This window comes from Arthrobacter sp. MSA 4-2 (assembly GCF_016405885.1).
Classification (GTDB): Bacteria; Actinomycetota; Actinomycetes; order Actinomycetales; family Micrococcaceae; genus Arthrobacter_D.
In genome coordinates this window covers 54006-169348 of record NZ_JAEKGC010000008.1, presented here as the reverse complement: position 1 = coordinate 169348, position 115343 = coordinate 54006, and the positions used below count along the sequence as shown (strand labels likewise).

Annotated in this window: 103 protein-coding genes, 1 tRNA gene, 3 pseudogenes and 1 riboswitch (2 of these 108 cut by a window edge); of the genes and pseudogenes, 46 read left to right on the top strand and 61 right to left on the bottom strand. The window is 66.0% G+C overall.

Annotated features, from left to right (window positions below):
- Positions 1 to 1362 carry the 3' portion of a cytochrome b N-terminal domain-containing protein gene (locus tag I6N91_RS10945; protein ID WP_198812579.1) on the top strand. It extends 306 nt beyond the left edge of the window, so the window shows 1362 of its 1668 coding nt (coding positions 307–1668); its start codon lies off the left edge, out of view; it ends in the stop codon at positions 1360 to 1362.
- A gap of 365 nt (positions 1363 to 1727) precedes the next feature.
- On the opposite strand, the gene I6N91_RS10940 is transcribed toward I6N91_RS10945, so the two are convergent.
- Together I6N91_RS10940 and sigJ are read right to left on the bottom strand one after the other, a co-directional pair.
- The gene (locus I6N91_RS10940; RefSeq protein ID WP_198812578.1) at positions 1728 to 2645 is read right to left on the bottom strand and encodes a sigma factor-like helix-turn-helix DNA-binding protein; all 918 of its coding nucleotides are present in this window, start codon (positions 2643 to 2645) and stop codon (positions 1728 to 1730) included.
- Positions 2646 to 2689: 44 nt separating this feature from the next.
- On the bottom strand, positions 2690 to 3550 hold the full coding sequence (sigJ, locus tag I6N91_RS10935) for an RNA polymerase sigma factor SigJ (RefSeq protein WP_233091736.1): 861 nt from the start codon (positions 3548 to 3550) through the stop codon (positions 2690 to 2692).
- Positions 3551 to 4058: 508 nt separating this feature from the next.
- On the opposite strand from sigJ, the gene I6N91_RS10930 reads away from it, so the two are divergent.
- The 3 genes and pseudogenes from I6N91_RS10930 to I6N91_RS17595 form a co-directional block, all read left to right on the top strand.
- Positions 4059 to 4817, top strand: a complete 759-nt coding sequence (locus I6N91_RS10930; RefSeq protein WP_198812576.1) for an SDR family oxidoreductase — start codon at positions 4059 to 4061, stop codon at positions 4815 to 4817.
- Positions 4818 to 5144: 327 nt separating this feature from the next.
- A complete protein-coding gene (gene gap, locus I6N91_RS10925) occupies positions 5145 to 6173 on the top strand; it encodes a type I glyceraldehyde-3-phosphate dehydrogenase (protein ID WP_198812575.1) in 1029 nt (342 codons plus the stop codon).
- Between the two features lie 108 nt (positions 6174 to 6281).
- Positions 6282 to 6377, top strand: a pseudogene (locus I6N91_RS17595) (hypothetical protein); the annotation flags it as partial.
- A 12-nt stretch (positions 6378 to 6389) separates the two neighbouring features.
- Here I6N91_RS17595 and I6N91_RS10920 read toward each other — a convergent pair.
- Positions 6390 to 6668, bottom strand: a complete 279-nt coding sequence (locus I6N91_RS10920) for a hypothetical protein (protein ID WP_198812574.1) — start codon at positions 6666 to 6668, stop codon at positions 6390 to 6392.
- A gap of 127 nt (positions 6669 to 6795) precedes the next feature.
- Here I6N91_RS10920 and I6N91_RS10915 point away from each other — a divergent pair, with 127 nt between their 5' ends.
- Positions 6796 to 7563 carry an SDR family oxidoreductase gene (locus I6N91_RS10915; RefSeq protein ID WP_198812573.1) on the top strand — a complete coding sequence of 256 codons (768 nt, stop codon included), beginning with the start codon at positions 6796 to 6798 and terminating at the stop codon, positions 7561 to 7563.
- Positions 7564 to 7572: 9 nt separating this feature from the next.
- On the top strand, positions 7573 to 8166 hold the full coding sequence (locus I6N91_RS17155) for an aldo/keto reductase (RefSeq protein ID WP_374058941.1): 594 nt from the start codon (positions 7573 to 7575) through the stop codon (positions 8164 to 8166).
- A 123-nt stretch (positions 8167 to 8289) separates the two neighbouring features.
- Here the strand turns inward: I6N91_RS17155 and I6N91_RS10905 are convergent, their stop codons facing one another.
- Positions 8290 to 10020 carry an L-aspartate oxidase gene (locus I6N91_RS10905; RefSeq protein ID WP_198812572.1) on the bottom strand — a complete coding sequence of 577 codons (1731 nt, stop codon included), beginning with the start codon at positions 10018 to 10020 and terminating at the stop codon, positions 8290 to 8292.
- An 807-nt stretch (positions 10021 to 10827) separates the two neighbouring features.
- Here I6N91_RS10905 and I6N91_RS10900 point away from each other — a divergent pair.
- Positions 10828 to 12480 carry a cytochrome bc complex cytochrome b subunit gene (locus I6N91_RS10900; protein ID WP_198812571.1) on the top strand — a complete coding sequence of 551 codons (1653 nt, stop codon included), beginning with the start codon at positions 10828 to 10830 and terminating at the stop codon, positions 12478 to 12480.
- A gap of 314 nt (positions 12481 to 12794) precedes the next feature.
- On the opposite strand, the gene I6N91_RS10895 is transcribed toward I6N91_RS10900, so the two are convergent.
- Positions 12795 to 13526, bottom strand: coding sequence for an SDR family NAD(P)-dependent oxidoreductase (locus tag I6N91_RS10895; RefSeq protein WP_233091734.1), 732 nt, complete (start codon positions 13524 to 13526; stop codon positions 12795 to 12797).
- A gap of 73 nt (positions 13527 to 13599) precedes the next feature.
- Here I6N91_RS10895 and I6N91_RS10890 point away from each other — a divergent pair, with 73 nt between their 5' ends.
- From I6N91_RS10890 to I6N91_RS10875, 4 genes are all read left to right on the top strand, one after another.
- Entirely contained in the window at positions 13600 to 13926 is a 327-nt protein-coding gene (locus tag I6N91_RS10890) for a helix-turn-helix transcriptional regulator (protein ID WP_198812569.1), read from the top strand.
- A gap of 410 nt (positions 13927 to 14336) precedes the next feature.
- On the top strand, positions 14337 to 15287 hold the full coding sequence (locus tag I6N91_RS10885; protein WP_198812568.1) for an alpha/beta hydrolase: 951 nt from the start codon (positions 14337 to 14339) through the stop codon (positions 15285 to 15287).
- Between the two features lie 37 nt (positions 15288 to 15324).
- Positions 15325 to 16065, top strand: coding sequence for an alpha/beta fold hydrolase (locus I6N91_RS10880; protein ID WP_198812567.1), 741 nt, complete (start codon positions 15325 to 15327; stop codon positions 16063 to 16065).
- Between the two features lie 108 nt (positions 16066 to 16173).
- Positions 16174 to 17094, top strand: coding sequence for an alpha/beta fold hydrolase (locus I6N91_RS10875; RefSeq protein WP_198812566.1), 921 nt, complete (start codon positions 16174 to 16176; stop codon positions 17092 to 17094).
- Positions 17095 to 17614: 520 nt separating this feature from the next.
- On the opposite strand, the gene I6N91_RS10870 is transcribed toward I6N91_RS10875, so the two are convergent.
- Complete coding sequence (locus tag I6N91_RS10870) at positions 17615 to 20626, bottom strand: BTAD domain-containing putative transcriptional regulator (protein ID WP_307843330.1); 3012 nt, start codon at positions 20624 to 20626, stop codon at positions 17615 to 17617.
- Positions 20627 to 21365: 739 nt separating this feature from the next.
- Between I6N91_RS10870 and I6N91_RS10865 the strand changes: the two genes are divergently transcribed.
- The 6 genes from I6N91_RS10865 (at position 21366) to I6N91_RS17150 (ending at position 27381) form a co-directional block, all read left to right on the top strand.
- Positions 21366 to 22004, top strand: coding sequence for a sigma-70 family RNA polymerase sigma factor (locus I6N91_RS10865; protein WP_198812564.1), 639 nt, complete (start codon positions 21366 to 21368; stop codon positions 22002 to 22004).
- Between the two features lie 190 nt (positions 22005 to 22194).
- Complete coding sequence (locus I6N91_RS10860; protein WP_307843329.1) at positions 22195 to 23781, top strand: MFS transporter; 1587 nt, start codon at positions 22195 to 22197, stop codon at positions 23779 to 23781.
- Positions 23782 to 23923: 142 nt separating this feature from the next.
- Complete coding sequence (locus tag I6N91_RS10855; protein ID WP_233091733.1) at positions 23924 to 24727, top strand: SDR family oxidoreductase; 804 nt, start codon at positions 23924 to 23926, stop codon at positions 24725 to 24727.
- A gap of 63 nt (positions 24728 to 24790) precedes the next feature.
- Positions 24791 to 25240, top strand: a complete 450-nt coding sequence (locus I6N91_RS10850; protein ID WP_198812563.1) for a carboxymuconolactone decarboxylase family protein — start codon at positions 24791 to 24793, stop codon at positions 25238 to 25240.
- 490 nt (positions 25241 to 25730) lie between these two features.
- Positions 25731 to 26894: a low temperature requirement protein A gene (locus I6N91_RS10845; RefSeq protein ID WP_198812562.1), complete on the top strand. Its 1164-nt coding sequence runs from the start codon at positions 25731 to 25733 to the stop codon at positions 26892 to 26894.
- Positions 26878 to 27381 carry a DUF4192 family protein gene (locus I6N91_RS17150; RefSeq protein ID WP_307843332.1) on the top strand — a complete coding sequence of 168 codons (504 nt, stop codon included), beginning with the start codon at positions 26878 to 26880 and terminating at the stop codon, positions 27379 to 27381. Before I6N91_RS10845 ends, I6N91_RS17150 begins: the two co-directional genes overlap by 17 nt.
- A gap of 531 nt (positions 27382 to 27912) precedes the next feature.
- Here I6N91_RS17150 and I6N91_RS10840 read toward each other — a convergent pair.
- Together I6N91_RS10840 and I6N91_RS10835 are read right to left on the bottom strand one after the other, a co-directional pair.
- The gene (locus I6N91_RS10840; protein ID WP_198812561.1) at positions 27913 to 29274 is read right to left on the bottom strand and encodes a multicopper oxidase family protein; all 1362 of its coding nucleotides are present in this window, start codon (positions 29272 to 29274) and stop codon (positions 27913 to 27915) included.
- 224 nt (positions 29275 to 29498) lie between these two features.
- Positions 29499 to 29924 (bottom strand): hypothetical protein, encoded by a 426-nt coding sequence (locus tag I6N91_RS10835; protein ID WP_198812560.1) that lies wholly within the window; start codon positions 29922 to 29924, stop codon positions 29499 to 29501.
- A 170-nt stretch (positions 29925 to 30094) separates the two neighbouring features.
- Between I6N91_RS10835 and I6N91_RS10830 the strand changes: the two genes are divergently transcribed.
- From I6N91_RS10830 to I6N91_RS10810, 5 genes and pseudogenes are all read left to right on the top strand, one after another.
- Positions 30095 to 31258 (top strand): sensor histidine kinase, encoded by a 1164-nt coding sequence (locus I6N91_RS10830; protein WP_198812559.1) that lies wholly within the window; start codon positions 30095 to 30097, stop codon positions 31256 to 31258.
- Entirely contained in the window at positions 31255 to 31944 is a 690-nt protein-coding gene (locus I6N91_RS10825; protein WP_198812558.1) for a response regulator transcription factor, read from the top strand. The genes I6N91_RS10830 and I6N91_RS10825 overlap by 4 nt, the downstream gene beginning before the upstream one ends.
- 411 nt (positions 31945 to 32355) lie before the next feature.
- Positions 32356 to 32835 (top strand): transposase, encoded by a 480-nt coding sequence (locus I6N91_RS17590; protein ID WP_374058945.1) that lies wholly within the window; start codon positions 32356 to 32358, stop codon positions 32833 to 32835.
- Positions 32836 to 32901: 66 nt separating this feature from the next.
- Positions 32902 to 34059 (top strand): IS30 family transposase, encoded by a 1158-nt coding sequence (locus I6N91_RS10815; RefSeq protein ID WP_374058944.1) that lies wholly within the window; start codon positions 32902 to 32904, stop codon positions 34057 to 34059.
- A 254-nt stretch (positions 34060 to 34313) separates the two neighbouring features.
- A pseudogene (locus tag I6N91_RS10810) lies at positions 34314 to 34499 on the top strand (chromosome partitioning protein ParB); the annotation flags it as partial.
- 266 nt (positions 34500 to 34765) lie between these two features.
- Here I6N91_RS10810 and I6N91_RS17495 read toward each other — a convergent pair.
- Together I6N91_RS17495 and I6N91_RS10800 are read right to left on the bottom strand one after the other, a co-directional pair.
- A pseudogene (locus I6N91_RS17495) lies at positions 34766 to 34915 on the bottom strand (MFS transporter); the annotation flags it as partial.
- A gap of 106 nt (positions 34916 to 35021) precedes the next feature.
- Complete coding sequence (locus I6N91_RS10800; RefSeq protein ID WP_198812555.1) at positions 35022 to 35789, bottom strand: SDR family oxidoreductase; 768 nt, start codon at positions 35787 to 35789, stop codon at positions 35022 to 35024.
- A 101-nt stretch (positions 35790 to 35890) separates the two neighbouring features.
- Between I6N91_RS10800 and I6N91_RS10795 the strand changes: the two genes are divergently transcribed.
- The gene (locus tag I6N91_RS10795) at positions 35891 to 36748 is read left to right on the top strand and encodes a helix-turn-helix transcriptional regulator (RefSeq protein WP_198812554.1); all 858 of its coding nucleotides are present in this window, start codon (positions 35891 to 35893) and stop codon (positions 36746 to 36748) included.
- Between the two features lie 90 nt (positions 36749 to 36838).
- Here I6N91_RS10795 and I6N91_RS17490 read toward each other — a convergent pair whose 3' ends face one another.
- The gene (locus I6N91_RS17490) at positions 36839 to 37291 is read right to left on the bottom strand and encodes an ANTAR domain-containing protein (protein WP_198812553.1); all 453 of its coding nucleotides are present in this window, start codon (positions 37289 to 37291) and stop codon (positions 36839 to 36841) included.
- 1340 nt (positions 37292 to 38631) lie between these two features.
- Here I6N91_RS17490 and I6N91_RS10785 point away from each other — a divergent pair.
- The 5 genes from I6N91_RS10785 to I6N91_RS10765 all read left to right on the top strand — a co-directional run bounded on the left by I6N91_RS10785 (position 38632) and on the right by I6N91_RS10765 (position 45272).
- Positions 38632 to 39966 carry a glycosyltransferase gene (locus tag I6N91_RS10785; protein WP_198812552.1) on the top strand — a complete coding sequence of 445 codons (1335 nt, stop codon included), beginning with the start codon at positions 38632 to 38634 and terminating at the stop codon, positions 39964 to 39966.
- The gene (locus tag I6N91_RS10780; RefSeq protein WP_198812551.1) at positions 39963 to 41804 is read left to right on the top strand and encodes a right-handed parallel beta-helix repeat-containing protein; all 1842 of its coding nucleotides are present in this window, start codon (positions 39963 to 39965) and stop codon (positions 41802 to 41804) included. Before I6N91_RS10785 ends, I6N91_RS10780 begins: the two co-directional genes overlap by 4 nt.
- Positions 41801 to 42913 (top strand): right-handed parallel beta-helix repeat-containing protein, encoded by a 1113-nt coding sequence (locus I6N91_RS10775; RefSeq protein ID WP_307843328.1) that lies wholly within the window; start codon positions 41801 to 41803, stop codon positions 42911 to 42913. Before I6N91_RS10780 ends, I6N91_RS10775 begins: the two co-directional genes overlap by 4 nt.
- 72 nt (positions 42914 to 42985) lie before the next feature.
- Complete coding sequence (locus I6N91_RS10770; RefSeq protein WP_198812550.1) at positions 42986 to 44398, top strand: UDP-glucose/GDP-mannose dehydrogenase family protein; 1413 nt, start codon at positions 42986 to 42988, stop codon at positions 44396 to 44398.
- Between the two features lie 631 nt (positions 44399 to 45029).
- The gene (locus tag I6N91_RS10765; protein ID WP_198812549.1) at positions 45030 to 45272 is read left to right on the top strand and encodes a hypothetical protein; all 243 of its coding nucleotides are present in this window, start codon (positions 45030 to 45032) and stop codon (positions 45270 to 45272) included.
- Between the two features lie 202 nt (positions 45273 to 45474).
- Here the strand turns inward: I6N91_RS10765 and I6N91_RS10760 are convergent, their stop codons facing one another.
- The 4 genes from I6N91_RS10760 to I6N91_RS10745 form a co-directional block, all read right to left on the bottom strand.
- Positions 45475 to 46743, bottom strand: a complete 1269-nt coding sequence (locus I6N91_RS10760; RefSeq protein WP_198812548.1) for a sigma-70 family RNA polymerase sigma factor — start codon at positions 46741 to 46743, stop codon at positions 45475 to 45477.
- 16 nt (positions 46744 to 46759) lie between these two features.
- Positions 46760 to 47107: a YciI family protein gene (locus I6N91_RS10755; protein WP_133404625.1), complete on the bottom strand. Its 348-nt coding sequence runs from the start codon at positions 47105 to 47107 to the stop codon at positions 46760 to 46762.
- A 152-nt stretch (positions 47108 to 47259) separates the two neighbouring features.
- On the bottom strand, positions 47260 to 47406 hold the full coding sequence (locus tag I6N91_RS10750; RefSeq protein ID WP_198812547.1) for a MarR family transcriptional regulator: 147 nt from the start codon (positions 47404 to 47406) through the stop codon (positions 47260 to 47262).
- Between the two features lie 64 nt (positions 47407 to 47470).
- Complete coding sequence (locus I6N91_RS10745) at positions 47471 to 48103, bottom strand: SDR family oxidoreductase (protein ID WP_198812546.1); 633 nt, start codon at positions 48101 to 48103, stop codon at positions 47471 to 47473.
- A gap of 1039 nt (positions 48104 to 49142) precedes the next feature.
- Between I6N91_RS10745 and I6N91_RS10740 the strand changes: the two genes are divergently transcribed.
- The 11 genes from I6N91_RS10740 (at position 49143) to I6N91_RS10690 (ending at position 60944) form a co-directional block, all read left to right on the top strand.
- Positions 49143 to 51908 (top strand): LuxR family transcriptional regulator, encoded by a 2766-nt coding sequence (locus I6N91_RS10740; RefSeq protein ID WP_198812545.1) that lies wholly within the window; start codon positions 49143 to 49145, stop codon positions 51906 to 51908.
- Positions 51909 to 52164: 256 nt separating this feature from the next.
- Complete coding sequence (locus tag I6N91_RS10735; protein ID WP_198812544.1) at positions 52165 to 52992, top strand: alpha/beta fold hydrolase; 828 nt, start codon at positions 52165 to 52167, stop codon at positions 52990 to 52992.
- Between the two features lie 23 nt (positions 52993 to 53015).
- Positions 53016 to 53855: an alpha/beta hydrolase gene (locus I6N91_RS10730; RefSeq protein ID WP_198812543.1), complete on the top strand. Its 840-nt coding sequence runs from the start codon at positions 53016 to 53018 to the stop codon at positions 53853 to 53855.
- Between the two features lie 15 nt (positions 53856 to 53870).
- The gene (locus tag I6N91_RS10725) at positions 53871 to 54713 is read left to right on the top strand and encodes an MBL fold metallo-hydrolase (protein ID WP_198812542.1); all 843 of its coding nucleotides are present in this window, start codon (positions 53871 to 53873) and stop codon (positions 54711 to 54713) included.
- On the top strand, positions 54710 to 55552 hold the full coding sequence (locus I6N91_RS10720) for an alpha/beta fold hydrolase (protein WP_198812541.1): 843 nt from the start codon (positions 54710 to 54712) through the stop codon (positions 55550 to 55552). Before I6N91_RS10725 ends, I6N91_RS10720 begins: the two co-directional genes overlap by 4 nt.
- Before the next feature lie 103 nt (positions 55553 to 55655).
- Entirely contained in the window at positions 55656 to 56360 is a 705-nt protein-coding gene (locus tag I6N91_RS10715; RefSeq protein ID WP_198812540.1) for an SDR family oxidoreductase, read from the top strand.
- Between the two features lie 889 nt (positions 56361 to 57249).
- Positions 57250 to 57501: a hypothetical protein gene (locus I6N91_RS10710; RefSeq protein ID WP_198812539.1), complete on the top strand. Its 252-nt coding sequence runs from the start codon at positions 57250 to 57252 to the stop codon at positions 57499 to 57501.
- 278 nt (positions 57502 to 57779) lie between these two features.
- Positions 57780 to 58619: an alpha/beta fold hydrolase gene (locus I6N91_RS10705; RefSeq protein ID WP_198812538.1), complete on the top strand. Its 840-nt coding sequence runs from the start codon at positions 57780 to 57782 to the stop codon at positions 58617 to 58619.
- 327 nt (positions 58620 to 58946) lie between these two features.
- The gene (locus I6N91_RS17585; protein WP_374058943.1) at positions 58947 to 59357 is read left to right on the top strand and encodes a helix-turn-helix domain-containing protein; all 411 of its coding nucleotides are present in this window, start codon (positions 58947 to 58949) and stop codon (positions 59355 to 59357) included.
- A 12-nt stretch (positions 59358 to 59369) separates the two neighbouring features.
- The gene (locus I6N91_RS10695; RefSeq protein ID WP_198812610.1) at positions 59370 to 59753 is read left to right on the top strand and encodes an IS30 family transposase; all 384 of its coding nucleotides are present in this window, start codon (positions 59370 to 59372) and stop codon (positions 59751 to 59753) included.
- Between the two features lie 870 nt (positions 59754 to 60623).
- Positions 60624 to 60944, top strand: a complete 321-nt coding sequence (locus tag I6N91_RS10690) for a hypothetical protein (protein WP_198812536.1) — start codon at positions 60624 to 60626, stop codon at positions 60942 to 60944.
- A 179-nt stretch (positions 60945 to 61123) separates the two neighbouring features.
- On the opposite strand, the gene I6N91_RS17485 is transcribed toward I6N91_RS10690, so the two are convergent.
- The 12 genes from I6N91_RS17485 to I6N91_RS10630 form a co-directional block, all read right to left on the bottom strand.
- Entirely contained in the window at positions 61124 to 61819 is a 696-nt protein-coding gene (locus I6N91_RS17485; protein ID WP_198812535.1) for a winged helix-turn-helix domain-containing protein, read from the bottom strand.
- A gap of 80 nt (positions 61820 to 61899) precedes the next feature.
- On the bottom strand, positions 61900 to 62736 hold the full coding sequence (gene pstB / locus I6N91_RS10680) for a phosphate ABC transporter ATP-binding protein PstB (RefSeq protein ID WP_198812609.1): 837 nt from the start codon (positions 62734 to 62736) through the stop codon (positions 61900 to 61902).
- A gap of 88 nt (positions 62737 to 62824) precedes the next feature.
- Entirely contained in the window at positions 62825 to 63727 is a 903-nt protein-coding gene (gene pstA, locus I6N91_RS10675) for a phosphate ABC transporter permease PstA (RefSeq protein ID WP_198812534.1), read from the bottom strand.
- The gene (pstC, locus tag I6N91_RS10670; protein ID WP_198812533.1) at positions 63727 to 64680 is read right to left on the bottom strand and encodes a phosphate ABC transporter permease subunit PstC; all 954 of its coding nucleotides are present in this window, start codon (positions 64678 to 64680) and stop codon (positions 63727 to 63729) included. Before pstC ends, pstA begins: the two co-directional genes overlap by 1 nt.
- 49 nt (positions 64681 to 64729) lie before the next feature.
- Positions 64730 to 65698, bottom strand: coding sequence for a PstS family phosphate ABC transporter substrate-binding protein (locus I6N91_RS10665; protein ID WP_307843327.1), 969 nt, complete (start codon positions 65696 to 65698; stop codon positions 64730 to 64732).
- A 68-nt stretch (positions 65699 to 65766) separates the two neighbouring features.
- Positions 65767 to 66057, bottom strand: coding sequence for a hypothetical protein (locus I6N91_RS10660; RefSeq protein ID WP_198812532.1), 291 nt, complete (start codon positions 66055 to 66057; stop codon positions 65767 to 65769).
- A 103-nt stretch (positions 66058 to 66160) separates the two neighbouring features.
- Positions 66161 to 66793, bottom strand: a complete 633-nt coding sequence (locus tag I6N91_RS10655; protein WP_198812531.1) for an isoprenylcysteine carboxylmethyltransferase family protein — start codon at positions 66791 to 66793, stop codon at positions 66161 to 66163.
- A gap of 82 nt (positions 66794 to 66875) precedes the next feature.
- Positions 66876 to 67520: a vitamin K epoxide reductase family protein gene (locus tag I6N91_RS10650; protein ID WP_198812530.1), complete on the bottom strand. Its 645-nt coding sequence runs from the start codon at positions 67518 to 67520 to the stop codon at positions 66876 to 66878.
- Between the two features lie 30 nt (positions 67521 to 67550).
- A complete protein-coding gene (locus I6N91_RS10645) occupies positions 67551 to 68270 on the bottom strand; it encodes a thioredoxin domain-containing protein (RefSeq protein ID WP_307843326.1) in 720 nt (239 codons plus the stop codon).
- 91 nt (positions 68271 to 68361) lie between these two features.
- Positions 68362 to 69261: a cation transporter gene (locus I6N91_RS10640; protein WP_198812529.1), complete on the bottom strand. Its 900-nt coding sequence runs from the start codon at positions 69259 to 69261 to the stop codon at positions 68362 to 68364.
- Complete coding sequence (locus I6N91_RS10635) at positions 69261 to 69605, bottom strand: helix-turn-helix transcriptional regulator (RefSeq protein WP_198812528.1); 345 nt, start codon at positions 69603 to 69605, stop codon at positions 69261 to 69263. The genes I6N91_RS10640 and I6N91_RS10635 overlap by 1 nt, the downstream gene beginning before the upstream one ends.
- A 53-nt stretch (positions 69606 to 69658) precedes the next feature.
- A complete protein-coding gene (locus tag I6N91_RS10630) occupies positions 69659 to 70180 on the bottom strand; it encodes a DUF6318 family protein (RefSeq protein WP_198812527.1) in 522 nt (173 codons plus the stop codon).
- Between the two features lie 456 nt (positions 70181 to 70636).
- On the opposite strand from I6N91_RS10630, the gene I6N91_RS10625 reads away from it, so the two are divergent.
- On the top strand, positions 70637 to 70864 hold the full coding sequence (locus I6N91_RS10625) for a hypothetical protein (RefSeq protein WP_198812526.1): 228 nt from the start codon (positions 70637 to 70639) through the stop codon (positions 70862 to 70864).
- A 530-nt stretch (positions 70865 to 71394) separates the two neighbouring features.
- On the opposite strand, the gene I6N91_RS17580 is transcribed toward I6N91_RS10625, so the two are convergent.
- On the bottom strand, positions 71395 to 71598 hold the full coding sequence (locus I6N91_RS17580) for a PLDc N-terminal domain-containing protein (RefSeq protein ID WP_374058942.1): 204 nt from the start codon (positions 71596 to 71598) through the stop codon (positions 71395 to 71397).
- Between the two features lie 319 nt (positions 71599 to 71917).
- On the opposite strand from I6N91_RS17580, the gene I6N91_RS10615 reads away from it, so the two are divergent.
- On the top strand, positions 71918 to 72694 hold the full coding sequence (locus tag I6N91_RS10615) for an alpha/beta fold hydrolase (RefSeq protein WP_198812524.1): 777 nt from the start codon (positions 71918 to 71920) through the stop codon (positions 72692 to 72694).
- Between the two features lie 31 nt (positions 72695 to 72725).
- Here the strand turns inward: I6N91_RS10615 and I6N91_RS10610 are convergent, their stop codons facing one another.
- From I6N91_RS10610 to I6N91_RS10600, 3 genes are all read right to left on the bottom strand, one after another.
- The gene (locus tag I6N91_RS10610) at positions 72726 to 72971 is read right to left on the bottom strand and encodes a hypothetical protein (RefSeq protein ID WP_198812523.1); all 246 of its coding nucleotides are present in this window, start codon (positions 72969 to 72971) and stop codon (positions 72726 to 72728) included.
- Positions 72972 to 73185: 214 nt separating this feature from the next.
- Entirely contained in the window at positions 73186 to 73821 is a 636-nt protein-coding gene (sigK, locus tag I6N91_RS10605; RefSeq protein WP_198812522.1) for an ECF RNA polymerase sigma factor SigK, read from the bottom strand.
- Positions 73822 to 74378: 557 nt separating this feature from the next.
- A tRNA-Leu gene (locus tag I6N91_RS10600) sits at positions 74379 to 74460 on the bottom strand.
- A gap of 146 nt (positions 74461 to 74606) precedes the next feature.
- On the opposite strand from I6N91_RS10600, the gene I6N91_RS10595 reads away from it, so the two are divergent.
- Entirely contained in the window at positions 74607 to 75209 is a 603-nt protein-coding gene (locus I6N91_RS10595) for an ANTAR domain-containing response regulator (protein ID WP_198812521.1), read from the top strand.
- Between the two features lie 105 nt (positions 75210 to 75314).
- Here I6N91_RS10595 and pyk read toward each other — a convergent pair whose 3' ends face one another.
- The 11 genes from pyk to hisI all read right to left on the bottom strand — a co-directional run bounded on the left by pyk (position 75315) and on the right by hisI (position 90435).
- A complete protein-coding gene (gene pyk, locus I6N91_RS10590; protein ID WP_198812520.1) occupies positions 75315 to 76808 on the bottom strand; it encodes a pyruvate kinase in 1494 nt (497 codons plus the stop codon).
- Positions 76809 to 76856: 48 nt separating this feature from the next.
- Positions 76857 to 78314, bottom strand: a complete 1458-nt coding sequence (locus I6N91_RS10585; RefSeq protein WP_198812519.1) for a glutamate synthase subunit beta — start codon at positions 78312 to 78314, stop codon at positions 76857 to 76859.
- Positions 78307 to 82941 (bottom strand): glutamate synthase large subunit, encoded by a 4635-nt coding sequence (gene gltB, locus I6N91_RS10580; protein ID WP_198812518.1) that lies wholly within the window; start codon positions 82939 to 82941, stop codon positions 78307 to 78309. The genes I6N91_RS10585 and gltB overlap by 8 nt, the downstream gene beginning before the upstream one ends.
- Before the next feature lie 235 nt (positions 82942 to 83176).
- Positions 83177 to 84322 (bottom strand): prolipoprotein diacylglyceryl transferase, encoded by a 1146-nt coding sequence (lgt, locus tag I6N91_RS10575; RefSeq protein WP_198812517.1) that lies wholly within the window; start codon positions 84320 to 84322, stop codon positions 83177 to 83179.
- The gene (gene trpA / locus I6N91_RS10570) at positions 84319 to 85122 is read right to left on the bottom strand and encodes a tryptophan synthase subunit alpha (RefSeq protein ID WP_198812516.1); all 804 of its coding nucleotides are present in this window, start codon (positions 85120 to 85122) and stop codon (positions 84319 to 84321) included. The genes lgt and trpA overlap by 4 nt, the downstream gene beginning before the upstream one ends.
- Complete coding sequence (gene trpB / locus I6N91_RS10565; RefSeq protein WP_198812515.1) at positions 85119 to 86480, bottom strand: tryptophan synthase subunit beta; 1362 nt, start codon at positions 86478 to 86480, stop codon at positions 85119 to 85121. Before trpB ends, trpA begins: the two co-directional genes overlap by 4 nt.
- A gap of 104 nt (positions 86481 to 86584) precedes the next feature.
- Positions 86585 to 87400, bottom strand: coding sequence for an indole-3-glycerol phosphate synthase TrpC (gene trpC, locus I6N91_RS10560; RefSeq protein ID WP_198812514.1), 816 nt, complete (start codon positions 87398 to 87400; stop codon positions 86585 to 86587).
- Positions 87401 to 87706: an HGxxPAAW family protein gene (locus tag I6N91_RS10555; RefSeq protein ID WP_233091728.1), complete on the bottom strand. Its 306-nt coding sequence runs from the start codon at positions 87704 to 87706 to the stop codon at positions 87401 to 87403.
- Positions 87707 to 87804: 98 nt separating this feature from the next.
- On the bottom strand, positions 87805 to 88404 hold the full coding sequence (locus tag I6N91_RS10550; RefSeq protein ID WP_198812513.1) for a Trp biosynthesis-associated membrane protein: 600 nt from the start codon (positions 88402 to 88404) through the stop codon (positions 87805 to 87807).
- Entirely contained in the window at positions 88401 to 89969 is a 1569-nt protein-coding gene (locus I6N91_RS10545; protein WP_198812512.1) for an anthranilate synthase component I, read from the bottom strand. Before I6N91_RS10545 ends, I6N91_RS10550 begins: the two co-directional genes overlap by 4 nt.
- Before the next feature lie 4 nt (positions 89970 to 89973).
- The gene (hisI, locus tag I6N91_RS10540) at positions 89974 to 90435 is read right to left on the bottom strand and encodes a phosphoribosyl-AMP cyclohydrolase (RefSeq protein ID WP_198812511.1); all 462 of its coding nucleotides are present in this window, start codon (positions 90433 to 90435) and stop codon (positions 89974 to 89976) included.
- 79 nt (positions 90436 to 90514) lie between these two features.
- On the opposite strand from hisI, the gene I6N91_RS10535 reads away from it, so the two are divergent.
- Positions 90515 to 91159, top strand: a complete 645-nt coding sequence (locus I6N91_RS10535; protein WP_198812605.1) for a TIGR03085 family metal-binding protein — start codon at positions 90515 to 90517, stop codon at positions 91157 to 91159.
- A gap of 57 nt (positions 91160 to 91216) precedes the next feature.
- Here I6N91_RS10535 and hisF read toward each other — a convergent pair whose 3' ends face one another.
- From hisF to aspS, 9 genes are all read right to left on the bottom strand, one after another.
- Positions 91217 to 91987 carry an imidazole glycerol phosphate synthase subunit HisF gene (gene hisF, locus I6N91_RS10530; RefSeq protein WP_120169168.1) on the bottom strand — a complete coding sequence of 257 codons (771 nt, stop codon included), beginning with the start codon at positions 91985 to 91987 and terminating at the stop codon, positions 91217 to 91219.
- A gap of 9 nt (positions 91988 to 91996) precedes the next feature.
- On the bottom strand, positions 91997 to 92842 hold the full coding sequence (gene hisG, locus I6N91_RS10525; protein WP_198812510.1) for an ATP phosphoribosyltransferase: 846 nt from the start codon (positions 92840 to 92842) through the stop codon (positions 91997 to 91999).
- A 55-nt stretch (positions 92843 to 92897) separates the two neighbouring features.
- The gene (locus I6N91_RS10520) at positions 92898 to 93161 is read right to left on the bottom strand and encodes a phosphoribosyl-ATP diphosphatase (protein WP_133404667.1); all 264 of its coding nucleotides are present in this window, start codon (positions 93159 to 93161) and stop codon (positions 92898 to 92900) included.
- An 82-nt stretch (positions 93162 to 93243) separates the two neighbouring features.
- A complete protein-coding gene (ribH, locus tag I6N91_RS10515; RefSeq protein WP_198812509.1) occupies positions 93244 to 93726 on the bottom strand; it encodes a 6,7-dimethyl-8-ribityllumazine synthase in 483 nt (160 codons plus the stop codon).
- A complete protein-coding gene (gene ribB / locus I6N91_RS10510; RefSeq protein WP_198812508.1) occupies positions 93723 to 94403 on the bottom strand; it encodes a 3,4-dihydroxy-2-butanone-4-phosphate synthase in 681 nt (226 codons plus the stop codon). Before ribB ends, ribH begins: the two co-directional genes overlap by 4 nt.
- Positions 94400 to 95026 carry a riboflavin synthase gene (locus I6N91_RS10505; protein ID WP_198812603.1) on the bottom strand — a complete coding sequence of 209 codons (627 nt, stop codon included), beginning with the start codon at positions 95024 to 95026 and terminating at the stop codon, positions 94400 to 94402. Before I6N91_RS10505 ends, ribB begins: the two co-directional genes overlap by 4 nt.
- A gap of 3 nt (positions 95027 to 95029) precedes the next feature.
- Positions 95030 to 96256 carry a bifunctional diaminohydroxyphosphoribosylaminopyrimidine deaminase/5-amino-6-(5-phosphoribosylamino)uracil reductase RibD gene (gene ribD / locus I6N91_RS10500; RefSeq protein WP_307843325.1) on the bottom strand — a complete coding sequence of 409 codons (1227 nt, stop codon included), beginning with the start codon at positions 96254 to 96256 and terminating at the stop codon, positions 95030 to 95032.
- Positions 96253 to 96942: a nicotinamide riboside transporter PnuC gene (pnuC, locus tag I6N91_RS10495; RefSeq protein WP_198812507.1), complete on the bottom strand. Its 690-nt coding sequence runs from the start codon at positions 96940 to 96942 to the stop codon at positions 96253 to 96255. The genes ribD and pnuC overlap by 4 nt, the downstream gene beginning before the upstream one ends.
- Positions 96943 to 97075: 133 nt before the next feature.
- Positions 97076 to 97218, bottom strand: a riboswitch (FMN riboswitch).
- 650 nt (positions 97219 to 97868) lie between these two features.
- Positions 97869 to 99677, bottom strand: a complete 1809-nt coding sequence (gene aspS / locus I6N91_RS10490) for an aspartate--tRNA ligase (protein ID WP_198812506.1) — start codon at positions 99675 to 99677, stop codon at positions 97869 to 97871.
- Between the two features lie 182 nt (positions 99678 to 99859).
- Between aspS and I6N91_RS10485 the strand changes: the two genes are divergently transcribed.
- On the top strand, positions 99860 to 101146 hold the full coding sequence (locus I6N91_RS10485; RefSeq protein ID WP_198812505.1) for an APC family permease: 1287 nt from the start codon (positions 99860 to 99862) through the stop codon (positions 101144 to 101146).
- 138 nt (positions 101147 to 101284) lie between these two features.
- Here the strand turns inward: I6N91_RS10485 and hisS are convergent, their stop codons facing one another.
- Positions 101285 to 102616 carry a histidine--tRNA ligase gene (gene hisS, locus I6N91_RS10480; protein ID WP_198812504.1) on the bottom strand — a complete coding sequence of 444 codons (1332 nt, stop codon included), beginning with the start codon at positions 102614 to 102616 and terminating at the stop codon, positions 101285 to 101287.
- A gap of 222 nt (positions 102617 to 102838) precedes the next feature.
- Between hisS and I6N91_RS10475 the strand changes: the two genes are divergently transcribed.
- Both I6N91_RS10475 and I6N91_RS10470 read left to right on the top strand, forming a co-directional pair.
- On the top strand, positions 102839 to 104800 hold the full coding sequence (locus I6N91_RS10475) for a DUF349 domain-containing protein (RefSeq protein ID WP_307843324.1): 1962 nt from the start codon (positions 102839 to 102841) through the stop codon (positions 104798 to 104800).
- Between the two features lie 106 nt (positions 104801 to 104906).
- Positions 104907 to 105617 carry a hypothetical protein gene (locus I6N91_RS10470; RefSeq protein ID WP_198812503.1) on the top strand — a complete coding sequence of 237 codons (711 nt, stop codon included), beginning with the start codon at positions 104907 to 104909 and terminating at the stop codon, positions 105615 to 105617.
- A gap of 95 nt (positions 105618 to 105712) precedes the next feature.
- Here the strand turns inward: I6N91_RS10470 and I6N91_RS10465 are convergent, their stop codons facing one another.
- From I6N91_RS10465 to pdxT, 9 genes are all read right to left on the bottom strand, one after another.
- Complete coding sequence (locus I6N91_RS10465; RefSeq protein ID WP_233091727.1) at positions 105713 to 108223, bottom strand: bifunctional (p)ppGpp synthetase/guanosine-3',5'-bis(diphosphate) 3'-pyrophosphohydrolase; 2511 nt, start codon at positions 108221 to 108223, stop codon at positions 105713 to 105715.
- Between the two features lie 110 nt (positions 108224 to 108333).
- A complete protein-coding gene (gene secF / locus I6N91_RS10460; protein ID WP_198812502.1) occupies positions 108334 to 109332 on the bottom strand; it encodes a protein translocase subunit SecF in 999 nt (332 codons plus the stop codon).
- Positions 109329 to 111077 (bottom strand): protein translocase subunit SecD, encoded by a 1749-nt coding sequence (secD, locus tag I6N91_RS10455; RefSeq protein WP_198812501.1) that lies wholly within the window; start codon positions 111075 to 111077, stop codon positions 109329 to 109331. The genes secF and secD overlap by 4 nt, the downstream gene beginning before the upstream one ends.
- A gap of 88 nt (positions 111078 to 111165) precedes the next feature.
- Positions 111166 to 111642, bottom strand: a complete 477-nt coding sequence (gene yajC, locus I6N91_RS10450) for a preprotein translocase subunit YajC (RefSeq protein ID WP_198812500.1) — start codon at positions 111640 to 111642, stop codon at positions 111166 to 111168.
- Between the two features lie 114 nt (positions 111643 to 111756).
- Positions 111757 to 112866, bottom strand: coding sequence for a Holliday junction branch migration DNA helicase RuvB (ruvB, locus tag I6N91_RS10445; RefSeq protein WP_198812499.1), 1110 nt, complete (start codon positions 112864 to 112866; stop codon positions 111757 to 111759).
- Entirely contained in the window at positions 112866 to 113489 is a 624-nt protein-coding gene (gene ruvA / locus I6N91_RS10440) for a Holliday junction branch migration protein RuvA (RefSeq protein ID WP_198812498.1), read from the bottom strand. Before ruvA ends, ruvB begins: the two co-directional genes overlap by 1 nt.
- A 160-nt stretch (positions 113490 to 113649) precedes the next feature.
- Complete coding sequence (ruvC, locus tag I6N91_RS10435) at positions 113650 to 114228, bottom strand: crossover junction endodeoxyribonuclease RuvC (RefSeq protein WP_198812497.1); 579 nt, start codon at positions 114226 to 114228, stop codon at positions 113650 to 113652.
- Positions 114229 to 114261: 33 nt separating this feature from the next.
- Positions 114262 to 115020: a YebC/PmpR family DNA-binding transcriptional regulator gene (locus tag I6N91_RS10430; RefSeq protein ID WP_198812496.1), complete on the bottom strand. Its 759-nt coding sequence runs from the start codon at positions 115018 to 115020 to the stop codon at positions 114262 to 114264.
- 2 nt (positions 115021 to 115022) lie between these two features.
- Positions 115023 to 115343 carry the 3' end of a pyridoxal 5'-phosphate synthase glutaminase subunit PdxT gene (gene pdxT, locus I6N91_RS10425; protein WP_198812495.1) on the bottom strand. Its footprint extends 393 nt past the window's final position, so the window shows 321 of its 714 coding nt (coding positions 394–714); its start codon lies off the right edge, out of view — the gene reads right to left on this strand; its stop codon occupies positions 115023 to 115025.

Here is a 115343-nt window from a genome sequence, read left to right as displayed (position 1 = left end):
CGCGGCGGACTTCTGATGCGCCAGGCACACCACTGGGCGGGCCTGCTCTTCATGGTGGCACTGGTTATGCATATCCTGAGAGTGTTCTTCACAGGAGCATTCCGGAAGCCCAGGCAGGCCGCATGGGTCGTGCTGATCGGCATCTTCCTGGCAAGTCTGGCCACTGGGCTGACAGGGTACATACTGCCCGATGACATGCTCTCAGGATTGAGCCTGCTGATCATGGACGGCACCTTCAAAGCTATTCCCGTGATCGGCTCGTCACTGAGCTATTTCGTCTTCGGCGGCCCCTACCCGGGCCAGGTGATCCTGAGCCGGCTCACCACCCTGCATGTTCTCATCCTTCCCCTTGGGATTATCAGCCTCGCAGCAGTCCGGGCCGCACTGGCCCTGCTGCACAAACCAATGCAGTTCCCCGGACCCGGGTGCAGCGATCGAAGCATTGTCGGTGAGCCCCTGCTGCCGACCCGGGCGGCGAAGAGCGCCGGATTCATGTTCGTCCTTTCCGGGTTCATCTTGCTCATCGGGGGGACCGCGACGATCAATCCCATCTGGCTGTACGGTCCGTCCGACCCCGGTAATGCCGGCGCAGGATCCCAACCGGATTGGTACTTCGGATTCATCGACGGTGCACTGCGCCTGGTGCCACCGGGATGGGAAATCACTGTCATGGGCGGAACAGTTTCCCTGGCGCTGCTGGCACCGATGACCGTCGTCGGGCTATTCCTCCTGGCCGTCACCGCCTACCCATTCCTGGAGCGCTGGATCAGCGCCGACACCACCGAGCACCACCTCTTGGAGCGCCCCCGCAACAACCCCACACGCACCGCCATCGGCGCGGCCGGTCTGGGCTTTGTTGGTGTGCTCTGGGCCGCGGGCAGCGCCGACGTGGCCGCGCGGGCTCTCTCTCTCGCTTTGGAGGACCTCCTCCACGCTTATCAGGTCCTTCTGGTCCTCGGCCCGGTCATGGCGTTTGCCGTCACCCGCAGAGTCTGCCTCGCCCTTCAAAGGAAGGACCGCGAAATTGTGATCCACGGCCGAGAGACCGGTCGAATAGTCCGCCTGCCACACGGCGAATTCGTCGAAGTGCACCAACCCGTGACTGCGTACGAACGCTGGAAGCTTGTGAGCTACGATCCATCGGCCCCACTGCACCCAGCAGCCTCCGGAGATTCAGTGCAACGACGCTCCATCGTGCAGAGGCTACGCATGCGGGCCTCGGGGTGGTTTTTCGAGTACAGGATGGACCCGGCAACACCGGCGCAACTCGGGAAGGGACCGGCGGAACTGTACCGGCAGGAACTATCGGATCGTCTTGACGCCGAAGCACTGGCACCAACCCCCGGAAGTGATTCCCGGTAGCTGCTTCGAAGGCCGATCGCAATCAATAATCCCCTCACGACGGCTCGTGAAATGACGAAAGGACCGAGGAAGCAGTGCACGAGCATCCAATGGCATCAACTGTCTCACGGCACATAATGAGGCTTCTGATGAGTTGTCACCTCCCCACCGGGCACCATCAGCGTCGCGGGCCGGGCCGCATAGAGCGGCCGGCGTGAAGCGGCGGCAATACGTTGTGAGAACCAGCTCGGCATGGCTCTTGAACACACGGTCCCCACCGGGGGACCACGGCTGCGACGACCAGAGTCATCCGGATGCTGCATACCGCAGCCCTGGCTACTCACGCCGCGGAGCTGCATTAACAAGGGTAATCAGTGTGTCCCAGGTTAGGAGGTGTTCCACTGCTCCAGCTTGTCCGGGTTGGTGACTATCCAAATGTTGATGATCTTGTCGGCTTCCACATTTACGCTGAGCACACCGATTACGCGTTCGGCATGCCTGAAGACGAGCCCGGATCCACCATTGACTGAACGGGCGGACACGGTCATCACCGGAGCCTCTATCAGCATCTGGATCAGCTTGCGGGATGCGGCTTCCGCGCCCTCGACCGGTCCTGCTACGGCACGGCCCTTGCCCCCGCTGTCGACCAGAAGCGTCACCAGGGGATGGAGCATGCAGCCCACGGCATGTTCGTCCCGTGCCTCGCATGCCTTCAGGAGATTGAGGACCATCTGGCGTTGGCGTTCTGCCGACACCTCGTTTTTCCGGCGGTCCTGAATGTGAAGGCGTGCTGACTTCGCGAGCCGGCGCGTCTCTACAGGTGATCGTCCGACGACATCCGCTATCTCTTTATAACCAACCCCAAAAACATCGTGGAGGATGAAAGCGACCCGCTCTCCAGCGGTCAGGGAGTCAAGCACCACCATGAGCAGCATGTTCACGGATTCGTCGAGCGTATAGCGGTCTTTCGGGTTTTGACCCGACGAGAGCTCCTCAAGGGGTGGGAAGGGCACTGGCTCGGGCAACCAGTTCCCCCGATAGCCGGCCCGGCGCGATGGCTTAACACTCAGACGCTCAAGACACACTTTGGAAACCGCTTCGGTCAGCCACTCCTGGGGCGAGCCGATATCCGCCCGTTCCTCGGAAGTAAGGTTCAGCCACCGTTCGAACGCCTCCGCCACAGCGAGGTTCGCCTCGAAACTCAATCCGAGCATCCGGAACGCGATGCCAGCTAACCGTTGCCTTTCGCCTTCAAGGTCCTGTGAATAGGGCGCGCTGTTGTCGTCGTGCTCGTCATCGTGCAAGGGCTTCTCGTCTCAGGTTGTCCGGGAGATGCGTGCGGTGAACCTCACGCAGGATGGATCCGGTGCAGCTTTTGGGGGCTCATCATCCACATCAGCTGTGCGATTCCGGTTGGACCTACAGTGATGGCGATAGCCGTTGTCGCCTGCCCGTCCTCCATAAGAACGGCTGACGGTTGACCATTGAGCTCGACCCATCCGACGGTCTTGCCATTCCAGAAGTGGGAGGAGAAGGACGCGATGAACCGAGCGACGCGGGCCCGGCCCTTCACAGGAATTCGGGCGGCCAGTTTCACGCCGTTGCCGTCGGAGTAGCTCACGACATCCTGCGCGAAAAGGTCCTCGAGCGCAGTGACATCACCGTTTTGAGCCGCACGCAGGAACGCCGTCAGAAGGCGCTTTTGCTCGGTGGGCGCGACCGGCACATGCCGCTCCGAGACAAGACGCTTGCGCGCCCGGGACACGAGCTGCCGGACGGCGGGTTCCTTCATCAGCACAATCTGCGCGATCTGCCGGTAGGGATAATCGAACGCTTCGCGGAGAATGTAGGCGGCTCGTTCCGTCGGAGTCAACTTCTCCAGCAGCAGCAGGATTGCGAAGCCGAGCGCCTCACCTCGTTCGGCACCCAGTGCGGGGTCGGACTCCGTGTTCACGGGTTCAGGAAGCCACGGACCGATGTACGTTTCACGCCGGGAATGCGCCGACTGGGACACGTTGATCGCAAGCCGCGTCGATATCGTCGCAAGGAACGCTCCCGGTTCCCGCACCTCTGACCGGTCACAGGTCTGCCACCGCTCCCATACGTCCTGGACGATGTCCTCAGCATCCGATGCGCTTCCGAGCATCCGATAAGCAATCCCAAAGAGCCGGCCCCGGTGGAGTGCGAAGACCGCCTCAGCTTCATCCAAACTCCCTGAACCCCCGGCTGGCAGGAACTCCCCGGATTTTCCGCGGGCTTCATCGCCTGCCCGCAGTCCGTGCCCTCCGGAATCGTCTGACCCGTCCGGCATCCGATGACGTCGACCTTCGGTGCTGCCCGATCCATACCCCGACATACCACTCCCAACGACAACAGTCCTCGATCGGGATTCCCTCCCGTTAACAAGGACAAGACAGGAACGCCAAACGTGACACATGCTGCAAGTCCCTACCTACGCAGCGTCTATCACGTGAGACCGGCCGCCCGGCTGTCACACCCACTACCGGATCCCGGTTTTCGTTGGTAGCCCGGCCACAGCCGAAGCTAGGAGCTCCATCAGGGACTCCTTCCTGCTTTCCGTCAGAGCCAGCCGGGCAGAACGGTGTCACAAAAGCCAGAGACCCCTTGTCATACCTGTACCGGATCCGATTCCACCCTCCGGGGTGAACGGACAGCGCGAAGCGCTGCACCCAGATCGGACGATGAAAGGACCAAGAATGAAAATTGTTGTTATCGGCGGCAGCGGCCTGATCGGCTCGAAGCTCGTCACGAAGCTCACCGAACACGGACACGAAGCGGTCTCGGCCTCACCCAACACCGGAGTGGACACGCTCACCGGAGAAGGACTGGCCGAGGTCCTCGAGGGTGCACAGGTTGTCATTGACGTGTCAAATTCACCGTCCTTCGAAGATGAAGCCGTCCTGAACTTCTTTGAGACCTCCACCAGCAACCTCCTGGCAGCGGAAGTCCGGGCCGGAGTCCGCCACCACGTTGCGCTGTCTGTCGTCGGCACCGAGCGAATGGCCGCCAGCGGGTACTTCCGGGCGAAGATCGCCCAGGAAAAGCTCATCAAGGAAGGCCCGGTCCCCTACTCCATCGTCCATGCAACGCAGTTCTTCGAATTCGTGAAGAGCATCGCCCAGGCCGCAACCATCGGCGACGAGGTCCACCTTGCCCCGGTCTCCATCCGGCCCATGGCAGCCGAGGACGTCGCAACAGCCGTCGGGCGTACCAGCGTCGGTGAACCCCTCAATGGAACCCACGAGATCGCCGGGCCCGAGGAATTCAAGCTCGATGAATTGATCCGCCAGGGGCTGGCCGCACGCGGCGATTCCCGCATCGTGGTGGCCGACCCCCACGCCCCGTACTTCGGCATGGAACTGGCCGACACCACCCTCGTGCCAGGGCCGGACGCCACCCTGTTCACCACCCGGTTCGAGGAATGGCTCAAGGAGCCCGTGCCCCAGGGAAAATAGCCGCTACCGGGCGTAGTTCTCCCTACCCGGAAGGCCTGACCGCGGCCACCCCTCCACCGGCGCCGATGACACGATTTCCTTTCGCCGGCGCCGGCGGCACCCCGGTCTTTCGCGTGCCACAACCGGCACGCCTTTCTGACCTATGCCTGGACCGCCCGTCGCCGGGCGAATCAAACCCCTGACACGGAAGGACCACTACGAGATACGCCGATCACCGGACTTCATCCGCGGCACCGCGTAGCAAATACGCGCGGTACAGGCCGGGCCCGCCGCATCAAGCGGGCACCCGGGGAAACCACCTATCCCATCAACCGCAAGGAAAGCATCATGACAGTGCGCGTCGCCATCAATGGCTTCGGTCGTATAGGCCGCAGCTTCCTCCGGGCAGCTCTCCAACAGAACGCATCTTTCGAGGTAGTAGCCGTCAACGACCTCGCAGACCCTGAAACGCTTGCCCACCTGCTGCGCTACGACTCCGTCGGCGGCAAACTCTCCGAACCCATCACGCACGAGGAGGGTCGCCTGCTTGTCGGCGGCCACTCGATCCAAGTGTTCAGGCAGAAGAATCCCGTCGATCTGCCCTGGGCGGCGCTGAAGGTTGATGTCGTCATCGAGTCCACGGGGTTCTTCACCAAGGGTTCTGACGCCGCACGGCACCTGGCGGCAGGAGCGAAAAAGGTCATCATCTCCGCGCCGTCCACGGGCGAGGACATCACGCTCCTGCTGGGGGTAAACGACGACCAGTACGAGCCCGGAAAGCACCACATCATCTCCAACGCTTCATGCACGACGAACTCCGTAGGAACGATTGCCAAGGTTCTTCATGAGGCATTCGGGATCGAACGTGCACTCATGACCACCATCCACGCATACACCGCAGACCAGAACCTCCACGACGGACCCCACAAAGACCTCCGCCGGGCCCGCGCCGCAGCCATCAACATGGTGCCAACCTCCACGGGAGCAGCACGAGCTATCGGCGTCGTCATGCCAGAACTCAACGGAAAGATCGACGGATACGCCATGCGGGTACCGGTACCCGTCGGCTCCGCCACCGATCTGACAGCAACCCTGAGCCGGGAAGTATCCGAAGAGGAGATCAACGCCGCCTTCAAAGCGGCGGCAGAGGGGCCAATGAAGGCTTATCTCACCTACACGGAAGACCCCATCGTCTCTTCCGATATCGTGGAGAACCCCTCATCATCCATCTTCGACGCAGGGCTCACCAAAGCCGTCGGCAACCAAGTCAAAATCGTCGCCTGGTATGACAACGAGTGGGGCTTCTCCAATCGCCTCGTCGACCTTACACATCTGGTCGGCTCGGGTCTCATGCCATCTGCAGGCAGCCGGGCATGAGCGCACCTTCCGCCGGCGGCGCCGACACGATGCCCCGCTCGATGCCAGACACCCAGGGTGTTTCAGGATACGAGACACCATGAAACCATTCTGCGGACACCAGCTCGTATGCCGCCGCCACAGGCGATGGTTGAATGCCTGCGTGACGACGGTTGGTGGATCCACCTCCGTCGATGCGTCCGGTGCGGAGATATCGGCTGCTGCGACGATTCGCCGTCACGGCACGCAACTGCACACTTCCATGCCACCGGACGCCCCGACATCCGCAGCTTCAGCCTCGCCGATGGTGAAGACGTCGGTGCCGCCTATCTCGACGAGGCGGCGCACGCCTGTGGACGTAGTGATGCCGGGAAGCGCCGTGACGACATCATCGACAGCGACGAATTGTATCTGCTTCGAGGGGAGCCTTACGGTGCCTTGAACATCGGTGTTCCAGCCGACGAGGTCGTGCACGAATTCGAAGAACTGCGTGGAGCGGAGGAAGGCGTAGGGCACGGCTCCCTGCGCTCACCGGTTGTCACAAAGCGGAGTGCGGTGCTGTCTATATCTGTATCGGAAGCTGTCCTGTCCATGGCCTTATCACCGTGGATACCGACGGCCGGGACTTGAGGAGAGGTCGGCTGTGAGAATCGTTGTCATTGGCGGCACCGGAATGATTGGCTCGGAAGTCGTCGACAAACTGGCGGAGCACGGGCACGATGCCGTGGCCGCTTCCCCACGGACGGGAGTCGACACTCTTACCCGCCGTGGCCTTGCGGAGGCCCTGGATGGCGCCCAGGCCGTCGTGGATGCCTCCAATCCGCCGTCATTGCATGATGCGGCAACCCTGGAGTTTTTCACCCGTTCAACGGGCAACCTCCTGTCGGCGGAGGCCGCGGCGCGTGTATCCCACCACGTGACCCTGTCTCCGGTGGGCACGGAGCGGCTGGCGGAGAGCGGTTATTTCCGGGCCAAGATGGCACAGGAGAACCTTATCCGGCAGTCCCCGATTCCCTTCTCCGTGGTGCATTCGACCCAGTTCTACGAATTCGTCGGGACCATTGCCCGGGCGGCGACGGAGGGCAGCGGCGTGCGTCTCGCGCCGGTCCTGATCCAGCCTGTCGCCGCAGAGGATGCAGCTGAGGCGGTGGCCCAGGTGGCGGCAGGGGCTCCGTTGAACGGCCTGATCGAGGTCGCCGGACCCGAGCAGTTCCGTCTTGATGACCTGATTCGACGGCGCCTCCGCCAGAGCAAGGATTCACGCCGAGTTCTCACTGACCCCCACGCCCGCTTCTTCGGGGCGGCCCTGGATGAGAGGACCCTGCTGCCCGGGGAGGCAGCGACCATCCTCCCCCTTCGCTTTCAGTCCTGGCTTGGCCAATGGAGCCAGTCCCTGGTGCAATGGCGATGAGCACAGACTGTGGGCCAGTCGACCAGAAGGGATCGACATGGCCGGTCGCTTTGCCACACGGGCGGAGCGATGGCTGGACTTGTCACGGCGGGCAAGGTGCGGCGCATCGGGCTGTGTGACGCATCGGTCGCGACGATCCGACGTGCTCATGCCGTCCACCCGCTGGCCGCCGTGCGGTGCGAGTTTTCGCTGTTCACCGCGGACGTGCTTCGTAACGGTGTAAGGCGGCGATGGATGAACTGGGCATCGGTCTCGTCGCTTTTCGCCGGTAGACAGCGGGGTACCTACCGGCGGGGTCTGGGACCTGAGGGGGCCCGCACCGTAGGATGTCCGCCCCGGATGGCCGCGCTTCCAGCCGGATATATTCACCGCCACCTGGCGCCTGGTGAAGCGAATTTGGGGGCATCGCCATGGACAAGGGTGCCAGCGTTTCCCAGGTGGTTCTGGCTTGGATCCCCGCTCAGGGCGTCGTCCCCATTCCTGGCACGCGCAGCCGGGCCGGGTGGGGCGAGAACGCTGCCGCTGTATTCGTCGACCTGGACGAGGGTGACCGCCTCGCCTTGCTGGCGCGTTCCCGGCCGGTGGCATCGTCGGCAAGAGTGACCTGACGAACGTCCCTCCGGGAGTGGACCGCTGAGCCTCGGTGGGAGGCACACGGAACCAGCTGGCTCAAGCTCTCTGACCAACGATCCGTCCTGCCTGAACACGGCAGGACGGATCGTCCGGTTACTCCACGAGCTTGCCGTCCACGGACACCTCTTCCATGAGGGCAACGATGTCTGCAGGGATCGGTGGAATCTCCTCGTGAGCGATACCGCCTTGGGGCGACCAGACGAGGTTGACCTGGAGTGCGGGGTCGGTATCCGGAAAATCGCTGCGGTTATGGGCGCCACGGGTTTCCCCGCGCTCGAGCGCGGCCTCAAGGGTCGCGCGCGCGGCCAGTGCTGCCGATTTGAGATCGAACGCGTGGGCCAGATCCTGATAGCCCGCAATGTCAGGATGAACACCGATGTTTTCCATCCTGGCTTCAATGAGGTCGAGCTCGGCAATCCCGGCGCGAAGTCCCTCCTCGTCCCGCACAACTCCCGCGTGGGCTGTCATCGTATCCCGGATGGCGCGCTGCAGGGCGCGCACGTTTTCCGGCCCGTCGGCGGCCAATAGGGCGGCGATTTCAGTGCGCGCCTGGGTGATCGAACTGGCTGAGCGAAGGTGGGCGGTCAACTCCGAGGAGTAGGCCGCTGCGGCCTGGCCTACGATGCGCCCGAAGACCAACAGTTCGATCAGCGAATTGCCGCCGAGCCTGTTCGCTCCGTGCAGCCCGCTGGAGGCCTCTCCGATGGCATAGAGACCATCGACATCGGTCCCGTGGTCGTCGGGGCGGACCCACACGCCGCCCATGGAGTAGTGGGCGGTAGGGGCGATTTCGATTGGGTCCTTTGTGATGTCGAGCATCTGCAGTTCGAGCATAGTCTGGTAGACCCGGGGCAGCCTGGCCATGATCGTTTCCCGGGGCAGATGGGAGACATCAAGCCATACGCCCCCGTTGGGAGTGCCCCGTCCTTCCTTGATCTCGGTGTAGCAGGCAAGGGCCACCCGGTCCCTGGTGGAGAGCTCCATCCGCTCCGGGTCGTACCGTGCCATGAACCGCTCACCCAGGGCATTGCGCAGAATCCCGCCCTCCCCGCGGGCGGCTTCGCTGATCAGCGTCCCGGCCGCGTTTTCGGGCTCGATGATTCCGGAGGGATGGAACTGAACGAGTTCGGGATCGCGCAGGCGCCCGCCGGCTTCGACGGCGAGTCGGAACGAGTCGCCTGTGTTTTCATCACGTCTGGATGAGGTGCGCCGCCAGATTCGGTTGTGACCTCCCGCCGCTAGGATCACAGCGTCGGCGTGGATGAGGTACCGGGTTCCGTCGTGAAGGTCAAAACCGTAGGCGCCGAAAACCGCATTGTCATGCACGAGAAGGCGGGTGACGTAGACGGTATCGAGGATGGGGATCTCGAGTTGCGTGGCCCGGCTGATCAGGGTGCGCTGGATTTCAAGGCCGGTGTAGTCTCCCGCGAAGGCTGTGCGTCGGAATTTGTGGGCGCCGAAAAACCGTTGTGAGATGCGTCCGTCGCCCTCGCGCTCGAAAGGCATGCCGTAGCGCTCCAGATCCTCGATTCCGCGTCGGGCTCCCTCTGCCACGATTTGAACGGTGTGAGGGTTGGCAAGCAGATAGCTTTCCTTGAGCGTGTCGGCGGCGTGCTGCTGCCAGCTGTCCTCGGGGTCCATGGTGCTCAAGGCCGCATTGATGCCTCCGGCTGCAAGCGAGGTATGGGCATCGGACTTAGCCCGTTTACCAACGACCAGGACGTCCGTTCCGCTTTCGGCGAGCTCGATGGCTGCACGTAGCCCTGACCCGCCCGCGCCGATGACGAGCACGGAACTGGAGAGGCGTCGCTCGGGGTTGTTCATGGCTGCTCCTTCGACCGGTCTTACGGTCACGTCTGGTATGAGTTCTGTTCTGGGACTATGTTGGCGGCGGGGTCTCAAGGTAAGACAGGATGCTCGGCGGATGTGTGACGGCCCGGCGTGGGTGTTCCGTCCGTCGCGCCCGCCGGTGATCTAGCCCGGCGGTCCGCAGAACGACCACCCGAAGCAAGGTCCGCCCCTTTCGGCGGGCGGCGGACACTAAGCTGCCGCTGAGACGGAGTTAGACCACCGACGCCGTGGTCCTCACGGCTGACGACGAGCCGCCGGCTGCGGTGGTTGGCGCCCTGCCGGTGACTGCTCGGGGAAATGCCACCTCTCCGGGGATGGATGGCCTGTAGGCGATCCGGCGGAAAGTGCACCGGTTGGCTGACGGACCCGCGGGCAGGGTCGGCATGCCCTTCCGCCCAACGGCTGCTGGCTGCCACAGGACTGATTGGGACGAAGTTCTCCGGTCCGGTTCGCCGACCGGGGCGCGTCAACGGGGCACCGCCCGCGTGTATGCCCTGAAAATGTGGGATGTTGGCAGACAGCGGTCATGGCTTCGTGTGGTCGAAGGGTGGGCCTGTCTCTGACCGCCGACAAACCCGGGGCCTGCAGTATCAGGGGCCATCCTCCCCCATGCGGTCCGCCGGGTGCACCGCACACCGCAGCGGGCCAGCCGTAGAAGGAGACATCGCCTGCCTTTCGGTTGTTTGCGCCTTTTCGACGACGTGCTGCGGTCCCTGCGCTGTCACAGGAAGCCGGGGCATTTGGTCTTTTTTGTGACACCAGAGAAGGGACGGCCCTTTCATGAATCATCGGATTGCATGGCCGCAGCAGCTGACTCGACGCCTCAGCCCCATGTTTATTCCCGCGCTCCGCCAAGCAATCGCCGGGCGTGCGGGACAGAAGGCGGCGCCGGCCCATCGGTCCTTCATGTTCGCAGAACTGGCGGTCTATTCATCTCTCATCCTGACCATCAGCGGCGTGTTTTTGATGTTCTTCTTCGAACCCTCGATGCAGACGGTCCGATATACTGGCCCGCACGCGCCCTTGAAGGGCGCCCAAATGTCCGGGGCTCTGGACCCCACGCTCCACGTCACTTTCGAGGTTCGGGGCGGGCTCCTGATGCGGCAGGTGCATCATTGGTCGGCCCTCCTGTTTATGGCGGGGCTGGTCCTCCACATGCTGTGCAGTTTCTTCACAGGCGCTTTCCGCAGGCCCCGCCGCACCGCCTGGGTGATGCTCGTGCTGACGTTCATCACCGGGCTCGGATTGGGCCTGACCGGCTACACCCTGCCTGACAACATGCTTTCTGGGCTCAGCCTGGCCATACTCGACGGCACTGTGAAGTCCGTCCGGTTCATTGAGTCGGCGCTGTCGTCCTTCGCCTTCGGCGGTGCTTTTCCCGGGGAGGTGATCATCGGCCGCCTCTATACCCTCCACGTGCTGATTCTTCCCCTGCTCGCTGCCGGGCTCGATGCAGCGCAGTTGCTTCTGACGTTCGTGCACAAGCACACGCGGTTTCCGGCTCCTGGCCGGACGAATAGTAACGTTGTCGGCGAACCCCTCCTGCCGACGCGGGGGGCGAAAAGTGGAGGGTTCCTCCTCGCTGTGGCAGGCCTCACCGTGCTGACTGCGGCAACGATGACCATCAATCCGGTGTGGCTCTACGGACCCGCCGACCCCGGAAATGCAACAGCAGACGCCCAGCCTGATTGGTACTTCGGATTCATTGTCGGCGCGTTGCGGCTGATCCCCCCCGGCTGGGAATTGCAGTGGCTGGGGGGCACCTGGCCGCTGGCAATGCTTGTCCCCATCGCGTTGGTCGGACCCTTTTTCGCGGTGGTGCTCGCCTATCCGTTCCTAGAGGGATGGCTCACCAATGACGTACGCCAGCATCACCTGCTTGAGCGGCCACGGAACAATCCGACGAGGACGGCCATCGGCGTCGCAGGGATGACGTTCGTCGGCGGCCTGTGGGGTGCAGGAAGCGCCGACGTGGCGGCGCTTCAGCTGTCTCTGTCACTGGAATCAGTCATTTATTTCTTCAGGTTCATGACGCTCCTGGGGCCGTTCGTCGCTTTCGCCGTGACCCGTCGAATCTGCCTCGCGCTGCAGCGCAAGGATCGTGAGGTGGTTCTTCACGGTGTCGAAACCGGGCGGATTGTGCGTTTGCCGAATGGTGAGTTCATCGAGGTTCACCAGCCCCTCGACCGCTTTGACCGGTGGAGGCTGCTCGATTTTGACCCGGCCGCAGCCACGGCGCCGATCGGGGCAACCGACCGGCCTGTATCGCGGGTCGGCCGCCTGCGGACCAGTCTCTCGCATTGGTTCTTCGAATATCGGCTTCATCCGGTTACGCCCGCCGATTTGGCGGGCGGCCCAGTGAAAGAGCCTAGCGCCCCAGAAGATCAGGAGGACCGGCGACGCGCCGGAAGAACGGACGACAAGGCAGCCTGATTTCCCCGCCCTTCAGGTGATCAGCTCCTGGCGGGACACTGATTAGTTCACCCCTGAGGAGCGGGCAGCGCTGTCCCTTGCTGAATAGACCACGCTGACCGCCCCGACCTCCCCTGCCCCCTATGAGGTAAGCGAGGAACTTCGGGTTCTAGTTGATGAACTGGCTGCAGCCGGTCAGCCGAGCAGCATCGCCATCAACATTTACAACGCGGCGTCCATCGCCAGCCGGTTCACAATCAAGCACTAGAGCCGTGAGAGCCTGTCAGGCGCCAGACTGCCGGGCCAAAGGCTCGCTTTCTGCCCTGGGTGAAGCTCTACGTTAGTGCGAGCCCTCCATCGACAGCCATCACCTGGCCCGTTACCCACGATGCACTCGGATCGACAAATCGCAGAATCCACTCCGCGACTTCTACGGCATTGCCCCGCCGGCCCAGCGGTACGCGTGCGGCTTCCTCGTCCTTGACCTGGGAGATCAGCTCATCGGAAAGTCCTGCGGCCGCCAGAGCGTCGCTCTCGGTCGGCCCCGGCGCCACCGCGTTAACCCGGACCCGGTGCGGGGCAAGCTCCAGCGCCCAACTGCGGGTGAGCTGTTCAATCGCTGCCTTTGTTGCCCCGTAATGTCCGGCGCCCGGAGCCGGAACATGACCGAAGGTGCTCGAGACATTGACAATTGTGCCTTGGGCTTGCACCAAGTGCGGCAGTGCTGCGCGGGCGAGCAGGCTCGGCGCTGCGACATTGGTGATGAAAAGGTCGTCGATGCGCTCGGAGGTCACCTCCGCCAGGGGCATGGCTGCAAAAACCCCGGCATTGTTGATCAGGGCGTCAAGTCCGCCCCACCGGTCAACAGCCGCGTGAACGATCTCCGGTGCCGCGGTTCCTCCGCGGATGTCCGCCGCGAACGGTACGACAGTTGGGTATCCCTCTGCGGTGTCGGTCAGAGCCTCGAGTCGGCGGCCGACGGCAAGGACGTTCGCCCCGGCTGAGCCCAAGGCCTGGGTGGTGGCCCTGCCGATGCCCGATCCGGCGCCAGTCACAATGACGGTCAATCCTGAAATGTTTGTTCGATGTTCGTGGATCATCGAACGACACTATCACCGGGTGCGGGGTTACCATCGACAGATGCACCAGGCCGACGACATCACCCTTATGCGTGTACTGGCCGCGTTGAGCGATCCAACCCGCGCCGGCCTGGTGCGCATACTGGCCGATGGCGTCGAGCGGTCCTGGGGTGACCTGCGCGCCCCGGTGGCCAAGTCGACCTTGAGCTATCATCTGAAATTGCTGCGTGAAGCTGGAGTGACCACCACGCGGCGTGAGGGCACCCGCTGTTTCGTCCGGCTCCGCACAGCCGAGTTGGAATCCCGGCTTCCCGGCCTCCTGCCGGTGGTGCTTGCAGCGGCCGAAGCCGAGGGAGTCGGTGCCGACGTGCAGCTCGTGCACAACTGAGAAGACCGGCCGCACCGGCAGGACAGGGCAGTCGCGCAGCCGTTGAAAACAGGCAACGAGCAGTCGCAGCCGTCCATGCCACCGTCGCAGGCATGCGGCGAAGGCGAACCCGGGCCGACATTGCCCGCAGGGCCCACCTACCTTCGCGGCGGCCGAAGACATCGTCCAGGCCACTTAGATCCGCTGCCTCATGCGGCTTGACCGGTTGCCCCCGAGTCTGCGACGAAGCCGTCCGCTACTGGTTTGGGGGCCCTCCACGCGCAACACACGCATGGGTGTCTCCCTCGACTCGAATCGCTTCCACCTGAGGCGCCAACCTGCGGTCTTGTCACAGAAATGAAGACCGCTTGGTCCTAGCTCGTAGTCACCGCGATGTGCCAGTGACCAGTCCCGAAGGAAGGAAGCCCACTATGTCCCATCACGTGCTGGAGCCGGAAGCGCAGGCGTTCGCTGACGCTACCGCGAAGCCGCCCCGTCTGGCAGACCTTGGAGTTGAGGGAGCGCGCACTCTCCTCGACGATGTGCAATCAGCGCCAATCGCTTTGCTCGACGTTGATGAGGAATGGATTGACGTCGCGGCTGCGGTTGGTGATGTGCGGGTTCGCATCGTCAGGCCGCAGGGCAGTGCCGGCGTGTTGCCGGTTCTTCTCTACGTGCACGGTGGTGGGTGGGTCCTGGGCAACGCTGGAACCCACGACCGCTTGGTGCGCGAGCTTGCAGTCGGTGCCCACGCTGCTGTGGTGTTCGTTGAGTATGATCGGAGCCCGGAAGCCCAGTACCCGGTCGCCATTGAGCAGGCCTACGCCACCGCCCAGTGGATTACAGATCACGGTCATGCCAAGGCGCTCGATGCCACGCGGCTCGCTGTCGCCGGCGACTCTGTCGGTGGAGACATGGCCGCCGTGCTCGCCATTCTGGCAAAAAAGCGCGGCGACGTGACTTTCATCCACCAGTCGCTGTTCTACCCGGTGACGGATGCCGGTCAGGACACCGAAAGCTACCGCGAGTTCGCCGACGGGCCCCACCTCACGGCGAAAGCAATGGCATGGTTCTGGGACTGCTACGTGCCCGACGCGAACCTTCGCAAGCAGTCAACAATCTCGCCGCTCCAAGCGACCCGTGAGGAGCTCGTCGGGCTGCCTGAGGCCTTCCTCATCGTCGATGAAAACGACGTCCTCCGCGACGAGGGCGAGGCATATGGCCGCAGACTCATTGAAGCCGGCGTCCGCACCACGACCGTGCGCTACAACGCCACGCTCCACGATTTCATGATGCTCAACCCCGTCCGATCTACCGCAGCCAGCACTGCCGCTGTGGAACAGGCCATCTCCGTGTTGCGCAGGACATTCGCTAACCACTAACCACCCCCCGTACCAGAAACTGATTGGAACCAAGAACATGACTAACCAGAAGCCAACTATCGTGCTCGTACACGGAGCGTTCGCGGAATCTGCATCTTGGAACGATGTGATCGCCCGGCTGCAGGAACACGGAGTCACCGCTGTCGCGGCTGCGAACCCGCTGCGTAGTCTCGCCGGCGACGCCGCATACGTGCGCGACGTCATCGCCTCAGTCGGGGGTCCCGTCGTCCTCGTCGGTCACTCCTACGGAGGGCTCGTTATCACAGAGGCAGCAGCCCGTAACGATGCAGTCGTCGGACTCGTGTACGTCGCTGCTTTTGTTCCGGAGACGGGTCAAAGCGCACTTCAGCTATCGACCAGCGAGCCGGGTAGCTCACTCGGCAGCGCTCTCGCCGCGTACCCGGTTGCTACCGGCGGCAACGAGTTCACGATCCGGCAGGAGCTGTACCACCACCAGTTCGCAGCCGACGTCCCAGCGGCCGAAGCTGCGCTGATGGCGGCGACTCAACGCCCCGTCACTGAGGCCGCGCTCTCTGAGGGGCTGCCAACAGACCGACCGGCTTGGAAGGACATTCCTTCCTGGCACGTATTCGGTGACCAGGACCTCAACATCCCGGTCACGGTTCACCGCGCCGGGGCAGAGCGCGCAGCCTCACAGGGTACCCACGAAATTACTGGCGCTTCGCACGCACTGTCAGTCTCGCAGCCTGACGCCGTCGCAGCCGTGATTGCGGAAGCAGGCAAAGCTTACGTCGGCGGGCAATCCGTTAGCGCGTGAACCACCGGTGGGTGCCTCGCTCCTCCAGGGAGCGTGGCACCTGCCGTGTCGCTTAGCTCCACCGTTTTCACTCTCTAACCGTTCTCACTCTCTAATCCGGAGCTTACGATGCCTTTGCCCGTTCACTCGACTCGCACGATCGACGCCGGTGAGTTGTCCGTTGCATATGTTGACGCCGGCGATCCGACCGCCACACCCGTCGTTCTTCTGCACGGTTTCCCGTACGACATCCACAGTTATACCGACGTCATACCTCGGCTCACTGATGAGGGCCTGCGCGTGCTCGTGCCTTACCTGCGTGGCCACGGACCAACACGCTTTCTGAGCAAGCAGGTGGAGAAGTCCGGTCAGCAAGCGGCCCTCGCCGCGGATCTCTCCGCGTTCATCAGCACGCTCAACCTCGGCAGCCCTATCTTGGCTGGCTACGACTGGGGTGGGCGGGCCGCATGCGCAGTGGCGGCCCTCTGGCCCGATAAAGTGGCAGGACTGGTATCGGTCAACGGGTACCTCGTCCAGGACATCGCCGCATCGCAGATGCCGCTCGAACCCAAGCTCGAGGCGGGCTTCTGGTACTTCTGGTACTTTGCTACCGAGCGGGGTCGAGCTGGTCTCCACAAGCACCGCCGCGAGATTGCGGAAGTGATCTGGAAGCGCAACTCCCCCGCCTGGGCATTCGCCCCCGACGAGTTGGACCGGTCTGCCCAGGCTTTCGACAACCCCGATTACGTCGATATCGTCATCCACTCATACCGCCACCGGCTCGGGTACGCGCCGGGCGCCCCTCAGTTCGAGAGCATCGAACGTCGTTTAAGCGAGCAGCCTGAGATCTCCGTCCCAACGATCACACTCGACGGGCTCGCCGACGGCAACTTTCCCGCTACGGACGGGTCCGCGCAGGCGCGCCATTTCATAGGTTTTCGGGAGCACCGGCAGGTGCCCCAGGCGGGCCACAATCTCCCAGCCGAGCAACCTCAGGCATTCGCCGATGCAATCCTCGCCATGAAAAAGATTTCCAAGGAATCCCGGTAACTGTGCACCCAGGGAAAGTGCCTCTGTCGTCCCCATAGCGGGTGCTAGCCCTCGCCGGGAGGGCATGCGCCCCTGCCATTTGCGCTCGGAACTGGTGGCGTTGAAAAACCCACGTCGACATCGACGCCGCGGGTGGCATGTAAGGATCAACCGAGCGCACCGCGAAAGCCTCGGGCGTTAGCACCTCGATGGCTTATTTCGGCGACGCAGACTGCCCCGAGCTCCACGTCCGGGGCCCGGGGCGGTGTCGGTGGCGGGTGGGACCAGCCGTTTTCTGCTTGGCGCAGACCCGAACGTCGCCGGAAACCCGGTGTTCCCGCTCTCACCCCGCGGCGGACCGGGGAGCTGTGTGGCTCCTAAGTACTTCGGCCGGGTAACTGCCGAATGAGTGACGTGTGATGCAGGAAAACAAGCGACCTCAAAAGGGGACGTCGATGGACCGGTCGACGCTCGGGTCAGTCGGATGCACATAAGCCACCCGACTGCTTGGCCACATGAAGCTGCTGTCCCCTTCGGCGGACTAACGCCGCAGCCGTTCGAAAAGCAACCGGGTGGAATCTGATGGCAATACTTCAAGCTCGTTCAAGGCCTCCGCGCAACGCTTGAAGTAGGTGGTGATCTGATCGTTGTCGCCCAAAGCGCTAGCGGTGTGCATCAACAGGCGCCACGCGCCCTCCTTGAAAGGGTCCCGGGCCACGACTTGCTCGGCCAGGGAAGCCGCCTGCTCGTAGTGTTCCTGGTCGAACGCCAACAGCCCTGCCTGTAGGCGGGCTTGAACAACCTGATCCTCGAGGTATTCGCGTCGCTGCCGCGCCCACGGAAAGTCCACATTAGGCAGATATTCACCGCGATCGACAATGGAAAGTGCTCGTAAGAGAGTCTCAAGCATTTCTGATCCGGTGAGTCTGGCGGCTTCAGATAAGAGCGATAGGAACTGGGCAGATTCACTGTCGATGATTACTGGAATGTGGAAGGCGAGCAGGTCCGCGGAGAATGACGGGCCGGTCCCCGCCGGTAACACTTCCCTTAGTCTGTGAGTGATCTGCCGCAGGTACGCCCGCGATGACTCATCCGTGCGGCCGTCAAACAGGGCCTCCAAGAGTTCCTCGCGTGTGGCGCGGTAACCGGGGACCGTTGCTAAATAGGCGAGGAGCGTCGCGCTTCTTGCTAGGCGAGGCCTCGACTCTTCTCCCTCAACGAGGATGCGCAGGGAGCCGAACTCAGAGAGGGAGATGACCGGGCGCGCCTGCCGGTCGACGGGAACGCCCCGTTTGCGTAAGGCTCGACCCAACTCGTGCCAGCGCGAATCAACGCCGCGTTCGGCGTCCAAGCGGCGTGAGACGACGCCCTGGAAGTCGGACAGCGCGAGGAGCAGTTGGTGGTTGGAGCCCTGTTCGGCGGCTGCTGCAAGTGCCAGATCGGATGCGGCGTCTGATTCTGCTTCGTGGCCCCGCCGCCACTCGGCTTCAGCCAGGTACGCTGCGGCAGCAGGCAATTCAAGAATGCGGTGCCCTTCTTGCATGCTGTCAACAGCACGCTGAAGGACTTGAACGGCACGGCCTTCATCCGGTGCGGACATGAGGAACAACAGTCCCCACGCCGTGTCCACCGATTCTCCAATGAAGGCGTAGGAACGTCCGCCCGAGTTCTCTACCCGATCAAGGATCTCGCCCGCGGCGTTGACGTTGTGGCTGACCCGAAGTTCGAGCTTCGCCTCAACCAGCAGGTTGAGCCACTCCATGACTAACGACCCGCTGGCCTTGATCAGGTCCCTGCCGTGGGCAAGAATCCGGCGCGCTTCTGCCTCGTCGGCGAGATCGACCATGATCTCTGGGCCCGCAACCCCGTGCATCCAGGCCTGAGAGCGGGCTTCTGGGCTGTATGACCGGTACAGGTTCAGGGCCTGTTCCAGGTGGCCAGTTGCCCTGAGGGTCGCGGCCTTCCATGGAGTGGAAACGGCGGCGGCCCAGGGCGAAGGGTTTTGTTGGTTGGCTTCGCGGAGCCTCCCGCGTACGTAGTGGGTCCGCATTATGACGGCGTCGAGGGGTCCTCCGGTTAGGCGCGGAACTGTAAGGCCGGCAGGCTCGGGCTTCAGTGCGGATAGCGACAAGAGGTATGATGCCGCGTCTACTTCGGGGCTTCGTGGCGCGGAAGTGAGGACGGCCTTCATCTCATCGACCCGCCCCAAGTGCCAGTAGCACCACGCCATGATGCTTGCACCGGTGGGAGAGGTGGCGGCTAGCTGCCTGCGGGCACCTGCCGATTCAAGTCTGTCAGCTACCGAGCAACCCCGGGCGTAGTCATCATCGGCGATGGCGAGCATGAGTTCCCCTACCGCCAGCTCCGAGGTTTGACTGTCTTTTGCTGAGGCGAGGATTCGAAGCCACTTTTTCGCAACGGGGTAGTCGAGCCGTGCAATAACACCGATGATGGCGCGTCCTGCGGGCTCTACCGCGTCGTCCAACGCGCCAGCTAGCAGCAGCTGCTCCACGCATTCCTCGAAGTTTCCCTCCGCGCGCATCAAGTCGGCGAAGACCAGGCGCAGGCTTCGGAGGTCTTCGCCGTCGCGACGTCTCAAAAGGGTCAGGAGGTACTCACGGAATCGTGGGTGGCAGCGCATGCTGGCGGACCCGGCTCTCCAGGAGACAGGCAGATGTTGTGCGTAAAGCCCCTTCAGTCGTTCACCAGCCCCGACCTCACCGAGCTTTTCTGCCCGAGCGGCCGTCACCTCTTCAAGCATCGACGTGGTGATGAGAAAATCTCGTTCCTCGGCCGTGAGGCGGGCAAGGATCTGAGAAGCCAAGTAACCATGGAGCGGATCCGCCTCACCGCCGGTCCCCACTACGTGCTCACGCGCGCGCCACGCCTCGAATAATATCCCGGTAACCCATCCGCCCGTAGATTCCACGGCACGCGCTGGATCAATGTCGAGCATCCCGTACTGTGCCAGGGCGTCGGCCGCTTCGTCGGTGTTGAAGGCCAACTGAGACTCTCCAACGGTAGCTACCTGATCTACGCCTACGTCGGAGCCGACATCGAGTGGCACGTCCAGGCGGCTCAGGAGCAGAACCTTCAGCGTGCGCGGCGCGTAGCGTGCGATGGCCCGGACAAGAGAAATGGACTCTTCAGCGCCCGCGAGTTGCTCAAGTCCGTCCAAGACAAGCACGAGGGGTTCACCGGCCACTGCTTCAACCAGCAAACCCGTAGCCTCCTCGTGCCCCAGCCCCGCAGCGAGCACGTTGGTTACAAGGCCGCGCAGGTGTGGTGCTTCGTTGGCAAACGCCGATTCGAGATACAGCAGCAGCCGCCCGGGGGCGCGGTCGGTGCTGTCCAACGTTATCCAGACCACGGGACGTTCCTGCTCTTCCAATGCCTGGATAGCCGCCGTAGTCTTGCCGGCCCCCGCTGTGGCGGTGATGCACACAATTCGGTGTGAACGCATCAGGCCGAGGATCCTGTCCGTCAACCGGGCGCGCGCAATCAGCCGCTCTGTCACAGGCGGCGTCTCAATTTTGCTGCGCACGATGAGCACAGGGCCACGTTCGGCATCATGAGGGCCTGTCATACGCCTCAATTTTAGCGCCGCCCTCGAGCCCCTCAGATAGTGGGCTGCCCAGATTTCGGGACCGTTAACGGCAGTCGGTCAGGCTGGCTGCACAGGTCAAGCACCTTGGTGCGGGGCCAGATGTGAAAGATCCCCCTCGCGAGCGAACGCCCGCGATCAGTCACTTACTCCAAGGGCTTGCCAAGGAAGATCATGAAGATGCCACCTCCCATTTTTGCCGATCTCTGATCGCCGGCAGATACGCGAGCAGGTGCTCGCGGTCCGCGGATGAATTCGGAGAGCTGCGCTTCACGCCGACCATGCCCTGGTGCCGAGGTAATCCTCGGCCCTCCCCCGCGGCCGCACGACAGTCAGCGTGAATAGGAGCCACCGTACGCATCCAGACCAGGTGTGTCCCGCTACACGGAGCGCACTTGCCTATCAGTCTGGTCCCCCTTCATCGACCGGCGGATTTAGCCGCTCCTGACGCCAATCGATGCCGTGGAGAACCTGGCCCAAAGAAGGGACGCCTTTAGAACTGCATATCCCTGAATACAGCACCGAACGCTAATCCGCTTCAGCGCGCGGCAGGCGTGCGCATCAGTCCACACCCGCATCCGGCCACTACCCCTCACCACACGGATGGTGCCTGGCGGCACGCAGATACCCGTACTGGTTGGGCCCTGACGACCAGATCGCAAACCCCGTCTATGCGAGAGATCGAGACATGGAAATTAAGGACAGCGCCAATTCGCAGGATCTCGAGCGCGCAACAGTGACCTTCGAGGCGGTGCGCCCGCGGCTCTTTGGCATTGCGTACAGGATGCTTGGAAGCGCCGCCGAGGCCGAAGACGTCGTTCAAGACACTTGGATCCGCTGGCAGTCCACCGACTGGGCAGTAGTGCGCCATCCACCAGCGTTCCTGGCGACGACCGCGACACGGCTGGCCATCAATGTTGCCGCCTCTGCACGGTTACGCAGGGAAACGTACATCGGACCCTGGCTCCCGGAACCCGTAGACACCACCTGCGATCCCGCCCTCGGAGCGGAACAGACGGAGTCACTCGGATTTGCGGTGCTGCTCATGTTGGAGGAGCTCTCACCGACAGAGCGTGCCGCCTACATATTAAGGGAGGCTTTCGATTACCCGTACGGGCAGATCGCGCAAATCCTCAACCTAAAAGAAGCCAACGCGCGCCAGCTGGTCAGCCGGGCTCGCAAGCACCTCACACCCGAACGCCTGAGCTCCACCGGTTCCACCGGTTCCACCGAACAGCAAAGCTTGCTCACCGCCTTCCTCAACGCGGCGCGCACAGGCAATCTAGGTGCACTCGAAGACCTCCTTACCCCTGACTGTCACAACTAGTCGCTCTCGGTTGTCGAATCTGTAACGGCTCTGCCTAACCTCCGATGCACGGCCACCGACGCTCAAAAGGAGAGATTTCGATGAAACGCATGAATCGCATGGAAGCGGCAGCGCTACGGCCAGACGGGCATCTGCTCCCGCAACCGGTGGGGCGCAGCGGGGTGCTGCGGGGTCGATGGGCGGGTAGATCGTGAGCGGGATCAGGATGGGCACGGCGTCCGGACGGTGGATCCTGCTGGCCACGGTATTGGGCTCCAGCATCGCGGGGATCGACGCCACGGTGGTGAACGTCGCCCTGCCTACCATCGGATCCGACCTCGGCGAGGACTTCGCCGCCCTGCAGTGGATGGTGACCGGCTACACCCTGACGCTCGCCTCCTTCATCCTGATGGGAGGCTCCCTCGGGGACATGTTCGGGCGGAAGCGCGTCTTCGTGGTCGGGGTCATTTGGTTCGCTGTCGCATCGCTGCTGTGCGGGCTCGCTCCGGACGCCGGCCTGCTTATCGCGGCGCGGGCCCTCCAGGGTGTGGGTGGGGCGCTGCTCACGCCGGGGAGCCTCGCCATCATTCAGGCTGGGTTCTCGGGTGAGGACCGCGCGCGGGCCATCGGCGCCTGGTCGGGCCTCGGTGGTGTTGCGACCGCGATCGGTCCCTTCCTCGGCGGCTGGCTCGTGGAGAGCGTCTCCTGGCGTTGGGTGTTCCTCATAAACGTGCCCCTTGCCGCCGTCGTGGTCTGGATCGCCGTCCGGCATGTCCCGGAAAGCCGCGACGACGCCGCGACGGGTCGGCTCGATATCGCCGGAGCCGTCTTCGGCGCCCTGGCCCTCGCGGGCACCACCTACGCGCTGATCGAGGCGCCAGCCCGGGGCTTTGGCTCGCCGCCCGTCCTAGCGAGTGCCGTCCTGGGCCTCCTCGCTGCCGTGGCATTCCTGATCGTGGAGTGGCGCACGGCGCATCCGATGCTCCCGCTGCGGATCTTCGCCAACCGCCAGTTCAGTGCCGCTAACGCCGTCACCTTCCTCATCTACGCCGTCTTCGGCAGCATCTTCTTCCTGCTCGTCCTTCACCTCCAGATCGTGTCGGGCTTCAGCCCGGTCGGGGCCGGGACCTCGATGCTGCCGATAACGGCCCTCATGCTCGTGCTGTCCTCCCGTGCGGGAGCGCTCGGTGCGCGGATCGGGCCGAGGATACCCATGACCGTGGGGCCGCTGTTGTGCGCGGTGGCGCTGGTCCTCATGCTGCGAATCGGGCCTAGGGCGTCCTACGTCTTGGACGTGCTGCCGCCTGTGGTCGTGTTGGGGTTGGGCCTCTCGCTACTCGTGGCCCCGCTTACGTCGGCGGCCCTGACCGCGGTGCCCGACCATCAGGCCGGCCTCGCGTCAGGGGTGAACAATGCCGTGGCCCGCGCGGCGGGCCTCGTCGCCATCTCCGTCCTCCCGGCCGCCGTCGGGCTCACCGGTGACGCCTACAGCGACCCGCCGGTGTTTTCGGCAGGGTTCGCCTCGGCCTGCATGATCGGTGCCGTGGTGCTGGTGCTCGGCGGCATCCTCGCCGCGGCCACCATCCGGAACCCCGCCGCCACTCATGATCAAGCCGGCCCCGAGAGGGTGCACCCGATGCATTGCGACGTGGCGGGGACACCTGCCGCTCCAGGCGCCTTGCACGAGGCGCGCAGCGGAACGCCCCGAGACCGGTCGGACGGCACGCAGGCTTCCTCGAAGAAGCCCGGTCAGCCAACGCCCGTACCCGTATCAAAGCAAAAGCTCCTCGAACACTGATGGGCGCAGCGTCTGGTTCTAGCAGCACCGTCGCCCCGATCCTAAGCGTACGAAGACGCGGCCGTAGGGGCATTGTCACAAATCTGAGCGATGTCCTGTCATACCAGTACCGAACTCGATCTCTGCCATCGCAGGCACTGGGATGGCGCAAAGCACCATCTCCAGATCGGCCAATGAAAGGGTAAAAATGAAAATTGTTGTTATCGGGGGTAGCGGCCTGATCGGGTCGAAGCTCATTACGAAGCTCACCGAACACGGACACGAAGCAATTTCGGCCTCACCGAATACCGGTGTGAACACGCTTACCGGAGAGGGTCTGGCTGAAGTTCTCGAAGGCGCAGAAGTTGTCATCGATGTTTCAAACTCTCCCTCTTTCGAAGATGAAGCCGTTCTGAACTTCTTCACAACCTCAACGAGGAATCTCCTCGCGGCAGAAGCCAGCGCTGGAGTTCGCCACCATGTCGCCCTGTCCGTCGTGGGTACAGAGCGAATGGCTGCCAGTGGGTACTTTCGAGCGAAGATCGCTCAGGAAAAACTCATCACTGAAGGCCCAATTCCTTATTCCATCGTTCATGCGACGCAGTTCTTCGAATTTGTGAAGAGCATCGCACAGGCCGCAACCGTGGGCGACGAGGTTCATCTGGCCCCCGTTTCTATCCAGCCCATAGCGGCGGAAGACGTTGCCACAGCAGTCGCACGCACCAGCGTGGGGGAACCTCTCAACGCGATCCACGAGATCGCCGGCCCGGAGGAGTTCACGCTCGATGATCTGATCCGCCAGGGACTGGCTGCACGCGGCGACTCTCGCACCGTCGTTGCCGACCCACACGCGCTCTACTTCGGCATGGAACTGAGCGACACCACGCTGGTACCAGGACCTAACGCCACCTTGTTCACTACCCGCTTCGAGAACTGGCTGAAGGAGCCGGTCCCCGAAGGTAAGTAGTCCACCCCTTTTGTCAGGGTTCCTGCATCATCATCAGCTATCGCGTCCGAAAGAAGTCACGTCATGACTCACCCCAACAGAATCAACTCTCTGGCACCAAGCGCTTATGACGCTCTGCTGGTTCTTAGTCAGGAAAGCGAGGAGTTCGCCGAGCGCGCCGGACTGAGTCCTGGTGTGGCCGAACTCGTGAAAATCAGGGCGTCGCAAATCAACGGATGCGCATTCTGCCTCCGCATGCACAGCAAGCAGGCGAGAGAGCAGGGCGAAACCCCCGATCGACTCGCGGTCCTCAGCGCATGGAGGGAAACCGAGTACTTCACGCCCGAGGAACGCGCTGCGCTCTCACTGACAGAGAAGACCACGCTCATAGCCACCGCCGGCTCACCATACGAGCATGAGCGCGAGCAGATGGTCCTCAGCAACGATCAGATTGCCGCCGTCCAGTGGATCGTCATCGCCATCAATGCGTTCAATCGTGTTGCAGTCATCAGCGAGTTCGACGTCAAACCCTAGTCTGATCATGCGCTTCCGGTGTAGGCGGGCGACCGAAAGCACCGACTGCCTTCACCGGAAGTGCAGCTAAACCCGGTTCACCATTGCCGGCAGACCAGCACCACGGCTCTACAAAGCGTCTACCATCTCCACCCCCAAGGTGACTGCTCCGTAGCAAGGAGACGTGGGACGATCTCCCCTACGTGCGCCTATAGCGTCAGCATCCGGTGTGGGGATGGGTGGAGTGAACAGGAGTTCATCGGCGCCTCAGGCACCCTAGCGCATGAAGAGGTCTCCGTCGACGGGAATACTGTCCCTGCTTTAGGTGCCCGGAGGAGCACGCATTCGAATGGCCGGTCGAGCTTCGCCTTCCGGGTCTTCGGTGGCGATTTATCGCTCATGACCATCCGCGACGGTTGAACCAGCCCCGCAGCCGGCCGGCTAATGAGGCGGTCGCCGTCGACGCGGCGTCCGCCTCACCTTGACGGCCCACGAACGAAGGACAATCTAGATGACGAGCGCACCTATGCGCCTTGGGTTAGCCCGCATGCGGCCAAGGAACCCCTCTGAGGAGCATCGAGGAGCATCCCCGCTCGAGCTGTTCTTCGATCTCGTGTTCGTTGTAGCCGTCTCCCGTGCCTCCGCCGAGCTACACCACGCCGAGGCTGAGCAGCACATCACCAGCGGCACGGGCGCCTATCTCATGATCCTTTTCGCCATCTGGTGGGCCTGGATGAACTTCACCTGGTTTGCCACTGCGTTCGACACGGACGATTGGCTGTATCGGGTGCTCACCATCGGCCAAATGAGCGGCGTGCTCGTCATTGCCGCAGGCGCAAGCGACGCGATGACGGAAAGTGACTTTTTGCTCGTCACGATCGGATACGCCATCATGCGTCTGGCCATGGTTGCGCAATGGCTCCGCGCGGCTCACGGCGACGCGCCCCTGAGACGAACAGCTCTGAAATACGCGATCGGCATCTCCGTCGTCCAAGTGCTCTGGTTGGCGCGGCTCGCTCTGCCGGAGCAGGGCGGCATCCCGGTGTTCCTGGGGCTGGTCCTCATTGAAATCGCTGTGCCGATCTGGGCGGAAAGCTCCCGCCCCACACCATGGCATCCCCATCACATCGCTGAACGATACGGACTCTTCACCCTGATTCTGCTTGGCGAGTCCATACTCGCTTCCGCCAACGCAATCATCGACGCAGCCGAAAGCAGCGAGCACATCTCGCCCTTAATTGCCGTCGCTGTATGCGGACTCGTGATCGCAAGCGGCATGTGGTGGATCTACTTTGCTCGCAGCCATCACGATCAATTCGATCGACTTCGAAACTCGCTCGTGTTCGGGTACGCCCATTACGCCATTTTTGCGGCGGCCGGCGCGTTCTCCGCTGGCATTGAAGTTGCGATCGACTACGAAACGGCCGCCACCGCCCTCTCCGCAACCGAGGCCGCCGCCACCCTGACCGTACCCGTCAGCTTGTTCATCCTCGGCATCTGGCTCCTTACCCTCAGGAGGTCCCTCACCCGGGCACAGAACGTCATGATCCCAGCCCTAGCCGTCTTGATCGGACTCAGCGCCCTGGCACCGCAAAGCCTCCTCGTCACCGCCGTGGCAATCATCGCCATCGTCATCACTTTGGAGATACGAGCCTCAGATCCAGCACTCGCATAGCGCCATTTTCGATGCGTATACAGACGCCAAGCGCGACCGTGGCCCACTTGGGCACGTCGGGGCCACCCTGCGCATGGACCTGCCGAAGCCGGGAGCAGAAATCAGCGACGCGAAAACCATCACTGAATACTTGGCACACGACGGTGAGGCCGCCGATGTTGTCTTCGCCCTTTACACATCGATGCCCGCCGAGCCCGGACAGCCAAGGCCTCACGCCGCAACCATCGCGGCTCTAACCGGGTCCTTAACCGAGCGAGGAATGTCCATCCGTGACGGGCTGCTCGTAGGAAACGACACAGTGTCGCCGTACGACGGTGATCCCCCAGGCACCGTCCCTGCCTTCAACGTCGATGCTAATCACGTCCGCCATGTGCAGCTTCAACACGGACTCTCCGTGGCTGTTTCGCCTGAGCTGCTCAGAAAGATGACCAGGCCAAAAACCCCCACCAAAGTCATGCGGCTACCCCACCGCTCCCCCATGAAGTAGTAAGAACGCCCAACCCGGGCTTCGCGACAGAAAGGCGGCACCCAGCCACCAGGAAAACTTCAAACAGCCACCAAAACCGGCACCCGGACCACAGAATTGGGCCGGCTGTCCACAGTCAGAGAGCAAAAGGGCCTCTGACTAGGGGAAACATGTGCCCGAAGTGGGACTCGAACCGGACTCCAAGCACCGAAAATCCGCGGCTCCCCCGAGAACATGGACAATCCGGACCAGTCCGGCACCGGTACGGCCCAGTCCGAAACCCAAAGTGTGGACACTGTCCACACCCCCTTTTCTCCCCACCGGAGGCCATTCCGGACAGCGGCACCCCGCATTGACAGGGTACGCCGCCGCCGGGCGCCATCCGATCTTCGGCTTCACCAGCTCTGTTCAGCAGAACGAGAGTTTGAGTGACCATAGGAAGATCCACAATGAACCCGTGAAGATGGTTCAGACCACGCAGCCTGAACTCACCCGGAGGGTGTTGCGGTGAAGGAACGTCAAAAGCGACACCGCCGACCCATCGCATCAGTGTCAAACCACCTCGAAGTTAGCCATCATCATCATGTCTTCATGTTCGAGATTGTGGCAGTGGAAGACATACTTGCCGCGGTAGCCGTCGAACCGGATGAGGAGTTCGACCCGGCCGCCATTGTCAAGGTTGACCGTGTCTTTCCACCCCTGGTTGTAGTGGCCGGGATCGTCGTTGCCGTTCCGGCCAAGGACTTGGGAGGGTGCGAGGTGGATGTGGAAAGGGTGCTCGACGTTGGCGGCTCGGATCGTCCATTTCTCCGTCGTACCGAACCTGGGTTCCGCAACGAGGGTGTCGGGGCTGAAGGGCTTGCCGTTCACTGTCCACAGGGTCATCCCATGGGCCTGGGCACCACCGCGTGCGAAGACGAACTCCCTCTCAACGGAGACGTCGTCGGGTGAGAGAGTTTCGAGGTCGACGAGCCCGTCTGGCACGACGCCTGTGTCCGTTTCGCGCCGGGTGACAATGAACCGCATGATGTCGGCGGTCCGGCCGGCACCCCGCTCATTGGTCATGGTGATCTCGTCACCGACATCATGCCCGGAGAAGTCCACAATGACGTCGAAGCGCTCCGCCTGGGCAATGTCGATTTCCTCGTGCTCGATCGGTCTGGAGATCAGTCCGAGGTCGCTTCCGATCTGGATGAAATGTTGTCCGCCGTCGAGCCTGAGGCGATAGCGGCGGGCGTTGGAGGCGTTGAGAATCCGGAAGCGGTACTTCACGGCAGCGACTTCCAGCACCGGCCACGGGGCACCGTTGACGAGGATGCAGTCCCCCAAAACCCCGCTCATATAGTCCGCTGTGACGCCGGGGGTTCCTTGCAATGTGGGGTCAACGGAGGGGTACAGGAAGGAGCCGTCGGCAGCGAACGCGCGGTCCGTGATCATCAGCGGGATGTCACGGTCGCCGCTGGGCAGCCCGAGCGCGTCCTCGACGTCGTCGTGGATGAGATGGAAGCCGGCCAGCCCCCGGTAGACCTGCGGGCCGGTGAAGTCCATTCGGTGATCGTGGTACCACAGGGTGGCGGCTGGTTGATTCATCTCATAGACGTAGTCCCTGCTCCCGGTTGCCGTGGCGCCCTCGTGGTGGGAGTGTTGGCCCCCGCCGACGAAAGGCAGGATGAGATCCGTCGGGTATCCGTCATGCTCCGGGGCGGTCCTGCCGCCGTGAAGATGGACACTCACCGGCACGGGAAGCTCGTTGCGGTGCGTAACGATGGTGCGCCTGCCGCGCCGCGAGACGATTGTGGGCCCGGGGAACAGTCCGTCATAACCCCAGACCTCGGTCGTGACTCCGGGGAGGATCGACGCGGAACCGGCCTTCTGGGTGATCTCGTAGTGGTCCGTTGTCTCATCAGCGCTCACCGGCTTGAGGACGGGCGGGACCGGAAGGCGGGCACGGAAAGCTCCCGGTAGTGTAAGCCGGCTTTTCAACAGGCGGCCGGCGCTGCCCTCGATGCTGTTGTTCGAACCACCACTATCGATGGTGCAGCCAGCCAAGAAGTTGGAAAGGGTGAAGCCGCTTATGGTTACGCCACCTGCTTTTAGGAGGGTACGCCGCGACACCGCACGCGCCTCACGCTTGCTCATCAGCGGGTTGCCCGTGACGGGCTGCGGCCCGCACGCACCCGCTGGAGGAGGAGGGCAAGCCCGCCGCTGATCAGGCCCCACAGTGCGTTGGTGATGAGCACCGGGACAACGGCCAGCGGCATCGCGAGGGGTCCCTGCAGCTCTCCGGTGAAGATCGGGGAAAGCACTCCACTGAGCACGATCGAGGCCAGCGCGTAGGTGAGCCCGGCAGCGACGAGGGTGAGGACCGGGTGAGACACCCGGCTGAGGCCGACGATGAGGACCCAGGCCGCGGTAATGGCGGCGGTCAGGATCAATGGGGTTGCCGGTTTACCGAGGGCATCGCTCAACCCCACGATGGAGAACAGCGGACGGATCAGCGCCAGGGCGGTCAGACCGAGGATCAGCGGCCAGTGAAGGCTTCGGATGAGCGGGGTTGTTTTCATGGCTTCCACGCTAGATCCGCACCGGGTCCGGGCGTGTCAGCTCAAGCTCGTCACTTGCTGCGGATGCCTGCGTCACGGAGCGACGTTCAATTGTCGCTTTTGGATGTACACCCGCGGCGGCGCTGCGGTGCCAGTATTGAAGGACTGGACACCGACATCAGGAGCAAAACATGTCCGCGGAGACAGCTGCGCACGACGATGAGGTTCCGGCCCGGGTTCTCACCGCTCTGGTCGCCGTGGGGCAGGCCGTGGTGGTCGCGCTCATCATCGCCATCGGCTCGGGCCCCGACGCGGACCAAAGCCACGGCCCTTACCTATTCGCGGCCGGCTTCGGTACGCTTCTGCTGTTCCGCAGGGAGCTGCCCGTGGGCGTCCTGGCCCTGAGCATCCTTGGAGTGTTCACCTACTACGCCATCGACTACCCGCCGATCGGCATGGCCGTCCCGGTCGCTGGTGCTTTCTACAGCGCCGCGGAACGCGGACGGGTCCTCACAGCGTCCCTCGCAGGAGTAGTGCTGCTGGCCGTGTCGCTGTTCTTCCGAACGAGCGACGGCGAATCAAGCGCCGTCCTCGCCTATGACGTCATCACCAACGCAGCCCTCATCGGGTGCGCCATCGCACTGGCGTTGGCCGTCAGCAGCCGTCGTGCCCTGCGTGATCAGCACGAGCACATGGTGCGCCTTGAGCGCAGGCACCAGCAGGAAAGGACCGCCCGGCAGCTCGAAGCAGAACGCCTTCGGATCGCCCGTGATGTCCATGACTCCATCGGACATGCCCTGTCACTCGTCTCCGTGCAAGCCCGCGTCGCACAGCAGGCCCTGGGCAATGACGACGACGCAGCCGTCCACGCCCTCGACCATGTTGTCAGTGCCACGGGATCGTCGCTGGGAGACCTGCGCCGCACACTCGCCATGCTCCGGGCAGATCCCGACACAATTGAGCACGCACCGCTGACCCTCAGCGGCATCGAGACCACGGCCCAGGCAGCACGCGATGCCGGACTCGACGTTGACCTCCTGATCGATGTCGGGGCCGCCGTCATCACCGCATCTACGGCAAGCACAGCCTTCCGCATCGTTCAGGAAGCGATGACCAACGTGCTCCGGCACGCACAGGCAACAGCCGTAAAAGTGATTGTCCGGGTGAAAGACGGTGAGTTGTATCTCCGGGTCATCGACGACGGCGTGGGCATCGACACGGACACCCTCGTCGAGGGTCGCGGCCTGGCAGGCATGCGAGAACGTGCGGCGCTACTCGGCGGCGACGTCAGAGTCGAGGCAGGTTCGTCCGGCTTCACCGTCAACGCCATGCTTCCGATCGGAGACCACAGATGATCAGAGTCGTCATCGCCGAAGACGAAGCGCTTCTGCGCAGCGGTCTGATAGCCCTCGCCGAACACGACGGCGATATCAGGATCGTCGCGGAAGCGGACCAGGGCGGAGCCGCGCTGGCCCGGGTACGGGAGACCCGACCGGATGTTGTTCTCATGGACATCCGCATGCCCGGACTCGACGGCATCACCGCGACGCAACTCATCACCAAAGATCCCAACCTCGCCACCATCCCTGTTCTGGTCCTGACGACATTCGCCGAGGACCAAACAGTCGTCGAGGCGCTAAAAGCCGGCGCTTCCGGCTACCTCCTCAAGGACATCGCCCCCCATGAACTGCGCCAGGCCATCCGGACGGTAGCCGCAGGCCGGCCGGTGCTCTCCCCGGAAGTGACCGCCACGCTCATGCGAACCGCCGCCAGCTCACGCACCGCCGCTGATCCCCACCTCATCGCTCACCTGGCCCCTCGGGAAATCGAAGTCCTGGCAGAAATCGGCCACGGAATGAACAACGCAGAAATAGCCGGACGCCTGTTCATCAGTCCCGCGACCGCCCGGACCTACGTGAGTAGACTCCTTCGTAAACTCGACGCCCGCGACCGATCCCAGCTCGTCGTCATCGCCCACCGCAGCGGCCTCATTGACGAGAACCGGTTCCGAACGGCGAGCGACAACCCCCTACACCAATAGCGCGGATCACTGCGGCATCGTGGAGGGCCGGTTCTCGTATTGTTCAAGATTCGGCCGTGGAGGCGCTGGTGGGCAGGTTTCTGCCGAAAACACGGCAGGTGGACCTGATCTTCGCCGACGCCAGGTCCTATCCTGCCCGAAAGTATTGGGTGCAACCAAAGCACGAACGGCACCTTCATCCTTGCCAGAACGACGGGCCGGCTGCCCCTACTGCCCCCGTGAACTCCAAATCAGCCGTGCAAACTCTCCCACAGAAAATCCATCCGTTGCAGCGTTATACCTGCCCGCAAGACCGCCCGCTGAGGGATGGGTGAGTTCAGTCGGTCGTTGCAACACCCCTATTGATGTGAGGTGTTGTGAGTGGTGTCGAAAAAGGAACGACTCGATCAGGAGGCGCGGTTCTGGGTGGTGATGGCCCAGGGATCGACGCTGACAGCGGCCTGTGATGCTGTAGGCGTGAATCGACGAACTGGACACCGTTGGCGCCAAGCAACCGGCGGTCGTATCCCGCGCGCTAAGCCAGAGCCTTCAGGCCGGTACCTCTGTCTGGAGGAACGACTACGAATGGCGGACCTGCACCTGGCCGGGTGTGGTGTTCGGGCGATCGCCCGGGAAATAGGCAGGTGTGCTTCGACGGTCAGCCGCGAGTTACAGCGGAACAACCCACCCACGGCTCTCCGGGGACGGGCCTCGAACCGGGTGAAGTACGCCCCGTACGCTGCGCAGAAACGAGCTGAGCTATCCGGCCGGCGGCCGAAGGCAAGTAAGTTCGATGATCCGGAACTAGCCTCGTTGGTGCAGGCTAAGTTGTGTGTGAAGTGGAGCCCGGAGCAGATCAGTGACCACCTTGCCATGAGTGAGTTCAGTCGGTCGTTGCAACACCCCTATTGATGTGAGGTGTTGTGAGTGGTGTCGAAAAAGGAACGACTCGATCAGGAGGCGCGGTTCTGGGTGGTGATGGCCCAGGGATCGACGCTGACAGCGGCCTGTGATGCTGTAGGCGTGAATCGACGAACTGGACACCGTTGGCGCCAAGCAACCGGCGGTCGTATCCCGCGCGCTAAGCCAGAGCCTTCAGGCCGGTACCTCTGTCTGGAGGAACGACTACGAATGGCGGACCTGCACCTGGCCGGGTGTGGTGTTCGGGCGATCGCCCGGGAAATAGGCAGGTGTGCTTCGACGGTCAGCCGCGAGTTACAGCGGAACAACCCACCCACGGCTCTCCGGGGACGGGCCTCGAACCGGGTGAAGTACGCCCCGTACGCTGCGCAGAAACGAGCTGAGCTATCCGGCCGGCGGCCGAAGGCAAGTAAGTTCGATGATCCGGAACTAGCCTCGTTGGTGCAGGCTAAGTTGTGTGTGAAGTGGAGCCCGGAGCAGATCAGTGACCACCTTGCCATGGCTTGTGGTGACCGGCGGGAGTTGCAGGTGAGTCCAGAGACGATCTATCAGGCCCTCTACGTCCAGGGCCGCGGCCATCTCCGGGCTGACCTGCATCAACACCTGCGTACCGGGCGTGCGGTGAGGCGTCCCAGGCGCTCCACCACGGTGAAGAGTTTGGGGAAGATCCCGGACATGATCCTCATCAGTGAACGCCCCGCAGAGGTCGCTGACCGTGCCGTGCCCGGCCATTGGGAGGGCGATTTAGTGCTCGGTTCGAACTGCCGGTCAGCTATCGCAACCCTCGTTGAACGCCAGACACGATTCGCGATGCTCGTCCATCTACCAGGGGATCACAGTGCGATCACCGTCAGGGATGGTCTGTTGGCCGCCATCAAAACCCTGCCGGTGCACCTGGCCAGATCCCTGACCTGGGATCAGGGCACCGAGATGGCTCAGCACCGCCAAATCAGCATGGCCACGAAGATGGCGATCTACTTCTGCGATCCTCACTCGCCGTGGCAGCGTGGCTCGAACGAGAATCTCAATGGTTTGCTGCGCCAGTACTTCCCGAAGGGCACAGACCTATCCGTTCACTCACCCCAGCGGTTGCTCGAGGTCGCCACCGAACTCAATGACCGGCCGCGTAAAACCCTCGGCGGAATCACCCCCGCACACGCCATGCAACAACTACTGTTCAAACCAGAAAACCCGACCGTTGCAACGACCGCTTGAATACACCGATCCCCCACTGGTACATCTATTCAGTTGGGCGATTCGACGGGCGTTCCTGGGACCGCCTTCTTTGTCCGGCCAACCACTCCTCGCGATAGGAATCGACTTCTACCGCCTCCGCGTTGCCTGCTGCAACGCCTTTGTTTCAGGGAAGAAAGTACAGGGCTGCAAGAAAGTTCAGCGTTCCAAGAGCTTGCTCAAATCCCGTCAAGAAATAGACTCCTGCGCTGATGGTGAGAATCAAGCTGCTCCCGACCGCCCGCCCCGAGGTGTCTCTAATCGCGCTGGTGTGCGCAGGGTATGAAAAGACCATCGCTAAGGACTCGTGGCGCTCACCGGCCGGGAGCCACCTCGCCTACCTCACCCAGCTGGTCGCATGGGGGTACACGGCCAGTGAGGTCGAGCAGATTCTCCTCGACGGCACCAAGCAGTCAGACGAACCGGACGAGGACACCGAGGAAGACGAGGACGCGGAGACCTTCGAGGAAGTCCACGCCGATGAGGAAGAACTGATGGCCGGGGAGTTGACCGCAGAATAGCAGTGGCGGAAGCTGTGCAGGGCGGGAATACACCCTGCACAGCAGGCCCAGCCGATCAGGGCACATCACGAATGGTGGCCATTGTGTCCGCAGGTGCCGGGGCGGTTCGCCGCCAGACGGGAACCTTGAGCGCGCATCACCTGCATAGTGCCATCCACGCTGCACCCCACGGTGAAGATGGAAAGTGCGGAGGCGCTGGCAGAGTAGCGTTCGGTCGCTTCAAGCCCAGCGACGCCGAAGCTCGTCCGCTGGGTCACGGCGATGAGGTAGGCGACCACTCCGGTCCCCCACACCAACCACGCCCGGCGTTCACCCACCCCTCCATTATTGGTGCTCGGGTCCGAAGCCGGTTACCCCGGTTACCGGGTGATGATACTCAAGTGCGGCGCAGGTCCGCGGCGGTCAGCAGATCCATGTGCAGCCTCACCTGTCGGCGACCTTGAGTTTCACCGAGGGGTTGAGCGCAGCAACTGCTTCGTCATAGCGGTTCTCGATTTCGGCGAAACGGAGGAATTTCACGGCGTCGACGAGGATTTCCCTGGCCTCGGGTTGGGTCTCGAGGAGAGCCATGACCTCGTCCACATATGCGTCGAGTGGAAGGTAGTGCTCGTTCTGCGACCCGCCGCTCATGAGTTCCGTACGCACGGCCGGCGGGACGAGCTCGATGACTTGAACCGGGGTGTCAGCGAACTGGAGCCGGATGGTCTCGGTGAACCGGTGGATGAAGGCCTTGGAGCCGTTGTACGTCGGCGTGAGGGCCAGCGGGGTGTGTGCCAGCCCTGACGATACGGTCATCAGAGTGGCCTCGGGCCGGGTTTGCAGGTGCTCGCTGAAGGCCGCGATCAGGCGCAGCGGACCAAGCACGTTCGTCTCGACGATCCGTTCTGCGCCTTCAAGAAAACCGGAGGTGCGGACGTCATCAGGCCCCATCACCCCGGCCATGGCGACCAGCACGTTCAGGTCGGGGTGTTGGGCCAGGACCTGGTCGCGGGCGGCCAGCACGGAGGCGGGATCGGTGGTGTCAATGGTGACGGTGGAGAGGCCGTGCTCGGCGGTGAGGCGCTCCAGCAGGTCGCTGCGGCGGCCGCCGATGACGACGACGTTGCGGGCTGCTTGAAGGCGAAGCGCGAGTTCGAGGCCGATGCCCGAGGTCGCGCCGGGGATGAAAATGGTGTTTCCGGTGATGTTCATGTCCTGATCCTGCACCGGACTTTGGAGGAGCGGGAGAGGAGTAATGATCGTAGGATTCCTGGTCCCTGTTTACCGGGGCGTTCCTCGCCGATGATTGAGGCATGGACCGCCATGCCCTCGCTGCTTTTCTCCGCTCCCGCCGTGACGGGCTGCGCCCGGAGGACGTTGGTCTCCCGACGGGGCCGCGGCGGCGCACCTCCGGGCTGCGCCGCGAGGAGGTCGCCGGGCTGACAGGGATGTCAACCGACTACTACATCCGGTTGGAACAGGCCCGGGGTCCCCAACCGTCCGAACAGATGCTCGCAGCGCTGGCCCGGGCGCTGCGGTTGACCGGTTTCGAGCGGGACTATCTCTACCGCCTCGCCGGTCACAGCGCACCTCGGCGTACCCCGCTGGACACCCATGTGGCGCCTGCGCTGATGCGGGTTCTCGACCGGCTGTCGGACACCCCGGCGGTGATTCTTTCCAGTCTCGGGGAGACGCTCGTTCAGAACAGCCTGGCCATGGCGCTTTTCGGTGACCACTCTCGGCACACCGGGCTGGCTCGCAGCGGTGTGTACCGGTGGTTCACCGACCCGGCCGAACGCTCGAACTACCCCGACGAAGACCGGCTCCGGCAGGGCAAGGCCCAGGTGGCTGGACTCCGGGCCGCGTACGGCGGGACTGGCCCGCAGTCCCGGGCAGGCAGGCTGGTACGCGAGCTGCTCCGGACGAGCGGAGAGTTTGCCGAGCTATGGGAGCTGCACGAGGTGGCGTCCCGGTTCGAGGACCACAAGACGCTGCTCCACCCCGAACTCGGGCAGATCGAACTTGACTGCCAGGCCCTGTTCACCGAGGACCAGGGCCAGGCCCTCCTGGTCCTCACAGCACCGCCACAGACAGAGGCTTTCGAGAAGCTGAAGCTGCTTGCGGTGCTCGGGCACCAGCAGTTCAACGCCCGCGGGCTGACCCAGCTGTGAACCGCGGCAAATCCCTCCGCCACCCCACACGGCCGATTCTCGGCCTGCTCCTGCTCGGGATACTGCTGTCGGTGCTGGTACGGGATCGCGTTAGGGATCCGTGCGGGGACGCAGCAGGGACTCCACCTGATCGTTGGGGCCCGTGGCGGCCCGTTTGCTTCCCTGGCCGGTGACGGCGTCGACGAGGTCCTGGGCGAGGTCGGTGACCCGCCGGTTATTGTTCTGGCTGTGGGTGCTCAGCGCGTTAAAGGCCTCCTCGGCGCTGATCCCATGCCGGCCCATCAGGACACCCTTGGCCTGTTCAATCACCGCCCGGCGCGCAGCCGAACCGGCCACGGCCTCATCCGCCGCTCGGTGCAGGCTCTCGTTCATGGGTCGGGTGAGGTCGGTGACCATGCCCTGCACCCCCACCGCAATCCCGGCATCGATCATGAGGTCTCCGACGCTGAGGACCCAATGCCGGTTACCGCGACGGTCGATGATGCTGTGGTAGCCGGCGACCGGTCCCCCACCGGTAAGCAGGCGCCTCCAATGGGCGCGCACCGCGTCCTATTCTTCGGCCGGAACATAGGGGAATCCGGATCGCAGGCTGGGGACTATTTCTCCTGGCCGGTACCCGTGCATCCGGTACATCTCGTCGGACCAGCGCAGCTCACCGGTGGCGAAATGGTGCTCGTAGGCGCCGGTCGGACAGTTCAGCAAAGTTTCGCGTAAGGCTCCCCCCTTCACCAGAGGGGACGGATCCGTGGGCGGAAGGCGCCGGCTGCACTCTTTCTGCGCGAATCGATTTGGGCCGCAGTTGAGCTCACAGCACATACGGTAGGGCATCCGGGCTGGCGCCGGATAGCGACAAAGACGGGCAGAATGATCCGACTGCCGGATCTCCTTCGACAGCCGACTATTTAACGGTCGAAGGACATGCCATCCCGGTCGATGAAGATCTTGAATGTATCGGGCTGAGCCTGCTAAGCAGATCGAAGTTCCGGCCGGCTACCTCAGTATGCCGGGCCTTCATCAAGTTGGTTCACAACAGGTTCTTACCGGAACCGCTGCAGGAGCATCGGGAGGAATACGGAGAATCGGTGGACGTATCGTTCGCGTCCCGTATGGGCTTCGATCGCCGCGCCAACCGGGACGACCGCTTGAGAAGTCTCACCAGATAGCATCCGTCTATAGTCCTCCGCAATCCTGTAGTGCTCCTCGGTAAGCCCCAGCTTTGCCCGTCGCTTTGGAGAAGCAGCCGCGGGCCTTTCCGCGCCGGACTCGGCCTCATCCGGACGCGCATCTCGAAATCCACCGCGCCAGCCAGGGCGAAGGAGCCGGTGAAGGCCGAGACCAGCCCGCAAACCAATCCTCTTACCGCTTAATGAGCCCGCCCTGCGGCCCGTCCGGTACGGTACCTCTGCCCCTCCCGCTGGTGGGCTCCTTCCCCGGGTTTCAGTCCTCCGATGGGTCCCATGGAAGTTCTGCACGAACTTGTCGAACACTGCCGTGGACCCTTGAGCGGCGGCTTCGGTCACGCGCCGATGAAAGTGGCTCCGAGCCGCGGTACGGTCGAACTCGTCCTGCGCGGGGGCCAGATGCAATTTTCGCAGGCGAATCTTTCTAAATTCCTAAGTTCCGCAGTATTGCAGATTAACAATTGGGTTCAGGTAATGCCGGCGAAGCAACTGACTTTTTTTCGGGTAGCTCCCAATCAGAATGAGGTACCTACTATGCGGTAGACCCCGCTGATACCCCCCTAGATTCATTAACAGGGACAACGTCGTGCCCCGAACCACCCCGATCCGGGGCCTGGAGGGCTTCTTGTGCACCTCCACGGTATTTCGCTCTGTCCGAGGAATTCAATGTACTCGATACCGCTCACTGCACAATCAACGTCAATGTCCGCCCTTGAACCTGGGCTGGATGCACTCGGCGACCAGTTATCCGATTGGATCTCCAGCCTCGGCTGGACTGACGTCAACGCGTTCTGGGCAGAAGTTTCACCATACTTCCCCGTTGCCGTCGCCGGCGCCATCGTGTGGAGTCTATGGCTCTACCGGTTCATCCTCTCGCACCGTGCGAAGCCGATCGTGACCGATTACCGGGCGACGACGTCCGTGGTGGTGCCGTCCTTCCACGAGGACCCTGACATCCTGATGAGCGCACTTGAATCGTGGCGATCGCAGCGCCCGGACGAAATCATCATCGTCCTCGATGTCGGCGACCTCGACGCATACGCCCGCATCGAGGCACTTCAGGACCCGACGATCAAACCCATCCTGTTCCACCACGTAGGGAAGCGGTCCGCTCTGGGCGTCGGGATCCGCCTCGCCCAGTACGACATTCTGGTGCTGACAGACTCGGATACCTGGTGGCAGCCGGACCTCCTGCGAAACGTACAGATGCCGTTCACCGATCCGCTCGTTGGAGCGGTCGGCACCCACCAGACCGTCTACCGGCGCGACACGAGCGTCTGGCGCCGTGTCGCGGACTGGCTCGTGAACCTGCGGTACCTCGACTACGTGCCGGCCATGGGCGCCGCCGGAGCGGTGCCCTGCATCTCCGGTCGCTCCGCGGTCTACCGCCGCACGGCCGTCCTGCCCGTCCTGGAGCACCTCGAGAACGAATACTTCCTCGGGAAGCGGTGCATTTCCGGGGACGACGGCCGCCTGACCTGGCTCGTCCTCGCCTCCGGGTACAAGACCGTGCACCAGTCAAGCGCGAGGGCCCTATCGATGTTCCCGGCAGGCTTTCGGGCCTTCGTGAAGCAGCGGGTGCGGTGGAGCCGGAACTCGTATCGCTGCTACCTCACCGCGATCGGCACCGGTTGGTTGTGGCGCGTGCCATTCATCACCAAGGTCACCGTCCTGCAGATCCTGCTGACACCGGTGACCATGGGGCTCACCATGTTCTACCTGCTGTTCAACAGACTGGACTTCACCGTACTCGGCGTCGCTGCCGCGGTGTGCTGGCTGCTGTTCGGCCGGGGCCTCCGTGGTATCTCCCACCTCCGCCGTCACCCCCGGGACATCATGATTCTGCCCGTCCTCGCCTTCGCCGTGATCCTGGTCGCGCTGCCGATCAAGCTGTATGCCTTCTTCACCATGAACAAGCAGGGCTGGCTGACGCGGCACGCAGATCAGATCGGCGGTGACGGTCAGGACGCCGTCAGCCTTGAGTCGAAGACAGGAACCTACAAAACCTCCGAGGACGCACGGGAGGCGGTCGCGTGACACGCCGCAAGCCGCTTATGCTTAGCCTCCTCGTGGTCGTCGTCATCGCGCTTGTCGGCGCAGGCTTCATCGCTGCCGGGAACCTCTGGAAAAAGTCCGAAGCCGATGCTTACGGCCGCAATGAGATCGCCGCGAACGGCAATGTGCAGGGAGAGCTGTATCCAGGCAACCCCCGCAGCGAGGCCCGCATTGTCCAAAGCGAGGAGGAACGCCTCGTCTACGTCCGCACGATCGCCTCAGCAGCGCGCTGGCGCGTCGAGGGACTCCAGGGTCCGTATCGCCTCCGGACCGGAGCCACGACTACCCTCGTGCTGTCGGCGAGGACCGCGCCTTACACCACGGCCGACCTCCTCCGACTCGCACCGGACACCTTCGAGAAGCTGGCCTCCGAGACCTTCATGCTGACCGAGAACATCGTGGTGCTGCCCGGTGCCACCTTGTCGCTGGCCGGCGATGCAGGAACCACCGTGCGGATGCAGAGCAACGAGGACTCGTTTGTGTCGATCGTGGCGCTCGGTGGATCCCTCTCCCTGGCAGGTACCGAGAATTCCGATGTTGAGATCACGAGTTGGGACGGATCCGGGGCGGACACCGACACGTCTGACGGGCGCGCGTACGTTCGGGTCATCGGCGGCCACGCCTCGTTTTCACATGCCACGGTATCGTCCCTGGGATTTTGGAGCGGTAACACGGGCGGCCTCGCGCTGACGGGGACGGACACCGCGGGCACCTTTCAGGAAGCCACGGCGCCGGCCGAGTCGATCACCCCAGCGGGAGCGCGGCTCCTGCCCGAACAGGAACTGAAGTCGCTCGCCGAACAGACCGAACTCGACTACAGCGTCGTCACGGCGGGCATCGACAACCTGACGGTGAAGGACAACGCATTTGGCCTCTTCGTCACCAACGCCAGAGATATCGCCATTCGTGACACCGCCGTCAGCGGCAGCCTTGTCGACGGGCTGGTACTGCACCGCTCCGTCACCGACGCAACGATCACCGGCACCAGGTCGCACGATAACGCAGTGGACGGCATCACGGTCGGGCGCTCCAGCACAAGGATCGAGATGCGGGACGTGACTGCCAGCGGCAACGGGCGGAACGGGGTGACCCTGGACGGGCAACCGCTGGCGGACGGCCCGAACGCCGTAGGCACCGCGGTGGTCATCTACGGCGGAAACCGTGTGGTCGGTAGCACTGTCGCAGATAACGGGCGCTACGGCATCGAGATCAGTGGTGGGGACAGCCTCCGCGTCGCCGGCAACACCATCCGAGGCAACGAGGTGGGCGTCGTCGTGAACTATGCAGCCGAAGGGGTGAGCATCATCAACAATGAGATCCAAGACCAGCACCGGCAGGGCATCGCGGTCCGGGAACCAGGGGCTGAAGCCGTCATCAGGAGGAACACCATCTCCGGCGGGGACACGGGTGTCTACGTCCGCGATGCAACCGCCTCCGTCACGGGCAACACCATGGGGACACTGTCCGGCCACGGAGTGTCCCTGGTGGGCGAAGTAGCCGAAACGAAAGTCGCCGGCAACAACATCGGCGGCTTTGGAACCGTCGCCATCTGGGACGAAACCTCCACCGGTGCCCTGGTCGGGGAAAACGAACTGCTCGACTGGCGTCCCGCACTGACCGTGCACAGCGTCGCGAATTCAGTCTTTCAGCCGCTGACCTTTATTTGGCTGCTGCTCGGGGCCCTGCTCGTCGCGACGACCTTCACCCGCAAGAGGCACCTGCGCGTGCGGACGATCCGTAACCCCTACGAGGAACGGGTGCCGCTGTCCGCACTCAGTCGTGGGGTTGTCCGCATCGAAGACATTCGGCAGGCCCAGTGAACCGCCGCGGGAAGGTCACGGCGCTCATCCTCGCCGTGTTCGCGCTCGTAGTCGCCGTCGTTATTGTCATGATCGCATTGAATGGAACAGGCGGGGGGAACGATGCCGCGCAGAACGCGCGTGAACCCGTGCCGGAAGCAACACAGGGCCCAGAAGCAACGCAGGATCCGGAAGGAACACGGGACGCCGGCGAGGCGCCCGCCCCTGTGGAAACGCCGGTCGCGTGCCCGGAACCCACCGTGCGGGTGGCGAACTCGACACAACTCGAGGACGCGCTCGACGCAGCGCAGCCGGGAGATGTCATCGGGCTTGCACCCGGTGTTTACATGGGCAACTTCACCGCCTCCGCGACCGGTACCGCGGAGCAACCGATCACGCTGTGCGGGGATGCAAAGAGCATCCTCGATGGTGGGACCACCGACGACGGCTATGTGTTGCACCTGGAGAACTCCTCCCACTGGGTGCTCCAAGGTTTCACGGTCCGCAACGGCCAGAAGGGCGTGATGGTGGACCAGAGCACCAACACCGTGATCCAGGGCCTCACCGTGACCACCACCGGGGACGAGGCGATCCACCTGCGGAAGTTCAGCACCGACAACCGCGTCATCGGGAACACCATCAGCGACACGGGCCTCCGGAAGCCCAAGTTTGGTGAGGGCATCTACATTGGCACCGCGGAGAGCAACTGGTGTGATATCAGCAACTGCGAGCCGGACCGCAGCGATCGCAACGAGATCTCGGGCAACAGGATCTCCAGTACCACATCGGAGAACGTCGACATCAAGGAGGGCACCTCGGACGGTGTGCTGCGTGCCAACTCGTTCGACGGCTCCGGAATGGTCAAGGCCGACTCCTGGGTCGATGTGAAGGGCCGCGGCTGGCTCATCTCCGAGAACACCGGCGCGAACTCCCCACTAGACGGTTTTCAGACCCACGAGATCGTTGACGGCTGGGGCACCGAGAACGTCTTTCGGAACAATGACGCCGACGTCAACGGACCGGGGCTCGGCTACTCACTGAAACCCGTGCGAGACAACGTCGTCGAATGCAGCAACACGGCCTCCGATGCCGGAGAAGGCCTGTCGAACGAACCCTGCACCTCCGGCTGACCACCCTCCAACCCCGCACCACCACATTTCAGGACAATCCGCGATACCCCCTACCCAAAAAGAGGACTCACGATGAGCATTGCCCACGACACCACGAACCAGCTACCACCCAAGGTGACGGTCATCGGCACCGGCTACCTCGGTGCCACCCACGCCGTCTGTATGGCCATCATGGGTTTCGATGTCCTCGGCGTCGATGTGGACCGGCGCAAGATCGATCTGCTCTCCTCCGGTAAGGTGCCCTTTTTCGAGCCGGGACTGCCCGAGAAGCTCGGGGAAGCCCTCGCCTCCGGACGCCTGCGCTTCACCACCGATTTCGATGAGGCGGCAGCCTTCGGTGACGTCCATTTCGTCTGCGTCGGCACCCCCCAGGCATCGGACTCATTCGCAGCTGACCTCACCTACGTCGACGCGGCCTTTACGGCCCTCGCCACCCGGATCAACCGCAAAGCCCTGCTTGTCGGCAAGTCCACCGTTCCCATCGGCACGGCTTCCCGCATCACCTCGATGGTGCAGGCCATGTCCCCGCTCGGAACGGAGCTCGAACTCGCGTGGAACCCGGAATTCCTACGCGAAGGCTTCGCCGTACAGGACACTCTCTACCCGGACCGCCTCGTCTTCGGTGTCAGCTCCCCGTGGGCCGAGGAGCAGCTTCGTCGGGTCTTCAAACCCATCCTGGACCTCGACAGCCCGGTTATCGTCGCGGATCTCGCTACGTCCGAGCTGGTGAAGGTCGCCGCGAATTCCTTCCTCGCCACAAAGATCTCCTTCATCAACGCGATGGCCGAGATCTGTGAAGCCACCGGCGCGGACGTCAACCACCTCGCAAAGGCGCTGAGCCTGGACGATCGCATCGGCGGCCGCTTCTTAAAGCCGGGTCTCGGGTTCGGCGGCGGATGCCTACCGAAGGACATCCGCGCCTTCAAGTACCGTGCGGAGGAGCTCGGCGTCGGGCAGGCCGTGAGTTTCCTCGGCGAGGTCGACTCGATCAATAACCGCCGTCGCGTGCGCACGGTGGACCTGATCCGCGAGCTGGTAGGCGGAGACCTCACCGGGGTTCGAGTCGCCGCTCTCGGCGCCGCATTCAAACCCAATTCAGACGACGTACGCGACGCGCCCGCACTCGACGTTGCCCGTCTGCTGTACCTTGAGGGCGCGGTAGTCTCGGTATACGATCCCGAGGCCAACAAGAACGCACACCGCGCCTACCCCGACCTCAACTACGTGGACTCCATGGCGCAGGCCGTGGACGGGGCGGACGTCGTCGCACTACTCACGGAATGGTCCGAGTTCCGCAACGCGGACCCAGACACGCTCGGTGCCCTCGTCAGCCACCGCCGCATCCTCGATGGACGCCACGCGCTGAACGCAAACGACTACACCTCCAAGGGCTGGCAGTACCGGGCACTTGGCCGACCCGCCCAGGCCGCTACGGTTGAGCTGGCCTCCGATGCGCGGGACGAGACACCCACAGTCGTGATCTGATCCAGCACGTCGATGCGGAAATGCCGGTATGGACCACCTCCGCCCGACTCTTCCGACGCAACCAATTCCTAACGGCAGGCGGTATCACTTAGGCCGCGCGCGCACCAGTCGATTTGCAGGTGATGGTGGTTCCAAGGGAAGCCGACTGGACCCAGACTATTGCGCCAGCGGACGCGTACGGTCACCGCGGCCGAAACTACCCTAAAATTCCGGCAGGAGCCCACCGCGAAGCCGCGCAGGTGCTTCTCGTCCTTATGGCCACGAAACGTGGAGAATATTCTTCATGAAAGACTCGCATTCAGGGGTTATTGACGGGTCTTCGAGCAAATGACTCGATCGCCCACTCTCAGACCCCGACACCGGCACCGTCGACGACCACTGAAGAGACTGCAACCGCATTCCAAGTATCTGAGCAAACGACGTGCACACAGCTCGTGGGCACCAACGACGACGGCCCGCTGTTCAAAGCGATCAGCTCCGTCGCGGAACCGGATGCGACAGCCGACCAAGCGACCACAGTGGAGAACGCACGGATCCTAAACGAGGCGGTGGGCGGTCTAGCCGAGCACGCATCGGAGGAAATGGCTCACCTGCTGCGATCAGCGCCGCTTATCCCAGCTATCCCCGGATCGTGAACGTCGCATCAATGGACTACAGGGTCGCCAACTCGTTCGAGGGCAAACTCGTTGACGGGCAGGTCGTGGCACTCGGTCTCGGCCTGTACACACCATTCAACCCGAATGTCCCTGACCTGAATTCCTACTATGAATCAGGTGGCGTTTACGGCGATTCCGCCATGAAGGAGGCCGTCCTTCCAGACAAGGGTGGAGCTACTTGGGCGGGAGTTCTTCCAGGACCCGAGGAACCCCAGTAGGAATTCGTTTGATCCCTGTCGGTCAGACGACCATCATCAGCGATGGAGCCACCACTTGGCCGCCTGCGAGGCGGAATGAGCACGTATGCACAATCTCCACCATTAAGAACGTAGAGGAAGCTTGGTCTTTATCGACCGTTGGGCTGCTTTTACTCATTCCATGCCTGCCACCTCCGAAGTCATAGGGGGCAGGCATCCGGTGTCACCCGTCCTCCACCACCATGTGCAGCCGGTTCTCGAGGAAGGCACGCTCGACGCTATTTTCGGTCAGCAGCAGCGCCTCGGTATAGGCCAGGCGCGCCTCACCGGTTCGCCCGAGCCGCCGGAGCATATCCGCCCGCGCGGCGGGCAGGTAGCCGTATCCGGCGAGTTGCGGTTCCCCGGAGAGGGCATCGAGGGCGGCCAGGCCGGCAGCAGGACCGAGTGCGAATCCGACGGCCACGGCCCGGTTGAGCGCCACTACCGGAGAGGGCCACAGCCGCACGAGCACGTCGTACAGGGCGAGTACCTCCCGCCAGTTGGTCTCCTGCCAACTGGGCGACTCCGCGTGCACGGCCGCGATCGCTGCTTGCAGCGCGTACCGCGACGGCGGCCGGGCACCCAACGCCTCCCGGACAAGGATCACGCCCTCGGCGATGGCGGCGCGGTCCCAGCGCATCCGGTCCTGCTCCTCCAGCAGCAGCAGGCGTCCCTCAGGTGTCGTGCGGGTGTCGCGGCGCGCATCGGTGAGCAGGAGCAGGGCCAGCAGGCCTGCCACGGAGGGATCGCGCGGCAACAGCCTGCGCAGCAAGCGGCACAGCTCGAATGATCGTTCCACGAGGTCGCGGCGTACCAGTTCGTCCCCGGCAGGGGCGGTATGACCGGTGGTGAAGAGGCTGTGTATCACCAGGAGCACGGCGTCGACCCTGCCCGGCAGATCAGCTACCGAAGGCACCCGGTAAGGGATACGGGCAACGGCGATTTTCTTCTTCGCCCGGGTGATGCGCGCGGCCATCGCCGCCTCGCTCACCAGGAAGGCCCGCCCCACTTCGGCAGTGGACATGCCGCACAGCAGCCGCAGCGTCAGGGCGACCTGGGCGGCACGGTCCAGCGCCGGATGGCAGCATGTCACCACCAGACGCAACCGGTCATCAGGGATCGATGCCGCCTCACCGCCGTCGACGGTGTCTTCGGGACCGGGTTCGGCCTCGTCCTCGACCAGCAGGGGAAGATACCTGGCCTCGACCTGCCGGTGGCGCAGCACGTTAAGCGCCCGGCGTCGGGCCACGGTGGTCAGCCAGGCCCCTGGGCGGGAGGGCACACCGGTGCGGCGCCAGTCCGTGAGCGCGGAGGCGAAGGCGTCCTGCACGCACTCCTCGGCGAGGTCGAGGTCGCGGGTGACGCGCACCGTCGCTGCGAGCACGAAGGCCCACTCGCGGCGGTGCGCGTCGGCGACGGCGGCCGAAACGCTGGACGTGTCCTGACCGGTCATCCCGTCCGGCCCGGGCTCAGCTGCCGAAGTCGATGACGGGCCGGACCTCGACGCCGCCGAAGCGGGCCGGGACGGTCTTGGCGACGGCCAGTGCCGTGTCCAGATCCGGGGCGTCGATAAGGTAGTAGCCGCCCAGGGCCTCCTTGGTCTCGACGAACGGGCCATCGGTCACCTCGGACCCGCCGCGGACGCTGGTGGCCGTTGTGGTCGGGTGCAGCCACGCTGCGGAAACCATGCTGGCGCCCAGCGCAGGCACGCCGCTGGCGAAGGCCTCGTGCTCGCGCATGATCTCCTCCATCAGCCCGGACGGCGCCTCGGCGTACGAGGTCTCGGTTTCGTAGATCAGGATCATGTACTGGGACATAGCTGTTCCTCTCGGTCATCGGGGATCGATTCTCGACCCCTCTACTTATACGACACGCGGGGTCCGGCCACATCGACAGTGATTCGAGCATTTGTGAGATCACGTCACGAATCTCCCAGTGACCGACTGCCCAATAGGCCACGGCCCTGCGACTACTCCTGGGCCTCTGCGAGCTCCCCTGGAGTGACGGTCCCGCCGGCGCGGGCGAGCAGGAACAGGATGTCTAATTGGGTCCGGGTGAGCGCCGTCCCCCCAAAGGGCGCGGACCGTGGGCCGGCCATCGCCCGGGAGAGACGCACAATCCTGTCCAGGATCGTGCTGACCTGACGTTCCCGCCCGGGGGGGGGGTGAGGCCGTGCGTGCTCACGTGCTCACAAACGGCATCTGTCGGACATACGTACGGTCCTCGGCCTGGGTGAGGATGAAGTCGGCCAGATCATCCCGGCTGATCTGCGTCGACGCGTCAACTCCGACCCATCCCACCCGGTAGGACTGGCTGCCTGGTTTCTCCGTCAGTCTCGGGCCACGTACCACCGTCCACTCCAACCCTGAAGCCTCGAGCACCTCAAGGTGACCTTCTGCATCGGCGAGGACAGGGCCGGAAAACTTCCTGAGTAAGAACCGGATGATCCGGTCCGGGAGCTTTGGCCGGTCCAAAGGCGCTGACAGCCCACCGCCGGACAGGGTCACGATTCGCCCCACGCCATGCCGCTTCATCGCATCAACAATATTGCGCGTGCCGTCCGTTTGAAGCGCCGGCGGAGAACCCTTCACCTGGCCGAACAGGCTGAGGACGACATCGGACCCGGCCACCGTATCTCCAACCGCCCGCGGGTCCAACACATCCCCGCCGATGACGGTCGGCGCCGGCGATGACACCGTGAGCGGGCCCGGGTCACGCACCAACGCCCGCACCTCGTAGCCCGCGGCCAGCGCGCGGGCCAGCACCCGATGTCCGGTTCTTCCCGTCCCACCGAACAATGCGATCGTCACCATGGCGACACTTTAGGGGCTGAACATCGGCTCGGCCGGAGTACCCGCCGCCTCATTCCCGCTGACCGATCGGCAACTGGGACCTCACACCCCAAGACCCGGCGATCCTTGCCCTGGGCTCTCATCACTCCTGACCGGACGGAGCACGCTGCAGCTGTGGCCATATGACGGGGGCTAAGGGCAAGGAGGATAGCCAGCCAAAAACCTCACGACAGTGATATAGCTACACCCCCACTCCCCCATGAAGTAGTAAGAAAGCCCAACCCGGGCTTCGCGCAAGAAAGGCGGCACCCACCCCGGCAAACCCCCAACCTAGCCACCAGACCCGGCACCCGGACTGCAAAACTGGGCCGGCTGTCCACAGTCCGAGAGCAGAACGTCCTCTGACTAGTGGAAACATGTGCCCGAAGTAGGACTTGAACCGGACTCCAGGCCCCGGAAATCCGCCACTCCCCCGAAAACATCTCGGATCCGATCCAGTCCGGCACCGGTACGGCCCAGTCCGAGGCTCGAAGTGTGGACACTGTCCACACCTCCGTTTCTCCCCGCCGAAGGCCTCCCCGACGAGCCACACCCCGTATGGACAGGGTGCGGCACTTCTTTCCAGGACGAAGCGAGCTTGTCGAACCGGGCGTATTCACATCCGATCCGCCAGGGGCTATCGGTCGTCACCGGCGAACGCCGACGAGCCTCGGTCAGCCCCCGTCCTCCCCTGCCCTTGCTCCTGCGGCACGGCACGAGTGTCGAGGCCGCGGAGTACTTTGGCACCTACGTTCCCAACTTGCTTCGCTCTCGAATTCTGCTGCTGTTGATTTGCCCGAGCCGCCGCTGAACTCTATGGCAGGAGCACTCTTGATATGCGCTGTGCGCCCGGATTCGCACGGCTGCGGGGTCCCTTTGTACCTTCGAGCCCACTGCCTGCACCTCTCTGAGCGAATCTGCGCCGTAGGCCGAAATGTGGCAGTAACTTTCCCTCCCGAGTCGGTGACATTGGCTATCGTTCTCTCAAACGACAATCTCCTCGCGCTGGAATTGGGGCTTGATGGACAGGCTGGAGCCGCCGATCAGCCTTATTGGACGATCCGCCGACAAAGCCTGGCTCACTGGTCTTCTCAGGGCAGCGGTTGAAGGCCACGGAGCAGCCGGGGTCCTACGTGGAGACGCCGGTGTCGGCAAAACCTTCCTCATATCCTCAGTCCTGGCCGAGCATCCACAGCTCCCGATGAAGCTGATAGCCGGGGTCGAAGCAGAAGCTGACCTTCCGTATGCTGCGCTCCAGAGAATGATCCTGGCCCACCGGGCGGCCCTTGATGACCTCACTGAAGCCCAGCGCGCAGCGCTCCTCGTAGCGTGCGGGCTGGCAAGCGGCCCTCCAGCCTCCAAATCCTTGGTCGGCCTTGGGTTGTTGAATCTCCTTGCGCGAGTCTCGGATGAAGCCCCCTTCGTATGCTTTATTGACGATGGGCAGTGGGTGGATCGCGAGTCACTGGACGCATTCGCCTTCGTAGCGCGGCGCATCCTGGCCGAACGGCTCGTGCTGTTGTTTGCCGTCCGGAGCAATGACGCGGAGCCAACTCCTTTGGACGACCTCCCCGCACGGACCCTCGCGGGCCTCAGCCACGCCGACGCCTTGACGCTGCTCGAGACCTCATCCCCACAGACACTGGACCCGCGTGTCGCTGACCAGATCGTCGACGCGACAGGGGGCAACCCACTCGCCCTGGTGGATCTGCTTACGGACCTCACGGAACGCCAGCTCCGCGGTGAGGATCTTCTTCCCGAGCCGGTACCGCTGGGGAAGCACCTGGAAGCGCATTACCTCAGGCAGGGCCGCCAGCTGCCGCAGGAGACACAGATGTGGCTGCTGGCAGCAGCCACCGAGCCAGAGGGGGACCTTGAGGCGATCACAGCTGCCAGCGATGCCTTGGGTCTCCGGGATAATGCTTCACGCGCAGCAGAACTGGCCGGTCTGGTTCGCGTCAATTCGACCGTGACGTTCCGCCATCCGCTCGTGCGTTCAGCCATATACAACGGTTCGCCCAGCCATGACATCCGAGCCATGCACCTGCAACTCGCGCACGCAGCCGAGCGGCGGGGTGATACCTACAGGTGGGTGACGCACCGGGCGGCGGCCACCATCGGACCGGACGATGAGGTTGCAGACAAGCTTGAGGAAGCAGCGGATATGGCAATGAAGCGCGGCGGCTATATGACTCGAACGAACCTGCTCGTTCGTTCAGCGGCCCTCACTTCCGCCCAAACAGTCAAGAACCTGCGCCTTCTGGCTGCCGCGGAATCGGCAATCGCGGCAGGCGCACCTGCGCAGGCAGGAGCGCTGCTCGGGGCATTGGAGCCCGAGGGACTCGACGATTTGGCTCGAGGGCGGCTCTTCATGGCCAGCTGCGATCTGGACACTCTTGCGCCCGTGCCGGGTCCTATCTACGCGCATCGCCCTCAACGACTGTTGGTTGCGGCCCGGCTCTTCCGTTCCACCGCCCCGGCGCGGGCCAAACAGGCCATTGCCAGCGCTTACTGGGCGCTGGTTCAGGCCGACGAGATGGTGCAGGGGACGTCCTCCCGGGAGGTTGCCGAGGAAGCGCGTCGAATCTGCGAAATGGCCCCGGGTAGCGATCTGCCCACTCAGGCCCTCATCGCTTTGAGCACCCTCGTCCTTGACGGGCCTGCGGCGGCGGCCTCCCTCGTCCGCGCGACAATCGAGCAGGCATCAGCACCTGGAATTCCCGACGAGGACATCCTGCAGTCCTTCATTTCCGTTGCATATGCCGCGTGCCTTCTTCGGGACCCGGAATCAAGCGAAGCGGTTCTTCAGCGCGCGGAACACGCTGCACGAAACCTCGGCGCCACCCTTGTCCTTTGCCGCATCCTTCTCCTCGGCGCGTACCTCAATATGCGGCAAGGCAGGATCCGTGAGGGCAGCGAGCGTCTCAACAGCGCAGCGGAAATTATCTCTTTCATGGGACTTCCGAAGGTGTGGGCCGACATGGTCACGTCCCTGCCGGTACTCCGGGGATGGCTCGACGATGAATCAATTACCAGGGAGGACGAGGTCTCCGCCGAGGCACGAACTTTCGGATATGGCTTAAGCGGTGCCTCCCGCCTCGTCGGGACCCTTCTGCTCCGCGCAGCGGAAAGCCGCTATGTCGAAGCGTGGATCGCCGGCCGCCAAATCAGGCATGATGACCCGTTCTTCACCGGAGCCTTGTACCTGCCTGACCTTATTGAATGTGCGGCACGCGCCGGCGATCATAAATCGGCGAACCTTCTCCTTCTGCGCTTGCGGGAGGAGAGCCACCACTCCAGGAGTAGGTGGGCGGAAGGGCTTGAAGAACGAAGCATGACCCATCTCGACGAGGACACACCCGCCCCGCACTTCGAACGCGCCCTGGAATTGCTTACCGGGCCCGCTCTGGAAATGGATGCCGCGCGCACACATCTGCTGTACGGGGAATGGCTTCGCCGCCGGCGCCGCCGGACCGAAGCCGCCGCTCACCTATTCAATGCGTTTGAGATATTCCAACGGCTTGGCGCGCTGGGTTGGTCGGCACGGGCGCGCCGGGAACTTGCCGCTCTCGGAGAAACACTCGGGCACAACAAACAGACCCTCGCTGCGACACTTACGCCGCAGGAGCTGTCCGTTGCAAGACTTGCTGCAGCGGGCAACACCAACGCCGACATCGGGGCCGAACTGTTCCTGAGCTCCCACACCGTGGACTACCACCTGCGGAAGGTGTTTCGAAAGCTCGGTGTGACTTCCCGGAGGCAGCTTCACAAAATCAACCTCGGCTGAGCTGCGCCGCCTGGTTGCGGACCGCCGCGGCCTCAGAGAACACCGCCACCACTTCAGGCCTGGATGGGTTCGTAGTGCTCCTGCCACAATCGCGTAGGGTGCCGCGCAGTAAGTGGGCAGCTGGTCAGTCCAAGCCTGTAGCCCCGAAGCGCGACGTGCGTCTTCGGACTGTGCACCGCACGCGATGCGCGTTGTTCCCTCGCCGTGGGATCTTCGGAAGGGACCCTGCTGGCGCCGAACTGAAGGAAACATCTCCATGAGCTACGTGACCACCGAAGATGGAACGCAGATCTTCTACAAGGACTGGGGACCGGCCGATGGAACCCCCGTCCTGCTCAGCCACGGCTGGCCGTTGAACGCCGATGCCTGGGACAGCCAGGCCCTCTTCCTCGCCGAAAACGGATGCCGCGTCATTGCCCATGACCGCCGCGGGCACGGCCGTTCGACGCAGACCTGGGCCGGCAATGAAATGGACACCTACGCCGACGACCTTGCCGTGGTACTGGACTCGCTCGACCTCAACGGCGTCACTCTCGTGGGCCACTCCACCGGTGGAGGGGAGGTTGCCCACTATGTGGGCCGGCACGGCCCGGCACGGGTCGCGAAGCTCGTGCTCGTTTCAGCAGTTCCTCCGCTCATGGTGCGGACCGATGACAATCCCGAAGGCCTGCCGGTGGAGGTGTTCGACAATATCCGGGCAGGGGAACGCGCGTCCCGCTCCCAGCTGTACCGGGACTTGGCCGACGGCCCGTTCTTCGGTCACAACCGGCGCGGCGACGTCCCGCAGGGCATACGGGACGCCTTTTGGCTGCAGGGAATGGCCTCGGGCCACCGCGCCGCGTTTGAATGCATCGCAGCCTTCTCGGCAACCGACTTCCGCGAGGACCTGGCCAAGATCAACGTGCCCACCCTCGTCATTCACGGCGACGACGACCAGATCGTTCCGTTCGAGGTCGGCGGCCAGCGCTCCGCGAAGCTCATCTCCGGCGCCGACCTAAAGGTCTATGACAACGCCGGTCATGCGCTGCCCGACACCGAAATGGAACGCCTCTCTCGTGACCTCCTCGACTTCATCCGTTCTTGAGCCCGCAGTGAAAGGCACCCGAAATGAACCTGCCGACTGAACCCAAACCACCGATCGTCCTTATCCATGGACTATGGATGACCCCGTCCAGCTGGGCCACCTGGGCCGCAAGATTCCGCGGTCTCGGCCATGAGGTCATCGTTCCGGGCTGGCCGGGTGTCGATGACCGGTCCCCGGACAGCGTCCGCTACGACCCCAGTGCCCTTGAAGGCGTCGGCATCAAAGAGATCGTCGACCATTATGACCGGATCATCCGGGCTATGCCCGAGCAACCGATCATCATCGGCCACTCCTTCGGCGGAATCTTCGTTCAGATGCTCCTTGACCGCGGACTTGGGATCGCCGGGGTCGGAGTCGAACCCGGACAGCCCGCAGGGGTGCTCGCTTTGCCGTTCTCGACGCTGCGAACCGGCCTGCCGATCCTGTCGAATCCGTTCCGGATTAATAAGGCCAGCCGGTTCACCAAACGCCACTTCCACTACACCTTCGGAAACGACCTCAGCCGAGCCGAATCCGACAGGGAGTGGGAATTAAGCGCCATCAACTCCGTGAACCGGGTCTTCTTCGAAGGCGTGCTCTCCCTGCCAAAGCAGAAGACCGGCATCACCAAAGTCGACTTCCGCAAGCCGGACCGGGCCCCGCTCCTGCTCATCTCCGGCGGCATCGATCACGTTGCCCCGCCGGCGATCCAAAAAGCGGCGCTCAAAAAATACGCGCAGGGACCGTCGGTCGTCGAACGCGTCGAGTTCCCGGGACGCACCCACCGCATCGTCAGCCAGGAGGGCTGGGAAGAAGTCGCGGACTACGCCCTCACCTGGTCGCTGCAGCATGCGGCCGCCCGTGACACCCAACACCACCAATAGTCAGGTCCCGGGAGTGTGGAACAGCTCCGGATCACCCACATCGGCGGACCGACGGCCCTGATCGAACTGGACGGGTGGAGGATCCTCACCGATCCGACCTTTGATGATCCGGGCCGCCGGTACCGCTTTGGACTCGGCACGTCATCGGTGAAAACCGGCCGCCCGGCGCTGCAGCCCGCCGACCTCGGGCCGGTCGACGCGGTTCTGCTCTCACACGATCACCACGCGGACAACCTGGACAGCCTCGGACGCCAGATGCTCCCGTCCGTGCCAACGGTATTGACCACCAGAAGTGGTGCGAAACGGTTGGCATTGCCCAATACCCATGGGCTTCGCCCCTGGGAGCAGATGACGCTGCGCAATCCCGGTATCTCACCGCTTCGCATCATCGCCACCCCGGGCCGTCACGGGCCCGCCCTTAGCCTGCCTGTCGTGGGCCAGACTCTCGGTTTCGCACTCCAGCGCCCCGGGGCGGACACCATCGCCCTTTGGATGTCGGGGGACTCCGTCCTCTACCGCGGCCTCAAGGACGTCGCGCGGCGGTTCGAGATCGACGTCGCGCTGCTGCACCTGGGCGCTGTCCGGTTCGGGATTACCGGACCGGTCAGGTACACCATGAACGCCAGAGAGGGGGCCCGGCTGCTCAAACTCATCCGCCCCCAGGTGGCGATACCAGTCCACTACGAAGGCTGGAGCCACTTCAGCGAAGGCCGCGATCTCGCCCTCAAACATCTCCGGGTCGCACCCGATGGGGTTACGGAGGTCCTCTGGCTGCCCCCCGGCCGCTCCGTCCCCATCCCGCTCAGATCAACCCGGCCCGCCACCACCGGAACCAGCCCCGAAGGAAGATCACCATGATCACGCCCGTCCTCCACCGCATCAAACGGTGGCTCAGCCTCCGGTCACTCCTGGCCGCAATCATCGCGGCGGCCGTCATCGCCGCACCCGCAGCCGCTTCCCTGCCCGCCACCTCGGGCCACGATGAGCAAAAACCCACCCTCGTCTTCGTTCATGGGGCCTTCGCCGACTCCTCAGGATGGGCGGAAGTAGCCGGCCGCTACCTGAACGCGGGATACCCGGTGCACGCCGTTTCCAATCCGCTGCGCGGGATCCAGTACGACAGCGCCTACCTGCAAAGCTACCTGGCCACCATGAAAGGGCCCGTCGTGCTCATCGGACATTCCTACGGCGGCACGGTGATAACCAACGCCGCCACCGGGAATCCGAACGTCGAAGCCCTGGTCTACGTTGCCGCCTACGCACTGGACGGGAAGGAGACGGTACAGGCCGCGAACACCCTTGGCGGCGGCCAGACGGAAGTTACCAACCACCTGGTGATCCGGCCCTTCCCCGGCGCCCAGGAAGGCGACGCCGACGCCTACATCGACCCGGCCCACTTCGCCCGCCTGTTCGCCCAGGATCTCCCCGCGCAGGTCACCGACTTCATGGGCGTCAGCCAGCGGCCCGGCGCCCTGGCCTCACTCGTCACGCCCTCGGGCGCGCCCGCCTGGAAGGAAATTCCCTCCTGGTACATGGTCGCCCGCAATGACAACATCATCCCCCTGGAGGCGCAACGGGTGATGGCAGATCGGGCCGGCGCCACCACTGTGGAGGTCAAGAGCTCCCATGTGCCCATGATGTCCCGTCCGTCCAAGGTAGTCGACCTGATCGACCGGGCCATCGACGGAACCCATTGACGCAACACGAGGACGGCTGGGGCTGCACAGTCGCCCCAGCCGTCCAGCCAAACACCCTAATCCGGCAACTCCTGAATGGAGCGGCCAACGAGAGGAACACATTATGAACCGGTCCTTTGACGGTGACGTCGTATTCGTTACCGGAGCGAGCGGAGGCCTGGGCACCGAATTCGTCCTACAGGCCCTCGGCCGCGGAGCCGACCGGGTGTACGCGGCATCCCGCGCGCCCGTCCGCGGGGATGACCCGAAGGTTGTGCCAGTGCAGCTGGACATCACCAGCGATGCGTCTGTCGAAGCAGCCACGGCAACGGCAGCAGACACGACCATCGTCATCAACAGTGCCGGCATCGCCGCGCTGGAGCCCATCACGTCCGTCGACTTCGACGCCATCCACAGCATGTTCGAGACGAACTTCTTCGGCGCCCTGCGGGTCGCGCGCTCATTCGCCCCAGTCCTTGCCGCTAACGGTGGCGGGACACTGCTGAACGTCGTTTCAGTTGGGGCCTGGTACCACCGCGGCGGGGCCTATGCCGCATCGAAGGCGGCCCTCTGGTCCGCGACCAACGCCCTCCGCCTCGAACTCGTTCCCTCCAGAACCACCGTCATCGGACTGTATATGGGCTTCACCCGCACGACCATGACCGAGGGTCTGCCCGGGGACATGAATGAACCCGCGGACATCGTGCGCATCGCTTTGGACGGCATCCGTGACGGCCGTCATGAGATACTCGCAGACCAGATCACCCGGGACATCCACGGCCGCCTCTCCGAACCGGTAGAGGCGATGTACGCCGAGCTTCACAAGTAGAAAACCGGGCCGGTGCGCTACCCCCAAGTTTCCCCTGCGCATCCCTTTCCGTTCCGACGGGGACGCCCGGCTCCCCATAGCCGCCAGCGACCACACCGGACGTCGCAGCAACCTACGTGCGCTTGTCTTGATGGTGCTCAGGGGTGTCGACTCCCGGTAGCTGCTTCGCCTGAGCTGCTCGAGGAGGGTGAGCAGGTCAAGAATTCCCACCACAGTCATGCAGCTACCCCGCCACTCCCCCATGAAGTAGTAAGAACGCCCAACCGGCCTTCGCGACAGAAAGGCGACACCCAGCCCCCAGGAAAACTTCGAAACAGCCACCAAACCGGCACCCGGACCGCAGAATTGCGCCGGCTGTCCACAGTCAGAGAGCAAAAGGGCCTCTGACTAGTGGAAACATGTGCCCGAAGTGGGACTCGAACCGGACTCCAGGCCCTGGAAATCCGCCACTCCCCGGTAAACATCCAGAATCCGGCCCAGTCCGGCACCGGTACGGCCCAGACCGAGACCAAAAGTGTGGACACTGTCCACACCCCCACCTCGCCCCACCAGAGGCGTTCCCAGACCGCCGCATTTCTCCGAAGAAAACGGGGCGACGCCGCTGACGGTCACCATCCTCAGTGCCCTAGACATCACCGCCGCGGTGCTCGGAGAGCCGACCGATCTGGAGACCCGCCTCACCCGGTACAGCCGTCCGGTCCGGGTCACCGATACCGGAGAAGACCTGACCGCGAGCACCCCGCGCCACGTCCCGATCTGCGCCCAATGGGAGAGGCTCCGATCTCCATCGAGTACCGCGGCGGAACCCCCCGCGGCGAGGGTCTTCGCTGGGTCTTCACCGGAACCAAGGGCATACTCGCCCTCTCCTCCCCCCACCTTCAACGGCAATATGCAGGCCACCGAGCTGGAACTCCACGGCGGACACGGCAGCGACCAGGCCATGAACCGCCTGCCCGTCCCGGCCAAGTACACCTCGCCGGAGGTTGCAGCCATTCCCGGGGTCGCCGGGAGCGTCGCCCGCACGTACGAGGCGTTCGCGCGTGACCTGCGCACCCGGAGCACCGATTCCCTCGACTTCTCCTGCGCGCTCGAACGCCACCAACGGATCCAGGAGATCTCGGAGGAATCCAAAAACCACTGATTGTGGCCAGCCTCGAGGGCCGGTACGAATCGGTCACCGGGGCGTCTGTGCCGGGCGGACCTGTACGGAGTTCTTCCGTCAGGTGCCGCCCGGCTGCAGTCCGCGCCGGCATCCAGCCATCGCATCGTGTGCGACGGCGTAACCTCCGGCGTTTTCCTCAACCATCCCTTGCCTTCCCCCGGCCGTTGCGTATCTTGTTGCTCAGGCGACGAGGACTTGGGGGACGGTCCCGGCCTATGCTCCCCCACCCAGTAGCAGCCGATTCTAAGGAACCAGAGATGGCATTTGTCACTGTTGGACAGGAAAACAGCACCGATATCAACATCTACTACGAGGACCACGGCCAGGGCCAGCCGGTCGTGCTGATCCACGGTTATCCGCTCAACGGCAGGTCCTGGGAACGCCAGCTGCCGGTGCTGCTGGAGGCCGGCTACCGGGTCATCACCTACGACCGGCGCGGCTACGGCCAGTCGAGCCAGCCCACTGTCGGGTACGAATATGACACCTTCGCCACGGACCTGAAAACCCTCCTGGAAACCCTGGACCTCAATGACGTGATCCTCGTCGGCTTTTCCATGGGCTCCGGGGAGGTCGGACGGTACATCGGCAAGTACGGCACCGCCCGGATCAGCAAGGCCGTCTTCGCCGCCCCCTTGGAACCGTTCATGGTCAAGGGCCCGGACACTCCGTACGGGCTGGACAAGTCTGTCTTTGACGACATTGGGGCCGCCGCGGTGAAAGATCGCTTTGCGCATTACGTGGATTTCACCAACTCCTTCTACAACACCGACGTGTTCCTGGGCACGGACCGGCTCAGCGAACACGCCTTCAAGCACAGCCTGGACGACGCCTTCGCCTCCTCGGCCTACGGCACCCGCGAATCCATCAAGTCCTGGATGACGGACTTCCGCGAGGACATCAAAAAGATCGACGTGCCCGCCCTGATCGTTCAGGGCACCGAGGACCGCATCCTTCCCATCGACGTGACCGGCCGGCCCTTCCATAAGGCGAATCCTGACCTTGAGTATGTCGAGATTGAAGGCGCCCCACACGGCATGCTGTGGACCCATTCCGAGGAGGTCAATAAGATCTTGCTGAAATTCATCACCGGCAATTAGCCGATGCGATAGTCCGGTGTCCGGCACCCCCGGCGGGAACACGTCGTCGGGGGTGCCGCATTGTGCGCGCCCAACCCCGCCATCTTCCCGGAGGACCTCGATAAAGTACTTTTTCACGACCGCGACGCCCAAGAAGCTCCCCGAGCACAGCCACACCAGACAACGGCTCCACCTCCCCGCCCTGCTAAGGCCGACAGCGAACTATCTCCTCCTTGCGGTAAGGGATGGTGAGCTCAAGCGGTCGTTGCAACACCTCTACGAAGTGAGGTGTTGTGCGTATTGTCGAAGAAGGAACGGATCGATAGGGAAGCGCGATTTTGGGTCGTGATGGCCCAGGGATCGACGCTGGCTGCAGCCTGTGATGCTGTAGGCGTGAATCGACGAACCGGACAACGTTGGCGCCAAGCAATCGGCGGCCGTATTCCACGCGCCAAGCCGGAGCCTTCAGGCCGGTACCTCTGTTTGGAGGAACGACTATTGATAGCGGACCTGCACCTGGCAGGTCGTGGTGTTCGGGCGATCGCACGAGAGATCGGCCGGTGTCCTTCGACGATCAGCCGTGAGCTGCGCCGGAACGGACAGCCAACAGGTGCGCGGAGACGAGCGTTGATGCAGGTGAAGTACGCCCCGTACGCAGCCCAGAAACAGGCGGAGCTATCCGGCCGCCGGCCCAAGGCCAGTAAGTTCGATGACCTGGAACTGGCATCCTTGGTACAGGCCAGGTTGTGTGTGAAATAGAGCCCGGAACAGATCAGCGACCACCTGGCCACGGCTTTCAGTGACCGAGCGGAGATGCAGGTGAGTCCCGAAACGATCTACCAGGCCCTCTACGTCCAGGGACGCGGCCATCTAAGGGCTGACCTGCACCAACACCTGCGTACCGGCCGCGTCGCGAGGCGGCCCAGGCGCTCCACAGCTGCTAAAAGTTCGGGGAAGATCCCGGACATGATCCTGATCAGTGAACGGCCCGCCGAGGTTGCAGACCGCGCCGTGCCCGGTCACTGGGAGGGGGATCTGGTGCTGGGATCGAACTGCCGCTCAGCCATCGCCACCCTCGTAGAGCGCCAGACACGGTTCACCATGCTCATCCACCTGCCCGGCGATCACAGTGGGGACTGCCCCGAGTTTGGTTGACTCCTGACCACACGGAGCTTGCTGGGGCCGATGCTCATATGACGGGCCCTGAGGGCCGACACCCGAATCTCCCGCGCCCGCGTTCGGTGTCTCCGTATCCGCCCCCGAGCAGAGATGTCGCCGCAACCTAAGTCGGTTCGAGGTGATGACGCCCACAAGTGGAAAACTCTCAGTGGCTGCCTCGCCTGGGCCGCTCGGCGAGGAGGATGACCAGGTCCTAAACCCTCGCCAAAGTCATGCAGCCACACGGCCACTCCCCCATGAAGTAGTAAGAACGCCCAAACCGGGCTTTGCGACGGAAAGGCGGCACCCAGCCCCCAGGAAACTTCCAAACAGCCACCGGAACCGGCACCCGGACCGCAGAATTGGGCCGGCTGTCCACAGTCAGAGAGCAAAAGGGCCTCTGACTAGGGGAAACATGTGCCCGAAGTGGGACTCGAACCGGACTCCAGCCCTTGATATCCGCCACTCCCCCGAAAACATCCGCAATCCGGACCAGTCCGGCACCGGTACGGCCCAGTCCGAGATCCAAAGTGTGGACATTGTCCCCACCCGGGTAGCGGGTCGCGAGCGGCTCACCGAGGCGCATGAGGGCGGTCCCTGGGTGGCGGATAGGTTCGAAGCGGCCGGACTGGTGCGGGTGACCCGTCGCGCCGGACCGGGATCCGATGACGGGAAGCCTCCAGCTGTAAGGGTCGGCGTGTCCGGTTCCGGTCGCGCTTCACGGATTGTCGGTAACCAAGACTTTCACCCCTTCCACAGGACGCACCTGATAACGGCTTCCTCCAATGCGTGGGATTGACCGGGATGTTCACGGGACTTTCATGCTGCGCCAACCGATCGGACACCGCGGGAGCTTAGGCTCGGATTATGAGTCCGGATATCGACCTGTGTGAGGTTCACGCGCTGCCTGTTCTTCGTGCGGATAGTCCGCTGCGTGAACGTCAGTTACTCATGCTGCAGCAGAGCCTTTACAACGCGCGCGTTCGTACCCGTCCCGAACTTGCCAGGGGGATCGAGGTGTGCACCGGCCGCTCGATCACCTCGTTACGGGAGTTACGTCAAAGGGAACTGCGTCCAATCCTCCGTCACGTCCAGACCATGATGGAAAATGTTGAGGCTGAATCTCAAGGCGCTCCGGCCTCCATTCCTGCTTGCGATGGTAACTTCGAGGCGCCCACCCCGGGATAGGGAAAGAAGAACGACGGCGGAGAAGTGGACCGGGGAATCAGGTTCCACCATGCGTCGCTCAGGCCTTAAGTAGCCGGCGACGCACATCACTCTCAACTTTGATAGCAGTCAATGCTGTGGTGCCTTGGCAAACTTGTGGCCTCCTCGCCGCGGCACCGCCCCGAACGAATGCGGTAGGTTCACACCTCCTCTATGCCTAGCCGGTATCCCATGCCGCGGACGGTCTCGATGTAGGAGCTTCCTGCCGGTGAGGCTTTGGCGAGCTTCTTCCGGGTCCGTGCGATGGCCATTCTGGTGCGGGTGGTGCCCCCGGCCGCGGTATCCCTGATGTGGGCGCTGATTTCCTCGACCCCGACGACCCGCGGGGCTTCCATCATGAGGTAGCGCAGGACTTCGAAGTCCTTGGGCGCCAGATCCACGTTGACACCGGCGATGGTGGTCCGAAGGGACTGAGGGTTCAGGAAAAGGTCCCCGGCGCGCAGTTCGGCAGCGGCATCGGATCGGAGCACCCCAAGCCGGGTGATGGCCGAGGCGATTTCTTCAGCGGTGGCGGGCAGGGGTATGAGCCCCCGCGCTCCGAGCTCCAGGCACGTGAAACCAAGCCGATGGCTGGTTTCGGTTCCCAGATCCCCGATCAGGACGGGGGTCCCGGTCAGGTCGACGACGGTATGGACGAACTCCTGAACTCCGATCCCGGTCAGGTCGGTCGGGACGATCACGATCTGCGGGTTGGAGGCCCCGATGCCGACAAGTGCACTGGGACCATCCTGATACCGGTGCAGTTCGATGCCGCGGTTGAGCAGCTCCGCCGGGTCGTCCTGGCACGTCGGAGTGGAGGGGGATTCGACGGCCGCCGTGTGACAGGGCCAACGCACCGCCGAGCTGCGGGGGCGGTTACGTTCCCGAGGCTGGGAAGAGGTGGGGGTGCGGTCTGTTTGTTCGACCACGGAGGCACTTACCCGAACCGACCGGAGATGTAATCCTCGGTCCTTTGATCCTTGGGATCCTCGAAGATCTGGGAGGTCTTGCCATATTCCACCAGCACGCCGGTGCGGTCTCCGGTTCCCTCGTCGGCCAAGGCGGTGAAGAACGCGGTGCGGTCCGCCACGCGGGCGGCCTGCTGCATGTTGTGGGTCACGATGACGATTGTGTATTCGCGGCGCAGCTCGTGCATCAGGTCCTCGATGCGCATGGTGGAAATCGGATCCAGCGCGGAGGCCGGTTCGTCCATGAGGATGACATCGGGCTTGACGGCGATAGTCCGGGCGATGCAAAGGCGTTGCTGTTGACCGCCGGAAAGCCCGAATGCCGACTGCTTGAGTTTGTCCTTGACTTCACCCCATAGGGCGGACTTGGTCAGCGCCTCCTCGACCAGGTCATCCATGTTCTCCACCTTCATCCCGGTCACCCGGGGGCCGTAGGCGATGTTGTCGTAGATGGATTTGGGAAAGGGGTTGGGCTTTTGGAAGACCATGCCGATGCGCCGACGGACCTCAATGGCGTCGACCTCGGGGGCGTACATGTCGGTGCCGCGGAAGGTGATGCTCCCGTCGACACGGGCCCCTTCGACGAGGTCGTTCATCCGGTTCAGGGTGCGCAGCAGGGTGGACTTGCCGCAGCCGGATGGTCCGATCAGGGCGGTGATCTCGTTCAGGCCGAAGTCGAGGTTAACCCCGGTGACGGCCCGAAACTTGCCGTAATACACGTCGACGTCCTTGACGCTGAGGATCGTCTCGTCGGGCTTGTCGGGCAGTGTGGCGGCGCGGCGGCGTCCGGTGAGGTGGACGGCCATGCCGGGCTGCTGATGCAGCAGGGTGTCGTCCTCGAGGGAGCGGCGCTCGGCTGCTGTGGGGACGTGGGAGGAGCTGTTCATAGGGTTCTTACCACCGTGTCTGGAAGCGGTTGCGGATGTAGATGGCCAGGCCGTTCATCAGGACGAGCAGTCCGAGCAGGAGGATACTCGCCGCGGCGGCTAGTTCCTGGAATCCGGCCTGGGGCCGGCCGGTCCAGTTGAAGATCTGGATGGGCATGGTCGTGAATCCGCTCAGGATGCCGTTGGGGTCGAAGCTGACGAACACCAGGGCGCCCAGGACCAGCAGGGGCGCGGCCTCGCCGAGGGCCCTGGAGAGGGCCAGGATGGAGCCGGTGGCGATGCCGGGTACCGAGGCGGGCAGCACCTGCCGCCACACGGTTTGCCATTTGGAGGCGCCCAGGGCCATGGAGCCCTGCCGGATTTCCAACGGGACCGAGCGTATGGCCTCACGGGTGGAGATGATGATGACCGGCAGGATCAGCAGGCTCAACGCCAGCGCTCCGCCGATGACGATGTTTTTGTTTTGCACCCCGAGCAGGGTCAGGAACGCCAGCGCGAGCAACCCGTACACGATTGCCGGGACGGCGGCGAGGTTCTGCACGTTGAGTTCGATGACCCGGTTGATCCACAGTTTCTTGTCCGCAAATTCCTCAAGGTGCACCGCGGCGGCGACCCCGAGCGGGATGGTCAGCACGGCCGTGGTGGCGATGACCCAGACCGAGCCTAGGATGGCCGGCCGGGCTCCGGCGCGCTCCGGTGAGGAGGCCGGGTATTCGGTGAACAGCGTGGAGGTGAACTTATTGGATCCGTCGATGATGGTGGTGACGATCAGCACGACGAGGAACAGGAACGAGAAGGCCAGGCACGCCCAGATCAGCAGCAGGAAGATCAGGGAGGTGGGGCTTTTCTCGCCGCTGTATTTGGATCTGCGGTGTCCTAGGGGCTGGACGGTGTCGACGATGGAGCGCATCAGTAGGCCTCCCTGAAGCGGCGAACGAAGCGGATGCTGATGAAGTTCACCAGCAGGGTGATCAGGAACAGGAGAAGGCCTACCGCGAAGAGGGTGTCGTATTCGATGGAACCGACCCGGGAGTCGCCCAGGGCGGCGTTGGCGATGAACCCTGTCATGGTCTGACCCTGTTCGAGGGGATTGCCCACGACGCGGGCCTGGCTGCCCGCGGCCAGGGCGACGATCATGGTTTCACCGACAGCCCGGGAAACGCCGAGGACAATGGCTGCGACGATGCCGGACAGGGCGGCGGGGAAGACGACCCGCATGCTGGTTTGCATGCGGTTCGCGCCCAGAGCCGCCGAGCCTTGGCGCAGGGCACCGGGGACCGCGCTCATCGCGTCTTCGGAGATGGAGGCCACGGTCGGGACGATCATGACGCCCATCACCAGGCCAGCGGCCAGGACGCTGAAGGCTCCGGTGTCCAGGCCCACCCATTCGCGCAACACCGTGGCCTGGACGAAGGTCAGGGCGAAGTATCCGTACACCACGGTGGGGACTCCGGCGAGGATCTCTAGGATCGGCTTGAGGATCCGGCGCAGGCGCGGACTGGCGTACTCCGAGAGCAGCACTGCCGCACCGAGCCCGAGCGGGACCGCGATGAGCAGTGCGATCCCGGTGGTCCACAGTGTCGCCGAGATCAGCGGCAGCACCCCGAAGGAGGCATCGGCGAACCTCGGGGACCACCGGTCGCCGAACAGGAACTCGGTGACGGGCACTTCCCGGAAGAATCCGAGGGAGGGAATCAGCAGGGCCAGCAGAATCCCGATGGTGGTCAGCACCGTCACCACAGCCGCAAGGCGCAGGACCAGAATGATGATCGCTTCACCGGGCCGTTTTTTGCCCTTGAACGGGGAGGGGGCCGGGCGGCCCGGCGCGCTGGCCGGACCGCCCTTTTCCTGTACAGCTGTCATAACGGGAACCGTTCTCCTCGAGCTCTGGTCGTACCGGTGGAACGGCCTGCTAACCGATGGAGGCGAGCTCTTCGGTAGCCGTGGCGTTCTGCTCCTCGGTGAGCCCGATGAACAGGGCAGCCTCGGCGACCTCGTTCGCGTTCTCCACGTAGTAATCCACGAAGGACTTCACCTCGGGCTTGTCCGCGTAGGAGGCGTTGGCAACGTAGATGAACAGGGGACGTCCCAGGGGTGCGTAGGTGCCGTCCTGGACCGTCTCCTCGGAGGGAGTGACGCAACCTTCGCCGTTGTCGACGTCGACAATCTTCACGGCGTCCGGGTTCTCTTCGGCGTAAGACAGGCCGAAGAAGCCGATGGCCCCTTCGTTGCCTTCCACGCCCTGAACGGTGACGTTGTCGTCCTCGGAGGGGCTGTAGTCGGTGCGGATAGCGCCTTCTTCACCGTTGATAGCGTCGGTGAAATAATCAAAGGTTCCCGAGTCAGTGCCGGCACCGAAAAGGGCAATTTCCTGGTCCGGGAAGGACGGATCGACCTGGTTCCAATTGGTGACCTTGCCTTCGGAGTCCGGACCCCAGATGGTGGCCAGCTGCTCTACGGTCAGGCACTCGGCCCAGTCATTTTCGGGGTTCACCACGACGGACAGTCCGTCGTTGGCCATGACGACCTCGGTATAGTCGATGCCGTTTGTCTCGCATTCCGCAATTTCTTCGTCCTTGATCGGACGCGAAGCATTGGAGATGTCGGTTTCACCGGCGCAGAAGGCCTTGAAGCCTCCACCGGTGCCGGAGGTGGCGACGGAAACATCAATGCCGGACTCAACATCGCGGAACATGTCGGCGGCCGCTTCGGTCAGCGGCGCAACGGTTGATGACCCATCGGCGACAACCGAGCCGGAGACGGCTTCACCGCTGGCTCCGGATCCTCCTGCGCTCTCCTGCTGTCCGCCGCAGGCGCTCAGCAGAAGGGCGAGAACCGCAAGCGACGTGACACCGGCGCGTCGTGAAAGAGTTTTTTGCACTGTGTGAATTCCTTCCAACGGCGGCCTGGGCCGCGCAGGTGATGGGAGAGATCGGCGGTGCCGACACATCAATACAAAGCGCCATAGGTGAACACGGGGTGAATAGTGGCGAGACGTCGGGAGTACTTATAGGAAGTTTTGTCTGTTTCAAACTCAGGTTTCACTTCAGTATCTTGACGGGCGATCGAACTCACCGAAGCCCTGCTGCGCCTGGCCCATGCGAATGCCCTGACCGCGCCGGCCTCGGCTTCATGTTCGCCACCGGACTCCTCGTCATCACCTGACCGAAAGTCCCCTATCCGCCGCATCCAGCCGGTGACAACAGCCAGACGACCACGCAAGGAACTCGAGTCGTCCATAACTCTGAGCTTCTTCGAAGGTGGCGGGTTTTTCACGCGGAATTGGCGGGGCTATGTCGTTATAGGCAGAGGGAGTGGCTGCTTCTGTGATGTTGCGGTGTGGTCAGCGCGACGCGGTATCGCGTGCCTGTGTCCGGCCCATGCCTGGCAGGAAGCGGCCGACCTTTGCGGTGTAGTCGGCGTAGGCGTGTTGGTGGGTGCGGTTTAGGTATGGCTCTTCGACGAGGCGCACCTGGAGTTCCACGGCGAGGAACAGACACAGCAGCGCCGCTGCGCTGACGGCTGCGGGAACCATGAGCGCCAGCCCGGCCAGGGCTGTGAGCATGGCAGTGAAGATCGGGTTGCGGACCACGGCGAACAGCCCGGTGGTGACCAGGTCTGTACGTTCGGCGGTGTCGACCCCAATGCGCCAGGAGGACCCCATCCCGGTCTGGGCGGCCAGCACGCCAAGGAAACCCAGCACAGTCACGATCAGTCCTATCCACGCGAGTCCGGGCACCCGAGGCGGAACTAGGGCCCCGGTGAGGGCGAGGACGGGTCCGGCCGCGCCGAGCAGCAGGGCCGCGATGAACAGGACCCCGCCCCACCATTCGGCCGAGCCCGGTGCGCCGCTGAGGCCACGGAAGCCCGTGGATCCGGTCCTGCGCCGGTGGATCCAGGACCTCACTCCAAAGGTCGTGATGACACCTGCGGTGTACAGGCCCAGGGCAAGCGCTGCAGCTGTTGGTGGTTCCATCGTTGGCCTCGGTTTCCGTGATGATCGGCGGTGTGTGGGAAAGCGCGGGTGGGCGGCTGCCGGTCCGGTGCGGTGTGGAGTCTCAGGTGAAGACGTGGAGGAAGCGGAAGAACACGGAGGCGGCGACGGCGATGTAGGTGAGGACGATGATCGGTCCGACCCACGCTGCGAGCCCGCGGGTGAGGCCGGCGGGTGCGGGGATGATGCCGTGAACCATGTTGCGGACGGTGGTGAGGATGAACAGGGGGATCATCGCCGCCCAGACGATCATGCAGTAGAGGCACAGGATGTAAATGTCGAAGAGGGCCTGGCTCCACAGCCAGGTGGCGAACACGGCTCCGAGCGTGATGCCTGCCTGCAGGCCGGCCCAGTACCAGCGGCTGAACCGGGCTCCGGCGAGCAGTGCCATGCCGGTGGTGATGATGACGGTGAAGCCGACGAGGCCGATGAAGGGGTTGGGGAAGCCGAAGAGCTCGGACTGCCATGTCTCCATGACCTGCCCGCAGGACACCCAGGGGTTGATGTCGCAGCTCGTGACATGGTCCGGGTCCCGGTACAACTCGAGCTTCTCGAGGATCAGGATCCCGGCCGCAACCCACCCGATGACACCGGCGGCCACAAACATGATCCCGAACGGGACCCGGCGTGCGAATCCGGGCACTGAGGCCGCGTCATCCTGGGCGGGTTCCTGGATCGAGGAGATGTTATTCGTCGTTCGGTGCGACATGGTGGGTGGTCCTTCGCCGGGAGTCATGAATCAGTCCGCGATAGCGGTTTCGATGAGACTGCGGAACTCCTCGGCGGTGGCGGGCTGGATCTTCTCGCCGTCGAGGAAAAACGTCGGGGTTCCCTCGACGTTCAGGGCCATGCCGTCGCTCTTGTCGATGTTCACTCGCTCCATGGTTGCCGGGTCTGCGATCGCCGTATCGTACGCAGCCATGTCCAGGCCCAGGTCCTTGGCATAGCCGCGGAACACCGGTGACCGGTCCTCGTTGGTGTGGCTCCACTCGGTCTGCGTTTCATACATGCGGGCGTGCATCTCTTTGAACTTGTCCTGCTGGGCTGCTGCCTCGACGGCGGCGGCCGCAGTCTCGGAGTTGGGGTGCCCGGGCAGCGGGAAGTACCGGGAGACGACGGTCAGGTTCTCCCCGTATTCCTCGGAGAGCTCTTCCACGAGCGGGTACGCGGCGAGGCAGGCTTCGCATTCGAAGTCGAGGAACTCGACCAGGATGGCCTTCTCGTCCGACGCCTGGGACAGGCGGTGGCTGTCCTCACGGACGACCTCTGCCGTGCCCGCGCCGGTGCCGGTGTCGGTGCCCTCAGCCTGCGAGGGGTCGTTGCCGAGGCTGTTGAAGAAAATCGCCAAGCCGACGACGAGAGCAACAGCGGCGAGTAGGCCGAGCGTTATCCGGTTCTGCAGGCTCAGGCCCTGCTTCGTGTCAGGGGTCGTGTTGGGAGCTGGGGCGGGGGTCGGCACGGTGGTGTCTCCTCGTCAACTGACTGCATGGTCTGCTGGTTCCCGGCCGATTGCAGGGGACCATTGGTGGATCAGGGTTTGCTGGAGTGCTCTAGTGATGTGTGCAGCAGGCGCAGGACGCATCAGCTGTTTTCGATTCAGGATCTGCTGGGCTGCTTTCCGGGGTGTTGGTTCCTGCGGGCCGCACCGTCAGTGTCAACGCAGCAGGCTCTACGGAGGTGTTCGTCACTGCTACGGGCGCGCCTGTCGTGGTGCCAGTGCTGCAGCAGGATTCCGAGCCGCCGCCCGGGGCGCTTCCGCAGGTGTCAACGCTTTGGTCGTCGTCGAGGTTTCCGAAGGATGGTGCGCAGCAGGAGTCGCCCTTCCATGCCTCGTGGCCTTCTTTGATGGCGACGGCGGCGATGATGAGGGCGGCGACCGGGTCGGCCCAGGACCACCCGAGGGTGCTGTTGAGCAGCAGACCCACCAGCAGGACCCCGGACAGGTAGGTGCACAGCAGGGTCTGCTTGGAGTCCGCGACAGCGGACCGGGACCCGAGCTCACGACCGGCCCGGCGCTGCGCCCAGGACAGGAACGGCATGACCGCCAGGCTCACCGCGGCCAGAACGATTCCAACCAGTGAGTGCTGGGGTTCGGACGCGCCGAGCAGGGTGCGGACGGCGTCGAAGGTCACGAACGCGGCGAGGCCGAAGAAGGAAAAGGCGATCAGGCGCAGGGCGGTCTTTTCCCGGGCCTCCGGGTCGCGCCCGGCGAACTGCCAGGCCACGGCGGCCGCGGAGAGAACCTCCACGATCGAGTCCAGGCCGAACCCAATCAACGCGCTTGAGGACGCCACCGTGCCGGCGCTGATCGCGACGCCCGCTTCGATAACGTTGTAGGTGATCGTCGCGCCGACGAGAAGACGGATCCGCCGGGACAGGACCGCCCGCCGCTGCACACTCGGCGCTGGACGGGCGATCTGCACCGATGCGGGTGAGGTGTGGGTGCTCATCAGCAGCAAGCCTTTCCCTCGATGTGGTTCGCCCGGGTGGTGCAGCAGCACTCGGCGTCGCCAACGGCCACGACCCCGAGCAGTGCGGTCAGCGCGTCACCGAGCTTCCGATCCGCCAGCTCATACCGGACCCGCCGCCCCTCGGGAACGGCGACGACAAGCCCACAGCCGCGCAGGCACGTCAGATGATTCGACAGGCGCTGCTTGCTCACTCCGGCCAGTTCAGCCAGCTCACCCGGGTAGGACGGAGCGTCCCGCAGAACCAACAAGACCCGGGCGCGCACCGGATCCGACAGGGCGTATCCGAACCGCGCGAGGACCGAGTGCTGGGCAAGAGTTTCCACACCGCAACAGTACACACAATCATGTACTAAACGAGGCGCTGTTTACGCAGCCCCTATCCCGTCGGCGCCTCGGTGATAGGTGGTGTCGAGTAGTTGATCATCTGCCATCCGACACCGATGTAGCGGGCGGTAACCAGGTGCGGTGTGTCCGGCTTGGACTCACTCGATCCAAGCCACCCCTCATCGGAGAAGTAGAAGATTTCCGTCTGGGTGGTCGTGATGTCCGCGGTGTAGGCGCCGTCGGCATCAGGGGTGAAATCGGTGGTGAAGTCCGTCAGGGTGGTCGCTCCTCCGGTAGCCCACCCCACCTGGTAGGTCTGCGCCATGGCCGTTCCGACATCCTTGCAGAAGGTGCACGCCGGGTCGCTGACCGCCTGCAGGGGCTCGAGGTCGTTCGCCTCGTAGGAATACGACAGCAGTTTCAGCCAATGCGCAGTGAACGCTTCCAGCCCCTCCCGCGACTCCTCCTCCGCCTCTGCGGGCGGCGCCGGAATCTGCAGGTTCGCGGCCGGTGCATCCGACGACGCCGGCGTCGGCTCGACGCGCTCGGCCGTCGGTTCCGCCGAAGCCGTCATCGACGGAGCCTCCGAAGTGGTCGGTTCGCTGACAGGGGCCGCTGAATCGCCATCGCAGGCTGTCAGCGACAGCCCGACGCCCAAGACAACAGTGAACATTGTGCTGCGAGACCAGGTAAATGCGGTGGACATGCAACCCTCCTCATAGGCGACGCCGCAGAAGGATCCGAAGACATCATGACCTATTCGAAGCCGAAGCTCATGAGGGTTGCTCCACTCCCTGGTCTGGCTCCGGGCACGACAGATCCCTTCCTGGTCCCGAGAAGGGATGCAGCCCAATCGAACGTATTCGCTACACCCACCCACCGACGCAGAGGCCCAGTCACCTCTTCAGCGCGGTGGTCAGGTTCCGCCGGGTCAGGACAACCATCCCCGCGATCAGGGCCAGGCCGGCCACTCCGAGTGCCACGGGTGGTCCTATGGTCCGTGGGGGTGTCCAGGGGTTTCCCGCTCGGCATGTCCGCAGCGGCGGAAGGGCGAAACGACGGGGCCCGGGTATCGGCCGAGGCGGGCCTGGGCTACGTCGCCAACCTGATCAGCCCGCCCCTCATCGGGTTCCTCGCGGCGAGCTTCGACATCCTCACGGCGCTCTGGCCCCTCGTCGGACTCTTCGCCCTCAGCGCTGTCCTCGCCCCCGCCTTCCTCGCGCGGCAACGCACCGCACCCGTCCCGGCGGTCCCCTGACCGGGAACGTCCCGCCCGGAAGGCCGCAGCCGTACGCCCTTTCAAGCCAACTGCCGCATCAAGGAGATGCGCTACAGGTTAATACCGGCCAGAGCCCCTGCTTGGATGCAGTCCTCGAACACCACACGGCCGAAGTCACCGTCGCTGGGACACCGACGTTCGGGACACCGTCCGCCACTAGGCCAGCCGCCAACACACGGGACACCGCAGCTCCGGCTCGCAGCCGAGCCGAACATGGACATCAGCCGGTACATAGCGGGAAAATCCGCGGTGCTGCAGGACCTCCTGGCGGGCTCGGACCTCACGGTCGCCGAAAAGAACGAAATCTACAACCTCAACGCCCGCCCATAAGGCGGGATTGCCCGCCAAGGGCGGAAGCTGAACTGCCCAGGTCGTGTTTGGCCCGCCCGGAAAACCGCCCGCTAAGCGATTCCTCAGAGCGCCTATCGGCCGTCGTGGTTCCCGGTCGTTGGCGCAATGCTGTACAGGTGGCTCGAGGTGGGTGCGGCGCTACACCGGCCAACGACGAATCAGGAAGCCGGACCGAGGATAGGAAAAGCGAGCACAATCAGAACCCATACAGCCTGCGTCATTCTGGTTAGGTGGCGGGACCGCGAGATGCTGATGAGGGCCACCACGACAGGGGCTACAGCAAGCGCACCGACTCCCTGCGCGCGGAGCTCCCGCGCATTCGGAATCACCGGATTCAAACTATCCTCAGCTGTTACCACCATCTCAACCCCCATCTTTGCACCACTGAACACTCCAATGCTGCACCTACCTTAGCGATACCGACTCTGGGGACCGCCCCGGGTTTCCCAAACTCCTGACTAGACGGAGCTGGCTGGGCGCCGGAGACCATGCCCACGCACCAGTAGGAGAATCATCATCGACCTCCCATCTCCCATTCGAGGTGCCCCGCCCGCAAGCAATCCGTTTACGGGATGCGCAGGAAAGGGCTTGGATGAAGTGCGTGGCTGGTCGAGGCTGCTGAGCCTCTGGTAGGCGTGAGGGGCAGAGGCAGGATGTATCTATCTGGATGAGGAGACACTGATGAACGGACCGACACCCGGAAAGCCGTTCCGCGTCGAGCAGACATGGTTCGCCGAGTATGGGCAGGGCCCTCCAGCCGTGCTGCTGCACCCGGGCGGGGTCGATGCCCGCTCCCTGCAGATGACGGTCGACGGAATGAGCCCCTACTTCCGTGTGTACACCCCCGAGCGCCGTGGCCACGGCCGGACACCGGACGTGGACGGGCCAATGTCCTACGAGGCGATGGCCGAGGACGCCATCGCGTTCCTCGAGGCCAATGTCGCCGGGCCGGCGTCCCTCGTCGGGTGCAGCGACGGGGCGGTCGTTGCCCTCGCCGTAGCAATGCGGCGTCCCGACCTTGTCAGCCGTCTTGTCTGCGTCGCCGGCGTGTTCAACCGCTCCGGCTGGATGAACGGCTCCGACACAGGGGAAGTGCCCGACTTCATCCGCCAGGGATACGGCGAGCTCTCCCCCGATGGCGCCGGGCATTTCGACGTCGTGATGGGAAAACTCGATCAAATGCACGCCACCGGTCCGACCTACACCGCCCAGGACCTGGCGATGCTGCCGACAAGGACGCTGATCATGATCGGCGATGACGATGAGGTCTCCATTGAGCACGCCGCGGCGATGTACCGGGCACTCCCGAAGGCCGAGCTGGCCGTCGTCCCCGGGACCTCTCACGGCCTGCTCGTCGAGAAGCCGGAACTGTGCAACCTGCTCATCACCGACTTCCTCACCAAAGACCCCGTCCCCACCTTCGCTCCGATCCGAAGGGCACCCGACGCATCCGGATAAAGGATCAGTCGCCTTGGAAAATCCTCGCCCGTCACGGATGAACCGCAAGGTCGTGGTCATCTCGCAGGAAAACGTCGATCGCGCCCATCAGCTCACCCACCACGACCGGCACCAATCCAGCACCGGGGCTCAGCTGGATCTGTTCCAGGAACTCTGAGGTCATGCGGGATGTTGCCATCACGTCCACCGGGCGATGAACCCCAACCTCCTCCGGCCGATTCAGGATCAGGTTCTGCCCGGGGCCGGTCCGGTCCTGCCGTAACGTCTCACCGCGCACGGACCCGAACCGCTGCCCGGCCGTACGCCCTCAAGGCAACTTCACCACCCAGCAGCAACTGAGCACTCCCGCCACACCCGACAACCCGGCACGAAGCACGGGACACCGATACACCAGCGCCAGCGACCTCCACTAACCTCTGCCCGCCCTGCGGCAGCGTCGGCGGCCACCTCGTCCCCCCGCCGGGCGTTGCCGGCACCGTGAATTCTGGGCCCTACCTGTCGGGCTGATCGCCCAGACACGACCTGAGGCGTCCGATGCCGTCCCGAATGCGCGTTTTGGCGGTCGGTACAGGGATCCCCAGATGGGCGGCGACCTGGACGTAGGTCATGCCCGCGTAGTACGCAAGATGGATCGCCTCACGCTGCACCGCCGACAGCGTGCCGAGGCAGGCCCGGACCGCCTCGGTCTCGGCCTGCTGAATCACAGCATCGGCAACGCCGTCGTAAGCGACGTCCTGGTTCCGGATACCCCACCGCAGGTCCCGGACCCGGTGGGATGCCTCGGCGCGGACCTTATCCACCGCCCGGCGGTGCGCGAGCGTGACAATCCATGACATTCCGGACCCCAGCGCAGGATCGAAGCGGGCTGCTGCTCCCTGCCAAAGACCAAGGAACACCTCCTGCACCGTCTCGGCGCTCATCTCCTCATCCAGCACAACCCTGCGCACCAGATCATAGACCCGGGGAGCACTGCGCGCATACAACTCGCTGAAAGCCCGCGCATCACCGTGCGCGACACCCAACAGCAGCGATTCGACCCCACGCACCTCCCGGGCTTCACCGGCAACCGCAGGCGCGGACAAAGAGCGGGAGGAAGCAGACACGACCGGCAACTGGGCGGTGATCATCAGAGCGAGACCTTCTGGCACCCATCCCGTCCAACCAAATGCCCGCGGCACGAAGCGCCGCGGCCCACCAGGCTGCTATGGAGACCTGGGACCAGCCAACCACACACTGCCAGCCTCTAACACCAAAATCTTCGGAGCATCAAGGACCTCCACTGTCCCAAGAGCCCACCGCTTTGGTGAACGAGCCCATTGGAGGACAAGCCTCGTGCTGGCGGGTTGCGGGAGACACTGGTTTGAAGATTTCTCCTTCATTTCGTTCGATGAGGCATCCGTGGGTGATCCGGTGCTCATGTCGTCAACTCTCGCTGGTTGCTCCGCCGGAGTTGCTCTCTGCGAGGACGATGACCAGGCCAAAAAATCCTCACCGCAGTCATGTAGCTACCGCGCCGCTCCCCCATGAAGTAGTAAGAAAGCCCAAGCCGGGCTTGCGACAGAAAGGCGGCACCCAGCCTCCAGGAGAACTCCCAAACAGCCACGGGAACCGGCACCCGGACCGCAGAACTGCGGCGGCTGTCCACAGTCAGAGAGCAAAAGGGCCTCTGACCAGGGAAAACATGTGCCCGAAGTGGGACTCGAACCCACACACCTTTCGATACTGCATTTTGAGTGCAGCGCGTCTGCCAATTCCGCCATTCGGGCCTCTACCACGCCCGGCAGACCCCCCAATGAGGGGAGTCACATATTCATCGGTGCGCGAAACAACTCTACATGCCGATAGGCTGGATCGGAGAACCGGTTGGGACGCCTCCGACCGGTCGGTACGAAGTAGTAACCAAGGAGCAACCGTGTCTGAATCAAAGGAATCACCCGCCTCACGTCCCGCCCGACGGGTCGTCGTCGCCGAGGATGAGACATTGATCCGGCTCGACATCGTGGAGATCCTGCAGGGCGAAGGCTACGACGTGGTGGCAGAGGCCGACAACGGCGAGAAGGCCGTGGAACTCGCCAAGGAACACAAGCCGGACCTGGTGCTCATGGACGTCAAGATGCCGGTCATGGACGGCATCACCGCCGCGGAGCAGATCGCCAAGGCGCGCATCGCCCCCGTGGTGCTGCTGACCGCTTTCAGCCAGAAGGAACTCGTGGAGCGGGCCCGTGAGGCCGGGGCCATGGCCTACGTGGTCAAGCCGTTCACCCCGGCGGACCTCATGCCGGCCATTGAGATCGCCGTGTCCCGATACGAGGAGATCCGCGCGCTCGAGAACGAAGTGTCGGACCTGCAGGAGCAGTTCGCCACCCGCAAGCTCGTGGAACGCGCCAAGAGCCTGCTCACCACAAAGATGGGCCTGACCGAACCCGAGGCCTTCCGCTGGATCCAGAAGACCTCGATGGACCGCCGCCTGAGCATGCGCGAGGTCGCCGAGACGATCATCAACCAGGTCAACTGACCCGGCCCGATCCGCCGGCCCTCCAGCAACGCAGCAGGACCAGCAACGCAGAAGGACCCCGCCCACCGGGCGGGGTTCTTCTGTTTCTACGGCGTCAGGAGGGCTTTACTTCTTGCCCTTGACCGGCCAGGGGCCGACCTTCTCCTTGTTGGGCGAGGTGTGGTCGCCGGGCCGCTGCCCGGCGTCGGTGATGTCGCCGACGCGGTGCACCTTGATCGAGTTGGTCGACCCGGCCTGTCCGGGAGGCGAACCGGCAGCGATGACCACCAGGTCGTCGACCTCGACGAGCCCGGAGTCGAACAGGGTCCGGTCCACCTGTGCGGTCATCTGGTCGGTGTGGGCGACGAACTCGACGAGCAGCGGCTGGATGCCCCAGATGAGCGACATGGTGTTGAGGGTCGACTGCACCGGGGTGAAGGCGATCATGGGCTTCTTGGGCCGGAGCCGGGACAGCCGGCGCGCCGAGTCGCCGGACTGCGTGAAGGTGCAGATGTACTTCGCGTCGAGCTGGTCGGCGATTTCGACGGCGGCACGGGTGATGGCGCCGCCGCGGGTCCTGGGCTTGCTGCCCAGGGCCGGTACCCGCTCCAGGCCGTGCTGCTCGGTCGATTCGATGATGTCGTTCATGATCTTCACGGTTTCCATCGGGTACTTGCCGACGCTCGTCTCACCCGAGAGCATGACGGCATCCGCGCCGTCGAGCACCGCGTTGGCGCAGTCGGAGGCCTCCGCGCGGGTGGGGCGGGGGTTTTCGATCATCGACTCGAGCACCTGCGTGGCAACGATGACCGGCTTCGCCCAGCGGCGGGCCAGTTCGATGGCGCGCTTCTGGACGATCGGCACTTCCTGGAGCGGCAGTTCGACGCCGAGGTCACCGCGGGCCACCATGATGGCGTCGAAGGCGTCGATGATCTCTTCGAGGGCCTCGACGGCCTGCGGCTTCTCGATCTTCGCGATGACCGGAACGCGGCGCCCTTCCTCGTCCATGATCTCGTGGACCCGGTTGACGTCGGAGGCGTTACGGACGAAGGACAGCGCGACCATGTCGACGCCGGTCTGGATGGCCCAGCGCAGGTCGTCCTCGTCTTTCTCGCTCAGGGCCGGCACGTTCACCGCGACGCCGGGCAGGTTGATGCCCTTGTTGTTCGAGACCATGCCGCCGACGACGACCTCGGTGACCACCTTGACGTCGTCAACGGCGGTCGCCCGCAGCGAGACCTTACCGTCGTCGATGAGCAGCATGTCCCCGACGTTAACGTCCTGCGGGAGGCCCTTGAACGTCGTGGAGGAGATCTCCTGGGTGCCCAGGATGTCCTCGGTGGTAATGGTGAACACATCCCCGCGCGACAGCGCGTGCGGTCCGTCCTCGAACCGCCCGAGGCGGATCTTCGGCCCCTGGAGGTCGGCGAAGATGCCGACGGGCTTGCCGAGCTCCGCGGAGGCCTTCCGGACGTTCTCGTAGGTCTTTGAATGGACTTCGTAGTCCCCGTGGCTCATGTTCATCCGGGCCACGTCCACTCCGGCCTCAAGCACAGCGAGAGTGTTCTCATAGCTGGCAATAGCAGGACCGAATGTTGCAACAATTTTCGCGCGTCTCATGAAACCTAGCCTAGTCGGGATTTGGGGGGTCGAGTGTCAGGGGCGCTCTCAGAGGAGCGCGATGGAGCGGTCGGTGGGGGCCACCGGCGCCGGGAGGCGCGTCGAGCCCATGAGCCACTGATCGACGGCGGCGGCGCAGGCCCGCCCCTCGGCGATGGCCCACACAATGAGCGACTGCCCGCGGCCGGCGTCGCCCGCAGCGAAGACGCCGGGGGTGTTCGTCATGTAGTACCCGTCCCGGGCGACGTTGCCGCGCTCGTCGAACGCGGCGTCGACCTGCTCGGTGAGTCCCGCCGGTTCGGGTCCGGTGAACCCGAGGGAGAGGAAGACGAGGTCCGCCGGGATCTCCCGTTCGGTGCCGGCCTTCGCGCGGCGGCGCCCGTCAACGACTTCGGTCTCGGCGACCCGCAGGGCCGTCAGTTTCCCGTTCTCGCCCAGGAACTCAACGGTCGAGGCGAGATAGGTGCGCTCCCCGCCCTCCTCGTGGGCGCTGGCCACCTCGAAGAGGTTCGGGAAGGTCGGCCAGGGCTGGTCCTGCCGCCGTTCGGAGGGCGGCTGCTGCCCGATGGCGAGGGTGGTGACGGAGGCGGCCTTCTGGCGGTGGGCGGTGCCCAGGCAGTCGGCGCCGGTGTCTCCGCCGCCGAGGATGACGACGTGCCTGCCCTCGGCGGAGATCTGGTCGTCGACGGTTTCCCCGGCCACCACCCGGTTGGCCTGCACGAGGTAGTCCATGGCGAAGTGCACGCCCTCGAGCTCCCGGCCCGGGATGGGCAGGTCGCGGGGCACGGTGGCCCCGGTGGCGACGACGACGGCGTCGTACCGGCGCCGCAGCTGGTCCCAGCTGATGTCCCGGCCCACGTCGACGCCGGTGCGGAACCGGGTGCCCTCGGCCCGCATCTGGTCGAGGCGCCGCTCGAGGTGGATCTTCTCCATCTTGAAGTCGGGGATGCCGTAGCGCAGCAGCCCGCCGACGCGGTCGTCGCGCTCGTACACGGCCACCGTGTGCCCGGCTCGGGTGAGCTGCTGGGCTGCGGCGAGGCCGGCGGGGCCGGAGCCGACGACGGCGATGGTGCGCCCGGTGAGGCGCTCGGGCGGGTGCGGCTCCACCATGCCTTCGGCGAAGGCGAGGTCGGCGATCGACACCTCGACCTGCTTGATGGTGACGGCCGGCTGGTTGATGCCCAGCACGCACGAGGCCTCGCACGGCGCGGGGCAGAGCCGGCCGGTGAACTCGGGGAAGTTGTTGGTGGCGTGGAGGCGCTCGACGGCCTCCCTGCCCTTGTCCCGGTAGACCAGGTCGTTCCACTCCGGGATCAGGTTCCCGAGCGGGCAGCCCTGGTGGCAGAACGGGATGCCGCAGTCCATGCAGCGGCCGGCCTGACTCTTCAGCACCCCCTGCTCCTGCGCTTCGTAGACCTCTTTCCAGTCCATAATGCGCACCGGAACGGGGCGGCGGGGCTGCGTCTCGCGATTGCGTACCTTCAGAAATCCGCGTGGGTCAGCCACCGGTTACCTCCAGGATCTTGGTCCATACTTCTTCGCCGTCGGGGTCGAGCCCCTGCTGGACGGCGCTTGCCCTGGCATCGAGGACGGCGGCGTAGTCGCGGGGCAGCACCTTGGTGAGGCGTCCGACGGTGTCGTCGAAGCGCTCCAGCAGGCTCGCCGCGAGGGCGGATTCGGTCTCCTCGGAGTGCTGGATCAGCAGCCGGCGCACGATCTCGATGTCCTCGGCGTCAAGTGGCACAAGCTGCAGCTCCCCGCTGTCGAGGCTCTGCTTGTTCATCCGGGTCCGGTCGAGGTCGAGGACGAAGGCCGTGCCGCCGGACATGCCGGCGCCGAAGTTGCGGCCGGTGCGGCCCAGGATGAGGGCCTGGCCGCCGGTCATGTACTCGCAGCCATGGTCCCCGATGCCCTCGGCCACCGCCGTGGCCCCGGAGTTGCGCACCAGGAACCGCTCCCCCACCTGCCCGCGGAGGAACATCTCCCCGCTGGTGGCGCCGTAGCCGATCACATTGCCGGCGATGACGTTGCGGTCGGCGTGGAAGAGGTTGGCCCGGTCCGGACGGACGATGATCCGGCCGCCGGAGAGGCCCTTGCCGACGTAGTCGTTGGAGTCGCCCAGCAGCCGCAGGGTGATCCCGGCGGGCAGGAAGGCACCCAGGGACTGCCCGGCCTGCCCGGTGAGGGTCACGTCGATGGTGTCGGTGGCCAGGGTGTCGAGGCCGAACCGCCGCGTCACCTCGTAGCCGAGCATGGTGCCCACCGAACGGTCGGTGTTGACCACGTCCACGGAGATCCGCACCGGCGAGCGGTTGGCCAGCGCCTCGGCGCTCATGCTGATCAGCTTGTTGTCGAAGTGCTTGTCCAGCTCGTGGTTCTGGGTGGTGAGGTTCCGCCGCGGGGTGTCCGGTCCGGTTTCGCCACCGCGCAGGATCGGCTCGAGGTCGAGCCCGTCGGCCTTCCAGTGGTCGATCGCCTGCTTCAAATCGAGCAGCTCGGTGCGGCCGATGGCTTCCTCGAGGGTGCGGAAGCCGAGCTCGGCGAGGATCTCGCGGACCTCCTCGGCGATGAATTCGAAGAAGTTCACCACGAACTCCGGCTTGCCGGTGAACCGGCTGCGCAGCTCGGGGTTCTGCGTCGCGACGCCCACCGGGCAGGTGTCGAGGTGGCACACGCGCATCATGACGCAGCCCGAGACGACCAGCGGCGCGGTGGCGAAGCCGAACTCCTCGCCTCCCAGCAGGGCGGCGATGACGACGTCGCGCCCGGTCTTCAGCTGCCCGTCCACCTGCACGACGACCCGGTCGCGCAGGCCGTTGAGCATCAGGGTCTGCTGGGTTTCCGCAAGGCCGAGCTCCCACGGCATTCCGGCGTGCTTCAGGGAGTTCAGCGGGCTGGCGCCGGTGCCGCCGTCGTGCCCGGAGACCAGTACGACGTCGGCTTTGGCCTTGGTGACGCCGGCGGCCACCGTGCCGATGCCGACCTCGGAGACGAGCTTCACGTGCACCCGGGCCGAGGGGTTCGAGCGCTTCAGGTCGTAGATCAGCTGCGCGAGGTCCTCGATGGAGTAGATGTCGTGGTGCGGCGGCGGCGAGATGAGCCCGACGCCCGGCGTTGAATGCCGGGTGCGGGCAATCCATGGGTAGACCTTCTGGCTCATCAGCTGTCCGCCCTCGCCGGGCTTGGCCCCCTGGGCCATCTTGATCTGGATGTCGTCGGCGTTGGTCAGGTAGAGGCTGGTGACGCCGAACCGGCCGGAGGCCACCTGCTTGATGGCGGAGCGGCGCTCGGGGTCGAGCAGGCGGTCGGTGTCCTCCCCGCCCTCGCCGGTGTTCGACTTCGCCCCGAGCCGGTTCATGGCGATCGCCAGGGTCTCGTGGGCCTCCTTGGAGATGGAACCGTAGCTCATGGCCCCGGTGGAGAAGCGCTTCACGACGCTCGAGACGGGCTCGACCTCCTCGAGCGGCACCGGCGGGCGCTCCCCGCCGCGCAGCTTCAGCAGCCCGCGCAGGGTCATCAGCTCCCGTGACTGGTCGTCGACGCCGCGGGTGTAGGTCTTGAAGATGTCGTACCGGCGTTCGCGGGTGGCGTGCTGGAGCCGGAACACCGTCTCCGGGTTGAACAGGTGCGCCGGGCCCTCCCTGCGCCACTGGTACTCCCCGCCGTTCTCGAGGCCGCGGTGCGGGTCCTCGATGCCGTCCTCCGGATAGGCCGAGGCGTGGCGTGCGGCGACCTCCGCTGCGATCACGTCGAGTTCGACGCCGCCAAGCTGGGTCTGCGTGCCGTGGAAGTACTCGTCGACCAGCTCCTGCGCGAGCCCGAGCGCCTCGAAGGTCTGCGCGCCGCAGTAGGAGCTCACGGTGGAGATGCCCATCTTCGACATGATCTTCAGGACGCCCTTGCCCAGGCCCTTGATGAGGTTCGCGACGGCCGCCTCGGCGGTGACGCCGGTGATGTCGCCGTTGCGCACCAGCTCCTCGCAGCTTTCCATGGCGAGGTAGGGGTTTACGGCCGAGGCGCCGTAGCCGATCAGGACCGCCACGTGGTGGACCTCGCGCACGTCGCCGGCCTCCACGACCAGCGAGGTCTTGGTGCGGTTGGCGCTGCGCAGCAGGTGGTGGTGGACGGCGCTGGTGAGCAGCAGCGACGGGATGGGCGCCCACTGGGCGTTGGAGTCGCGGTCCGAGAGCACCACGAACTGCACCCCGCGGTTGAGGGCGCTCGAGACCTGCTCGCAGATCTCGGCCAGCCGTGCCCGCAGCGAGGCCTCTCCCCCGTCGTGCCGGTAGAGCCCGCGTACCCGGACGGTGAGGCGGTCGCCGTCGTCGGATTCAAGGTTGGCAATTTTGGCGAGCTCGTCGTTGTTGATCACCGGGAACTTCAGGGCCACCTGCTTGGAGCGGACCTGCCCGGTGGAGAGCAGGTTGCCGTCGGGACCGATGGACAGGCCCATTGAGGTGACGAGTTCCTCGCGGATGGAGTCAAGCGGCGGGTTGGTCACCTGCGCGAAAGACTGCACGAAGTAGTCGAACAGCAGCCGGGGCCGCTTGGAGAGCACCGCCACGGGGGTGTCGGAGCCCATGGCGCCCAGCGGTTCGGCGCCGGTCCTCGCCATCGGCCCGAGCAGGATCCTCAGTTCCTCCTGGGTGTAGCCGAAGGTCCGCTGCCGGCGGTTGATCGAGGCCTTGGTGTGGACCACGTGCTCGCGCTCGGGCAGGTCCTCGAGGGAGATCAGGTTCTCGCGCACCCAGTCGGCCCACGGGTTGGCAGCGGCGACCTCGGCCTTGATCTCCTGGTCCTCGATCAGGCGGCCGATCTCGGTGTCCACCAGGAACATCTTGCCCGGGGAGACCCTCCCCTTGCGGACCACGCGGCCGGGGGCGATGTCGACGACGCCGACCTCGGAGGCCAGGACGACGAGGCCGTCCTCGGTGACCCAGTACCGCGCCGGGCGCAGCCCGTTGCGGTCAAGGACGGCACCGACGAGCCGGCCGTCGGTGAAGGACACGGCGGCCGGTCCGTCCCAGGGCTCCATCAGCATTGAGTGGTACTGGTAGAAGGCCCGGCGGGCGGGGTCCATGGTGGCGTGGTTTTCCCAAGCCTCCGGGATCATCATCATGATCGAGTGGGTGATCGGCCGGCCGGAGAGGGTCAGCAGTTCGGCGACCTCGTCGAAGGAGGCCGAATCGGACGCGCCGGGGGTGCAGATCGGGAAGAGTTCCTCGGGCGAATCGCCCAGCAGCGGGTTCGCGAGCTGGGACTGCCGGGCCCGCATCCAGTTGCGGTTGCCCTTGACGGTGTTGATCTCCCCGTTGTGCGCGATGGTGCGGAACGGCTGGGCCAGCGGCCAGGAGGGGAAGGTGTTCGTGGAGAACCGGGAGTGGACGATGCCGAGCCGGGTCTTGAACCGGGAATCGGAAAGGTCCGGGTAGAACGGCTCGAGCTGGGCGGTGGTGAGCATGCCCTTGTAAACCATTGTCTTGGAGGACAGCGAGGGGAAGTAGACCCCGTACTTGTTCTGGGCCCGCTTGCGCACCCGGAACGCCATGGCGTCCAGGTTGGTGTCGGCGCCGCCGACGGGGGCGAGGAACACCTGCTCGAAGTGGGGCATGCAGGCCCGGGCCATGGCGCCGACGAGGTCGGCGACGATGGGCACGACCCGCCAGCCGAGGACCGCCAGCCCTTCGGACGCGGCGATCGACTCGATGCCGGCGCGCGCCGTTTCCTGCTCCTTGTCCTCGGCCGGGAGGAACGCCGTCCCCACGACGTAGGAGCCGGCCGGCGGCAGCTCGAAGTCGACGACGGCGCGGAAGAACTCGTCCGGGACCTGGGTGAGCAGCCCGGCTCCGTCGCCGGTGCCCTCGTCGGCGCCTACGGCGCCGCGGTGCTCGAGGTTCCTCAGCGCGGTCAGGGCGGCGTCGACGATGTCGTGGCCGGGCACACCGCGCAGGGTGGCGATGACCGCCAGCCCGCAGGCGTCCTTCTCGTTCTCCGGGTTGTAGAGCCCCGAGGCGGGCGGAAGCGCGGCGAAACGCTCGAAGGGCGATGGAGCGGTGCCGGTCTCCCCGTCGGACGGAGCGGAGCCGGTGGCCTCTCCCGGAACGGGAGCGGTGTTCGGGTGTTCAGCGGTCATTCGAAGAGTCCTTCCCCCAGAATGGAGCGTCGGGAGGGGACGGCCTTGGCCCCAGGGCGCCCACGTGAGCCGGCGGGCGCCGGTCGTACTTGTCGAAATGGTGTTCCGGGCAGGCGGTGGCGCGGGGCGGAGACAAGTGTCGCCGTGCCGCGCTGGCAAGCCGTAGGTAGCGGCGCCGGAGGGGTGGCCCGGCCGATACCCGGTGAGCCACGTCGGTGTGGTCCGGAAGCGTCCTTTAGGGGCGGTGGCCCGGGGACTGTGTTCGGGAGGCCGAGTCCCGTGGCTCCGCCTTCGCGGGGTCCTGTGACTCGAGGGTCACTGAGGAGCCATGTGTTTCCGAAAGATTACCACGGTCGTTTTCCGGCGTCGCCGAGGCGTCCGCCCCGTGGACATCCGCGTCGTCCGCGGCTCCGGAGGTGCTCTCCGCGCCGGTGGCCTTCGCGTCGGCGGCGGCCTTCGCTCCGGCCGTCCCGTCGCCAACGGCGTCGGCGACCGGCTCCCGGCCGGGCAGGTACACCGAGGGGGTGCCGGCCCCGCGCAGGCGGCGGCTGAGGTAGACGAGGATGGCCACGGAGACGAGGAACACCACGATGGAGACCCAGACGTTCAGCCGTGCGGTGATCCCGAACAGGGAGACCATCTCGGCGTCGTCGATCCGCAGCGCCTCGATCCAGACCCGCCCGAGGGTGTAGTAGGCCGCGTACAGCCAGAACATCCGTCCGCCACGCAGCCTGAAGCGGCGGTCGGCCAGCAGCAGCAGCGCCACCCCGGCGAGGTTCCACAGGGACTCGTAGAGGAAGGTGGGGTGGAAGAGGGTGCCGGGCTCGGCGGAGGCCGGGAAGGCGGGGTTGTCGGCGTCGATCTCAAGGCCCCAGGGCAGGTCGGTCGGCGCGCCGTAGAGTTCCTGGTTGAACCAGTTGCCCCAGCGGCCGATGGCCTGGGCGAGCAGCACGCCGGGGGCGGCGGCGTCGGCGAAGGCCGACAGGCGGATCCCCGCCCGGCGGCAGCCGATCCACGCCCCGACGGCGCCGAGTGCCACGGCGCCCCAGATGCCGAGGCCGCCCAGCCAGATCTGGGGAATGAGCGAGAGGTCCCCGTCGGGTCCGAAGTAGGCGTCGGGCGAGGAGAACACGTGGTAGAGCCGGCCGCCGATGATTCCGAAGGGCACGGCCCAGACGGCGACGTCCCAGACGGCCTCGGGCCGGCCGCCGTAGCGGGCGAACCGCTTCTGCGTCAGCCACAGGGCCAGGATGATGCCCAGCAGGATGCACAGGGCGTAGAGGTGGATGGTCAGCGGGCCGAGGCTAAAGCTCGCCCACTCCGCGGGCGGGCTGGGAATCGACGCCGGGACCGGCAGGGAAAGGGCAGGGGCGGCGTTCATGAGGGGTTCTTTCCGGTTCCGGTGCTGAGGTCCTTGCACAGGGCGGCCACGGCGGGCACCCCGCCGTCGCGCAGTGCTGCCACCAGCGCGGTGCCGACGATGACGCCGTCGGCGTAGCGTGCGATCTCCGCGACCTGCGCGGCACTCGAGACACCCAGGCCGACGCAGACGCGTTCGGCGCCGGCGGCGTGGGCGTCATCGACGACCGCGCGGGCGGCGGCACCCACGGAGGTGCGCGCGCCGGTGATGCCCATGACGGACACGCCATAGACGAAGCCGCGGCTGGCCTCGACGGTGCTGCGCATCCGGGCCGGCGAGGTCGAGGGAGCCACGAGGAACACTCGGTCAAGGCCGAACTCGTCGGAAACGGCCATCCACTCGGCGGCCTCGTCGGGGATCAGGTCCGGGGTGATCAGTCCGGCCCCGCCGGCCTCGGCCAGGCGGGAGGCGAACTCGCGCACGCCCATGCGCATCACGGGGTTCCAGTAGGTCATGACGAGGACCGGGACGTCGGTGGCGCTGGTGATGCCACGGACGACGTCAAAGATCTGGGGCACGGTGAACCCTGCGGCGAGGGCCTGGACGGTGGCGTCCTGGATGACCCGGCCGTCCATGACCGGGTCGGAGTAGGGGATGCCGATCTCGATCAGGTCGACGCCGTTGGCCGCCATGGCCAGGGCCGCCTCGATGGTGGTGGGCACGTCGGGGAACCCGGCGGGCAGGTAGCCGATCAGGGCCGCGCGCCCCTCGGAGCGGGCCTTCTCGACCGCCGCTGCGGCCTTGGAGGACAGGGTCTTCACAGCTGCTCCCCTTCCTTGGCGATTTCCTGCTCGGCGCTGTCGTCGGGCAGCAGGTCGAAGTACTCCGCCGCTGTCGCGACGTCCTTGTCGCCGCGCCCCGAGAGGTTGACGATGATGACCTTGTCGCCCGGCTGTTCGCCGGGAGCGAGGTCCGCGGCCAGGCGCTGGCCGACCTTCAGTGCCCCGCCCAGGGCGTGGGCGGTTTCAATGGCGGGGATGATCCCCTCGGTGCGGCACAGCAGCTTAAACGCGTCCATGGCCTCGCGGTCGGTGACCGGCTCGTAGGAGGCCCGGCCGATGTCGGCGAGGTAGGCGTGTTCCGGGCCCACGCCGGGGTAGTCGAGGCCGGCGGAGATGGAGTGGGACTCCATCGTCTGGCCGTACTCGTCCTGCATGAGGTAGGAGCGGGCGCCGTGGAGCACCCCGGGCCGGCCGAGGGTGATGGTGGCGGCGTGGCGGCCGGATTCGACGCCGTCGCCGCCCGCCTCGAAGCCGTAGAGGCGCACCGAGGGGTCGTCGAGGAAGCCGTGGAAGATGCCGATGGCGTTGGATCCGCCGCCGACGCAGGCGCAGACGGCGTCGGGAAGCTTGCCGGTCTGCTCAAGGATCTGGGCGCGGGCCTCCTCGCCGATCACCTCGTGGAAGTAGCGGACCATCGCCGGGAACGGGTGGGCGCCGGCAGCGGTGCCGAGCAGGTAGTGGGTGGTGTCGACATTGGCCACCCAGTCGCGCAGCGCGTCGTTGATGGCGTCCTTGAGCGTCTGGGAGCCGTTGGTCACGGGGATGACCTCCGCCCCGAGCAGCTGCATGCGGGCCACGTTCAGGGCCTGCCGCCGGGTGTCCTCGGCGCCCATGTAGACGACGCATTCGAGCCCGAGGAGGGCGGCCGCCGTGGCGCTGGCGACCCCGTGCTGGCCGGCGCCGGTCTCGGCGATTACGCGGGTCTTGCCCATGCGCTTGGCCAGCAGGGCCTGCCCGAGGACGTTGTTGATCTTGTGGGACCCGGTGTGGTTCAGGTCCTCGCGCTTGAGGAAGACCCGGACGCCGCCGGCGTGGGCGGCAAAGCTCTTCGCTTCGGTCAGCAGGGACGGCCGTCCGGCGTAGGTGGCGTTGAGTTCTGCGACCTGGGCGGTGAACTCGGGGTCGGCCTTGGCCGCCTCGAAGGTCTCCTGCAGCTCGTCGAGGGCTGCGATGAGCGACTCCGGCATCCAGCGTCCGCCGTAGTCCCCGAAGTAGGGCCCGGGCGCGTGGCGCAGGCTCTCCGGACGGCCCTCGTGGCTCAGGAAGGCCGCCGCGGCGTCGCCGTCGATCTCCGCGGCCGGCTCGGATGCCCGGCCGCCGGTGTGCTGGTGTGTCATGAGCTTTCCTGTTCTGGATCCATTCGGGCCGGCTGCTGCCGGCCCGATTCGCTTCCGGGGGCCCCGGCGGGGGCTCCTGTACCCGACTCAGAGCGGCGGGCGCCTCATCGCTGCTGCAGTCCGGGAAGATCGCGCACCGGTACCGCGCGGAACTGCGCCACCGCGGCCTCCGGGTCCTCCCCGCGGACGAGGGCCTCGCCGACGAGGACCGCCCGGGCCCCCTGGGCCGCGAACTCCTCGACGTCGCCGATGCCGCGGACACCGGACTCCGCGACGGTTACGGCGTCCTGCGGGATCCGGCGGGCCAGGTCGGCGAAGACCGACCGGTCGATGTCGAGCGTCTTGAGGTTGCGCACGTTGACGCCGATGATCCGGGACCCCACGGCCGCGGCGCGTTCGACCTCCTCGGCGGTGTGCGTCTCGACGAGGGCGTTCATGCCCAGTTCGTGGGTCAGGCCGAGGAAGTGCTCGAGCTGCGCGTCGCTCAGGGCAGCGACGATGAGCAGGACCAGGTCCGCGCCGTGCGCGCGTGCCTCCCAGATCTGATAGTCCTCGACGGTGAAGTCCTTGCGGAGCACGGGGATGCCCACGCTCGCCCGGACGGCGTCGAGGTCGGCCAGGGAGCCGTTGAACCGGCGCTGTTCGGTCAGGACGCTCACCACCGCGGCGCCGCCGGCCTCATAGCGTGCGGCGAGGGCGGCCGGGTCGGCGATGGCGGCCAGCGCGCCCTTGGAGGGGCTGCTGCGCTTGACCTCGGCGATCACCGAGAGGGTGCGCCCGTCGCCGCGCAGCGCGCTCAGGGCGTCGGCCGCCGGTGCCCGGTCGAGGGCGCGGGCGCGCACCTGCGCCAGGGGCGCCTCCGCCGTCCGGACGCTCAGGTCCTCGCGGACGCCGGAGATGATCTCGTCGAGAACGCTCACCTAGTGACCGTTGCTCTTGAGCTTCGATCCGCCCACGCCGTAGCCGATCTTGCGCATCACGAAACCGACGAGCAGGCCGACGAACATGATGAGGATGCCGATCCAGAACAGCACGGTGCCGGTGTCGCGGTTGCCCTCGGTGCTGGCGAAGATGTACGCGAAGGAGGACACAGCGGCGCCGAGGATCATGACCAGGACGCAGGTCCACGCCGCCGGGCTGTTGCCATGGCCGATCGTCTCATCACCCATCTGGGCATGGCTCTCAGGCGAGTTCCGGTTCGTGGCTGCGGTCGTGTTCTGTGCCATGGTGATTCTCCTTCTGGGTGTCTTCGTACATTCTGCCATTATTGGCGCCGGTCCACCGACCCGCCGCACCCCTGCACGTCCGGCCTCCGGGGCCGGAGTCAGCGGGTCGGGTCCTCTCCGTGCGTGAGCTGGTCCCAGCTGTCGATGTCCGTGGCGTGGGAGGACGCCGCCCGGGCCGCCGGAGCCGGCCCGGTGGTCCTCTCGTAGCGCCGGGCCTGCTCCCAGCGCCGGCCCACCAGGGCCACCCAGACCGCCGCGGCGGCAAGGAGCAGCCCGCTGACGGCGGCCAGCCAGGGCAGGGCGGTGGCGGTGGCCGACGCGCCGGCGCCGCCGCTGATGCCGATGGCCTCACCGATGGCGGGGGCGGCGGCCGCGGCGGGGTCGAGCGCGATGCGGATGCTGGTCAGGAGGATGCCTCCGCCGGCGATGAGCAGGATCGCGGCCACGAACCACCGCGCCACCCGTCCGGCGATGGAGACGGCCAAGGCAGCGGCCAGGGCCACCAGCGCGAAAGCGCTCACCGGGGTGGCGGCCTCGCTGCCGGGCACGGCGAGGTCAGGGGTCTGCACCGCCTCCTCGGGCAGGCGCACCTCGAGCCAGGTCTGGGTGGTGGTGCCGAAGGCCAGCAGCGCCACCGCCACGATCACGAGCACCACCGTCCCACGGCGCTGGCCCCGCGCGGGCCGGTCGGCGCTCATCGCGCGGCCGCCGGAGAGACGGGATCGGAGCTGCCGGCCGGGCGCAGGCCGGAGGCGGCCAGGGCGGCCCGGAGCGGGGCGGCGGCCTTATTGACCGTTTCGAGGGCCTCGTCGGCGAGGACGGAGTCGGCGACTATGCCGCCGCCGGACTGCACGTAAGCCCTGCCGTCGCGCAGCAGGGCGGAGCGGATGGCGATGGCCAGGTCCATGTCGCCGGCGAAGTCGAGGTAGCCGACGACGCCGCCGTAGATGCCCCGCCGGTGGGGTTCGAGCTCATCGATCAGGCGCAGGGCCCGGGGTTTGGGCGCCCCGGAGAGGGTGCCGGCGGGGAACGTGGCCGCGAGGACGTCGTAGGCGCTCCGACCGGGAGCGAGGCGCCCGACGACGGTGGAGACCAGGTGCATGATGTGGCTGAACCGTTCGATCTCCATGAACTGGGTGACGTCGACGCTGCCCGGCCGGCAGACCTTCGAGAGGTCGTTGCGGGCCAGGTCCACGAGCATGAGATGTTCGGCTTTTTCCTTGTCGTCGGCCTTCAGTTCCTCCGCCAGCGCCCGGTCCTCCTCCGGGCCGGCCCCGCGGGGGCGCGATCCGGCGATCGGGTGGGTGATGACCTCGTCCCCGGTGACCGTGACCAGGGCCTCGGGCGAGGATCCGACGATCGAGTACTCCCTGCCGTCGGCGTCCTCGAGGCTGAAGAGGTACATGTAGGGGCTCGGGTTGGTGGTGCGCAGAATCCGGTACACGTCGAGCGCCGAGGCGTCGCAGTCGAGTTCGAAGCGCCGCGAGATCACCACCTGGAAGACGTCGCCGTCGACGATCGCCTGCTTTCCGCGCTCGATGGCCGAAAGGTAGAGCGGTTCGTCCCAGCGTTCGCGGACCCGCTGCATCAGTTCCGCCGCGGGGGCGGCGTCGAGCACGGAGACCGGCTGGTCGGCGGGCTCGGCGAGGGCGGCGAGCATGCGGTCGAGGCGCGCCACGGCGTCGTGCCAGGCCTCGTCCACCCGCTCGTCGGAGCCGTCGAAGTTGATGGCGTTGGCGACGAGGGTGAGGGAGCCTTCCGAGTTGTCGTGGATGGCCATGTCGGTGACGAGGCACATGGCCAGTTCGGGAAGGTTGAGGTCGTCCTCGGGCGGGCTGGTCAGTCGCTCCCAGTGCCGGACCGCCTCCCAGCCGACGAATCCGACGAGGCCGGAGGTGAACGGAGGAAGCCCGGGGAAGCGTTCGGTGCGCAGCGCCTCGACGGTGAGCCGGACCGCGTCCACGGGGCTGCCGGAGGTCGGGACCCCGGCGGGCGGTTCGCCCAACCAGTGCGCCTCGCCGCCGCGGGAGGTCAGGGTGGCCCGGGACTTGGAGCCGATGAACGAATACCGTGACCAGACTCCCCCGCCGGCGGCCGACTCCATCAGGAAGGTGCCCGGCCGGCCGTCGGCCAGCCTCCGGTAGACCCCGATGGGCGTGTGGGCGTCGGCCAGGACCTTCACCGAGACCGGGATGACCCGGCGGTCCGCGGCCAGGCGGCGGAACTCCTCGAGGGTGGGGCTGATCGTTCCGAGCTGCTGCATCCGACTAGCCTTCCTTGCTTCCGTCGGCGCTGCTTCGGGCGGCACTGTTTCCGGCGGGGACGGTGTCGTCCCGGCTGCCGGTCACGGCGTCGAGTTCCCGGCCGTCAAAGCAGGTGCGGGTGCCGGTGTGGCAGGCCGCGCCGACCTGGTCGACGGCCACGAGCAGGGCGTCGCCGTCGCAGTCGAGGGACACCGACTTCACCCACTGCGTGTGTCCGGAGGTGTCCCCCTTGCGCCAGTACTCCCGGCGGGACCGGGAGTAGAAGGTGACGCGGCCGGTGGTGAGGGTGCGCCGCAGGGCCTCTTCGTCCATCCAGCCAAGCATGAGCACCTCGAGGGTGTCGTACTGCTGCACGATGGCGGCGACGAGTCCGGCGTCGTCGCGCTTGAGCGCGGCAGCGACGTCGGGGTCGAGGCGGAGGGCGGGGTCCGCGGCGGTCGGGGGGCCGGACTGGGGAGAAGACATCGGAACCAATTCTAGTGCCGCGCCAACGCGCCCCGCGCAGCGCCCCCACGAAGGCCGCTTCATGCTAGCTTTTCCAGTGATGCGCTATGTAACTCCGTCCCGCGAGGTTCTGGCCGAAACGCTGATGGCGGCAGGCCCGGACTCCCCCACGCTCTGCGACGGGTGGCGGACCCGGGAACTCGCGGCCCACCTGTACCTGCGGGAGCACCGGCCGGCCCACGGGCTGGGCCTGCTGGTGAAGCCGCTGGCGCCGGCCACGGACCGGGCGGTGCGCAGGACGGCCGAGGCCGCGGCGGCCCCGGAGGACTACACCGCCCTGGTGGAGAAGTTCCGGGCCGGGCCTCCCGCGCTGTCGCCCCTGCGGATCGGCGGGATCGCCCGGAATGCGAACCTCGTGGAGTATTTCGTCCACACCGAGGATGTGCGGCGGGCCGGAACCCGGTGGGCGCCGCGCGCACTTGACGAGGGGTACTCGTCGACGCTGTGGACCGAACTGATCAAGCGCGCCGCCCTGCTCTACCGGGGAGTGGACGTGGGCGTCGTGCTGGTGCGCCCCGACGGGCCCCGCCACGTGGCGCGCCGCGCGCCGGTGTCGGTGGCGATCGTCGGCGAACCCTCAGAACTGCTCCTCCACGCCCACGGGCGGCGGCGGCAGGCGCTGGTTACCTTCGAGGGCCGGCCCGACGCCGTCGCGCTGCTCGAAAGCGCCGACGTCGGGCCCTGACCGATCCCGGTCTGCCGGATCCCGGGGCTCCCTGCCTGCCGGTAACGGGCGGGGGTCCTAGCGGACGGGGTACCCGGCATCCCGGATGGCCTTCTTGACCTGCGCGATGGCGTCGGGAGGCCCGAAGTGGAAGATCGAGGCCGCCAGCACCGCATCGGCCCCGGCCGCAACGGCCGGCGGGAAGTGCTCCGGTGCGCCCGCGCCGCCCGAGGCGATCAACGGCACCCCGACCGCCGCGCGGACCGCGCGGATCAGTTCGAGATCGAACCCGTCCTTGGTGCCGTCGGCGTCAATCGAGTTGAGCAGGATCTCCCCGACTCCGCGGTCGGCGGCTTCCCGGGCCCAGGCGACGGCGTCGATCCCGGTGCCGGTGCGCCCGCCGTGCGTGGTCACCTCGAAGCCGGACGGCGTCTGCGTGTCCCGCGTGCGGCGCGCGTCGAGGGAGAGGACCAGCACCTGGGAGCCGAAGTGCCGGGTGATGTCGTCGATGAGGGCGGGCTCCGCCACCGCGGCGGTGTTGATCGAGGCCTTGTCGGCGCCGTAGCGCAGCAGCCGGTCGACGTCGGCGGTGCTGCGGACACCTCCGCCGACAGTCAGCGGGATGAAGACCTCTTCGGCGGTGCGGCCGACGACGTCGAACGTGGTCTCCCGCTGGGAGGAGGACGCGGTGACGTCGAGGAAGGTCAGTTCGTCCGCGCCGGCGCGGTCATAGCGGTGCGCCAGCTCCACGGGGTCGCCGGCGTCGCGGAGGTCCTCGAACTTGACGCCTTTCACCACGCGGCCGGCGTCGACGTCGAGGCAGGGAATGACACGGATTGCGACAGCCACGGAAGCCCCCTAGATCCTGCAGGCGTGGATGGTGCTGACGAGGATGGCGCGCGCGCCCAGCTCGTAGAGCTCATCCATCACCCGGTTGGTCTGGTTGCGCTTGATCATGGAGCGCACGGCGACCCAGTCGGAGTCGCGCAGCGGGGAGATAGTGGGCGACTCGAGGCCCGGGGTGAGGGCGGCGGCCTCGTCGACGAGTTCCTTGCGGATGTCGTAGTCCATCATCACGTACTGGCGGGCCACGAGCACGCCCTGCAGCCGGCGCAGGAGGACGTCGAGCCCGGCGGGCGCCTCGCCTTCGGCCCGGCCGATCAGGACCGCCTCGCTGCGCAGGATGGGCTCGCCGAAGATTTCCATCCCGGCGGCCTTGAGGGTGCTCCCGGTTTCGACGACGTCGGCGATGGCGTCGGCCACCCCGAGGCGGACCGAGGATTCCACGGCGCCGTCGAGGCGGACCACGGTGGCGTCCACGCCGCGCTCGGTGAGGTAGTCCCGCAGCAGCCCGTCGTAGCTGGTGGCCAGGCGCTTGCCGGAGAGCTCCTCGAGGGAGGAGAAGTCGCCCACCGGCCCGGCGAAGCGGAAGGTGGAGGCACCGAAGCCGAGCTGCAGGAGCTCCTCGGCCTTGACCTGCGCGTCGAGCAGCAGGTCGCGGCCGGTGATGCCGACGTCGAGGGTGCCGGAGCCGACGTAGACGGCGATGTCGCGGGGGCGGAGGAAGAAGAATTCGATGTCGTTGTCCGGGTCGACCAGGACCAGTTCGCGCGGATCGCGGCGCTGGCGGTAGCCGGCCTCGGCCAGCATGGCGGTTGCCGATTCGGACAGCGCGCCCTTGTTGGGAACTGCTACTCGAAGCATTGGGGAGTCTTTCGCTCGAAGAGGAGGGGGGTCTGGGATCAGCGCCGCGGTGCGGCTACAGATGCTTGTAGACGTCCTGGAGCGTCAGGCCCTTGGCGAGCATGAGGACCTGCAGGTGGTAGAGCAGCTGGGAGATCTCTTCGGCGGCATTCTCGTTCGACTCGTATTCGGCGGCCATCCACACCTCGGCGGCTTCCTCGACGACCTTCTTGCCGATTCCGTGGACGCCGGAGTCAAGTTCGGCCACGGTCTTGGACCCGGCGGGGCGGGCGGTGGCCTTTGCGCTGAGCTCCTCGAAGAGGGAATCAAAGGTTTTCACCGTGCCAACGTTACTGGGTTCCCCGCCGGGTTCCGCATCCGGAGGGCGGGGTGTGACTAAAACCTCCGCCCCAGGGCCGCGGTTACACCTTCCAGGGGCGCAGGGCGGCGGCAGCGGCGAGGGCCGCCGTGACCGCCTCGTGGCCCTTGTCCTCCTTGGAGCCGGGCAGCCCGGCGCGGTCCAGGCCCTGCTGCTCGGTGTCGCAGGTGAGCACGCCGAAGCCGACGGGCACGCCGGTGCGCACGCTGACCTCGGTGAGGCCGTCGGTGGCCGCGGAGCAGACGTACTCGAAGTGCGGGGTGCCGCCGCGGATGACGACCCCGAGCGCGACGACGGCGTCGAAGTGTGGTGCCATCCGCGCCGCTGCCACCGGCAGTTCGAAGCTGCCCGGGACCCGCACCTCGGTGGTCTCCACCCCGGCCTCGGCGGCGGCGCGGCGGGCGCCGTCGAGCAGCCCGTCCATGATCTCGGTGTGCCAGCTCGCCGCGATGACCGCCAGTTTCAGCGGGGCCTCCTGCGTGCTGACGCCGCTGATGTCGATAACTGGTGCTCCGTGGCCGCTCATGGGGTTCTCCTTGGTGTTTCTATGGGGGTGGGGGACGGCGCGGTGGTGCCCGCGGACCGCAGGTGAACGGTCAGGTCCTCGATGGAAATCAGGGGAAGGGAATGCTCGTCGGCGAAGGCCCGCAGGGCCGGCAGGCGCATCATGCCGCCGTCGTCGTGGACCAGTTCGGAGATGACCGCGGCCGGCTGCAGGCCCGCCAGCCTGCACAGGTCAATCCCCGCCTCCGTGTGGCCGGGGCGCTGGAGCACGCCGCCGGGAGCGGCCCGCAGCGGGAAGACGTGACCCGGGCGGGTGAGGTCCCCGGCGGAACTGGCCGGATCGGCGAGCACGCGGGCCGTGCGGGCCCGGTCGGCGGCGCTGATCCCGGTGGTGACGCCGGCCGCCGCGTCGCAGGAGACCGTGTACGCGGTGCCCTTGGCGTCCTCGTTGACCGCGGTCATCGGCGGCAGGTTCAGGCGGTCGGCTGCCGCCTGCTCGAGTGGAACGCACAGCACGCCCGAGGTGTACCGGATGGTCCAGCCCATCAGCGCCGGCGTTGCGGCTTCGGCGGCGAAGATGATGTCGCCTTCATTTTCACGGTCGGCGTCATCGACCACGACGACGGCTCCCCCGGCCGCGATGGCCGCGACCGCCGCGTCGATCCCGTCGAGCCGCACCGGGGCGGCTCCGAAGGTCACGTGGCCGCTCCGCGGGCGAAGCCGAGCAGGCGTTCGGTGTACTTGGCCAGCACGTCCATCTCCAGGTTGACCGAGTCTCCGGGCACCTTGGTTCCGAGGCCGGTCTCCGCGAGGGTGGTGGGGATCAGGCCCACTTCGAACCAGGGGTCCTGCTCCTCGGGGGCGCTCACCGCGGTCACCGTCAGGGAGACGCCGTCGATCGCGATCGAACCCTTCTCGGCCGCATAGCGGGCCAGGGAGGCGGGCAGCGAGAAGCGGAGGCGGTGCCACGCCCCGAGGTCCTCGCGTTCGCGCAGCACGCCGAGACCGTCGACGTGGCCCTGGACGACGTGCCCGTCGAGTCGGCCTCCGGCGGGGACGCAGCGTTCCAGGTTCACCGGCGCCCCCGGCGTGAGGGTTCCGGTGGTGGTGCGGCGCAGGGTCTCGCCCATGACGTCGACCGCCACCCGGGCGCCGTCGAGCTGGACCGCCGTGAGGCAGACCCCGTTGACGGCGATCGAGGCACCCGGGGTGAGGTCGGTGCCGGTCGCGGCGGCCTCGAAGACGAGCACCGCGCTTTCCCCGTCGGCGGCGAGGTCGAGGGAGACGACGCGTCCCTGTTCTGAAACGATTCCGGTGAAGATGGCTTACTCCTGGTTGTGCTGGGGGGTGGACGGGGTTGCCGGTGTGCCGGTCGTGGTGCCGGCGGAGGTGGTTGCGGCTGCGGTGCTTGCGGGTGCGGTGCGGTCGGCTGCGGTGCCGTCGTCGTCGCCGTCGTTGTCGTCGTCGGCGGGGCGCAGTCGCAGGCGCACGTCCGGCCCGAGCTGGGTGACGGCGCCTCCGCCGGCCGGGTCGGGGACCCACCGGTGCGCGGCGGCCAGCGTCGGCACGCCGACCGGCGGGAACATCGGCGTCCCCTCCCCCAGCACCACCGGCGCGATGTAGCTGACGAGCTCATCCACGGCCCCCGTCGCCAGGAACGCACCGGCGATTCTGGGGCCTCCCTCGACGAGGACGTGGCGGGCACCGCGGCCGTGCAGTTCGGCCAGGGCCGCGGGGACATCGTGGGTGGCCAGCTGGAGGAAGCCCGGTCCGCGCACGGCAGCGTCCTGGGGTACCGGGCGCAGCCCCATGACGGCGCGCAGCGGCTGGGCCGGGGGTGTGCTCCCGGCTGCTCCGTCGTCGTCCGTAGGGACCGGCCGGGCGGTCAGGCGCGGGTTGTCTGCGAGCACCGTGCCGGTGCCGGCGAGGACGGCGTCGACCCGGGCGCGGATGGCGTGGCCGTCGGCGCGGGCCTGGGTGCCGGTGATCCACTGGCTCGTTCCGTCGGCCGCCGCGACGCGGCCGTCGAGGCTCGACGCGGTCTTGAGGGTGACGAAGGGCCGGGATTCGGCGGTGGCGCGCAGCCACCGGCCGTTGAGGTGTTCGGACTCGGCCTGGCGGAGCCCGCCGTCGGTCTCGACGCCGCGGTCTCGAAGCCAGCGGGCGCCTCCGGCGGCCTGGGCCGTGCGGTCGGGGGCGGCGAAGACCACCCTGCGGATGCCCGCCTCGTGAATGGCCGCGGAACAGGGCCCGGTGCGTCCCTGGTGGTTGCACGGTTCGAGGGTCACAACCATGGTGCCGCCGGCCGGATCCGCGCCGCGGGAGCGGGCGTCGGCCAGGGCGGCGACCTCGGCGTGGGGCGTACCGGCCCCGCGGTGGTATCCGGAGCCGAGCACCTGCCCTTCGGAGCTCAGCACGACGGCGCCGACCAGGGGGTTGGCCCCCCGCACTCCCTCTGCGGCGAGTTCGAGGGCGCGGTCCATGGCGCGGACCTCGGCCGGGTCCGCCCCGGCCGGGTCCCCTACCTGCGGATCCTGTGCTGCTGGCGTCACTGGATCTGCTTCACCGGGGCATCGACGGCGGACACCAGCCGGGCCTCCGCCCGCCGGCGCTCGCGGGTCCACACGGCGAATCCGATAATGGTGAAGGCTCCGTAGATCAGGTACATCACGGCGCTGGCGTAGTAGCCGGCGCTGAAGAGCAGGGGAACCCCGACGATGTCCACGGCGACCCAGATCAGCCAGAATTCGACCCAGCCCTTGGCCATGCCGAAGGTGGCCAGCAGGGAGCCGACGAAGGTCCAGGCGTCGGCCCATACCGGCTCGTACGAGCCCAGGGCACGGAACAACGGGGTGAGGGCCACGGTGCCGAGGATCATCCCGGCGACCAGCCCGATGCGCGCCCGGCTGGAGGCCCAGCGGGGGGTGACGGCCGAGCCGGCGGCCTGCCGGCGTGCCTGCCACTGGCGCCAGCCGTAGACCGAGACGACGATGAACATCACCTGGCGGCCGGCCTGGCCGAGGAGGTCAACGGTGCCGGCGCCGCCGAAGGCAGAGCCGAGGAAGACGGTCAGGAGCAGGACGTTGCCCACGATGCCGACGGGCCAGGCCCAGACGCGCCGGCGCATGCCGCCCAGGACGCTGAGCAGGCCGAAAACGTTTCCAATGACCTCACGCAGCAGCAGGGAACTGCTGCCGACGGGGATGCGGGCTTCGAAGAGCCACTGAAGTAAATCCATGTCGTTCCTAACCGTCTCAACGGCTCGGGGTGACGACAGCTGAAGCGACTCAGGCCACGCGTGGCGGAGCCGCCAACGTGGACCTTCGCGGCATGTTCCCCTAAGGAGGGGACGCATCCGCGACGTCCTGCTGTTCGTGCTTCTCCCATCCAGACTTTAACTGTCGGTGCCGGAATTTCACCGGCTCAACCGAGGGCTCCCGCGCGGATGCGCAGTCACCACCGGGTCGCGGACTATAACCGCCGGTTCGGAATTACACCGACCCCGGAGCACGTACTTGTATGATTCTTCCACAACGCGGGACCCGGCCGCGTTATTTCCCTCCCAGTGACGACCGGCCGGAGGTTCCCGACGGGCCGCGGCCGAAGAAGCTCAAAGAACCGCGCGAAATCCGACATCCTGCCATGCTCCTGCTCGCCAAAACGGCGGCTCACTCCCCTTTTTCGATGTGGAGATGTGGCGAACAGCACACCCGTTGCGGGCGGAATGCGGGTATGCCCTTCGGTCCCGCAGGCGCCTTCGAGGCCCGCGTACAGCCCCCGCTCCCCCGCGCCGAAACTGCAGCTCACCACGCTTGCCCGGCTGTATAACGTGGTGAGCTGCACACTCGGCCGGGTGCCGGGTGGCGGGTGGCGGGTGGCGGCTGGGTGGCGGGTAGCGGCGGGGCGGCGACTGGGGCGACGGCGGGCGGCGGCGGGCGACGGCGGGCGACGGCGGGCGACGGCGCGAATAAGGCAGGGGCCGGGCGGAAGCAGGAATGCCCGCCGAAACTGCAGCTCACCCCGCTTCCGGGAGCCGGAAACGTGGTGAGCTGCACAATCGAGCGGGCTGGCCTCATGGACCGCGCGTCGGGTCCCCTGGGCCGGGGTTAGGGATCCGAGCCGGCGGGCCCTGGAGGCCGCGCGTCGGGTCCCCTGGGCAGGGGGCTAGGCCTCCGCGGGCGCGGTCTTGCCTTCGGCCGGCTTCGACGGCTCGGCCGACTTCGGACGGGCGTCTACCCCGGCTTCCTTGCGCTGCTGGGGCGTGATCGGCGCCGGAGCGGCGGTCAGCGGATCGTACCCGCCGCCGGACTTCGGGAACGCGATGACGTCGCGGATCGAGTCGGTCCCCGCGAGCAGCGAGACGACCCGGTCCCAGCCCAGCGCGATGCCGCCATGGGGAGGCGCGCCGTACTTGAAGCCTTCAAGCAGGAACCCGAACTTCTCCTGGGCCTCCTCGGCGCTCAGACCCATGACGGCGAAGACGCGCTCCTGGATGTCGCGGCGGTGGATACGGATCGATCCCCCGCCGAGCTCGTTGCCGTTGCAGACGATGTCGTACGCGTAGGCCAGTGCGTTCTCGGGATCCGTGTCGAAGGTGTCCATGAACTCGGGCTTGGGCGAGGTGAACGCGTGGTGCACCGCGGTCCAGGCGCCGGCGCCGACGGCGACGTCGCCCGCAGCCACCGCGGCGGAGGCGGGTTCGAACATAGGTGCGTCGACTACCCAGACGAAGGCCCAGTCGCCGTCCTTGATCAGTCCGGTCCGGTGGCCGATCTCGACGCGTGCTGCTCCGAGCAGTGCGCGGGAGGAGGTTTTCTCGCCGGCGGCGAAGAAGATGCAGTCACCCGGGTTCGCCCCGACCGCGGCGGCGAGGCCTTCGCGTTCGGCGTCGTTGAGGTTCTTCGCGACCGGGCCGCGCAGGCTGCCGTCGTCGTCGATCAGGACGTATGCGAGGCCCTTGGCGCCGCGCTGCTTGGCGAATTCCTGCCAGGCGTCGAGCGTGCGGCGGGGCTGGGAGGCTCCCCCGGGCATGACGACGGCGCCGACGTAGGGGGCCTTGAAGACGCCGAAGCCGGTGTCCTTGAAGAACTCGGTGAGTTCGGTGAGCTCGAGCCCGAAGCGCAGGTCGGGCTTGTCGGAGCCGTACTTGGCCATGGCGTCGGCGTAGGTCATCCGGCGGATCGGCGTGGGGATTTCGACGTCGATGAGCTTCCACAGCCGGGTGATCAGCTGCTCGCCGAGGGCAATAATGTCGTCCTCCTCGACGAAGCTCGCCTCGATGTCCAGCTGGGTGAACTCGGGCTGGCGGTCGGCGCGGAAGTCCTCGTCCCGGTAGCAGCGCGCGATCTGGTAGTACTTCTCGAACCCGCCGACCTGCAGCAGCTGCTTGAACAGCTGCGGCGACTGCGGCAGGGCATACCAGGATCCGGGGGCCAGGCGGGCAGGCACCAGGAAGTCGCGCGCACCCTCGGGGGTGGAGCGGGTGAGGGTCGGAGTCTCGATTTCGACGTAGCCGTCGGCATGAAGCAGTTCGCGGGCCACCCGGCTGGCCTCGGAGCGCAGGCGCAGGTTCTTCTGCGGTGCGGGGCGGCGCAGGTCGAGGTAGCGGTGCTTCAGGCGCGCCTCCTCGCCGACCTCGACATGCTCGTCGATCTGGAACGGCAGCGGATCGGCCGTGTTGAGGACGACAACCTTATCGGCCATCACCTCGATCTCGCCGGTGGCCAGGGCGGGGTTCTCATTGCCCTCGGGACGCTTCTGCACCGTGCCGGTGATCTGCAGGACGTACTCGTTGCGGAGGGAATGGAAGACCTCCTCCTCGCGGACGACGACCTGGGCCACGCCCGAGGCGTCCCGGAGGTCGAGGAAGGCAACGCCGCCGTGGTCCCGGCGCCGGGCCACCCAGCCGGTCAGGGTGACGGTCTGTCCAATGTGCCCGGATCCGAGCGAGCCGAGTTCATGCGTGCGCAGCACAGCATTCCTTCCTACAGAAGTACCGCAGGCGAATGTTCACCTGCCTAGTGTTAGATCAAACGTGTCCGAGTTTACCGGTCAACCGCAGCTGTCCCGGCCAGCAGCCGCGCCATAACCGGCGGTCCTGCCCGGCACGGCGGTCCGGCGGCCACCGCGCCGCGTTCCACGAGAGGGCACTGAAGATGAGCAACGTTCCGGGGCTGCGGCGTTCGATGGGCGGGTTCGATGCCACAACCGTTGGCATCGGGTCGATGATCGGTGCCGGCGTCTTCGTCGTCTTCGGTCCGGCCGCGGCGGCCGCCGGCAGCCTGCTTCCCGCCGCCGTCGTGCTGGCCGGGTTCGTCGCCTACTGCAACGCCGCTGCCAGTGCCGCCCTGGCCACCGTGCACCCCTCGAGCGGCGGCACCTACATCTACGGCAGGCGCCAGCTGGGGCCGTGGCCGGGCTTCATCGCCGGCTGGAGCTTCGTCACGGGCAAGCTGGCCTCCTGCGCGGCCATGGCCTTCACCTTCGGGCTGTACGCCGCCCCCGGTTACGAGACCCCGGCCGCGGTTGCCGCCGTCGTGGGGCTGACGGCGGTCAACCTGCTCGGCGTCACCCGCACCGCCCTGATGACGCGGGCCGTCGTCGCCCTGGTGGTGCCGGTCCTGGCCTTCGCCGCCGTCGTGGCCTTCTCCGGACCGTCGGCCCCGCAGCCGTGGACGCCGCCGGCCGGAGGGCCGTGGGGCGTGCTTCAGGCGGCCGGCCTGCTGTTCTTCGCGTTCGCCGGGTATGCCCGGATCGCCACCATGGGCGAGGAGGTGCGCGAGCCCGGCAAGAACATCCCGCGGGCCATCTTCGGTGCCCTCGGGTTCACCCTCGTGCTCTACCTCGTCCTCGCCGCCGCGCTGCTCACCGCCCTGGGCGCCGGGCCGCTGGGCGATTCCGCGGCACCCCTGCGCGACGCCGTGCTGGCGGCCGGTGATGCCGGCGGGGGGCCCGGGGGAAGCGCCGCCGGGACCGCGGTGCTGGCCGTGACGCTGGCCGCCGCCCTTGCGAGCCTGGGTGCCCTGCTGGCGCTGATCGCCGGGGTTGGCCGCACGACCCTCGCCATGGCACGGGAGGGCGACCTGCCCCGCGCCCTCGCTGGGATCTGGTCCCGGTTCGGGGTGCCGTGGGCCGCGGATACCGCCACCGCCGTCGTCGTGGTCGTCCTGCTGCTGACGACGGATGTTCTCACCGTCGTCAGTTTCTCGAGCTTCGGCGTGCTGCTGTACTACGCGGTGGCGAATGTCGCGGCCCTGACGCTCACCCAGCGCCAGTGGTATGCCCCGAGGATCCTGAACGTCGTCGGCGCCGCGGGGTGCCTGCTGTTGGCGTTCACGCTGCCCGTGACCTCGGTGCTGACCATGACGGCGATCCTCGCGGTCGGCGTTGCGGGCCGCGCCGTCGTGCTCGGGCGGCGGAACCGGCCGGGCACCCGCGGCTGACTCTGCCGTAGGCCGCTGACCTCGCGCTGAGAACGTCCGACGGCGAAAAACGGACCCGAATGCGACATCCGGGCCGCATATAACGGGCCCGCCTGTCGTTTTCGGGTGCGGCGGTCGTCTCCGGGTGCGGCGGCGGCTCTAGGAGACGCGCAGCACCCGCGGGGCCAGATCCTCGGCCGGCGGGGTCCACGAATCCGGATCGGCGGCCTCCTGCGCCCCGGAACGGATGTCCTTGACCTCGTGGGTGCCATCGGCGCCGGTGAACCAGACAAACGGGATGCCGCGGCGGTCGGCGAACTTGATCTGCTTGCCGAACTTCTCGGCACTGGCAGCCACTTCGGCGGAGATGCCCCGGGCCCGGAGCGACGCGGCGACGTCCTGCGCGGCCGACCAGGAATCCTCGTCGGCAAGGGTCACCAGGACGGCCGTGGGAACCTGCCGGGAGGCCGCCGCGAAGTCCTGGCTCAGAATTCGGGAGACGATCCGCGTGACGCCAATTGACAGCCCGACGCCGGGGAAGGTGCGGTTGCCCTTCGCCGCCAGGCTGTCGTAACGCCCGCCGGAGCAGATGGAGCCGAGGCTTTCGTGGCCGTTGAGGACGGTCTCGTAGACGGTGCCGGTGTAGTAGTCGAGGCCGCGGGCGATGCTCAGGTCCGCCACGACGCGCCCCGGCGCCCGTTTGGACGCCTCGGCGATAACCTGCTCGAGCTCGGTCAGGCCTTCCTCCAGCAGGTCGTCGGACACCCCGAGCGCCCTCACCTGCGCCACGAAGGAGGTATCGGGGGTGCGGATCGCGGCGAGGGTGAGGGCGGCGTCGACCTGGGCGTCGGTGGCACCGAGCTCCTCACGCAGCAACTGCCCCACCTTGGCGGCGCCGATCTTCTCCAGCTTGTCGATGCTGCGCAGCACCGAGGCGGTATCGGTGAGCCCGATGCCCCTGTAGAACCCCTCGGCGAGCTTGCGGTTGTTGACCCGCAGCGTGAAGTCGGGAATGGGCAGCGCGCCGAGCGCCTCGACGACCACCAGGGCCAGTTCTACGTCGTACCGGAACGGCAGGACGCCGTCGCCGACTACGTCGATGTCGGCCTGCGTGAACTCTCTGGCCCGCCCCTCCTGCGGCCGCTCCCCCCGCCAGCACTTCTGGATCTGCGAACGGCGGAAGGGGAAGGCGAGGTGGCCCGCGTTCTCGACGACGTAGCGGGCGAACGGCACGGTGAGGTCGTAGTGAAGGGCCAGGCCCGCCTCCGACGCGGAGGCCTCATCGGCCTGCAGGCGGGAGACGGCGTAGACCTCCTTATCGATCTCGCCCTTGCGGAGCAGCTGGTCGACCGTCTCAACGGCCCGGGTTTCGATGTTGGAGAAGCCGTGAAGATCGAACACGCGGCGCAGGGTGTCAAGCACATGCAGCTCGATCAGCCGCTCTTGCGGAAGCCATTCCGGGAAGCCGGACAGTGATGCCTTACGAGCCATGGGGCGATTCTCCTTGATCGATGCAGCCAGGGAGGCGCTTCCACCGGTGCGGCACTCATTTTAGGGGCTGAGCGGGTGCCCTGCGAAAACGCGGCGAAGGCCCGCGGAAGTGCACCGCTACACACGGAACCCCTGCGGCCCCCGGAACGATAGACTCCTTATCTCTGAACGAAATGGCGGCGGACCGGTCCGTGCCATCCATCGAGCGAAAGACTTATAGCGGTGACAGACAGTCAGCAATCCGACGAAATGACCATCAACGACGAATCAGTGGCCCAGGACCCCAGCGTGGATTCCGCCGTTGACGAGCCAGCGGAGGAGACCGCCAGCGCCGACACCCCCGCCGCTGTGGGTCCGGCCGACGCCGCCCCGGCCGCCGGGGAGCAGATCCCGGCCGCCCCGGGAACCGAGGCCACCGACTCCCAGGCAGCTCCGGAGACCCCTGCCGCTGCGGACACCTCGGCCGCTCCAGAGACCGCTGCCGCTGCGGACACCTCGGCCGCCCCGGGAACCGAGGCCACCGACACCACGGCAGCTCCAGAGACCCCGGCCGTTACGGACACCTCGGCCACCCCGGGAACCGAGGCCACCGACACCACGGCAGCTCCAGAGACCCCGGCCGTTACGGACACCTCGGCCGCTCCAGAGACACCGGCCCCCGATGCAGCTCCAGAGACGCCGGCCGCTACGGACACGACGGCAGCTCCAGAGGCACCGGCCGCGGAGAGCCCAGCAGCCCCGGCACCGGCCGCGGAGAGCCCAGCTGCCCCGGCCGCGGAAAGCCCCGCCCCGGCAGCACCCGTTGCCCCGGTAAGGCCCGCCGCCCCCGCCGCACCCGCCGCCCCGCGCGCTCCCTTGCCGACAGCGATGGCGCCGCGGCCGCTGAAGAAGGCCCAGACCCCGCTGGCCGTCCCCCCGGCACACAGCACGCCGCTGGCCGAGGCGGAGAAGTTCGCCCGGGTCGAGGACGACGGACACGTCTTCCTGCTCCTCAACGGCGAGGAGCACCCGGTCGGCCAGTACCCCGATGCTTCCCGCGAGGAAGCCCTCGCCTACTTCGTGAAGAAGTATGACGACGTCGTCAGCCAGGTCGCGCTGCTTGAGCAGCGCGTCAAGGGCAAGGCGCCGTCGGCGGAAATGCTGAAGACCGCCAAGCACCTGCGCAGCCAGGTGGCCGAGCGCAAGCTCGTCGGCGACGTCGCGGCCCTCGAGGCGCGCATCGACGCACTGACCGAGGCGATCACGGGTCTTGAGAAGGCCGAGCGGGCCGCCCAGGACGAGCTCAAGGCCAAGGAACTTGCCGCCCGCGAGGCGATCGTCGCCGAGGCGGAGGAACTGGCGGGCCGCGACCCGGCGACCGTCCAGTGGAAGGTCAGCAGCACCCGCATGAACGAGCTGTTCGAGCTGTGGAAGGCCGCGCAGAAGAACGGGCCGCGGCTGGGCCGAGGCACCGAGGACGCCCTCTGGAAGCGCTTCCGCTCCGCCCGAACGATCTTCGACCGGCACCGCCGCGCGTACTTCTCCCAGTTGGACAGCGACAACGCCGAGGCCAAGCGCGCCAAGGAGGCGCTGATCGCCCGCGCCGAAAGCCTCTCAAGTTCAACCGACTGGGGCGCGACCGCGGCCGAATACCGCCGCCTCATGGACGAGTGGAAGGCCTCGAAGCGGGCCAGCCGCAAGGACGACGACGCCCTGTGGGCGCGTTTCCGCGCCGCTCAGGACCGTTTCTTCGAGGCCCGCAAGTCGGCCAACGAAGCGGTCGACGAGGAGTACGGCGCAAACCTGGTAGCCAAGGAGGCACTCCTGAAGGAGGCCACCGCGCTGCTGCCGGTGAAGGACGTCGCCGTGGCCAAGAAGACGCTGCAGTCGATCCGGGACCGCTGGGAGGAGGCGGGCAAGGTGCCGCGCGCCGACATCGGAAGGATGGACGCCGGCCTGCGCCGCGTTGAGGACGCCGTCAAGGCTGCCGAGGACGAGCACTGGCACAAGACGAATCCCGAGACGAAGGCCCGCACCAACAGTGCGCTGAGCCAGCTGCAGGCCACCATCGCGACGTTGAAGGATGACCTTACGGCGGCCGAAAAGGCCGGTGACGCCAAGCGGATCTCCACTGCGAAGGAAGCCCTCTCCGCCCGCGAGCAGTGGCTCGAGATGCTTCAGCGGTCGGCCCAGGACTTCTCCTAGCACGCAATTCCTAGGTCAGGTCCAAACGAAAGCCCCCGGAGCCCGGTTTTCCACATCGGGCCCCGGGGGCTTTTGCCTGCCGTGCGGGATTCGGAATGCTTGAGAGATGTCACCGCTGAGCACCGGTTCCGCTGTTCCGCCCGTCCGGGTCGTTCGGGACACGTGGGCGCGTGCCGGTCCCGCTGTGCGGCAGCCGCCCGGCGAGGCCGTGCTCTTCCACGCCGGCGAGTTCTTCAGCGCCGTCGAGCTTCAGGGAATGACGCTCGACGGCCTGGTCCGGCGGGTCTACCGGGAGACCTACCGGCGCACCGACTGCCCGGAGGATGCGGCGGCGCGTGCCCGTGCCGCCGCGAACGCGCTTCCGGCACCGCTGCGCGGCCGGGTGGCGCTGGCCCGTCAATGCGCAGCCTGGGTGTACGGGTGTGCACCGCCGCCGCCGCTGCTGAGCGTGGTCACGGACCACCGCCGCCGCACCACCGCGGTCCCGGCGTTCGGTGCCACCACGATGCACCAGGTGGCGCTTGGGCCCTTTGACGTCAACCTCGTCGGCGGCGTGCCGGTGACGACGCCGCTGCGCACTGCCCTGGACGTCGCGATCCACGGGCCCGAGGCGACCGCCGTCGACATCCTGGCCGCCCTGGCCTCCGCTCCGGGGCTCGAGTGTCCGCTTCGGCTGGTGGAGGCGGCCCTGGCGAGCACGCGCAGGGTGCCGGGCAAGGCCCGTGCCCTCGCCCGGCTCGGGCAGGCCCGGACGGACGGCATGGGTGCCCGGGACGGCGCCCCACCCGAAACGCCTCATGCGGGGCGGCGGGCATAGGCATCCGTCACCAGGCATCCGTCACCAGGCATCCGTCACCAGGCATCCGTCACAGAGTATCGGGCGCCGGGCAGCCGGGACCGTGGCAGGCCGTCCTAGGTGCGCCGCTGCGAGCCGGTCGTCCGGTAGACGTCGAACACGCCATCGATCCGCCGCACGGCGGCCAGCACGTGGTTGAGGTACTTCGGGTCGCCCATCTCGAAGGCGAACTTCGACATGGCCACCCGGTCCGAGGAGGTGTTGACGCTCGCGGCGAGGATGTTGACCTGGTTTTCCGACAGCACCCGGGTCACATCGGAGAGCAGGCTCTTCCGGTCCAGCGCCTCCACCTGGATCTCCACGAGGAACACGCTTGACTGGGTCGGCGCCCACTCGACCGGCACAATCCGGTCCGGCTGGTCCCGCAGCTCCTGGACGTTCCGGCAGTCCGACCGGTGCACCGACACCCCTGAGCCGCGGGTGACGAACCCGATGATCGGATCGGGGGGAACCGGCGTGCAGCACCGGGCGAGCTTCACCCAGACGTCGCCGACGCCGCGCACCGTCACCCCGGAGTCGGAGAACTTGGGCCGGCGCGGCTGGCTGGCGACCGCGGGCTCGGCCAGGTCCTCCTCGGCCTCCTGATGGCCGCCCATGAGCGCCACGAGGTGCTCGATGACGTTCTGCGCGGAGGTGTGCCCGTCGCCGACCGCTGCGTACAGGGCGGCGATGTCCTGGTGGTGGAGTTCCTGGGCCACGGAGAGCAGCGCGGTATGGGTCATCATCCGCTGCAGGGGCAGATTCTGCTTGCGCATGGCGCGGGTGAGCAGGTCCTTGCCCTTGTCGATGGCCTCCTCGCGGCGCTCCTTCGTGAACCACTGCCGGATCTTGTTCCGGGCCCGCGGGCTCTTGACGAAACCCTGCCAGTCCTGGCTCGGCCCGGCCCCCTCGGCCTTGGAGGTGAAAATCTCGACCCAGTCGCCGTGGTTCAGTTCGCTGTTCAGCGGCACCAGCTTGCCGTTGACGCGGGCGCCGATCGTCCGGTGCCCCACCTCGGTGTGCACGGCGTAGGCGAAGTCGACGGGGGTCGAGCCGGCCGGCAGGGCCATGACCTCGCCCTTGGGGGTGAAGACGAACACCTCGCGGGCGTTGATCTCGAAGCGCAGCGAGTCGAGGAACTCGTTGGGATCGGCCGTCTCCTGCTGCCAGTCAACGAGGCTCCGCAGCCACCCGAGGTCTCCGCTGTCGGGGGCCTCGGCGGCCTTGCCTGCCCCGTTCTTGTACTTCCAGTGCGCCGCCACACCGTACTCGGCCCGCCGGTGCATGTCGTGCGTGCGGATCTGAATCTCGACGGGCTTGCCGCCGGGGCCGATCACCGTGGTGTGGAGGGACTGGTACATGTTGAACTTCGGCATCGCGATGTAGTCCTTGAACCTGCCGGGCAGCGGGTTCCAGCGCGAATGCAGCGAGCCGAGGGTGGCGTAGCAGTCGCGGACGCTGTCCACGAGGACACGGACGCCCATGAGGTCATGGATGTCGTCGAAGTCCTTACCCCGGACGATCATCTTCTGGTAGATCGAGTAGTAGTGCTTGGGCCTGCCGGTGATGGTGGCCTTGATCTTCACCGCGCGCAGGTCTTCATCGATCTGGTCGCGGATCAGGTTCAGGTGCTTCTCGCGCTCGGGGGTGCGGTCCCCGACCATCCTCACGATCTCCTCGTACACCTTCGGGTGGAGTGCGGCGAAGGAAAGGTCCTCGAGCTCCCACTTGATGGTGTTCATGCCGAGCCGGTGGGCCAGCGGGGCGAAGATCTCGAGGGTTTCCCGGGCCTTCCGGGCCGAGGATTCGGGTGAGACGAAGCGCCAGGTGCGGGCGTTGTGGAGCCGGTCGGCAAGCTTGATGACGAGCACCCGGATGTCCTTGGCCATGGCCACGACCATCTTGCGCACCGTTTCGGCCTGCGCCGCGTCGCCGAAGGAGACCTTGTCCAGCTTGGTGACGCCGTCGACGAGCATGGCGACCTCGGCGCCGAAGTCCCGGCGCAGCTCATCGAGGGTGTAGGCGGTGTCCTCGACGGTGTCGTGCAGCAGCGCCGCGGCCAGGGTGGTCCCCGACATGCCGAGCTCGGCCAGGATCGTCGCGACCGCCACGGGGTGGGTGATGTACGGGTCGCCGCTCTTGCGCATCTGGCCTTCGTGGCTGCGCTCGGCGACGAGGTAGGCGCGCTGGATGAGGTCCAGGTCCTCTTTGGGGTTGTTGGCCCGGACCGTGCGCAGCAGCGGCTCCAGTACCGGCGAGTAGCCGCTCGAGCCGCGTCCGGTCAGCCGGGCGATGCGGGCACGGGTGCGCCCGCGGCGGCCGGGGGTGGGCGGTTCGGACCCGGGCAGGCGGGACGGCGCGGCCGGCGCGGCTGCCGGACCGACCGGGGCGGCTGCCGGACCGACCGGGGCGGCTGCCGGAGTGCCCGGAGCGACCGGGGCGGCCGTCGGCACGACCGGCGCCGCGCTCCAGTTCGGACCGGCGGCCGGAGCGGCGGGCGGCGGGCCGGGGACTGGACGCGGCGGAGCGGCCGGCGGTGGTGTCCGGCCGGTGGTGGACCGCTCTGCGGGTGTTACCGCTTCAGCCATTTGAGCCCTTATCCTCAGCGCGTCGGCTACCTCTCATGCCCTTCGGGAGTGCACACCGTTAAGTCTAGCGGTGCCGGCGGCGCAGGAGCTGCACGGCCGGCACCTCCGGATCAGGCGTTTGCGGCCTCGAGGGCCCGCCGCTGGCGGACCTTCTTTTCCTGCTCCTTGATCTCCGGCTCATTCAGGCGCAGCCACGCGTACATCGGCGCGGCAATGAAGATGGTGCTCAGGGTGCCGAGGATGATGCCGATGAACAGCGCCAGGGACAGGTCCCGAAGCGTTCCGGCGCCGAGGAGGTAGGCGCCGATGAACAGGATGGACGCGACCGGCAGCACCGCCACGACCGAGGTGTTGATGGAGCGCACCAGCGTCTGGTTGACCGCGAGGTTCACCTGCTCGGCGAAGCTGCGCTTGGAGGTCACGGAGAGTTCCGCCGTGTTCTCCCGGATCTTATCGAACACCACCACCGTGTCGTACAGGGCGTAGCTGAGGATGGTGAGGAAGCCGATGATCGCCGAGGGGGTCACCTCGAAGTCGCTGAGCGAGTACAGCCCGGCGGTCACGACCATGACGACCACCAGTGCGCTCATGGCGGCCAGCGACATCTTCCAGGTGCGGAAGTACAGGGCCATGAGCACGGCGGCCAGCAGGACGAACACCACCAGGCCGATCAGAGCCTGCCGGCTGACATCCTCGCCCCAGGTGGGTCCGACGAAGCTCGAGGTCACCTGTTCGGGCCCGACGCCGTAGGCCTCGACGAGGTTGTCGCGCACGCTCAGCGTCTGGTCGTCGCTGAGCCGCTCGGTCTGGACGCGGATGGTCTCGGCCGCGATGTTGGTGACCCGCGGGACGGCCTCCGGCACGACGTCGGTGACGGCCTTCTCCCCCACTGCGACGTCGGTGTTGGCCGTGTCGGAGACGGTGAACTCGGAGCCGCCGCGGAAGTCGATTCCCAGGTTGAAGCCGCCCTTGACCACCGGGATGATCAGCGAGAGAAGCACGGCGGCTGCGGCGATGATGAACCAGAGGTTCCGCTTGGCGACGAAGGGGTAGGACCGCTTGCCGGAATAGAGCTCGTTACCGAAGTCGGCGAAGCTGCTGCGCTTCATCGGTTTTCTTCTTTCTCTTCGGCGGGGCCGCGTCCGGCCAGTGCCTTCTGCTGCTCCGCGATGCGACGCTCGGCAATGGTCATGCGGCGTTCCGCCTCGCCGGCGGCCGCCTTGTTCTTCGACTTGGCTGCCACGGCCGGCCGGGCGGCCGTCTCGGCGGGGCTGCGGAAGCGTCCGGCCCCGCGGTAGAGCGGCGCCACTCCCAGGCGTTCCGGGTCCAGCCCGGACCACTTGTGGCCCTCGCCGAAGAAGCGGGTGCGGGCCAGCAGGCGCAGGACCGGGTGGGTGAACAGGAAGACGACGACGAGGTCCGCGATGGCCGTCAGGCCCAGGGTGAAGGCGAAGCCGCGGACGTTGCCGACGGCCACGAAGTAGAGGACAAGGGCGGCGAGGAGGTTGACCGCCTTGGAGGCGAGCACCGTCCGCTTGGCGCGGCGCCACCCGTTCTCCACGGCGGAGACCATACCCCTGCCGTCCCGCAGTTCGTCGCGGATCCGCTCGAAGTAGACGATGAAGGAGTCTGCGGTCTGCCCGATGGCCACGATCAGGCCCGCCACACCGGCCAGGGACAGCCGGTAGTTCTCGGTCCAGCCCAGGATGGCGATGGCCAGGTAGGTCAGGACGCCGGCCACGACGAGCGAGGCGATGGTGACCAGGCCGAGCATGCGGTACTGGAACATCGAGTAGACGGCGACCAGTGCCAGGCCGATCAGGCCCGCGATGAGGCCAAGGCGCAGCTGGTCGGCGCCGAGGGTCGCGGAAATCTGCTGCTCGCTTTGGATCTCGAAACTGATCGGCAGGGCGCCGTACTTCAGCTGCTCGGCGAGGGTGGCGGCCGATTCCTCGGTGAAGCTGCCGCTGATGCTCGGGTTGCCGTCGGGGATCACGGCGTTCGTCGTCGGGGCGGAGACGATCCGGCCGTCGAGGACGATGGCGAACTGGTTGCGCGGGTCGCCCTGGCCGATGGCGAAGAGCCGCTCGGTGACCTCGCGGAAGACCTTCGTGGCGTCGTCGTTGAAGTCGATGTTGACGACCCAGCTGTTGAGGGACTGTCCCTGCTGGCCGCGGGCCAGCCCGTGGGTCGCGCCGTCGATGTCGGTGCCGGGCACCTCGACGGGACCCAGGATGTACTTGCCCTGGGTTTCGGGCTCGCACGCGACCATGGGCTGGTCGGCGGGGGCCGGTTCGGTCCTCGGCTCGAGCGCGGCGGGGTCGAGGCAGTCAAGGGTCTCGAACGCGGTGAAAATTTCCGGGGTGATCCAGTTGGGGTCGCTGGCGTTGGTGGGATCCGCCGTGGGCTTGGGCAGCTGGTCTGCGGGCGTGGGGGTCTCCGCGGCGGGCGCCTGGCCCGGTCCGCCCGCGAGCACGGGGCGGAATTCAAGCTGCGCCGAGGCCCGGATCAGCTCACGGGTCTCAGAGTCGGGGGTCCCCGGGAGGGAGACGATGACGTTCCGGCCGGACTGGGTGGAGATTTCGGCTTCAGCCACGCCGCTGCCGTCGACCCGCTGGCGGATGATCTCGACCGCCTGGTCCAGCTGTTCGGGGCTGATCTCGGAGCCGCCGCCCTGGAGCTTGGGCGAGAGGATCAACTGCGTGCCGCCCTCGAGGTCGAGGGCGAGCTTCGGGGTCCAGCTTGCGTTGCTCCAGACGGAGCCGGCGCCCAGCAGCGCGGCGAGCAGAGCAAGAAGTACGCCCAGCCAGACGAGGGTTCGTTTGGCTGCCGTGCCGGGGCCGGTACGTGGCATTGTCGATTGTCCTTAGGAGTGGAGCGCGGTATCCGCGCCGTGCCGGTGGGACCCGGCCGCCGGGGCTGCCCGGGGCCGGGACCGCATGCTAGTTGTCGTTGTTCCTGTTGTTCTCGCGGTTCAGCCGCGCCACGGTTTCCTCGGGGGTTTCGGCGGCGGTGCTTCCCGCGGCGCCGGCGGTCCCGGTCGTGGAGATGGTGTCCGGCGCGGCGACCGAGGGCTCGTCATCGAGGTCCCCTGCCGGCTCCTGCTTCACGACCTTGCTCAGGGCCTGGGTGTGCACGGTGGCGGTGTTGCCCGGGGAGAGTTCGATGACGGCCTTGTTGTTCTCCTGGTCGATCGACACGATGGTCCCGAAGAGGCCGAACTGGGTCATCACCTCGGCGCCGGGCTCCATCTGCGAACGCATCTCGGTGACCTGCTGCTTGGCCTTGCGCTGCCGGCGGAACATGGAGAAAATCAGAAACGCCAGCGCGAGCGGCAGGATCAGGTTGAAGATATCGAACCCTCCACCGGCGGCGTTACCGGTTTCGGCGGCGGTCGAGGCTACTACGTTTGCGAACACAGAAAAGTTCCGTTCCTATGACTTGGAGCGGCACAGCCGGCGCAGATAAAGCCGGCTCACGCCGCGTGTCCTCCAAGTGTAAAGGGAAACAGGCCCCCGGCCGGTCAGGCGGGGTCACGTCATCCAGTCCTCGGCCGGGTCACCGCCGGGAACCTCCTCCTCCTGCGCGGCGGTGAAGAGGTCCTCGGGCATCGTCGCAGCAACGGATGCCGGCATGACGAGCCCGAGGTGGTGCCAGGCCGCGGCGGTGGCGATCCTGCCGCGCGGTGTGCGCCCGAGCATCCCCTCGCGCACCAGGTACGGTTCGGCGACGGTTTCGACGGTTTCGGGTTCCTCCCCGACGGCGATCGCCAACGTGGAAAGGCCCACCGGTCCGCCGTTGAACTTGGTGATCAGGGCGGTCAGCACGGAGCGGTCGAGCCGGTCCAGGCCCTTTTCGTCGACTTCGTACATGTCGAGGGCCGCCCCGGCGCTGCCGGCGTCGATCAGGTCGATGCCGTGGACGAGCGCCCAGTCGCGCACCCGGCGCAGCAGGCGGTTGGCGATACGCGGTGTGCCGCGGGAGCGGCCGGCGATCTCGGCGAAGGCGGCGGAGTTGACCTTCATGTCCATGAGCATCGCCGAGCGGCGCAGCACCAGTTCAAGTTCCTCGGTGGAGTAGAACTCGAGGTGGCCGGTGAAGCCGAAGCGGTCGCGCAGCGGCCCGGGCAGCAGCCCGGCCCGGGTGGTGGCCCCGACGAGGGTGAAGGGGGGAAGGTCGAGCGGGATGGCCGTGGCACCGGGGCCCTTGCCGACGACGATGTCGACGCGGAAGTCCTCCATCGCCATGTAGAGCATCTCCTCGGCAGGACGGGACATGCGGTGGATCTCGTCGAGGAACAGCACCTCGCCCTCGGTGAGGGAGGAAAGGATCGCGGCAAGGTCGCCGGCGTGCTGGATCGCCGGGCCGGAGGAGATGCGCAGCGGCGCGTTCATCTCGGCGGCGATGATCATGGCGAGGGTCGTCTTGCCCAGCCCGGGCGGGCCGGAGAGCAGCACGTGGTCGGCGCTGCGGCCCCGGAGCCGAGAGGCCTCGAGCACGAGCGACAGCTGCCGGCGCACGCGTTTCTGGCCTACGAAGTCGTCGAGGTTCTTCGGCCGCAGGGCGGCCTCGACGGCCCGGTCCTCGGGATCGGAACCGGCGGAAACGAGGGGTGCTTCCTCGGGCTGCTGGGCGGGGCTCATCAGAGGGTCTTCGCGCGGGCCGAGCTGCGGGCGCCGTCCTGGCCTAGCCTGCGCAGCGTGAGCTTGAGGATCTGGCCAACATCTCCGGTGGCAGCGATCTCCGGCGCGTCGGCGACTGCAGCGTCGATGGCTGATCCGGCGTCCTTTTCCGACCAGCCGAGGCCCATCATCGCTGTGAGCACCTGGCCCTGCCAGGTGTTCCTCGGAACGCCCGGAGCCTCCAGCGGCACCAGCTTCCCGGCGAGTTCGAGCACGATCCGACGCGCGCCCTTGGGCCCGATGCCGGGCACCTTGCTGAAGGCCTTGTCGTCCCCGGATGAGGCGGCGATGCGGATCGCCTCCGGGGCGTGGACGGCGAGCACGGCCAGGGCGAGCCGCGGCCCGACGCCGCTGATGGCCAGCAGGGTGTCGAACACCTCGCGCTGCTCGGCGTCTTCGAAGCCGAACAGGGTCATCGAGTCTTCCCGCACGACCATGGTGGTGAAGACCTGGGCCTCGCCGCCGACCCGGAGGTTCGCCAGGGTCTGCGGCGTCGCCTGGACCTGCATGCCGAAACCGTTGACGTCGAGCACGGCCGACTGCAGGCCGACGTGGGCGACGGTGCCGCGGAGGGAACTGATCATTTCGAGAGGCTCCAAAGAACGGTGGAGGATGGACGCGCCCGAACCAACGTCCGAACATACTTTCTATTACGGTACTCTCCCCCGTCCGGCGCCGCCGAACGCCACTCCGGCGTGCCGCGCCCGCCGCGCAGTCCTGTCGCCGGGATCGAACTCGGGATCGTCACCTGCTGCGCCGGGCCCTCGCCTCGGCCTCGGCCCACATGCGCTGGGCAGGCGTGGCCGCTCCCGCACCGGTGGCGGCGGCCGCCCCCTGCAGGCCCACTCCCCTGCGCCAGGCGTGGGTGATGGCCAGGGCCAGGGCGTCGGCGGCGTCGGCCGGCCGCGGCGGGGCGTCGAGCCGCAGGATCTTGGTGACCATCTTGGTGACGGCCACCTTGTCGGACTGCCCGTTGCCGGTCACCGCGGCCTTGACCTCGGTGGGAGTGTGCAGCGCGACGGGGATTCCGCGCCGGGCCGCGGCGGCGATGACCACCCCGGAGGCCTGGGCGGTTCCCATCACGGTGCTGACATTGAGCTGGCTGAAGACCCGTTCGACGGCGAGCACGTGCGGGGAGTGGAGGTCGAGCCACTCATCGACGGCCTCGGCGATGACCAGCAGCCGCTGGTCGAGGCTGCGTCCGGCCTCCGTGCCGACCACGCCGACGGCGACCAAGGTCGAGTGCCGGTTCGGTTCAACGTCGACGACGGCGAGGCCGCACCGGGTCAGCCCCGGGTCGATGCCCATGACGCGGATCGTCACGGTGCACCGTCCCGCAGGCCCGCCCGGACGGTGCTAATCGTCGGTCTCGAGTTCGGCGAGGACCTCTTCGGAGAGGTCGGCGTTGGAGTACACGTTCTGCACGTCGTCGAGCTCTTCGAGGGCGTCAACGAGCTTGAGGAACTTCTTCGCGCCGTCGACGTCGAGCTGAACCTGCATCGAGGGGACGAATTCGGCCTCGTCGGTGTCGTATTCGATGCCGTTCTCCTCGAGCGCGGCCACCACGGCCCGCAGGTCCTGGGGCTCGGAGATCACCTCGAAGGTGTCGGCGGACTCCTTGACCTCCTCGGCGCCGGCGTCGAGGACCGCCATCAGGACGTCGTCCTCGGACAGGCCGTTCTTGGGCAGGGTGACGACGCCCTTGCGGGTGAACAGGTAGGCGACCGACCCCGGGTCGGCGACGCTGCCGCCGTTGCGGGTGATGCCGAGGCGGACCTCGGAGGCGGCCCGGTTCTTGTTGTCGGTGAGGCACTCGATGAGCAGGGCCGAGCCCTGGGGTCCGCGCGCCTCGTACATGATGGTCTGGTAGTCGACGGCGTCGCCGAGGAGCCCGGCGCCGCGCTTGACGGCGCGGTTGATGTTGTCGATGGGGACCGAGGTCTTCTTCGCCTTGGACACCGCGAGCTCAAGGCCCGGGTTGCCGGCGAGGTCCGCCCCTCCGGCCCGCGCCGCCACCTCGATGTTCTTGATCAGCTTGGCGAAGGACTTCGCGCGCTTGGCGTCGATCGCGGCCTTCTTATGTTTGGTTGTAGCCCACTTAGAGTGCCCCGACATGCCTACGCTTCTCCTCTGATCATTCGAATAAACAATTCGTGGACCCGCCGCTCGCCGGTGACTTCCGGATGGAAACTCGTCGCGAGTAGGTTGCCCGACCGCACTGCCACAATTCTAGCGACCGTCCCGGACTTATCCGGGCCGTCGTGGTCGGACCCGCCGGGCGGGGGCGTCTCGGGCGCCGGCACCTCGGCGAGGACCTCCACCGAGGGCCCGACCTTCTCCACCCAGGGTGCGCGGATGAAGACGGCCCGCACCGGGTCCTCCCCGCCGGTGCCGGCGGTGTCGGCGAGCCCGGTGAAGGCGAGGTCGGTCTCGAAGGA

What these genes read in the sequence shown, in the direction of transcription:
- I6N91_RS10705 (WP_198812538.1), top strand. Translation starts at nt 57,780, where the DNA reads ATGGCATTTGTCACTGTTGGACAGGAAAACAGCACCGATATCAACATC.
- I6N91_RS10885 (WP_198812568.1), top strand. Translation starts at nt 14,337, where the DNA reads ATGTCCCATCACGTGCTGGAGCCGGAAGCGCAGGCGTTCGCTGACGCT.
- hisI (WP_198812511.1), bottom strand. Translation starts at nt 90,435, where the DNA reads ATGTCTTCTCCCCAGTCCGGCCCCCCGACCGCCGCGGACCCCGCCCTC.
- I6N91_RS10785 (WP_198812552.1), top strand. Translation starts at nt 38,632, where the DNA reads ATGTCCGCCCTTGAACCTGGGCTGGATGCACTCGGCGACCAGTTATCC.
- I6N91_RS10430 (WP_198812496.1), bottom strand. Translation starts at nt 115,020, where the DNA reads ATGTCGGGGCACTCTAAGTGGGCTACAACCAAACATAAGAAGGCCGCG.
- I6N91_RS10650 (WP_198812530.1), bottom strand. Translation starts at nt 67,520, where the DNA reads ATGTCGCACCGAACGACGAATAACATCTCCTCGATCCAGGAACCCGCC.
- trpB (WP_198812515.1), bottom strand. Translation starts at nt 86,480, where the DNA reads ATGACACACCAGCACACCGGCGGCCGGGCATCCGAGCCGGCCGCGGAG.
- I6N91_RS10625 (WP_198812526.1), top strand. Translation starts at nt 70,637, where the DNA reads ATGTCCGCAGCGGCGGAAGGGCGAAACGACGGGGCCCGGGTATCGGCC.
- I6N91_RS10615 (WP_198812524.1), top strand. Translation starts at nt 71,918, where the DNA reads ATGAACGGACCGACACCCGGAAAGCCGTTCCGCGTCGAGCAGACATGG.
- pstB (WP_198812609.1), bottom strand. Translation starts at nt 62,736, where the DNA reads ATGGCCGTCCACCTCACCGGACGCCGCCGCGCCGCCACACTGCCCGAC.
- I6N91_RS10630 (WP_198812527.1), bottom strand. Translation starts at nt 70,180, where the DNA reads ATGACGGCTTCGGCGGAACCGACGGCCGAGCGCGTCGAGCCGACGCCG.
- I6N91_RS10875 (WP_198812566.1), top strand. Translation starts at nt 16,174, where the DNA reads ATGCCTTTGCCCGTTCACTCGACTCGCACGATCGACGCCGGTGAGTTG.
- gap (WP_198812575.1), top strand. Translation starts at nt 5,145, where the DNA reads ATGACAGTGCGCGTCGCCATCAATGGCTTCGGTCGTATAGGCCGCAGC.
- I6N91_RS10930 (WP_198812576.1), top strand. Translation starts at nt 4,059, where the DNA reads ATGAAAATTGTTGTTATCGGCGGCAGCGGCCTGATCGGCTCGAAGCTC.
- I6N91_RS10485 (WP_198812505.1), top strand. Translation starts at nt 99,860, where the DNA reads ATGAGCAACGTTCCGGGGCTGCGGCGTTCGATGGGCGGGTTCGATGCC.
- pstA (WP_198812534.1), bottom strand. Translation starts at nt 63,727, where the DNA reads ATGCGCTCCATCGTCGACACCGTCCAGCCCCTAGGACACCGCAGATCC.
- I6N91_RS10735 (WP_198812544.1), top strand. Translation starts at nt 52,165, where the DNA reads ATGAGCTACGTGACCACCGAAGATGGAACGCAGATCTTCTACAAGGAC.
- gltB (WP_198812518.1), bottom strand. Translation starts at nt 82,941, where the DNA reads ATGACCGCTGAACACCCGAACACCGCTCCCGTTCCGGGAGAGGCCACC.
- I6N91_RS10660 (WP_198812532.1), bottom strand. Translation starts at nt 66,057, where the DNA reads ATGGACGACTCGAGTTCCTTGCGTGGTCGTCTGGCTGTTGTCACCGGC.
- I6N91_RS10535 (WP_198812605.1), top strand. Translation starts at nt 90,515, where the DNA reads ATGCGCTATGTAACTCCGTCCCGCGAGGTTCTGGCCGAAACGCTGATG.
- sigK (WP_198812522.1), bottom strand. Translation starts at nt 73,821, where the DNA reads ATGATCACCGCCCAGTTGCCGGTCGTGTCTGCTTCCTCCCGCTCTTTG.
- I6N91_RS10655 (WP_198812531.1), bottom strand. Translation starts at nt 66,793, where the DNA reads ATGGAACCACCAACAGCTGCAGCGCTTGCCCTGGGCCTGTACACCGCA.
- I6N91_RS10755 (WP_133404625.1), bottom strand. Translation starts at nt 47,107, where the DNA reads ATGTCCCAGTACATGATCCTGATCTACGAAACCGAGACCTCGTACGCC.
- I6N91_RS10815 (WP_374058944.1), top strand. Translation starts at nt 32,902, where the DNA reads ATGGCCCAGGGATCGACGCTGACAGCGGCCTGTGATGCTGTAGGCGTG.
- I6N91_RS10760 (WP_198812548.1), bottom strand. Translation starts at nt 46,743, where the DNA reads ATGACCGGTCAGGACACGTCCAGCGTTTCGGCCGCCGTCGCCGACGCG.
- pnuC (WP_198812507.1), bottom strand. Translation starts at nt 96,942, where the DNA reads ATGGATTTACTTCAGTGGCTCTTCGAAGCCCGCATCCCCGTCGGCAGC.
- I6N91_RS10770 (WP_198812550.1), top strand. Translation starts at nt 42,986, where the DNA reads ATGAGCATTGCCCACGACACCACGAACCAGCTACCACCCAAGGTGACG.
- I6N91_RS10470 (WP_198812503.1), top strand. Translation starts at nt 104,907, where the DNA reads ATGTCACCGCTGAGCACCGGTTCCGCTGTTCCGCCCGTCCGGGTCGTT.
- I6N91_RS10740 (WP_198812545.1), top strand. Translation starts at nt 49,143, where the DNA reads ATGGACAGGCTGGAGCCGCCGATCAGCCTTATTGGACGATCCGCCGAC.
- lgt (WP_198812517.1), bottom strand. Translation starts at nt 84,322, where the DNA reads ATGAACGCCGCCCCTGCCCTTTCCCTGCCGGTCCCGGCGTCGATTCCC.
- ruvA (WP_198812498.1), bottom strand. Translation starts at nt 113,489, where the DNA reads ATGATCAGTTCCCTCCGCGGCACCGTCGCCCACGTCGGCCTGCAGTCG.
- I6N91_RS10905 (WP_198812572.1), bottom strand. Translation starts at nt 10,020, where the DNA reads ATGAACAACCCCGAGCGACGCCTCTCCAGTTCCGTGCTCGTCATCGGC.
- I6N91_RS10855 (WP_233091733.1), top strand. Translation starts at nt 23,924, where the DNA reads ATGGCGCAAAGCACCATCTCCAGATCGGCCAATGAAAGGGTAAAAATG.
- I6N91_RS10825 (WP_198812558.1), top strand. Translation starts at nt 31,255, where the DNA reads ATGATCAGAGTCGTCATCGCCGAAGACGAAGCGCTTCTGCGCAGCGGT.
- I6N91_RS10890 (WP_198812569.1), top strand. Translation starts at nt 13,600, where the DNA reads ATGCACCAGGCCGACGACATCACCCTTATGCGTGTACTGGCCGCGTTG.
- I6N91_RS10800 (WP_198812555.1), bottom strand. Translation starts at nt 35,789, where the DNA reads ATGAACATCACCGGAAACACCATTTTCATCCCCGGCGCGACCTCGGGC.
- secF (WP_198812502.1), bottom strand. Translation starts at nt 109,332, where the DNA reads ATGAAGCGCAGCAGCTTCGCCGACTTCGGTAACGAGCTCTATTCCGGC.
- hisG (WP_198812510.1), bottom strand. Translation starts at nt 92,842, where the DNA reads ATGCTTCGAGTAGCAGTTCCCAACAAGGGCGCGCTGTCCGAATCGGCA.
- I6N91_RS10835 (WP_198812560.1), bottom strand. Translation starts at nt 29,924, where the DNA reads ATGAAAACAACCCCGCTCATCCGAAGCCTTCACTGGCCGCTGATCCTC.
- I6N91_RS10710 (WP_198812539.1), top strand. Translation starts at nt 57,250, where the DNA reads ATGCAGGCCACCGAGCTGGAACTCCACGGCGGACACGGCAGCGACCAG.
- I6N91_RS10720 (WP_198812541.1), top strand. Translation starts at nt 54,710, where the DNA reads ATGATCACGCCCGTCCTCCACCGCATCAAACGGTGGCTCAGCCTCCGG.
- I6N91_RS10795 (WP_198812554.1), top strand. Translation starts at nt 35,891, where the DNA reads ATGGACCGCCATGCCCTCGCTGCTTTTCTCCGCTCCCGCCGTGACGGG.
- pyk (WP_198812520.1), bottom strand. Translation starts at nt 76,808, where the DNA reads ATGAGACGCGCGAAAATTGTTGCAACATTCGGTCCTGCTATTGCCAGC.
- I6N91_RS10640 (WP_198812529.1), bottom strand. Translation starts at nt 69,261, where the DNA reads ATGAGCACCCACACCTCACCCGCATCGGTGCAGATCGCCCGTCCAGCG.
- pstC (WP_198812533.1), bottom strand. Translation starts at nt 64,680, where the DNA reads ATGACAGCTGTACAGGAAAAGGGCGGTCCGGCCAGCGCGCCGGGCCGC.
- I6N91_RS10730 (WP_198812543.1), top strand. Translation starts at nt 53,016, where the DNA reads ATGAACCTGCCGACTGAACCCAAACCACCGATCGTCCTTATCCATGGA.
- I6N91_RS10850 (WP_198812563.1), top strand. Translation starts at nt 24,791, where the DNA reads ATGACTCACCCCAACAGAATCAACTCTCTGGCACCAAGCGCTTATGAC.
- hisS (WP_198812504.1), bottom strand. Translation starts at nt 102,616, where the DNA reads ATGGCTCGTAAGGCATCACTGTCCGGCTTCCCGGAATGGCTTCCGCAA.
- I6N91_RS10900 (WP_198812571.1), top strand. Translation starts at nt 10,828, where the DNA reads ATGAATCATCGGATTGCATGGCCGCAGCAGCTGACTCGACGCCTCAGC.
- ribH (WP_198812509.1), bottom strand. Translation starts at nt 93,726, where the DNA reads ATGAGCGGCCACGGAGCACCAGTTATCGACATCAGCGGCGTCAGCACG.
- I6N91_RS10555 (WP_233091728.1), bottom strand. Translation starts at nt 87,706, where the DNA reads ATGGCACAGAACACGACCGCAGCCACGAACCGGAACTCGCCTGAGAGC.
- secD (WP_198812501.1), bottom strand. Translation starts at nt 111,077, where the DNA reads ATGCCACGTACCGGCCCCGGCACGGCAGCCAAACGAACCCTCGTCTGG.
- I6N91_RS17580 (WP_374058942.1), bottom strand. Translation starts at nt 71,598, where the DNA reads ATGGTGGTAACAGCTGAGGATAGTTTGAATCCGGTGATTCCGAATGCG.
- I6N91_RS10880 (WP_198812567.1), top strand. Translation starts at nt 15,325, where the DNA reads ATGACTAACCAGAAGCCAACTATCGTGCTCGTACACGGAGCGTTCGCG.
- I6N91_RS10715 (WP_198812540.1), top strand. Translation starts at nt 55,656, where the DNA reads ATGAACCGGTCCTTTGACGGTGACGTCGTATTCGTTACCGGAGCGAGC.
- I6N91_RS10830 (WP_198812559.1), top strand. Translation starts at nt 30,095, where the DNA reads ATGTCCGCGGAGACAGCTGCGCACGACGATGAGGTTCCGGCCCGGGTT.
- I6N91_RS10465 (WP_233091727.1), bottom strand. Translation starts at nt 108,223, where the DNA reads ATGGCTGAAGCGGTAACACCCGCAGAGCGGTCCACCACCGGCCGGACA.
- I6N91_RS10545 (WP_198812512.1), bottom strand. Translation starts at nt 89,969, where the DNA reads ATGCAGCAGCTCGGAACGATCAGCCCCACCCTCGAGGAGTTCCGCCGC.
- I6N91_RS10550 (WP_198812513.1), bottom strand. Translation starts at nt 88,404, where the DNA reads ATGAGCGCCGACCGGCCCGCGCGGGGCCAGCGCCGTGGGACGGTGGTG.
- I6N91_RS10745 (WP_198812546.1), bottom strand. Translation starts at nt 48,103, where the DNA reads ATGGTGACGATCGCATTGTTCGGTGGGACGGGAAGAACCGGACATCGG.
- ruvB (WP_198812499.1), bottom strand. Translation starts at nt 112,866, where the DNA reads ATGAGCCCCGCCCAGCAGCCCGAGGAAGCACCCCTCGTTTCCGCCGGT.
- I6N91_RS10865 (WP_198812564.1), top strand. Translation starts at nt 21,366, where the DNA reads ATGGAAATTAAGGACAGCGCCAATTCGCAGGATCTCGAGCGCGCAACA.
- I6N91_RS17590 (WP_374058945.1), top strand. Translation starts at nt 32,356, where the DNA reads ATGGCCCAGGGATCGACGCTGACAGCGGCCTGTGATGCTGTAGGCGTG.
- I6N91_RS10845 (WP_198812562.1), top strand. Translation starts at nt 25,731, where the DNA reads ATGACGAGCGCACCTATGCGCCTTGGGTTAGCCCGCATGCGGCCAAGG.
- I6N91_RS10690 (WP_198812536.1), top strand. Translation starts at nt 60,624, where the DNA reads ATGAGTCCGGATATCGACCTGTGTGAGGTTCACGCGCTGCCTGTTCTT.
- I6N91_RS17585 (WP_374058943.1), top strand. Translation starts at nt 58,947, where the DNA reads ATGGCCCAGGGATCGACGCTGGCTGCAGCCTGTGATGCTGTAGGCGTG.